Annotated in this window: 84 protein-coding genes, 1 riboswitch and 1 other annotated feature; of the genes, 13 read left to right on the top strand and 71 right to left on the bottom strand. The window is 44.7% G+C overall.

Annotation, left to right across the window (positions count from 1 at the left end; genetic code table 11):
* The 7 genes from Q0G26_RS07490 to Q0G26_RS07460 all read right to left on the bottom strand — a co-directional run.
* The coding region (locus Q0G26_RS07490) for an S-layer homology domain-containing protein (RefSeq protein ID WP_293829524.1) at positions 1-290 on the bottom strand (290 nt) is incomplete at its 3' end.
* 396 nt (positions 291-686) lie between these two features.
* Positions 687-827: a CGGC domain-containing protein gene (locus Q0G26_RS07485; RefSeq protein ID WP_293829520.1), complete on the bottom strand. Its 141-nt coding sequence runs from the start codon at positions 825-827 to the stop codon at positions 687-689.
* A gap of 167 nt (positions 828-994) precedes the next feature.
* Positions 995-1,546, bottom strand: coding sequence for a hypothetical protein (locus Q0G26_RS07480; RefSeq protein ID WP_293829517.1), 552 nt, complete (start codon positions 1,544-1,546; stop codon positions 995-997).
* A gap of 223 nt (positions 1,547-1,769) precedes the next feature.
* Positions 1,770-2,267 carry a hypothetical protein gene (locus Q0G26_RS07475; RefSeq protein ID WP_293829515.1) on the bottom strand — a complete coding sequence of 166 codons (498 nt, stop codon included), beginning with the start codon at positions 2,265-2,267 and terminating at the stop codon, positions 1,770-1,772.
* Positions 2,260-2,454, bottom strand: coding sequence for a hypothetical protein (locus Q0G26_RS07470; protein WP_293829513.1), 195 nt, complete (start codon positions 2,452-2,454; stop codon positions 2,260-2,262). Before Q0G26_RS07470 ends, Q0G26_RS07475 begins: the two co-directional genes overlap by 8 nt.
* Positions 2,451-3,269: a 4Fe-4S binding protein gene (locus Q0G26_RS07465; RefSeq protein ID WP_293829511.1), complete on the bottom strand. Its 819-nt coding sequence runs from the start codon at positions 3,267-3,269 to the stop codon at positions 2,451-2,453. Before Q0G26_RS07465 ends, Q0G26_RS07470 begins: the two co-directional genes overlap by 4 nt.
* A gap of 88 nt (positions 3,270-3,357) precedes the next feature.
* Entirely contained in the window at positions 3,358-5,520 is a 2,163-nt protein-coding gene (locus tag Q0G26_RS07460) for a TonB-dependent receptor (RefSeq protein WP_293829509.1), read from the bottom strand.
* Positions 5,521-5,669: 149 nt separating this feature from the next.
* Between Q0G26_RS07460 and Q0G26_RS07455 the strand changes: the two genes are divergently transcribed.
* Positions 5,670-6,497, top strand: a complete 828-nt coding sequence (locus tag Q0G26_RS07455; RefSeq protein ID WP_293829506.1) for a MerR family transcriptional regulator — start codon at positions 5,670-5,672, stop codon at positions 6,495-6,497.
* A gap of 108 nt (positions 6,498-6,605) precedes the next feature.
* Here Q0G26_RS07455 and Q0G26_RS07450 read toward each other — a convergent pair whose 3' ends face one another.
* The 17 genes from Q0G26_RS07450 to gltB all read right to left on the bottom strand — a co-directional run bounded on the left by Q0G26_RS07450 (position 6,606) and on the right by gltB (position 28,008).
* Positions 6,606-7,313 carry a TIGR03936 family radical SAM-associated protein gene (locus Q0G26_RS07450; protein ID WP_276765095.1) on the bottom strand — a complete coding sequence of 236 codons (708 nt, stop codon included), beginning with the start codon at positions 7,311-7,313 and terminating at the stop codon, positions 6,606-6,608.
* Positions 7,313-9,202, bottom strand: coding sequence for a TIGR03960 family B12-binding radical SAM protein (locus Q0G26_RS07445; protein ID WP_293829504.1), 1,890 nt, complete (start codon positions 9,200-9,202; stop codon positions 7,313-7,315). The genes Q0G26_RS07450 and Q0G26_RS07445 overlap by 1 nt, the downstream gene beginning before the upstream one ends.
* Before the next feature lie 333 nt (positions 9,203-9,535).
* Positions 9,536-10,642, bottom strand: coding sequence for a rod shape-determining protein RodA (rodA, locus tag Q0G26_RS07440; protein WP_293829502.1), 1,107 nt, complete (start codon positions 10,640-10,642; stop codon positions 9,536-9,538).
* Positions 10,643-10,660: 18 nt separating this feature from the next.
* Entirely contained in the window at positions 10,661-12,493 is a 1,833-nt protein-coding gene (gene mrdA / locus Q0G26_RS07435; RefSeq protein ID WP_293829499.1) for a penicillin-binding protein 2, read from the bottom strand.
* Between the two features lie 32 nt (positions 12,494-12,525).
* Positions 12,526-13,026, bottom strand: a complete 501-nt coding sequence (gene mreD, locus Q0G26_RS07430) for a rod shape-determining protein MreD (RefSeq protein WP_293829497.1) — start codon at positions 13,024-13,026, stop codon at positions 12,526-12,528.
* Entirely contained in the window at positions 13,023-13,871 is an 849-nt protein-coding gene (mreC, locus tag Q0G26_RS07425; protein ID WP_293829495.1) for a rod shape-determining protein MreC, read from the bottom strand. Before mreC ends, mreD begins: the two co-directional genes overlap by 4 nt.
* 13 nt (positions 13,872-13,884) lie before the next feature.
* Entirely contained in the window at positions 13,885-14,928 is a 1,044-nt protein-coding gene (locus Q0G26_RS07420) for a rod shape-determining protein (protein WP_293829493.1), read from the bottom strand.
* Between the two features lie 13 nt (positions 14,929-14,941).
* The gene (gene radC, locus Q0G26_RS07415; protein ID WP_293829490.1) at positions 14,942-15,700 is read right to left on the bottom strand and encodes a DNA repair protein RadC; all 759 of its coding nucleotides are present in this window, start codon (positions 15,698-15,700) and stop codon (positions 14,942-14,944) included.
* Between the two features lie 13 nt (positions 15,701-15,713).
* The gene (locus tag Q0G26_RS07410) at positions 15,714-16,274 is read right to left on the bottom strand and encodes a Maf family protein (protein ID WP_293829487.1); all 561 of its coding nucleotides are present in this window, start codon (positions 16,272-16,274) and stop codon (positions 15,714-15,716) included.
* An 8-nt stretch (positions 16,275-16,282) separates the two neighbouring features.
* On the bottom strand, positions 16,283-16,708 hold the full coding sequence (locus Q0G26_RS07405) for a SoxR reducing system RseC family protein (RefSeq protein ID WP_293391276.1): 426 nt from the start codon (positions 16,706-16,708) through the stop codon (positions 16,283-16,285).
* A gap of 33 nt (positions 16,709-16,741) precedes the next feature.
* A complete protein-coding gene (locus tag Q0G26_RS07400) occupies positions 16,742-17,032 on the bottom strand; it encodes a hypothetical protein (RefSeq protein ID WP_293829485.1) in 291 nt (96 codons plus the stop codon).
* A gap of 35 nt (positions 17,033-17,067) precedes the next feature.
* Positions 17,068-17,574, bottom strand: coding sequence for a hypothetical protein (locus Q0G26_RS07395; RefSeq protein WP_293829483.1), 507 nt, complete (start codon positions 17,572-17,574; stop codon positions 17,068-17,070).
* 316 nt (positions 17,575-17,890) lie between these two features.
* Positions 17,891-19,147 (bottom strand): glutamate-5-semialdehyde dehydrogenase, encoded by a 1,257-nt coding sequence (locus Q0G26_RS07390; protein ID WP_293829480.1) that lies wholly within the window; start codon positions 19,145-19,147, stop codon positions 17,891-17,893.
* A 15-nt stretch (positions 19,148-19,162) separates the two neighbouring features.
* A complete protein-coding gene (proB, locus tag Q0G26_RS07385) occupies positions 19,163-20,302 on the bottom strand; it encodes a glutamate 5-kinase (protein WP_293829478.1) in 1,140 nt (379 codons plus the stop codon).
* Between the two features lie 165 nt (positions 20,303-20,467).
* Positions 20,468-21,736 carry a GTPase ObgE gene (obgE, locus tag Q0G26_RS07380; RefSeq protein ID WP_293690882.1) on the bottom strand — a complete coding sequence of 423 codons (1,269 nt, stop codon included), beginning with the start codon at positions 21,734-21,736 and terminating at the stop codon, positions 20,468-20,470.
* Between the two features lie 222 nt (positions 21,737-21,958).
* Positions 21,959-23,428: a glutamate synthase subunit beta gene (locus tag Q0G26_RS07375; RefSeq protein WP_293829475.1), complete on the bottom strand. Its 1,470-nt coding sequence runs from the start codon at positions 23,426-23,428 to the stop codon at positions 21,959-21,961.
* Positions 23,428-28,008: a glutamate synthase large subunit gene (gene gltB, locus Q0G26_RS07370; RefSeq protein ID WP_293829473.1), complete on the bottom strand. Its 4,581-nt coding sequence runs from the start codon at positions 28,006-28,008 to the stop codon at positions 23,428-23,430. The genes Q0G26_RS07375 and gltB overlap by 1 nt, the downstream gene beginning before the upstream one ends.
* Positions 28,009-28,364: 356 nt before the next feature.
* Positions 28,365-28,579, top strand: a binding site (T-box leader).
* A gap of 50 nt (positions 28,580-28,629) precedes the next feature.
* On the opposite strand from gltB, the gene leuC reads away from it, so the two are divergent.
* The 5 genes from leuC to Q0G26_RS07345 all read left to right on the top strand — a co-directional run bounded on the left by leuC (position 28,630) and on the right by Q0G26_RS07345 (position 32,697).
* On the top strand, positions 28,630-29,895 hold the full coding sequence (gene leuC / locus Q0G26_RS07365) for a 3-isopropylmalate dehydratase large subunit (RefSeq protein ID WP_021720499.1): 1,266 nt from the start codon (positions 28,630-28,632) through the stop codon (positions 29,893-29,895).
* Positions 29,892-30,386 (top strand): 3-isopropylmalate dehydratase small subunit, encoded by a 495-nt coding sequence (locus tag Q0G26_RS07360; RefSeq protein WP_210683941.1) that lies wholly within the window; start codon positions 29,892-29,894, stop codon positions 30,384-30,386. Before leuC ends, Q0G26_RS07360 begins: the two co-directional genes overlap by 4 nt.
* Entirely contained in the window at positions 30,386-31,459 is a 1,074-nt protein-coding gene (gene leuB, locus Q0G26_RS07355; RefSeq protein WP_293829472.1) for a 3-isopropylmalate dehydrogenase, read from the top strand. Before Q0G26_RS07360 ends, leuB begins: the two co-directional genes overlap by 1 nt.
* 158 nt (positions 31,460-31,617) lie before the next feature.
* Positions 31,618-32,382 (top strand): AzlC family ABC transporter permease, encoded by a 765-nt coding sequence (locus Q0G26_RS07350; protein WP_293829469.1) that lies wholly within the window; start codon positions 31,618-31,620, stop codon positions 32,380-32,382.
* A 3-nt stretch (positions 32,383-32,385) separates the two neighbouring features.
* Positions 32,386-32,697 carry an AzlD domain-containing protein gene (locus tag Q0G26_RS07345; protein ID WP_293829467.1) on the top strand — a complete coding sequence of 104 codons (312 nt, stop codon included), beginning with the start codon at positions 32,386-32,388 and terminating at the stop codon, positions 32,695-32,697.
* A gap of 67 nt (positions 32,698-32,764) precedes the next feature.
* Here the strand turns inward: Q0G26_RS07345 and Q0G26_RS07340 are convergent, their stop codons facing one another.
* The 3 genes from Q0G26_RS07340 to Q0G26_RS07330 form a co-directional block, all read right to left on the bottom strand.
* Positions 32,765-33,163, bottom strand: coding sequence for a type II toxin-antitoxin system HicB family antitoxin (locus Q0G26_RS07340; protein WP_293829466.1), 399 nt, complete (start codon positions 33,161-33,163; stop codon positions 32,765-32,767).
* Between the two features lie 20 nt (positions 33,164-33,183).
* On the bottom strand, positions 33,184-33,378 hold the full coding sequence (locus tag Q0G26_RS07335) for a type II toxin-antitoxin system HicA family toxin (RefSeq protein ID WP_293829463.1): 195 nt from the start codon (positions 33,376-33,378) through the stop codon (positions 33,184-33,186).
* A gap of 131 nt (positions 33,379-33,509) precedes the next feature.
* Positions 33,510-34,757 (bottom strand): SLC13 family permease, encoded by a 1,248-nt coding sequence (locus tag Q0G26_RS07330; protein ID WP_293829461.1) that lies wholly within the window; start codon positions 34,755-34,757, stop codon positions 33,510-33,512.
* Positions 34,758-35,088: 331 nt separating this feature from the next.
* Here Q0G26_RS07330 and Q0G26_RS07325 point away from each other — a divergent pair, with 331 nt between their 5' ends.
* From Q0G26_RS07325 to Q0G26_RS07315, 3 genes are read left to right on the top strand one after another with little or no spacing between them, the layout of a single operon-like run.
* A complete protein-coding gene (locus Q0G26_RS07325) occupies positions 35,089-35,934 on the top strand; it encodes an arylamine N-acetyltransferase (RefSeq protein WP_293829522.1) in 846 nt (281 codons plus the stop codon).
* Between the two features lie 20 nt (positions 35,935-35,954).
* Positions 35,955-37,475, top strand: a complete 1,521-nt coding sequence (locus Q0G26_RS07320; protein ID WP_293829458.1) for an HD domain-containing protein — start codon at positions 35,955-35,957, stop codon at positions 37,473-37,475.
* Positions 37,472-38,218, top strand: a complete 747-nt coding sequence (locus Q0G26_RS07315; RefSeq protein ID WP_293829457.1) for a papain-like cysteine protease family protein — start codon at positions 37,472-37,474, stop codon at positions 38,216-38,218. Before Q0G26_RS07320 ends, Q0G26_RS07315 begins: the two co-directional genes overlap by 4 nt.
* Positions 38,219-38,348: 130 nt before the next feature.
* Here Q0G26_RS07315 and Q0G26_RS07310 read toward each other — a convergent pair whose 3' ends face one another.
* Positions 38,349-39,587, bottom strand: coding sequence for an MFS transporter (locus tag Q0G26_RS07310; protein ID WP_293829455.1), 1,239 nt, complete (start codon positions 39,585-39,587; stop codon positions 38,349-38,351).
* Positions 39,588-39,812: 225 nt separating this feature from the next.
* On the opposite strand from Q0G26_RS07310, the gene Q0G26_RS07305 reads away from it, so the two are divergent.
* On the top strand, positions 39,813-40,898 hold the full coding sequence (locus Q0G26_RS07305) for a hypothetical protein (RefSeq protein WP_293829452.1): 1,086 nt from the start codon (positions 39,813-39,815) through the stop codon (positions 40,896-40,898).
* A gap of 98 nt (positions 40,899-40,996) precedes the next feature.
* Here Q0G26_RS07305 and Q0G26_RS07300 read toward each other — a convergent pair whose 3' ends face one another.
* The 32 genes from Q0G26_RS07300 to Q0G26_RS07145 all read right to left on the bottom strand — a co-directional run bounded on the left by Q0G26_RS07300 (position 40,997) and on the right by Q0G26_RS07145 (position 79,423).
* A complete protein-coding gene (locus Q0G26_RS07300) occupies positions 40,997-42,175 on the bottom strand; it encodes a PLP-dependent aminotransferase family protein (RefSeq protein WP_249747784.1) in 1,179 nt (392 codons plus the stop codon).
* A 165-nt stretch (positions 42,176-42,340) separates the two neighbouring features.
* The gene (locus Q0G26_RS07295; RefSeq protein WP_293829450.1) at positions 42,341-42,796 is read right to left on the bottom strand and encodes a low molecular weight protein-tyrosine-phosphatase; all 456 of its coding nucleotides are present in this window, start codon (positions 42,794-42,796) and stop codon (positions 42,341-42,343) included.
* 647 nt (positions 42,797-43,443) lie between these two features.
* Positions 43,444-44,853 (bottom strand): N-6 DNA methylase, encoded by a 1,410-nt coding sequence (locus tag Q0G26_RS07290; protein WP_293829448.1) that lies wholly within the window; start codon positions 44,851-44,853, stop codon positions 43,444-43,446.
* Complete coding sequence (locus Q0G26_RS07285; protein ID WP_293829446.1) at positions 44,810-45,517, bottom strand: MAE_28990/MAE_18760 family HEPN-like nuclease; 708 nt, start codon at positions 45,515-45,517, stop codon at positions 44,810-44,812. Before Q0G26_RS07285 ends, Q0G26_RS07290 begins: the two co-directional genes overlap by 44 nt.
* A complete protein-coding gene (locus Q0G26_RS07280; protein WP_293829444.1) occupies positions 45,507-46,631 on the bottom strand; it encodes a DUF262 domain-containing protein in 1,125 nt (374 codons plus the stop codon). Before Q0G26_RS07280 ends, Q0G26_RS07285 begins: the two co-directional genes overlap by 11 nt.
* Before the next feature lie 49 nt (positions 46,632-46,680).
* Complete coding sequence (locus Q0G26_RS07275; RefSeq protein WP_293829442.1) at positions 46,681-49,821, bottom strand: type I restriction endonuclease subunit R; 3,141 nt, start codon at positions 49,819-49,821, stop codon at positions 46,681-46,683.
* 64 nt (positions 49,822-49,885) lie between these two features.
* Complete coding sequence (locus tag Q0G26_RS07270; RefSeq protein ID WP_293829440.1) at positions 49,886-51,019, bottom strand: restriction endonuclease subunit S; 1,134 nt, start codon at positions 51,017-51,019, stop codon at positions 49,886-49,888.
* On the bottom strand, positions 51,016-52,833 hold the full coding sequence (locus Q0G26_RS07265) for a class I SAM-dependent DNA methyltransferase (protein ID WP_293829438.1): 1,818 nt from the start codon (positions 52,831-52,833) through the stop codon (positions 51,016-51,018). Before Q0G26_RS07265 ends, Q0G26_RS07270 begins: the two co-directional genes overlap by 4 nt.
* 175 nt (positions 52,834-53,008) lie before the next feature.
* Complete coding sequence (locus tag Q0G26_RS07260) at positions 53,009-53,998, bottom strand: virulence RhuM family protein (protein ID WP_293689564.1); 990 nt, start codon at positions 53,996-53,998, stop codon at positions 53,009-53,011.
* A 132-nt stretch (positions 53,999-54,130) separates the two neighbouring features.
* Positions 54,131-55,024, bottom strand: a complete 894-nt coding sequence (locus tag Q0G26_RS07255; RefSeq protein WP_293829435.1) for a Fic family protein — start codon at positions 55,022-55,024, stop codon at positions 54,131-54,133.
* A 231-nt stretch (positions 55,025-55,255) separates the two neighbouring features.
* Positions 55,256-55,696, bottom strand: a complete 441-nt coding sequence (locus Q0G26_RS07250; RefSeq protein ID WP_276632730.1) for a C-GCAxxG-C-C family protein — start codon at positions 55,694-55,696, stop codon at positions 55,256-55,258.
* A 35-nt stretch (positions 55,697-55,731) separates the two neighbouring features.
* Positions 55,732-57,429, bottom strand: a complete 1,698-nt coding sequence (locus Q0G26_RS07245; RefSeq protein WP_293829433.1) for an FAD-dependent oxidoreductase — start codon at positions 57,427-57,429, stop codon at positions 55,732-55,734.
* A gap of 156 nt (positions 57,430-57,585) precedes the next feature.
* Positions 57,586-58,023 (bottom strand): type II 3-dehydroquinate dehydratase, encoded by a 438-nt coding sequence (aroQ, locus tag Q0G26_RS07240; RefSeq protein ID WP_009144674.1) that lies wholly within the window; start codon positions 58,021-58,023, stop codon positions 57,586-57,588.
* A gap of 2 nt (positions 58,024-58,025) precedes the next feature.
* Positions 58,026-58,526: a shikimate kinase gene (locus tag Q0G26_RS07235; protein ID WP_293829430.1), complete on the bottom strand. Its 501-nt coding sequence runs from the start codon at positions 58,524-58,526 to the stop codon at positions 58,026-58,028.
* Positions 58,523-59,338: a shikimate dehydrogenase gene (aroE, locus tag Q0G26_RS07230; RefSeq protein WP_293829428.1), complete on the bottom strand. Its 816-nt coding sequence runs from the start codon at positions 59,336-59,338 to the stop codon at positions 58,523-58,525. The genes Q0G26_RS07235 and aroE overlap by 4 nt, the downstream gene beginning before the upstream one ends.
* A 4-nt stretch (positions 59,339-59,342) precedes the next feature.
* Positions 59,343-60,461, bottom strand: a complete 1,119-nt coding sequence (gene pheA / locus Q0G26_RS07225; protein WP_293829427.1) for a prephenate dehydratase — start codon at positions 60,459-60,461, stop codon at positions 59,343-59,345.
* 1 nt (position 60,462) lies between these two features.
* Complete coding sequence (aroC, locus tag Q0G26_RS07220) at positions 60,463-61,557, bottom strand: chorismate synthase (protein ID WP_293829425.1); 1,095 nt, start codon at positions 61,555-61,557, stop codon at positions 60,463-60,465.
* Positions 61,554-62,855 carry a 3-phosphoshikimate 1-carboxyvinyltransferase gene (gene aroA, locus Q0G26_RS07215; protein WP_293829424.1) on the bottom strand — a complete coding sequence of 434 codons (1,302 nt, stop codon included), beginning with the start codon at positions 62,853-62,855 and terminating at the stop codon, positions 61,554-61,556. The genes aroC and aroA overlap by 4 nt, the downstream gene beginning before the upstream one ends.
* A 6-nt stretch (positions 62,856-62,861) precedes the next feature.
* Positions 62,862-63,926 (bottom strand): 3-dehydroquinate synthase, encoded by a 1,065-nt coding sequence (aroB, locus tag Q0G26_RS07210; RefSeq protein ID WP_293829423.1) that lies wholly within the window; start codon positions 63,924-63,926, stop codon positions 62,862-62,864.
* Positions 63,926-64,810, bottom strand: coding sequence for a prephenate dehydrogenase (locus Q0G26_RS07205; RefSeq protein ID WP_293829421.1), 885 nt, complete (start codon positions 64,808-64,810; stop codon positions 63,926-63,928). The genes aroB and Q0G26_RS07205 overlap by 1 nt, the downstream gene beginning before the upstream one ends.
* A gap of 30 nt (positions 64,811-64,840) precedes the next feature.
* On the bottom strand, positions 64,841-65,854 hold the full coding sequence (gene aroF, locus Q0G26_RS07200) for a 3-deoxy-7-phosphoheptulonate synthase (RefSeq protein WP_293829419.1): 1,014 nt from the start codon (positions 65,852-65,854) through the stop codon (positions 64,841-64,843).
* A gap of 110 nt (positions 65,855-65,964) precedes the next feature.
* A complete protein-coding gene (gene aroF / locus Q0G26_RS07195) occupies positions 65,965-66,978 on the bottom strand; it encodes a 3-deoxy-7-phosphoheptulonate synthase (protein ID WP_210683909.1) in 1,014 nt (337 codons plus the stop codon).
* Positions 66,979-67,499: 521 nt separating this feature from the next.
* The gene (locus tag Q0G26_RS07190) at positions 67,500-68,240 is read right to left on the bottom strand and encodes a sulfite exporter TauE/SafE family protein (protein ID WP_293829417.1); all 741 of its coding nucleotides are present in this window, start codon (positions 68,238-68,240) and stop codon (positions 67,500-67,502) included.
* A gap of 136 nt (positions 68,241-68,376) precedes the next feature.
* Complete coding sequence (locus Q0G26_RS07185) at positions 68,377-69,204, bottom strand: radical SAM protein (protein WP_293829416.1); 828 nt, start codon at positions 69,202-69,204, stop codon at positions 68,377-68,379.
* Positions 69,197-70,414, bottom strand: coding sequence for a nitrogenase component 1 (locus Q0G26_RS07180; protein WP_293829414.1), 1,218 nt, complete (start codon positions 70,412-70,414; stop codon positions 69,197-69,199). Before Q0G26_RS07180 ends, Q0G26_RS07185 begins: the two co-directional genes overlap by 8 nt.
* A complete protein-coding gene (locus tag Q0G26_RS07175; protein ID WP_293829413.1) occupies positions 70,414-71,913 on the bottom strand; it encodes a nitrogenase component 1 in 1,500 nt (499 codons plus the stop codon). The genes Q0G26_RS07180 and Q0G26_RS07175 overlap by 1 nt, the downstream gene beginning before the upstream one ends.
* Positions 71,914-71,934: 21 nt before the next feature.
* Positions 71,935-72,699 (bottom strand): ABC transporter ATP-binding protein, encoded by a 765-nt coding sequence (locus Q0G26_RS07170; RefSeq protein WP_293829410.1) that lies wholly within the window; start codon positions 72,697-72,699, stop codon positions 71,935-71,937.
* Positions 72,699-73,751 (bottom strand): iron ABC transporter permease, encoded by a 1,053-nt coding sequence (locus Q0G26_RS07165; RefSeq protein ID WP_293829409.1) that lies wholly within the window; start codon positions 73,749-73,751, stop codon positions 72,699-72,701. The genes Q0G26_RS07170 and Q0G26_RS07165 overlap by 1 nt, the downstream gene beginning before the upstream one ends.
* Positions 73,752-73,888: 137 nt before the next feature.
* Positions 73,889-74,893 carry an ABC transporter substrate-binding protein gene (locus Q0G26_RS07160; RefSeq protein WP_293829408.1) on the bottom strand — a complete coding sequence of 335 codons (1,005 nt, stop codon included), beginning with the start codon at positions 74,891-74,893 and terminating at the stop codon, positions 73,889-73,891.
* A gap of 17 nt (positions 74,894-74,910) precedes the next feature.
* The gene (locus tag Q0G26_RS07155) at positions 74,911-76,857 is read right to left on the bottom strand and encodes a TonB-dependent receptor (RefSeq protein WP_293829407.1); all 1,947 of its coding nucleotides are present in this window, start codon (positions 76,855-76,857) and stop codon (positions 74,911-74,913) included.
* A 148-nt stretch (positions 76,858-77,005) separates the two neighbouring features.
* Positions 77,006-77,178: riboswitch (cobalamin riboswitch) on the bottom strand.
* Positions 77,179-77,191: 13 nt separating this feature from the next.
* Positions 77,192-77,851: a TetR family transcriptional regulator gene (locus Q0G26_RS07150; protein WP_293829406.1), complete on the bottom strand. Its 660-nt coding sequence runs from the start codon at positions 77,849-77,851 to the stop codon at positions 77,192-77,194.
* Positions 77,852-78,037: 186 nt separating this feature from the next.
* Positions 78,038-79,423: an ATP-binding protein gene (locus Q0G26_RS07145; protein ID WP_293829404.1), complete on the bottom strand. Its 1,386-nt coding sequence runs from the start codon at positions 79,421-79,423 to the stop codon at positions 78,038-78,040.
* A gap of 391 nt (positions 79,424-79,814) precedes the next feature.
* On the opposite strand from Q0G26_RS07145, the gene Q0G26_RS07140 reads away from it, so the two are divergent.
* From Q0G26_RS07140 to Q0G26_RS07130, 3 genes are read left to right on the top strand one after another with little or no spacing between them, the layout of a single operon-like run.
* On the top strand, positions 79,815-80,432 hold the full coding sequence (locus Q0G26_RS07140) for a MotA/TolQ/ExbB proton channel family protein (RefSeq protein ID WP_249747766.1): 618 nt from the start codon (positions 79,815-79,817) through the stop codon (positions 80,430-80,432).
* Entirely contained in the window at positions 80,432-80,842 is a 411-nt protein-coding gene (locus Q0G26_RS07135; RefSeq protein WP_293829398.1) for a biopolymer transporter ExbD, read from the top strand. Before Q0G26_RS07140 ends, Q0G26_RS07135 begins: the two co-directional genes overlap by 1 nt.
* Complete coding sequence (locus Q0G26_RS07130; RefSeq protein WP_293829396.1) at positions 80,842-81,582, top strand: energy transducer TonB; 741 nt, start codon at positions 80,842-80,844, stop codon at positions 81,580-81,582. Before Q0G26_RS07135 ends, Q0G26_RS07130 begins: the two co-directional genes overlap by 1 nt.
* Positions 81,583-81,640: 58 nt before the next feature.
* On the opposite strand, the gene Q0G26_RS07125 is transcribed toward Q0G26_RS07130, so the two are convergent.
* The 11 genes from Q0G26_RS07125 to Q0G26_RS07075 form a co-directional block, all read right to left on the bottom strand.
* Positions 81,641-82,519: a S1-like domain-containing RNA-binding protein gene (locus Q0G26_RS07125; protein ID WP_366517756.1), complete on the bottom strand. Its 879-nt coding sequence runs from the start codon at positions 82,517-82,519 to the stop codon at positions 81,641-81,643.
* 40 nt (positions 82,520-82,559) lie between these two features.
* On the bottom strand, positions 82,560-82,916 hold the full coding sequence (gene rsfS, locus Q0G26_RS07120; RefSeq protein ID WP_293829392.1) for a ribosome silencing factor: 357 nt from the start codon (positions 82,914-82,916) through the stop codon (positions 82,560-82,562).
* 12 nt (positions 82,917-82,928) lie between these two features.
* On the bottom strand, positions 82,929-84,017 hold the full coding sequence (locus tag Q0G26_RS07115) for an LCP family protein (RefSeq protein ID WP_293829390.1): 1,089 nt from the start codon (positions 84,015-84,017) through the stop codon (positions 82,929-82,931).
* 11 nt (positions 84,018-84,028) lie between these two features.
* Complete coding sequence (gene yqeK, locus Q0G26_RS07110; protein ID WP_293829388.1) at positions 84,029-84,610, bottom strand: bis(5'-nucleosyl)-tetraphosphatase (symmetrical) YqeK; 582 nt, start codon at positions 84,608-84,610, stop codon at positions 84,029-84,031.
* A gap of 6 nt (positions 84,611-84,616) precedes the next feature.
* Positions 84,617-85,237, bottom strand: a complete 621-nt coding sequence (gene nadD, locus Q0G26_RS07105; protein WP_366517755.1) for a nicotinate-nucleotide adenylyltransferase — start codon at positions 85,235-85,237, stop codon at positions 84,617-84,619.
* Positions 85,238-85,273: 36 nt separating this feature from the next.
* A complete protein-coding gene (locus Q0G26_RS07100; RefSeq protein WP_293829384.1) occupies positions 85,274-85,447 on the bottom strand; it encodes a hypothetical protein in 174 nt (57 codons plus the stop codon).
* Positions 85,448-85,506: 59 nt separating this feature from the next.
* The gene (locus tag Q0G26_RS07095) at positions 85,507-86,721 is read right to left on the bottom strand and encodes an ABC transporter permease (protein ID WP_293829382.1); all 1,215 of its coding nucleotides are present in this window, start codon (positions 86,719-86,721) and stop codon (positions 85,507-85,509) included.
* Between the two features lie 19 nt (positions 86,722-86,740).
* Positions 86,741-87,481, bottom strand: a complete 741-nt coding sequence (locus Q0G26_RS07090) for an ABC transporter ATP-binding protein (protein ID WP_293690903.1) — start codon at positions 87,479-87,481, stop codon at positions 86,741-86,743.
* A 15-nt stretch (positions 87,482-87,496) separates the two neighbouring features.
* Positions 87,497-88,570 carry an efflux RND transporter periplasmic adaptor subunit gene (locus Q0G26_RS07085; protein ID WP_293829380.1) on the bottom strand — a complete coding sequence of 358 codons (1,074 nt, stop codon included), beginning with the start codon at positions 88,568-88,570 and terminating at the stop codon, positions 87,497-87,499.
* A 208-nt stretch (positions 88,571-88,778) separates the two neighbouring features.
* Positions 88,779-90,053: an SLC13 family permease gene (locus tag Q0G26_RS07080; protein ID WP_293829378.1), complete on the bottom strand. Its 1,275-nt coding sequence runs from the start codon at positions 90,051-90,053 to the stop codon at positions 88,779-88,781.
* A gap of 508 nt (positions 90,054-90,561) precedes the next feature.
* Positions 90,562-91,515 (bottom strand): SLC13 family permease (locus tag Q0G26_RS07075; RefSeq protein ID WP_293829377.1); only part of this gene is annotated, 954 nt, incomplete at its 5' end.

Below are 91,515 nucleotides of genomic sequence, written 5' to 3'. Positions count from 1 at the left end.
AATTCAGCAGCCAGTTTGTCAACGTTAGCGCCTTTTGCCATTGCTTTAGCAACGATTTGAGCCATTTCATAACGGGTCATCAGTTTGTCGCCACCGAAGGTGGAGTCGCCGTAGCCTTCGATTACGCCAGCAGCAGCCAGTTTGTTGATGCTGTCATAAGCCCAGTGGCCAGCAGGAACGTCAGAGAAGGGGTTAGCAGCGTAAGCGGAAGCGGTTACGCCAAGAGCCATTGCCATTGCGAGAACTAAAGATTTTTTCATTTTCTTTTCCTCCCTTAGGAAATCCGGCAGTATAGTCGACTGCCAATTTTTATTTTTACAAATCACCCTAAGGGAAACTTCAGTAAAGTCTGTGCAAGAGTTGCCTTGTTTCCTCTGTACTTCTTTGCCGGTATCCACCGCGGGCAATTTATAAACGTATTCAACACAGCAAGAGGAGGAAATGCAGATTGCAAAATCCTTAGTACTGTCATAAAGCAATCTGCAAACTCTTGCTGCTGAGTCCATTATAATACAGACGCCCCCCCGTCAAGACTTATTGTCTGAAAAATTTTCAATTTTATTGTACTTGATGGGCGTAGTGAAGAGAAGAATAATGAATCATTTTGTTACTCAAAAACTCACAGATATTTCTATAAAAAACTGCAGGCAGAAATTCTACCCACAGCTAAAAAAAACATATTAATCTCACTTCACCCGCGAATTGATTACGTCAACAACAACAGACTGCGCAAAGGCTTTATCCTTTTCATAAAAAGCACGCAGACAGCCTGCTCCCGCACAGGAAGCGGAGGTTATTAGGCAGCGCAGAATTGCTATTTTCTTCATAATATATTCCTCCAAAAAATAACTTGCAGGCATTTATAGCCTTGCTGTTAATTTGATTTGATTTTATCATTATCGAGGAGGGTTGGCAAGAAACAGCTTGTACAATGTCAACAGATGAAAATACAATTTATCTGCTTTTGAAAAATCTGTTAACTGTTACGTCTTTCCTATTTTTTCTGCAGCTTAGCAACACTTTCCTCAGGCATCTGCATAGCCTCAGCAACATCAGCCACGCTCATGCCTTTAGCCAGCAGGCGTTTGGCAATAGCTTCATTCAGGCTTCCCTGCTCCTGCAACTCATGCAGATAGCTTGCACGAATTGCCATAGCATCCTTTTCGACAGCAACCTTGTCACCGACAACCTGTTGAGCAATTTCATGGCAGATTTCATCCTTCAGCTTTTGGTAATGACCATCGAGAATACGGGTATCTGCAGGTGTGTGATTAACATAGCTTGCTCTGATAGGCATTTCATCATTCTCATTAGTGCTTTTATTGTGTAAAAGATACGCTCCCAGCTCATGTAAAACTTCTTCTTTTAAGGCTTGATAATGTGCATCAATAATACCGTAATCATCCAGGTTATGATTCACGAAGCTTGACCTTATCGGCATTTCTGCATTTTCTGTATGCAGCTTGCTGCCGAGCAGACGCTCAACTATTCCTTTACGAATCTCATTTTTCACTTCTTGTTGATTTTTCTTAAACTCTTCAGCCATAATATAAGCCTCCTTTTGACATCAGCAGCTATCATAACTGCTTTTGCGCACCAAAACAACAGTCTTCAAAGCAATTAATTATATATATCATTTAACTACTTTTTTCATCTGCTATTCTAGCACCATTCTTAATTGATTGCAAGAAAATTTAAGAATACATCTTTATTGTATTTAAAACAAAAAAACTGCAGGCAGAACTTCTGCCCACAGCTTAAAAAACATATTAATCTCTTTTCACCCGTGAATTGATTACATCAATAACAACAGTTCCGTACAAGCCCTTTGCGTCATAGAACTTTATTTTCCCCTGCTGCACATTTCGCTGCTTCAGCTGCTCCGGTGAAAAATACATCTCCGCACTCACTGACATCTGTCCCTTGTACTGCTTTATCATCTCATCAGGCGCCAGCTTGCGCCACAAGCCTTTCTTGCTGCTGCGCGACAGCAGCAGCTGCAGGCCTTCGCCCTCGCAGCGCAGCTGCGCTTGCTTATCCTCCGGTAGCAGGCGTAAATATAATGTATAGATATTGGGCTGAAGAAGATATTTCAGCTCACCCTCCTTGCCCAGGTCTATTTGGCAATGTACCTCTTGCCCCCGCGCCAGCTTGGCACGGAAATAGTGCTTGTCGTAATCATTTTCACTGCGGAAAAATACCAATCCTACCATTACAGCCGCCATCAGCACAAAGGCCAGCACCCGCTTCAACACATTCTTATTCATGCTGCACCACCCCGCTATGATAACGTTTGTAAACAGCCTTGCCTGCCAAAAGCAGTAAAGCAACCATTCCCGGAACGCAATTCAAGCTGCAACTGCCGCAAATCCCTGTGCAGCCTGCTCCCTGCGTAGTAATACCGCTTATGGGAATTCCCATTGCCGTAATAAAATTTATCAGCTTATTTTTCATACGCGTTTCCTCCCGTAGCTGATAGCCTGCACCGGGCAAGTATGCTGACACACGCCGCAACAGATACAGTTATGCTGGTTAATCTGCGCTTTGCCATCCACCAGCTCCGCTGATTCCATCGGACATTTCTTTGCGCACAAGCCACAGCCTATGCATTTGTTTTCCTCTACACGCATGCGCAGCACAAACGGCAGCCTGCAGCCCAAGGTATGCATCAATCCCTGCGCCGCACCTACCGGGCACAAAAAATTACAGAAGCCGCGTCCGCCTTTAGTGAAGATACCAAAGACAAGCACCCACATAATTGCTGTCAGCAAAAGGCTTGAAGTTAACGAAATAAAATAACCTCGTGTATAATAGTTGGCAAGTAAATCAAACAAAAAGAAATTGCAGTAAGAGCAGGCCAGAATACCGCCGAAAAAAGGCACCAGGCAAAAGCCTGCCAGCATACCGTAACGAATAGGCGCAATTTCTGTATAACGATGCCAGCTTATTTGAAATTTAGACGGCATCAGCTTCGACAGATATTCGGTGAACGCCCCTGCCGGGCACAGCCTGCCGCAAAAAACTGGTCCCAGGAAGAAGGCTGCTGCCAATAGCAGTAATGTGCTCAGCATGCTTAGCGGCGTCAGCCGCCAGATGATTCCGTCAAGAATATGCTCTATCGGTATACGAAAACAAAGTCCGTGAATACTTTGCGGCTGCCAGCTGCCGTAAAGCAAATAGAACAGGCAGCGTTGGAAGAGCGCCACCGGCGCATAAAACAATATAAAGCCAAGAGCGTAACCGGTTAAACGTTTAAGGTTATATAACATAGGCAATCACCTCGATAACAAATAGGGATAGGGTGTATTCTAACACCCTATCCCTATTTTAAGCTATTGAAAAACGTTAAGCAAGTAATTAGAAGTCAAAGTCGACGCCTAAGATCCAGCTTCTGCCACCTGCTTTGTACCATTGCCAGTAATCGCGATCGAAAATATTATTAACAGCAAAGCTAAGTGTAGCATTTTTCATAAATTTGTAATTTATGCCAGCATCAGCAGTGAAGAATGCATCATCTGAATATAACTTACCAGAAAGCTGACCATCATAAGTTCTACTACTTACATACTGACCATCAATGTATGCACTAACATCACCATAGTTGTACTTTAAGCCAGCTTTTAAAATTTGTTTAGGAATCGAATATAACTTTGCTCCGGTAGTATCATCCGTTGCATTTTGCAATGTCAAATTTGCAAACGTACTAAATTTATCATCCATTTTATAGTCAAGCATTAATTCAATACCTTGACGTTTTACACTGCTAAGATTCATATACTGCTTCTTGCCACTATCAAGATAATCATAATCAATTAAGTCTTTGGATTTTGCTTGATAAATACTTAAGCTGCTATAAAGCTTCGGGCTAAACTGTTTCTTTAAGCCTACTTCTACAGTATCTGTAGTTTCTGGTTTCAAATCAGGATTAGCTTCAAAGGAGCTATTGCTTCTGTATAATTGATAAAGCGTTGGTGGATTAAAAGAGTGTCCGTAAGAAGCGTAATAAGTTGTGTCATCATCAGGCATATATCTAAAAGCAACTTTAGGACTCAATTCTGTATATTTCTCTGTTGGTCTTTCGATATTGTCTTTACCATGTTCATTATAATATCCATCTTTCTTTTGATAATAGTCAACACGCAATCCCAAATCCAAAGAATAAACATCGCTCAACTTGATTGCATCTTGAACAAATACTGCTCCAACTAAATTAGTTCCGCCCATTGTATAGTACAAATAGTTGGCGCTATCTTTGTCTCCCCAATGTTCCAAATAACTCTGTGAATAATCCATAGAGCCCTTTTCAATGTCAAAACCAACTACAATATTATTTTTGCTTCCTTCCCACACTTTTTGGAAATCTGCCTTATAGGTTTTGTTAGGATAATTTGTATCATACCCTCCACCTTGACCAGCAAGGTCATCACCTGTAGCATAGCCAAAATCTTTAACATTTGTAACACCAAGTTTGAAATCAATCTTATTAGCGGTATCTTTATACGCCAAAGCATGTCTGTCTGTAGTACGACGTCCATCATAATCGGTAAAATCATACTCATTGAAATCTAAATATTTGCCATTAGGTAAAAGTACACTGCCTTCAAACATTTTATTACCTTGAGAATCCTTAATAAATGTCTCAGGATCTGTAGCAAAATACTTGTACTTGTCATGCGTATATCTATAAGTCAAAGATTGTGCATCATTAAATTTGTATTGTAACTTAAAATTATATGTATCATCTTCACTTCTGCCACCACCAGGGTTACCCAAAATATACATATCTCTGCCATTGCTGTGTTGATTTAATATAGCGCCAGTACCAATTTTATCAGGATTACCTGGTTTGTCTTTCGCCTTATAAGCATATTTATAAATCAGTTTCTTATAATGTCCATCGGTCTCTTTATTCTCATACCCAAGTCCCATAGACCACTTATCTGAAAACTTTTTACTTAAGTTAATTCCCTGCTTTTTAGTCTTATCAGAACCATATTTAGCATAAGCATGTACGTGATCTTTATCCGGGCTCTTACCAATGATATTAATTACGCCACCAACAGCATGACCACCATAAAGAGATGAAGCAGCTCCTTGCAATACTTCAATCTTTTTTACATCATCAATAGCAATTACGCTCCAATCGGCTTTGCCATTAAAACCATCATTAAGCGGCATGCCATCATATAATACCAAAATATCAGCTTCGCCAAAGCCACGCATTTGAATACCATTTGCTGTATCGGACATGCCTCCGGGCCTGCCGTCATAAATACCAGCTACCTCTTTTAATGCGTCGGTGATGGTCAAAATATTCTTCTTTTTTATATCATCCGCAGTAATAACACTGACAACAGAAGCAACCTTAATATTGCTTTCTTCTGTTCTAGTAGCAGTAACAACCATTTCATCTAATTGATAATCACCAATTTCTTCTGCAAGAACCGTTGTCCCCCCCCAGAGTACATTACCACAAATCAATGCGCTCATCAATAAACCTTTACTAGCCAGTTTTTTCACAGATATACCTCCATTCACTCATCAAAAAAACAACGAGTTGCGTATTAAGCACTTGAAATTATTTGAACGAAGTATTAATATGCAATCTCTCTTTTCTATGTTATAATACTATGTATAGTAGCTAGACAGTCAAGGGGGAAATGCTAAAAATGTCAAAAAATCTACAAAATTACTTTACGACCGGTGAATTATCACAGCTTTGCAAAATTCCCCGCAAGACACTGCTTTACTATGACAAGCTGGGATTGATTACCCCAGAACTTGTCGATGAAAACGGTTACCGCTATTACAAGCGCAGTCAGCTGTTTTTGCTGCAGCTGATTCTTACGCTGCGCCAGCTTGATGTGCCCATTGCACGCATCAAAGATTATCTTGCCAACCGCTCGCCGCAAAACTATCGTGATTTATTTAATGAGCGCATAGATTTCTTCACGCAGGAAATCGCTCGTCTGCAAGCCATGAAAACAGAGCTGCAGAGCGAATTAGGCAAGCTCGACCATATTGCGGACATTACTCTGGATAAAATTATGCTTGTCCATGATCAGGCACATTATCTTTATCTGAGCAATGCTACCGAAGAAAATGAATGCTTTAAAAAGCGTTCTTCGCATATCGCCAGAATGTTCACCCATCTGCAAAATGATACTGCCTTAACAACCAACGGCTTTGGTTATATTTACGATACGGAAATTTTGCAGGATTTCGCAAGCAAGCATCTCAAGCATTATTTTTACACACTTAACGATAAGCTCCCTACACCGCATTGTTATCAAAAGCCAGCAGGCGATTATCTGACGCTTTATTTTCAAGGCGTCTACATGTTCAACAACAAAAAATATCTGCAAATGTTGGCAGATTATTGCAAGGAGCATCAGCTTACGCCGATTTCACCACTCTATGTAACATCGTTGTGTGACTACTGGCTGACGGGAGATACCGATAAATATATTTACAAGCTGGAGCTGCAGATAAAATAGCATATCCAAGGCACACAAAAACCCCGTGGCAGTCGCCACGGGGTTTTCTAATCAGCAAAGCACTGAGCAGACTTTGCTCTTTTTTATTTTTACAGCCTTAAGCTAAAATCAGCCTAAGGTTACGGCATCGCTGTTCAGCATCGGAATAGGCTTGCCGTTTTTATTATTGCGATACAGTCTTAGACGCTCGATATCAGCCATTTCTACCGGCAGCGCCAGTCCATACTGCTCGTTCAGCGCATTCAGCAAATCTACAGCCTTCATGCTGCCTGTCGGCGTAATTTTGCAGTCAAAGCTGAAGATTGTTTCCGTTTCGGTCTGCTCTGCAGTAAGCTGAGGAATATAGAACTTGACATCAATCTCTTTAAACTTAGCCTTCGTCTTAGGTGCAGCTTTTTTGAACAACAGCTCCGGCGCAGCATTGAACTCCGCAACAGCAGCGCTCACGTCTTTGCTATAAGGCAGCGTTACGCGATAGCTTGCACCTGCCGCCTGACTCATCAGGGCAGCGTGATGCGTATCAACAGCATCGGCAGCCAGTACGCGGATACCGCGCGGCAAAGCAGCATCAAGAGCCAACGCAGCCTTTTCTACCTCCATAGGCTCGGCAAGCTCGATTTCCACGAACTCCGTATAGCTTACTACGCCTACGCCCAGCGCAGATGCCAGACTGAATTTCAAATGCGGATTAAAGCCTTCGGAATAGGCAGCAGGCAGCTTGGCACGGCGGATTGCGCGACCAATAGTGCGCACATATTCCAGATGGGAGATAAAGCGGATGTCCTTATCCTTGGTAATTTGCATACGCAGTTTCATTATGCCTGTACCTCCCCATTGTTTTGATACTCTTCTTTATAGTCAACGATTTTTACGCCCAATGCCTGGCAAACACCACAGCCGGTGCAGCTTGTGCGACGGCAGTCGTGCGTAAGCTGCTGAGCATAAGCCTTACGCCATTCGTTCCACAGGAAGCGGCGGCTGACACCCGGAGAAATATGCTCCCACGGGAAAGCCTCCTGCTCACCGCGCTCACGGGCAGCGTAAAAGTCTTTATCCAGACCTGCGTCGCTGATAGCCTCCAGCCAACGCTCGTAGGAGAAGCAATCGCTCCAGCCGTCAAAACGCGCGCCCTTTTGCCATGCCAGCAGCAGCGCCTTGCCTACGCGACGGTCGCCACGGGCAAAAACAGCTTCAATAGTACCGGTTTTTGCATCATGATAGTTTAAGGTGATATTCTTATATTTTTTGATTTCATCCTTCAGCAGGAACTGCTTACGGCGGATTTCTTCCAAGTCATTCTGCGCGAACCATTGGAAAGCAGTGTACGGCTTAGGTACGAAGGAAGAAGCACTTACAGTAACCTTACAGCCACGCTTGCCGGTGATCTGGAAATATTTATACTGTACCTTGCGCGCCAAATCGGCAATCGCCAGTACATCCTCGTCTGTTTCATAGGGCAGACCGATCATAAAGTACAGCTTAACACTGTTCCAGCCGGATTCAAACGCTGCACCGACAGCATTCATCAAATCCTCTTCGGTAACGCCCTTGTTGATAACATCACGCATCTTCTGGCTGCCTGCTTCCGGAGCAAAGGTCAAGCCGCTTTTGCGCACTGCCTGTACCTCCTTGGCAATAGCAACACAGAAGCTGTCGATACGCAGGGAAGGCAGAGAAACACTGACGCGTTCATCTTTAAATTCGCCAATCATCTTATGTACGAGCGGTGCCAGGCAGGAATAATCGGCACTGGAAAGGGATACCAGGCTTATTTCGTTATAACCGGTATTATCTACCAGCTTACGCGACAGGTCCATCAGCACCTCCGGCTTGCGCTCACGCACCGGACGATAAACCATACCGGCATGGCAGAAACGGCAACCACGGCTGCAACCACGGAAAACCTCCAGCATGATGCGGTCATGGACAATCTCGCCAAACGGCACAATCGGAGAGGTCGGGAAATCTACGCTGTTCATATCCTCTATAACACGCTTTTGGATAACAGCAGGAATATCCTCGCGCAGCGGCTTAATTGCCTTAAAGGTGCCATCCTCATTATATTCTGCTTCATAGAAGGAAGGCACATAAATGCCCTTAATTTTTACCACACGCTGCAGAAATTCTTGTCTGCCGCCAGGTTTGCCTTCACGTTTCCACTCCTTGTAGCAACGCATTACCTCAATCAAAACCTCTTCGCCTTCACCAATAATAGCAAAATCGAAGAAATCAGCCAAAGGCTCCGGGTTGTACACGCAGGGACCGCCTACAATAACAAAAGGATCTGCATCAGTACGGTCCTTAGCCAGCAGCGGTACGCCACCCAAATCAAGCATATTTAAGATATTGGTATAGGAAAGCTCGTATTGCAGAGTAAAGCCTACAATATCACATTCGCTCAAAGCCTTTTTAGTTTCCAGAGTACAAAGCGCAATTTCACGCTCACGCATCTTCGCCTCCAGGTCAATCCAAGGCGCATAAACGCGTTCTGCAGCAATACCATTTTCCTTGTTCAGCAGATGGTATAAAATTTTGAAGCCAAGGTAACTCATACCTACTTCGTATACATCCGGGAAGGCCAGAGCAATAGTTGCCTCTACTTCGTTAGCAGGCTTAACAATGCTGGCGAACTCACCGCCGGTGTAGCGCGCAGGCTTTTGCACGCTGCTTAAAATATCAATAGTTAAATCCTTTTTCAAATTCATATTCTCCTCTATATTTAATGATGGAAGGGTTTGTCAAAAACAGTTTTCGTCAATATTTCTCTTATATGGCGCTTTACCGTCGACCGATTCCTATAGTTTTTATAAAAAGGTTGACGAGAAAGTGTCAGAGGCGAAGCGACGGCGACGACGGTGTACTAAACGTATTCCTAGGATGCATTACTAAGCATATGGCATTTTAGCGTCGACCGCTCCCTATAGTTTTTTATAAAAAGGTTGACGAGAAAGTGTCAGAGGCGAAGCGACGACGGCGTACAAAGCGTACTCCTAGGAGTCGTTGCTAAGCATATGGCGCTTTATCGTCGACCGCTCCCTCTAAAATTGAAGGTTCTGCTTCTTAACCTTAATATTCAACAAAATCGCCACCAGCATCAGGTTTGTCGTCAGCGAGCTGACGCCATAGCTCAAGAATGGCAGCGGTACGCCTGTTACAGGCATAATACCGGCAGTCATACCAATGTTGACCATAACATGGAACATAAACATCGACGTTACACCAGTTGCCAAAAGCATGCCGAAGGTATCATCGGCATCAAGCGCAATCGCAATACCGCGCCAGATGATAATCATATACATAGAAATGATAAACACCGTTCCGATAAAGCCAAACTCTTCACCGGCAACAGCAAAAATAAAGTCCGTATGGTTTTCCGGCAAAAAGTTCAGCTGGCTCTGCGTACCGGCCAACCAGCCTTTGCCTAAAAAGCCGCCACTGCCAATAGCAATCTTAGACTGAATAACATGATAACCGCTGCCGAAAGGATCAAGCTCCGGATTCAGAAAAACGCGGATACGATTCTTCTGATAATCCTTCAATATCATCCAAAACGCCGGCAGCAAGGCCATAAAAGCCAGCCCCATGCGAAAGAACCATTTATACTTAAAGCCGCTGACAAAAATCATACCTATCAAAATAGCTATAAAAGTCAGCGATGTTCCTAAGTCCGGCTGACGCATAACAAGTATAAAAGGCACCAGAATGTAGGCAAAAACAGGCAGGTAATCCTTAAATTCCTCCAGCCATTCAATACGCTTATCCATAAAGGTGGCTAAGCAGATAATGAGAAATACCTTAGCAAATTCACTGGGCTGAAAGGACATCGAGCCTATTTGAATCCAACGCTGTGCACCCAATTGACTTTGTCCTACAAACATTACTGCCAAAAGCAGTATGATATTAAATATATACAGCTTGGTAGCATAATTTTTGAGTACACGATAATCAAAAGCCAACGATGCAGTAACAATAGCCAGACCAAAGAGCATAAACATGCTTTGGCGCTGCACATGCCAGGCCTTGCCGGTGCTCACTGCAAAGGAATGGGTAGCACTGTCGATAAGTCCCAAGCCACAACCCATAAGGATTAATACAGCAGTAATCAGCCACCAGTCAAGATTTTTCAGGATACGTTTAAAATCCACAATGTACTCCTTCCTGCATTATTGCTCGGCGTCCTTCTTTGGGGCAGCCTTATCAGGGCGGGGCATATAACCCTTTTCCTGGAAAAATTCTTCAAATGCTTTATAAACGATCGGACCTGCAGCGATAGAACCGAAGCCACCCTGCTCTACAATGCAGACTACGACAAGCTCGGGGTCATCTACCGGTCCATAGGCTACAAACAAACCATGGTCACGTCCATGAGAGTTTTCGGCAGTACCGGTTTTACCGGCTATAGGCTTAGGCAAACCGGCAAAGTACGATGCTGTACCACCCTCCTGCGTAGTAGCACTCATGCCCATGCGGATATAATCAATCGTCTGCTGTGACACATCAATATGCTTGCCTTCAGCACGCTTAGGCTTTTCAAAAAGACTGCCGTCACTGTTTATAATACTGTCAACCAGATATGGCTGATACTTGGTGCCGCCATTAGCAACAATACTCAGCATAACAGAAAGCTGAATCGGTGTTGTCAGGTTGAAGCCCTGACCGATGGCAGCATTGAAGGTATCACCCAAGCGCCAGTCCTCGTTCCAAATTTCACGCTTAACCTTTTTAGAGGCAACAAGTCCCTTGCTTTCGCCCTCCAGGTCAATACCGGTACGTTCGCCAAAGCCAAAGATATGCGCATATTTCTCAATGTTATCAATACCTACGCGATAACCAAGCTCATAAAAATATACGTTATCACTCATTGCCAGCGCTTTGATAAAGGTCAGCCAGCCTAAAACCTCGCCGCCGGCATTACCCATAGTCGGAACCATCGGATGGAAGCCGCCGTCAAAAATCGGCTCGTTCAGACCAACCTTTTTCAGCTCGAAGGCCGCGCTGCCAGTAACAATTTTAAAGGTAGAACCAGGCGGATATTCACCGGTGATAACCTTATTATTCATCGGGTAATTGGGGTCATTATTAATGGAATTCCAATTTTTAGAGGAAATGCCATGTACAAACCAGTTAGGATCATAGCCAGGACGGCTGACCATCGCCCTCACCGCGCCATTGCGCGGGTCGATGGCTATTACTGCCGCCGCTCTCGCTCCGGGAGCAATACCGCTGTTGCGCAGGTAAGCAAGATGCTTATCGGTAAACTCCTCCAGCTCCTTTTGCAGCTGATAATCAAGCGTAAGCTTCAGATTTTTGCCAGGAACAGGCTGTACAGAATCGTAATGCTTGACAACATTACCGGCAACGTCAACCTCCTCCATAAAAGCGCCATCCTCACCGCGCAGATATTTATCATAAGTTTTTTCCAATCCGGCCTTACCAACAAGACTGCCCTGAGTAATATTCTTGAACAAGCCCTGCTCAATTTCATAGGCACTAACCTCGCCAACATAACCTAAGGCATGCACGCCCAGCTCATGATAGGGATAGTTGCGGATAGGCTGCACGGAAAGCATAACCTCCGGCATATATCGGCGCTGCTCTTCAATTTTCGTTACCATCTGCTGATCAAGATTATTTTTCAGCATAATAGGTTCATAAAAATTTTCGCTCGCCTTAATTTTGGCATTAATTTCTTCTACCGGCATTTGCAGCAGATTGCTGAGACGCTGCAGCGTTTCCGGCTTGTAACTGGATTGCTTTTGCAATACTACCGCATATCCTGGCAGATTGTTGACCAGCTCTTTGCCCTCACTGTCATAAATAATTCCACGGGGAGCAAGAATGCGCGACTGGCGCAGCCTGTTGCCATCAGATTGCTTGGCGTAGTAATCACCGCGCCACAGCTGCAGATAAACCATTCGTCCCAGCAGCACAGTAAATAATACCAGACACACAACCAGCAGTGTGTGTAATCTGGTTGTCTTGTCTCTATCTTCCATAGGCTACGTCCGTCTCCTTCCCTGCTCGCTCATTAATAGGATATATCTTCTTTTCTAATCCACTCATAAATCTTCTTCATTACAATCAAAACAGGCCATACAAGCAATGCATTGCCTGCAATATAGCCTAAAGAATCCCATGCGTATGCAAAAAAGATGCTCCAGCGTCCGCCACTGCGCAATAACTCCAGCCACCAATAGGCAAAACGCAGGATGAAGCTAATCGTAGCAATAGCGCTCATATGATAAAGGTAATTATCCTTAAATACTTTCTCCTTGGTCAGGCCCACTGCATAACCAACGCAGATGCGGCTGAGGATGTGGAAGCCAAAAACCCCCACCGTCATTGCATCCTGCAGCAGACCGGTAATGCCACCGACAATTGCGCCTGCAAATTCACCTCGCAACATCGCATAAGCATATACCGCCAAAAGCAGCAGATCACAGGAAAGCCAGCCTGTATAATACACAGACAGCGAACCCTGCAGCAGCATTAAGAACAGAAACAGGACGGGCCAAATCAGTCTCCTCATTTTGCCTGTCCTCCCTGTAATACGATTTTCGCTTCCGGCGTAAAGCCAACAATAACCAATACCTGTTCCACATCTGCAATATCAGCAGTAGGCGCGATATCCGCTTCCTGCAGCAGACCTACACTATCCATACGCGTTGCAGTTATCTTGCCGATAAGAATATCTGCAGGATGAGTGCCGCTATAACCGCTTGTTACGATGATATCGCCTTCGCGCAGACTTGCTTCACGGTAAATGTGCTCCAACAGCAGCTTATCCTTGCCACTGACACCGCCGGCAACACCGACTGCGCGTGAATCAGCACGCAACACTCTTGCCCCTACGCGGCAACGCGGCGATGTGAGCAGCAGTACGCGGGCATAATCATCATACACCTCATCAACCACGCCTACAAGGCCACCGTTAACAACTGCCATATCCGGTGCCAGACCTCTGTCCTTACCGGCAGCAATATAGATGCAATCACGCAAATCGCCAAAGCTGCGGGCAATTACCTTCGCCGCCACAACCTTCTGCGATTTATGCTGCTCCTTGTATTCCAATAAGGCTCGCAGCTGCTGGTTTTCAGCATACATTGATCCCATCTGGATATTAGCATTACGCAGCTCTATATTTTCTTGTTTCAGCTTAGCATTTTCGCTCTGCAGTACTGTCATAGCCTTCCAATAGCCACGCACGCCATCCCCGGCATTGCCTATACCGGTCAGCACGCTTTCCACCGGCAGCACTACTGCTGCCACCGCTCTGTTAACCAGGGGGAAGCGGCTTCTGCCTGCTACAGCCATTGCCAGCATAGACAAGAGGACCATGACGAACAGAGCAGCCAACATTACTTTCTTATTCATGTTGCATTCCTACTTATTTGGAGGTCATAAAACCTTTGCGATAAATATCAATATTTTCTACAGCAATACCGGTGCCTAAAGCAACACAGTTCAAAGCTTCATCAGAAACGAATACCGGCATACCGGTTTCCTGAGAAATCAGTCTGTCCAGATTGCGCAGCATGGAGCTGCCGCCAGTCATAACAATACCACGATCCATAATATCAGCAGACAGCTCAGGCGGTGTACGCTCCAAGGTGTTGCGAACAGCGTCTACAATCATGCTTATAGGCTCGTTTACTGCCTCGCAGACATGGTTAGCATTAACCTCAATGCTTTTAGGCAGACCGCTGAGCAGGTCACGGCCACGAACCTCCATAACAGCAGGCTCATCAACCTTCATAGCAGTACCGATTTCAATTTTAATATTTTCTGCAGTACGTTCACCGATAAACATATTAAATGTTTTACGGATATAACGTACAATAGCGCTGTCAATAGCGTCACCGCCACAGCGCACACTCTTGCTGACAACAATGCCACCCAAAGAAATTACGGCAACCTCACAGGTACCACCGCCAATATCAACAACCATGCTACCAGTTGCCTCCTGCACAGGCAGGCCTGCACCGATTGCAGCAGCCATCGGCTCCTCAATCAGATAAGCCTCACGCGCACCTGCTTCAATGGTAGCATCAACAACAGCACGCTTTTCTACTTCTGTAACGCCGGAAGGCACACCAACCAGAATTCGCGGGCGTACAAAGGTGCGATTGCCCATAGCCTGCTTAATAAAATATTTCAGCATGGACTGGGTAATTTCATAGTCGGCAATAACGCCATCCTTCATCGGACGGATAGCAACAATGTTACCGGGAGTACGGCCAATCATTCTCTTAGCTTCCGCACCGATTGCCAGCACCTCGTTAGTATCCTTTTCTACAGCTACTACAGACGGCTCGCGAATGATAATGCCCTTGTCCTTGCAATGCACCAGCGTATTTGCAGTGCCCAAATCTATACCCATGTCATCCGACATATTGTTAAAAATACTGATATTAGGGAAAGTAAACTTCATTTCCGCTATCCTCCTAAACTTCTAATGCTTCATCTTCCTGAAAACTGTAATAAGCACCGTCCCCGATAATCAGATGGTCTAAAAGAGGAATCCCCAGCGTTCTGCCGGCCGCCAGCAAAACAGCTGTCAGTTGCTTGTCCTCAATGCTTGGCGTCGGGTCACCCGAAGGGTGATTGTGAGCCACGCAGATAGAGGCTGCATGCTGCAGAATCGCCGGCAGGAATACCTCACGCGGATGCACCACTGAATTAGTCAGTGAACCCTCTGATACCAGCTCCGTACCTATTACTTTATTCTTACTGTTTAACAAAATTACCAAAAATTGTTCCTTCGTGGCATAACGCAGACGCGGCATCAAAAATGCTGCACCGTCCTGCGGACAGCCAAAATGGATTTTATCTAAAGGGCGGGCTGACGCTATCCGCCTGCCTATTTCCAGAGCTGCTAAAACAGTTGCTGCCTTAGCCTGCCCCATACCCTTGATTTGCATAAGCTCATTCAAGTCTCTCACTCCTGCCAGTCGCCTGTACAGGCCACCGTCAGCGGTAAGCTCCTTAGCAATTTCCAACGCTGATTTTTGCGCAGTACCTGTGCGCAGCAATATTGCCAGCAGCTCGGCATCCGTCAGCGCGTTCACTCCACGCAGAAAAAGCTTTTCCCGTGGTCTGTCCTCTAAGGGAAGGTTTTTAATTTTTTCTGTGTTTGTTGTCTGGTCGATACTACTAAAATCACTGCGAAAATCGCAGGTCCTGCTTTCTGCAGGATTAGTCACTCTTCATAGCTCCTCATACTCCTAGTCTTTGCATCATTAAGTACAACAACGACAACGGCAAGCCTACAACATTATTGTAGCAACCATTGATTTTTTCCACCAGGACAGCACCTCTGCCCTGAATGCCATAGGCACCGGCCTTATCCATCGGCTCGCCTGTAGCAATATAAGCATCTATTTCGTCAGCAGTCAGCTGACGAAAGCTTACATCAGTAACGCACACCTCGGACATCTTTTGTCCCTTATAACATACAGCAACGCCTGTCATTACCTGGTGTGTACGTCCGGACAAACGCTGCAGCATAGCCTTGGCAGCTGCTGCATCCTGCGGCTTGCCCAAAATAACATTATCAATTACTACGATTGTGTCTGCAGCAATAACAGGAAACTCATCTCCCATTTTTGCTGCTACAGCAGCGCATTTTCCGGCTGCATTATGCAAAGCAACCTCCTGCGCCTGGCTGGCAGTGCCGCTGCCTTCGGCAAAATCTGCAGGACACACCAGCGGTGTAATACCTATTTGCTGCAGCAGCGCCTGTCTGCGCGGAGAGGCTGATGCCAAAATAACCTTCATGCTTCAGCCTATTCCTTTTTACCCATATCAATAACAATCTTCGGCTGTTGGATTTCAAAAATAACAGCCTGCTTGCCTTCACGTACTGCATCACGTTTAAAAATACGTGCATAGTTTACAGTCACCAGAAGCCATAAAACAATGCAACCGGCGATAAACGGCAATTCATCCATATGAAAGAATGTAGCCATGCTGTGTCCGCAGGCAACACCTGCAAGAATGCCTGCTACCGGCAAGCCATAAATAACAAGCTTAGCCTTGCGTTGGTCAAAATCGCGGTATTCCGCGCCAACCACGTCGCCGGCCTTAGCACCTACTGGGTTCCAGCAATCTATATATTTAGGCAGACCGGTCAGTTCGCTTTCAGCTTTATCAACCTTCACTTCAGCGCGCTCGCCCTGCTTTTTAACAATAATACCTCTAATTTCTGCCATTGAAGCAAATCCTTCCTCTACCAAATATTTAGCTTAATAAGCATGTACGAAAATATACCAATAGCCGAAGCCGAAAACTACGCCGTAAATTGCCAGGAAAACAAGGATGCCTTGCCAGCATACAGGATAACCGAAGTTGATATCCTCACCGAAAATACCACGGCGATTGAAGAAGGTATATTTTTTACGTTTTCTGAACCAAGCCAATTTATTATCGGGGCCAACCAGTTTGGCAATCAGATAAATGTAAATAAAAGAACCAAAAAATATTTGCATAACGCGGGCGCATACTGCCACCGGTTCTACGTTAGCTATTGTTTCCATCTTGTCGATGCCTCCTATTCCAAAACAATCATCAATTAAAGCTGAATAAATTTATCTGGCATTTCCTTACGTAATACACGGACAAACTCATCACTGGATTTAAACAGCAAACCCGCCAGCTTATTTTTCTTGCCTTCGGTAAATACCAGCAAGCGCTGCGGATTCTCATCAAGTGAATTATAGCGATGGATATAATGTTTAATCGCTGTTTTGCGGAAAAAGCTCTTTACATATTTATCGGTAAAGCTTTCTGTACGAGTCAGGTCAACAACATAACTGCGTTTAATAAAGCCTAAGCCGTGGCTGATTACCTCAAGCTTCATATCCTTATAGAGTATCAGAGTATAACCAAAGGCTACGCGCCAAATCCACAAAGCCAAAAGCACGGTATCCATACCCCAACCTAACATATCAAAGCGTCTATGTTCCTGCAGCCAGGTCCATTCATGCCAATAAAAGCTCGCTATCATAAGCAAGGCAATCACTGCAAAGATTTTTCTTTGCGTACTTGTTCCAGATTCTTCACGATACAATTCTTCCAAAAGAGTTCCCTCCAGCTTCCTAAATTGTGCAATAGCAACAAAGCAATCTTATCCAATTAATTATATCAAATTTTACACTTAAAGCATATACCTCAGGCAATAAAAATCAGTGCAAAAATGTGAATTTTACCTGCATCAGACAGCTTTCCTGCAAAAGCAAAACACCGCTTCGCCGGCTTACGCCATTGAAGCGGGTTTCAGTAAGTATTATGCTTTATTAAAATATAGCATCTGATATTACGTCAGCCTTAAGTAACATCTGTCATCCCTGAGGTTTTTCATTGCTAACCATTCATCAACACCGTTACATATGAGCTTATTTGCGCACCTGACCGTTACCGTTAATCAGATACTTTGTACTCGTAAGCTCCGGCAGCGCCATAGGTCCGCGGGCATGCAGCTTTTGTGTGCTGATGCCGATTTCCGCACCGAAGCCGAATTCGTTGCCGTCGGTAAAACGGGTAGAAGCATTGACGTAAACAGCAGCAGCATCCACGGTATATTGGAAAAGCTGTGCCGCCTGATAATTATTCGTAACAATACATTCGCTGTGGCCGGTGCCGTATTTGGCAATATGTGCCATAGCTTCCTCAATGCTGTCCACAATCTTTACAGAAAGACGCAAATCGCCGTATTCCGTAGACCAGTCTTCTTCCGTTGCCGGATGCACCTGACCACTGTACTCCTGCACAGCCTCATCACCGCGTATTTCTACAGCAGAGGAATTATACATCATCAGCATCATCGGCAAGAATTTATCCGCGATATCCTTATGCACCAGCAGTGTTTCCATCGCATTGCATACGGAAGGACGCTGTACCTTGGCGTTGAAGGCAATTTTCATCGCCATCTCCACATCAGCATCCTTATCCACATATGTATGGCATACGCCCGCACCTGTTTCGATAACCGGCACGCTGGCATTACGCACTACCGCCTGAATCAGGCCAGCACCGCCGCGCGGAATGACCACGTCCACAAGGCCGTTCATATGGATTAAATCCTGCACAGCCTGTCTGTCACTGGTATCAATAAATTGAATAGAGCCAGCGGGAATACCTGCACCCTCCGCAGCCTGCGCCAAAATTTCAGCCACAGTTTTGTTTGACTCCATTGCCTCGCTACCGCCCTTGAGGATAACAGCGTTACCTGATTTCAGGCACAGACCTGCGGCATCTGCCGTAACATTGGGACGTGCTTCGTAGATAATACCGATAACACCCAGGGGAACGCGAATTTTGGTAATATGCAGACCGTTAGGCAGAGTTTTGCCGTCAATTACATTCCCCACAGGATCAGCCAGACCTGCTACCTGACGCAGGCCGTCAGCCATACCACTGATGCGCGCGGCAGTCAGCTTCAGACGGTCCAGCATCGAGCTTTTCATGCCCTTGGCTGCAGCAGCAGTCATATCACGCTCATTTGCAGCCAAAATTTCAGCCTGCTGCGCCTCCAGCGCAGCAGCCATCGCCAAAAGCGCCGCATTCTTAACTGCTGTAGAAGTAACAGCAAGCTTGGCTGTAGCCTGCTTTGCAGCCTGCGCCTTAGCCTGAACCAATTCATACGTTGCCATAATCCTCACCCTGCCTTATAAAATAACCAGGTCATCGCGATGGATAACCTCATCAAAATTTTTATGTCCCAGAATATTTGCAATCTCGCCAGAATTGCAGCCCTTAATCTGCTCCAGCTCGGCAGAAGAATAATGAACTAAGCCACGAGCCAGCTCGTGCGCATCCTTGTCGATAACGCTCACCGTACTGCCCGGCAAAAATTCACCCTGCACGGCAAACACGCCTGCCGGCAGAATACTGCAACCACCAGCCTTGCGAATAGCCTTGGCGCAGCCGTCATCCACAACAATGCTGCCGGCAATCTTGGCACCAAAGGCCAGCCAGCGCTTGCGGAACTGCAGACGGTTTTCACGGCTCACGAACAAGGTTCCCAGCTCTTCGCCCTGCAACACACGGGCAATGGCATTCTTTTCGGTACCGCTGGCAATCACCAGATGAATACCGCTGCTCGTCGCAGCCTTGGCAGCCTGAATCTTGGTAGCCATACCGCCAGTACCACGGGCAGAGCCGACACCGCCGGCACTTGCCTCAATCTCCGGAGTAAATTCCACAACCTCAGACACAATCACAGCGTCCGGATGCGTTTGCGGATTAGCTGTATACAGGCCATCAACATCAGAAAGAATGATAACAAGGTCAGCATCCACAATGCCTGCAACAAGAGCAGACATATTATCGTTATCGCCGATTTTCAGCTCGTCAAGCGCCACAACGTCATTTTCATTGACGATAGGGATAACACGCTGACGCATCAGTTCCATAAAGGTATTACGCGTATTGGTGTAACGATGGCGGTCAATGGCCTCTGTTTTGGTAATCAGCACCTGCGCCACAATCTGACCATAATCGGCAAAGAATTTTTCATAAGTATGCATCAGAACGCCCTGACCTACGGCAGCAGCAGCCTGCTTGCCGGGAATAGTTTTGGGCTTGCCCGGCAAGCCCATGCGGTCCACGCCAACAGCCACAGCACCGCTGGTTACCAGAATCATCTCCTTACCCTGATTCTGCAAATCGCTGATTTCGCGTGCCAGACGATCAATCTGACTAAAATTGCGCTTGCCGTTGGCATAGGTAATTGTACTAGTACCAACCTTAATGACAATACGCTTAGCCTTTTTTAAAGCCTCACGGCTTGCTTCATTGTTTAACATTTCCCCTCACCTGCAGTTCTAGTTTTTTATTTTGTGCGTTATCTGCAATATATCTCTTTCGCAAAGGGCGCAGAGAATGTGTCGGATGCTAAATGAAATTTACGATGGCGTACTCCTCGTACGTCGAGGAAATTTCATGACGCAAACGATACGTTATATGCGTCCTTAATCTTTATAATCAAACACCATATCCCTAATACGCACACTCTGTCCTTCCTGTACGCCTTTCTCCTTTAGCGCCTCGTCAATACCAAGACGTTTCCAGATCAGCTGGAAGCGGTAAAGTGCCTCGTCATTATCAAAGTTGGTCATAGCAACAAGACGCTCAATGTTCTTGCCGCGAACCTCCCAGTCAGTATCATTGCCGACAACAATTTCATAGCTGTCCGGATCAATCTCGTCAAAGCGTGCCAGGTCTTCCTCATCCTCTTCCGGAACATACTGCAGCAGCAGGTCGTAAGCCTTAAACATCAACTCACGCAGACCTTCACCGGTAGCGGCACTTGCCTTGCAGATTTCGTAACCCTTAGCTTCAACGTATTCCTTCAAGCGCTCAAAGTTTTCCTGCGCTTCCGGCAGGTCCATTTTATTGGCAACAACGAGTTGCTTACGGCGTGCCAGACGCTCGCTGTATTCTGCCAATTCTGTATTGATTTTGTCAAAATCCTCAATCGGATCACGGCCGTCAACGCCTGCTACGTCAACAATATGCAGCAGCACCTTAGTACGCTCTACATGACGCAGGAAGTCATGGCCAAGGCCAACACCCTCATGCGCACCTTCAATCAGGCCGGGGATATCCGCCAGTACAAAGCTGCGCTCCTCGTCCAGACGTACTACGCCCAAAACCGGGGACAGCGTTGTAAAATGGTAGGCAGCAATTTCAGGGCGGGCAGCGCTCACCTGTGCGATAATGCTGGATTTGCCTACGCTGGGGTAGCCTACCAAGCCAACGTCAGCTAACAGCTTCAGCTCCAGCTTCAGCCAACGGTTTTCGCCGGGCTCACCCTTTTCGGCAAAGGTCGGTGCACGGTTAGTGCTGGTAACATAGCAGGCATTGCCCTTGCCGCCACGGCCGCCCTTAGCAGCCACATAGGTCTGTCCGTCCTCAACCAGGTCAGCCATCACAGCGCCGGTAGCATCGTCGCGTACCAAGGTGCCCATCGGCACCTTCACGAAAACGGTATCAGCGCGCACACCGGTGCAGTTTTTAGTACCGCCCTGACCGCCGCGCTTAGCAACATATTTCCTCTTGTAACGGAAATCAATCAGTGTATTGAGATTTTTGTCCGCAATCAGGACAACATCACCGCCGCGACCGCCGTTACCGCCGTTCGGGCCACCCTTTTCTACAAATTTTTCTCTGCGGAAGCTGCTCATGCCGTCGCCGCCATCGCCTGCTTCTACATAAATTCTCGCTCTGTCAATAAACATTTTGTTTTCTCCTATATCGTAAATTTAGCTATTGCTAGGTATATTTATCTATATTATAGCTTATCTTGCAGGGAAAGTGCAACGTGGTAACAATCAAATCCGCAGAAAAGCTTTGAGTTTGCGAAGATTTCACGGAATAGCTATAGCCGCTGCTAAAAAAAACGTGCCTGCAGCCTATAAAGCCACAAGCACGTCTATAAAAGGAAAGGAGAATCTTATCGCTTACTCACGCAAAAATTTATCAACCGCATGTGCGGCGCCACGCCCTTCAGCAATTGCCCATACTACCAGGCTCTGCCCGCGACGTGCGTCACCGGCAGCGAAAACACCGGGTACGCTGGTAGCATAGCTGCTGTCATCAGCCGCTATGCTGCCGTTGGGAGCCTTATCCAGCTTGAATTCATCAAACAAGCGCTCCTCACTGCCCACAAAGCCCATAGCCAGCAGCACCAGCTGTGCAGGCACAACATGTTCTGTACCAGGAACATCCACCGGCACACTGCGCCCATTCACCTGCTTCCATTCATTCTGGCACAAGCGCAGACCGATTACCTTACCATCCTCACCCAGGAACTCCTTGGTGGTAATGCAGAATTCACGCGGGTCCTGCTTAAATTTATGGATAGCCTCTTCCTGACCGTAATCCGTTTTAAAGATACGCGGGAACTGCGGCCAGGGATTATCTGCTGTGCGACTGTGCGGCAGACAGGGATTGATTTCCAGCTGACGCACGCTGCGGCAGCCCTGACGGATAACGGTTGCCATGCAATCGTTGCCTGTATCACCGCCGCCGATGATAACAACATCCTTATCCTTGGCATCAATAGCAAGTCCGTCCTCCAGATTGCTGTTCAGCAGGCTCTTGGTTACGCTTTCCAGATAATCCTTAGCGAAGTAAATACCTTCCAGCTCACGTCCGGCAACAGGCAAATCACGCGGCACTGTCGCACCAGTACACAGCACTACGGCATCATATTCCTCCAGCAATGTGCTGGAAGCCAGCTTTACACCGATCTCGCTGTTTAAGACAAAGCTTACGCCGGCATCCTCCAGCAGCTTGACGCGCCGCTCTACCAGCTTTTTATCCAGCTTCATATTGGGAACACCATACATCAAAAGGCCGCCGGCACGGTCGGCACGCTCGTAAACAGTAACGCTGTGACCGGCCTTGTTCAGCTCATCAGCACAGGCAAGGCCTGCAGGTCCGCTGCCGATAACAGCAACCTTTTTGCCGCTGCGTTTAGCAGGCTTATTGGGTTTTACCAATCCATGCTCAAAGGCGTTTTCAATGACATATTGCTCAATGTTGCGAATAGTAACAGGATTATTCACCAATCCTGCATTGCAGGCACCCTCGCAGGGAGCAGGGCAGACGTGAGATGTAAATTCCGGGAAATTATTGGTTTTATTCAGACGGGCATAGGCATAATCATCCATCCCGTGATAAACAAGATCATGAAATTCCGGCATCAGATTGTGCAGCGGACAGCCTGAAACCATGCGGTTAATCATCACACCGCTATGGCAAAAGGGAACGCCGCAATCCATACAGCGCGCTGCCTGGCAGCGCAGTGCTTCCTTATGCGGCAGGCTGCTCGTCTTAATTTCCTGCCAATCCTTAATTCTTTCTCCGGAGGCACGCAAAGCAAGCTCCGCACGCTTGTAATCCATAAATCCGGTCGGCTTACCCATTATGCCTTCACCTCCTCAAATACTTTCAGGGTGGCAGCGTCTGCGCTCATTCCCTGCTGCAGATACTCATTAAGCTTCTGCGTAACAAGCTTATATTCTTTAGGAATAACCTTGACAAATTTATCCTGATATTCATCCCAGTTATCCAAAATCTCTAAAGCCAGCTTACTGCCGGTATACTCTGCATGCTGCAGTAGCATCTTCTTTACCGTCAGGCTGTCGCCGATTTCTTCCAGCTTTTCCAACAGCACGATTTCTTTATTGCAGTAGGTAGCAAAATCTCCCTGCATATCCAGAACATAGGCCGTACCACCGCTCATACCGGCAGCAAAATTGCGTCCTGTACGTCCCAAAATAACTACCGTACCACCGGTCATATATTCACAGCCATGGTCACCAACACCCTCAACAACAGCGTTCACGCCGCTGTTACGGATGCAGAAGCGTTCACCGGCAGTACCGCTGATATACGCTTCACCGCTCGTTGCACCATAAAAGGCAACGTTGCCGATAATAACATTTTCGTGCGGATTAAAGCGTGCATCGCTATCCGGATAGATAATCAGCTTGCCGCCGGAAAGTCCCTTGCCAACATGGTCATTGGCATCGCCCTCCAGCTCCAGCGTAACGCCCTTAGGCAGAAAGGCGCCAAAGCTTTGGCCGGCACTGCCCTTGAAGTGCAGGTTGATGGTGTCGGCAGGCAGTCCCTCGGCGCCGTAGCGGCGGGTAATTTCACTACCCAAAATCGTGCCGACAACGCGGTCCGTATTCTTAATCGGCAGCGTAATCGAAACAGGCTTTTTAGTTTCCAGATTACTGCGGCAGATATCCAACAGCTCACGCATATCGAGCGATTTTTCCAACTGGTGGTTTTGCTTTTTGGTGCAAACCTGGCTGGCACCGGGCTCAACCTCCGGTTTATAGAGCAGCGGTGCCAAATCCAGATTCTTATTCTTCCAGTTGCGCTCCTCTGCCGGCTTGGGCAGCAATACCTCGGTACGGCCGACCATCTCGTCGATAGTGCGGAAGCCGAGCATCGCCATATATTCACGAACCTCCTGCGCAATGAAGTGCATGAAGTTGACAACATATTCCGGCTTGCCGTGGAAATTTTTGCGCAGCTCCGGATCCTGCGTTGCTACGCCCATCGGGCAGGTATTAAGATTGCATACACGCATCATGATGCAGCCGATAGCTACCAACGGTGCTGTTGCAAAGCCAAATTCTTCCGCACCCAGCAGAGCGGCGATAATAACATCGCGTCCTGTCATCAGCTTGCCGTCTGTTTCCAGTGTTACACGGTCACGCAGATTATTCAGCAGCAGCGTCTGATGCGTTTCCATAAGTCCCAGCTCCCACGGCAATCCGGCATGGTTGATGGAAGTACGCGGAGAAGCACCGGTACCGCCGTCATAACCGCTGATAAGCACAACATCGGCACAGGCCTTAACTACGCCGGCAGCAATCGTACCGACACCCACCTCGCTTACCAGCTTGACGCTGATGCGGGCACGAGGATTAGCATTCTTCAGGTCGTGAATCAGCTCAGCCAAATCTTCAATGGAATAGATATCATGATGAGGCGGAGGTGAAATCAGGCCAATGCCTGCCGTTGTACCGCGGCATTCGGCAATCCAGGGATAAACCTTGCCGCCCGGAAGCTGACCGCCTTCACCCGGCTTAGCACCCTGAGCAATTTTAATCTGGATTTCATCCGCATTGACAAGATAATTGCTGGTCACGCCAAAACGGCCGCTGGCAACCTGCTTAATTGCACTGCGCTTGCTGTCACCATTAGGCAGCAGTGCAAAACGGTTAGGATTCTCGCCGCCTTCGCCGGTATTGCTCTTGCCGCCGATACAGTTCATGGCAATCGCCAGGCATTCATGTGCCTCCTGGCTCAAAGAGCCGTAGCTCATTGCACCAGTCTTAAAACGATGGCAGATGCTTTCTACAGATTCTACCTCATCGATATTCACCGGCAGACGCTGCGGTGTAAAGGTCAGCATACTGCGCAGATTCTGATTGGCAAAGGCACTGCCGCGCAGCTGCTTGCTGAACTCCTTGAAGAGCTTGTAGTCACCAGTCTTGCAGGCCTGCTGCAGCTTGACAATCGTTTCCGGATTAAGCATATGCTGCTCACCGCCGTTACGCCATTGATAATGCGAGCCTGATTCATAGCTGAAAAGATCAATGTTTTGCTCAGCAAACGCAGGCTCATGACGCATAGCAACCTCTCTGGCAATCTCGTCCAGTCCGATGCCTTCAAGACGCGACGGAGTTCCTGTGAAATATTCTTCGATAACTGCGCTGCTGATACCGATAGCTTCAAAAATCTGTGCACCACGATAGGACTGTACAGTAGAAATACCCATCTTCGACAGGATTTTGGCAATACCATGGGTGCAGGCGCTGATATAATTTTCAGCAGCCTTTTCAAAGCTGATATCCAGCATTCCGTCAGCACACATATGCTCCAGGCTTTCAAAAGCAAGATACGGATTGATACCGCTGACGCCATAGCCTAAAAGCAACGCCATATGATGTACCTCACGCGGCTCAGCAGATTCTATGATAATAGAAGCGCGCAAACGCGTACCGTTTTTAATCAGATGATGATGCAGACCTGCACCTGCCAGCAAGGCAGGAACCGCTGCCATTTCTTTAGTAATGCCGCGGTCAGATAATATCAAAATGCACTTGCCTTCCGCAATATATTTATCAGCAGCGGCAAAGATTGCATCCAACGCCTTCTTTAAGCCGGCGCCGCCATCCGCAACCTTATAAAGCATAGGAATTGTTGCTGCCTCGAAATTAGGAATATTCTTCAGCTTAGCAAGCTCAATGTTGCTTAATACCGGAGATTCGGCAGAAATCTGGTGGCAGCTTTCCGGCTGCGGATCAATCAGATTCAGTTCTGGACCGATTCCGCTGGTTGTATCCGTGAAAACCTCCTCACGAATAGCATCAATCGGCGGATTTGTTACCTGCGCAAAAAGCTGTTTAAAGTAATTATATAAAAGCTGCGGCTTTTCGCTGAGCACAGCCAACGGCGCATCATTGCCCATTGCTCCCAACGGGTCAATCCCCTTCTGCGCCATCGGACGCAGAAACTTGGTCAAATCCTCCAGCGTATAGCCAAACGCACGTTGGCGCTGCATCAGCGTCTGCGAATCCGTCACCGGCAGTTCACTCTTAAGCGGAATATTTTTCAGTTTGATGGAATTTTCTTCCAACCATTTACGATACGGATGCTCGCAGGCAATTTGGTGCTTAATCTCATCATTGCCGATAATGCGGCCCTGCTCCGTATCAATCACCAGCATACGTCCGGGACGCAGGCGATCTTTTTTGACAACAGTTGCCGGATCAATATCTACGACACCAACCTCAGATGCGAGAACGATAGTATCGTCATTTGTAATATAATAACGTGACGGTCTGAGGCCATTGCGGTCCAATGCAGCACAAATAGTACGACCATCAGTAAAGGCCATAGCAGCAGGTCCATCCCACGCCTCAATCAGCGAATTATGATATTCGAAGAATGCCTTCAAATCATCATCCAAATGCGGATTTTTTCCCCACGGCTCAGGAATCATCATCATGACAGCGTGCGGCAGACTGCGTCCGCTCATCAGCAAAAATTCCAACACATTGTCGAACATGCCGGAATCGGAACCGGTTTCGTCAACAATCGGCATAACCTTATGAATGTCATTACCCCAAAGACTGTTGCCGCACATTGTCTGACGTGCACGCATCCAGTTGATGTTGCCACGCAAGGTATTAATTTCACCGTTATGCATCAGGTAACGATAGGGATGAGCACGCTCCCAGCTGGGGAAGGTATTCGTGCTGAAACGCGAATGGACCAGAGCCATTGCTGTCTCGATAGAGCTGTCCTCCATATCCGCATAAAAGGTTTGCAGCTGCTGTGTTGTCAGCATGCCTTTATAGACAATAGTACGCGAGGACAAACTTGAAACATAAAAGTACTTGCCGCCGCGCAGCTTGCCGTAACGGATATAATTCTCGGCCTCACGGCGGATGCAGTACAGCTTGCGCTCAAACGCATTATCATCTATATCAAGGCGGTCAAGCACGTCAGCCGACGGACGGATAAAAACCTGTGCCATAAAAGGCATGCTTTGGCGTGATTTTTCACCCAAAACCTCCGGATGTACTGGCACAGTACGCCAGGCAATAATGCTCTGACCGTTCGCTTCAACGATACGTTCAAAGTGGCGCTGAACATTTTCTCTTTCTACAACATCCGGCGGCAGGAAAATAAAACCAACGGCATATTTCCCTGCTTCCGGCAACTCCACATCCTGCTTGGCGCATTCCTTGACAAAAAAGTTGTGCGGAATCTGCAGCAGCACACCGGCACCGTCACCGGAGTTCATATCTGCTCCCTGACCGCCGCGATGGTCCATGTTATGCAGAACCACCAAAGCCTGTCGTAAAATTTTATTAGACTTCTTGCCCTTAATATTGGCAACTACACCAACACCGCAGGCATCGTGTTCAAACCAAGGATCATATAATCCCTGTTTCTTGGGCAGCGAAGTATTCATAATAAATTCCCCTCTCAAAGCATTTCATTAGTAAAATATATTAGCAGTTCTATTAGTGTTTCTATTGAAGACCACTACAACGACTGTAATTTTAATTATAATACTACGTTATTACGATTGCAAATTGTATACATGTATATTTGCTTACATAACAAAAGTTCTGCAAAAGGCAATTTTCTGAAAGAAGGATTTTTTATACTCCTACACTCCTTTGCACTTCAGTAATACTTTTTTCCTTCTGTATTGTACACTCAATGTTTTTCTAGGCATTTTTTTATTTTCACACTTGACAAACCGTGAAATTGTTGCGATAATGTGAAGAACACAGCGATGTGTATATTTTTAATTTCAAAAACAAAAATGCAATGAACGGGAAAATTTACCTGCCTCAGCATCCAGAGAGACGGCGTATGGTGCAAGCCGCCAGCAAGCAGGCAAAGAAGCTCACCCGCGAGCAGCTTCTCTGAACCAAGTAGGAGCAGACGTTTCCAGCATGTTACGCTGCCGATTCGCTAATCGGGAAAATTAAGTACAACTTAGGGTGGTACCGCGAAAAAACTTCGCCCCTATCTGCAAGCGCAGATAGGGGTTATTTTTATTATAAGGAAGAAGGTTAATTTTATGGGAATGACAATGACGCAAAAAATCTTAGCCAAGCACGCTCACCGCGACAGCGTAAGCGCCGGCGACCTGCTTGTTTCTCAGGTAGATTTAGTATTAGCTAATGATATCACCGGACCTCCGGCTATCAACGAATTTGAAAAAATCGGTAAACCGGTATTTGATAAAAACAAAATTGCTCTGGTCCCGGATCATTTCTCTCCCTGCAAGGATATCAAATCCGCAACCATGTGCAAGCGTATGCGTGACTTCGCCCGCAAGCACGAAATCAAAAACTACTTTGAAGTAGGCCAGATGGGTATCGAGCATGCACTGCTGCCGGATAAAGGCCTTGTTGCTCCCGGCGAAATCATCATCGGTGCCGATTCCCACACTTGTACCTACGGCGCACTCAATGCGCTGAGCACCGGCATGGGCCAGACCGATATCGGCTGCGCTATGGCCAGCGGTACTTCCTGGTTCAAGGTTCCGCAGGCTATCAAGGTTAACCTTACCGGCAAGCTGCCGAAATACGTTAAAGGCAAGGACATCATCCTGACCATCATCGGTATGATCGGCGTTGACGGTGCCCGTTACCAATCTTTGGAATTCACCGGTGAAGGCGTCAGCGAGCTTTCTATGGCCGACCGTCTGACTATCTGCAACATGGCTATTGAGGCCGGCGGCAAAAATGGCATTTTCCCCGTTGATGAAAAAACCATCGAATTCTTAAAAGAACGCGGCGTAACCCGTGAATGGGAAGCAGTTACTGCCGACGAAGACGCTGAATATGCCCGCGTACTCGATATTAAGCTCGACGAGCTTGTCCCTGTAGTTGCTTATCCGCATCTGCCGGAAAACACCCATCCTGCTAAGGAAGGTCATGCAATCAAAATCGACCAGGTTGTCATCGGTTCCTGCACCAACGGCCGTCTGGAGGATCTTGAGCAGGCTGCCGAAATTCTCAAAGGCCACAAGGTTTGCGACCATGTGCGTATGATTATCATCCCGGCAACCCAACAGATTTATCAGGAGGCTATGCACCGCGGCTACATCGATACCTTTATTGATGCCGGCGCTGCCGTTTCCACTCCGACCTGCGGCCCCTGCCTGGGCGGTTACATGGGCATCCTCGCTGCAGGCGAGCGCGCTGTTTCCACCACCAACCGTAACTTCCGCGGCCGCATGGGCCATGTCGACAGCGAAGTTTATCTGGCAAGCCCCTATACCGCTGCAGCCAGTGCGATCACCGGTTATATCACCAGCCCTGAGGAGGTAGTAAAATGAGCAAAGTTTGGCGTTACGGCGACCACATCGATACAGACGTTATTATCCCGGCAAGATATCTGAACATTGCCGATTTCAAAGAATTAGCAGAGCACGCTATGGAGGATGCGAAGGAAAACCTGGAAATTAACTTCGCCGCCAACGTACAGCCCGGAGATTACATCGTTGCCGGCAAAAACTTCGGCTGCGGCTCCTCTCGTGAGCATGCCCCTGTAGTATTAAAGGTTAAGGGCATCAAATGCATCGTAGCAGACAGCTTTGCCCGTATCTTCTACCGCAATGCGATTAACATCGGCCTGCCGGTGCTGGAAATCGGCGCCGACGTAGAAAAGATTGAACCCGGTGACGAAATTGACGTTGATGTCAACAAGGGTGAAATCAAAATCCTCAATAAAAATATTACGATCAAAACAAAACCGCTGCCGGAATTTATCCAGCACATTGCAGACTGCGGCGGCCTGATTAATTATATTAAAGGAGAAAACAAATAATGAAGATTTGCTTACTGCCAGGTGACGGCATTGGTGTAGAAATAGTTGATGCAGCTGTAGAGGTTCTCGACGCTGCTGCCAAGAAATTCGGCTTTGAAATTGAATATGACAAGCAGCTCATCGGCGGCTGCGCAATCGATGCAACCGGCGTTCCCCTGCCGGAAGCAACCATCGCCAGCGCTAAGGCTGCTGACGCTGTACTGCTCGGTGCTGTCGGCGGACCGAAATGGGATAATGTTGCCCCGGACATCCGCCCGGAGAAAGGCCTGCTTGGTATCCGCAAGGCTTTGAGCCTGTACTGCAACCTGCGCCCGATGACCGTTTCCAAATTCACTGCGCATCTTTCTCCGCTGAAAACGGAACGTGCCGAAGGCGCTGACCTTTTAATCGTGCGCGAGCTTACCGGCGGCATCTACTTCGGTGAGCACAACGAAGCGCACCTCAACGCTGACGGCGTTGAGGAAGCAAGCGACGTTGAGCTTTATACCCGTCCGGAGGTAGAACGCATTGCCCGTTTTGCTTTTGAAGCTGCCAAAAAACGCCGCGGTAAAGTAACCAGCGTAGATAAAGCCAACGTATTGGGCTCCAGCCGTATGTGGCGTAAAATCGTTGCCGAAATGCAGGCTAAGGATTATCCGGAAATCGAGCTGAACAATTTCTATGTTGATAACTGCGCAATGCAGTTAGTGCTGAATCCTAAGCAGTTCGACGTTATCTTGACCAACAATATCTTTGGTGATATTCTCAGTGATGAAGCAAGCACTATTGCAGGCAGCATCGGCCTGCTTCCGAGCGCCAGCCTCGGCGACGGCACCGGCATGTACGAGCCTATCCATGGTAGCGCACCGGACATTGCCGGTCAGGGTATTGCTAACCCGTTGGCAACCATCCTCAGCGTTGCTATGATGCTGCGCTACTCTCTGAACCAAAACGAAGCAGCAGACGCTATGGAAGCAGCTGTTGACGCAGTTATGGAGCAGGGCTACCGTACTCCGGACCTTTATGCAGAAGGTCTGAAGAAGGTTTCCACCTCTGAAATGGGCCACCTGGTTGCTCAGGAGCTGCTCAAATAGACATTCCCGGTATAACGCCATCCCCTCAGCGTTTACCAAAGCATTTCTACCCGTAAGCCTTCCGTTTGGGACTTACGGGTAAATTTTCCAACATTTAGGCATTATTATATTTTGATTTTTTTGTTTTTTGGATTTTCTTACGATTGTTGTGGTGTATTATGATGCAAACTTCAACTGAAAATATCAATTCCGTATACACTAATAGTGTTTCAAGCAATGTTGCAGCCTTCCGCCAAGGCTTGCACGATGGTATCCCCATAGGATTGGGGTATTTTGCTGTAGCCTTTTCCCTGGGAATTATTTGCCGCACATCCGGTCTTTCTGTATTGCAAGGCTTCCTGACAAGCCTGCTCAATAACACTTCAGCCGGTGAATTTGCTGCCATTACCCTCATAGGGCAAAACGCCAGCTATACTGAAATAGCACTTGTCACGCTCATTGCCAATGCACGCTACATGCTGATGAGCTGCGCTCTTAGTCAAAGACTCAGTGCCGCGCAAAGCTTTATCCATCGTCTGGTCATCGCCTTCGCTGTAACGGATGAGCTTTTCGGTATCGCTATCTCCCGTCCGGGGGTTTTGAATCCATACTATTACTATGGCGGTATGGCAGTAGCAATTCCAGGCTGGTCGATTGGCACAGCCTGCGGCATTATTGCCGGTGCAGCGCTGCCCGAGCGCATTGTCAGCGCACTGAGTGTAGCACTGTTTGGCATGTTTCTCGCTATCATCATGCCCCCTGCACGCGAAAGCCGTATCATTCTCACTGTTGTAATCACAAGCTTCATTGCCAGCTTCGCAGCAACATACATGGAGCCGTTGGCGCAGCTTACCGGCGGTACGCGTACTATTATCCTCACTGTAGTCATCGCAGCGGCTGCAGCTTATCTCAGGCCAGTGCAGTCCCAGCAAAAGGAGGATTAGCAGATGGAACACAATATTTATATTTATATTGCCGTAATGGCACTTGTTACCTACGCTATCCGCGTGCTTCCGCTCACACTCATCCGTAAAGAAATCAAAAATCCCTTCATCCGTTCCTTTTTATATTATGTCCCCTACACGACGCTCGCAGTAATGACCTTTCCTGCTATCCTGCAGGAAACACAAACACCTGCTGCAGGTGCTCTTGCCCTCGGCGTCGGCGTTGCCACCGCCTGGCGCGGCATGAGCCTTTTTCATGTGGCTTGCTGCTGCTGCACAGTAGTGTTTATCGTAGAATTTATCATGGTGCCGTAAGGCACACAAAAAGCCGTCGGCTTAGAAGATTTTTCTCCGGGCCGGCGGCTTTTTGGTATTACTGTAATTAACGTGCGTTTAATCCCAATTCGTTAATCAAGGCACGCTGCAAAAGATTAGAAAAATTGATATCGTTATCTATTGCCATATTATTAAGCCATGCAGGAATCGAAAGCGTCTTTTTTACAGCCTTCGCATTATATTTTTTGTCATACGCCAGCTTATCAAAAGCAACCATCATCACAAACTGACTGCCATCCAGTTTAATTTCATTTGGTTTTGATGCCTGAGGATATTCTTTCGGTTTTTTACCTTCCAGCATCAAGCCAATCACTTCCTGCACCATCTCCAAAGCTTCTTCCAAAGAATCTCCTTGGGTATTGCAGCCGGGAATATCCGGAACATAAACAGATACGCCTACTTCCTCAGGTTCAAAAATTACCGGATAAAAATATTTTTTAGACATAATGCGCTCCTTTCTTCTCCTTATCGTTTTAATTCAGCCTGCTTTAAAATAGCCTGTTCTAAGCCTTTCTTTAATTCTTTAGTATGCAAAGGTACAGCAACGGTTATATTCCGTTGTGGATTAAAATATTTTTGGTGAGAACCATTATTGCTCTTCAGATAAACAAAACCATTTTGTAAAAGCAATCTGATCATTTCTTTAGGGGTTAGTGGCATAAACGCAACCTCCTTTAATTAATTATACTACGTAATATTACGTATGTAAAGAAATGCTTGCTGCAACAAAAAAAGTCTTCGCGCACATACGCATATGCACGAAGACCGAAATAATTTATTAAGCTTCTATCTCACAGCAGCCAGTGGAACATACCGAAATAAGAGAAAACACACAAAACAGAAACACCCAGCGCCGACACACCGAACATTTTCATAAACAGGCTCTGCTGCTGCTTCTGGTTGGCATTTGCCGCCGAAGCATAAGCTGCTAGCGCCAACGCACCACCTGTAGAAAGCGGGCTGATGGCAGCGACATGCGAAATTGTTGTAATAGAAGACGCCAGCTCCAACTCATTCACGCCGCCAAGTTGCTGGGCAACATGCGGCACAGTCGGCAGCAGCGTAGGCATAACAACACCGCTGCTTGAGCTGAACCAGCTCATTACGCCAGAGGTTAACCCCATAACAGCGGCAGCACTTTTAGCACTCATCAGCGAAACAAGTACATTGGAAAGCACCTCAATACCGCCTAAATCAATAATCAGCTGCATCAAAACACCAACACCGGTAATCAGCAGCAGCGTATTCCAAGGAATATGCCTGATTGCTTTTGTCTCATCAGAGACACGCAAAAAGGACAATACCGCAGCAACAGCAAAGCTTACCAGACCAACGTTAATACGCAGAAGCATAACCATTAGTACCATCACGATAATACCGGCAATAGTCGTCAATTGCTTTTTATTAAAGGCAGGAACATCCTTTTTCTGCTCTGCCGCAACAGAACGCAACTTATATCCGCCCAATAAAATATATACAATGACGGCATAAATAGTAAAGGAAAGAATCCCATTCATAAGAAAATCATTTTCAATACCGGTCAAGCCGAATTCTGCGCACAGATTCGCACCGATAATACCGGTAGCAGCAAGCGGTGACAAACCGCCGGCACAAGAACCCAAAACAGTTAAGGTGGAAAGCAGCACGGGACTGATTTTCATTTCCGCTGCCAAAGACATGGAGAAAACCATCATTATCGCCATAGTCGGCACAGAGCCGGGGCCAAGCGCGGCAAGAATAATCGAGAACACATAGATAATAACAGGTATAAGATAAACACGCTTGCCTGCCAAGGAAATTACCTTCTGCGCCAGCAAATCAAGACTGCCGTTAATCTGTGCCAGACTGAACAAATAGGTTACGCCAAGCAGCATCAAGAACAAGGAAGCATTAAAGCCCTTGATAATTTCTGCATCACTAATGCCCGCCATACGTCCCAACAGCAAGGCAAAGGCTATGCACAATAACCCCGTATTCATCTTACGGATAAAACCAAGCATAATCGCCAGCAGTAAAAAACCTAAGGATAACAGAGCCATCGAAAACCTCCAAAAATTTTTTATTTGAGAGTGTATTTGAGAGTGTAACAACGGGAATATTAAATATAACAGAATCGCCATTTATATAATAACACTTAGGAATTACTTTGTAAAACAGTAGTTTCATTTAATTTATTCTTGTTTGGCATTAAAATTATTCCGCATAGGAATAGTCTTTTTATTATCACCGCAGTGCAGATATATGCTACACTACTCCTACTCTTTAAAGTAAAGTAGTTTATTTCCTGCAAAATAAATGTTACAATAAATAGTTGAGAGAAGATTTAACAGATTTCATGGCTAAGCTTACGCCGTGAACCTGATGATGGAGATGATTGCTTTGCCAAATTACGCAGATATCAACGGACGACCGATGAAGAAGCTGCAAATACAACAATACCTGCGCAAGCTGCAGCTCAACGACTTCGAGCCAGCTGTTAATTTAGCAACCCTGACTAAATTACAGGACGCGCACCTCAAATATATCCCCTACGAAAATTTTGACTGTCTTAACGGCAAAATCACCTCGCTTAAACGCCAGGATATGTTCAACAAGGTTATTATGCACAACCGCGGTGGCATCTGCTTTGAGCTGAATGGTTTGTACAACTGGCTTTTGGAATCCCTGGGTTTTGAGGTGACCAGCTACGCTGCCCGCTTTATTGACAAAATGGAAACCTACCAGCTGCGCCGTCACCGCGTAATGTGTGTAACGCTGGGCGATAAGCGTTATCTGACTGACGTCGGTATGAACAGCGAAAGTCCGCGTGTACCGTTGGAAATTTTAGAAGGTCTGATTCAAAGTGATGGCATCAGCCAATACAAATTCACCCGCAGTGAATTTTGGGGTTGGCTGCTTTGGCAGAAGGAACGCGGCAAAATCTGGAAGCGCCTCTTTGGCTTCACTGAAGAGCCTCAGATAGACAAGGATTTTATTACCGCCAGCTTCTGGTGTGATGCTCATCCAGATTCACCGTTTATCAAAAGTAAAAAGCTGTCTATTTTCCGCGAGGACTGCAATATTACCATTCGCGGTAACTATTTAAAATTTTATTTGGGCGGTCGCGTAAAGTACCGCTATAAAATCAACACCGGTGCCGAGCTCAAGGAAATTCTTTGGGAGTATTTCGGTATTAATGTAGACTACCGCCTCAAGGATGACGGTATAGAATACTAAGCCGACAGGAGATTTGTAAAATGCCTGATTTATTTTTTCCCAGTTATACCAAAAAAATACTGTCTGCCTTGAACACTGCCGGCTATGAAGCCTATCTTGTCGGCGGTGCCGTGCGTGATCTGCTTTTGGGTAAATCACCGGATGATTACGATATCACCACCAATGCTCTGCCTGAGCAGGTTTTGGCAGTTTGCAAGCAACATGATTGGAAAACTGTTGACCAATTAGGTCACAATTTCGGCTGCGTAGTCATCGTTATCAACGGCGTTGCTACCGAAGTAACAACCTTTCGCGGCGAACGCTATAATGATGACGATATGCATCGCCCTGCCGCAACCTGGTTTTGCAGCAGTCTGCGCGAGGATTTGAGCCGCCGCGATTTCACAGTCAACGCTATGGCGCTGTCCCTAGACGGCACATTATATGACTACTTTGGCGGTCAGCAGGATTTGCAGCAGAAAATTTTACGTACTGTAGGTAACGCTACGCAACGCTTCCATGAGGACGCGCTGCGTATGCTGCGTGCCTGCCGCTTTGTGGCACAGCTCGGCTTTACGTACGAGCAGGCAGGCTGCGAAGCACTGCCTGCCTGCGGTGCGCCGAATACACCCTACTATCTGCCGCATGGCTACAGCTTTCCGGTTGAACGCTGCGCCGGCCTTTCATTGGAGCGTGTGCGCAAGGAACTGGAAAAGCTCATTACCGCTAAGCATGCAGGCAAGGGCCTGATGCTGATGATGGCAACAGGCCTTTTATGTGCAAGCTGTCATGCCCGTGAAAACGGCAACGATACTGTTATTCCCATTCTGCCGGAAGCGCTGCACCTTTTAGGTCTGCACCAAAATCCGCGCTTTCATTTATATGACACCTGGGAGCACACACTGCTGGCTATTGACAACAGTCCGCGCGATTTAGCCATCCGCTGGGCGTTGGTGCTGCACGATTTAGGCAAAGGCTTGCCTGAAATCCGCAAGCTGAACAAAGAAGGTCAGCCTTCTGACCCTGGGCACGAAGCTAAAAGTGCCATCATGGCTCAAGCAATTTTAACGCGCCTTGGCTACAACAACAGCTTCGTACATCTGGTGACCTGGCTGGTAGCGCAGCATATGCGCTTCGCGCCTATGCTGCTCACTGGCGAGCGCACCCTGCTGCGCTGGGTGCGCAGCGAAGCTGCCAACTCCGGCTTCCGCACGCAGGCAGAACTGGCGCAGGCCTACAGCCTGTTGGTCGAGGTTTTTCTTGCAGACATGGGCGCAACCCACGCCCGCGAAAACGAACAGCTGATGGCCGAAGGACGCCTTTTAGGCCGTCAGGTTGTGGAGCTGGTACGCACACGCATGCCTGTATGCAGCAAGGACCTTGCCATCGGCGGACGCGAGCTCTTGGAGCTTGTCCCCCAGGCAGAAATCAAAAATATTCTTACCTACCTGCTGGAACGCGTACAATCCGGTAATCTTCCCAACGAAAAAGAAGCTTTGCTCACAGCAGTTCATAAGCATCTTAAGCGCAAAACTACAATCAGTTCAGGAGACAACATATGAAAACAAAACGCATTTTATTGGCCGTTGTTTGTCTGCTAGTCATTTTAGGCGGTCTTAATTATCTTTTGCAGCAATCCCCTATGCCTATCGGCGCACCCGGCAGCACACCGGTAGCCGGTGCCGCACAATTCGCAGGCAAGCATGATATCAAGGATTCGCCCTACTTTAAGCACCCAGATTTTTACAATATGCAATCTGATGAGCATCTTACCCTTCTGCCCAAGTTTGCCACTACACAGCAAATCACTCATTATACCTGTGGTCCGGCAGCAGCGAATATGGTTGTAAAATATTACAAGGGCAAGACTCTTGACGAAGAGCTGGCCGTTGCCAAAATCATGGGCAGCAGCAAAACAGTCGGCACTAATCCCAAAGGCATGGTGCATTATTTTGAGAAAATAGGTTGGGATGTTCATTCCTCTATCAAAGATAAAACTCCCGACAGCTATAAGAATTTCCTTAAATTTGTCGAGAGCAATCTGAAAAACAACACACCTATTATTGTAGAAAACGTTGATTGGGGCGGACACTGGCGCGTAATCATCGGTTATGACAGCATGGGTACCGCATATCAAAGTGATGACGTACTGATTATGGCCGATCCCTATGATACTACCGACCATCTGCAGGACGGCTACAGCATTGTACCGGCAGAACGCTTCTTCTATATGTGGTTTGACCACCAGCTTTTCCCGCAAAGTGAGCAAAAACGCCAATGGCTGACCGCTAAACCGAAGGCCTGAAAATATTTAAGCATCTTTCCGTAACGTTTTTCCCACTTTTCAGCATCACTTTTGTCACGTTTTCCCTAAAATAAAACCGTTGCCGCAAATTCCCTGCAGCAACGGTCTTTTATTTTACATGGATAAACTTTTAGCTTGCAGCTTCCTGCTCCGCTCCGCGCACATGCGTGAAATAGGAGTACACTGCTACGCTCATAAGCACGCAGCCGGCAAATACAAGCACATAACGCGAGCTCATAAAGCTGCCCAAGGCACCGCCAACAAGCGGTCCTACAACACCGCCAAACTGCTGCGCGCTCGTAACCAGGCCAAAGGCCTTACCGCGCATATTAGCAGCAGTAACACGCGTCAGGTTAGCATTGATATTAGGCACAGCACCTGCCAGGAACAGGCCGTAAACAAACTGAATAGCAGCAAACTGCCACACAGTATTGATGAACACCTGGAAAAGATTAATAAAACCGGCAATAAAGGTTACAATGCAGAAAACGCGCACATAACCGAAGCGTTGGCCGCGTTTTCCCCAAAACGGCGCAGCCAAAATGCCGGTAATGCCGGACAGCGAGAAAACTACACCGGACATCTTGATAGCAGCATCACCCATATCATGCATCAGCTCGCCTACGTACAAGGTAATCAGCGGCTGAATCAGCATCACGCAGGTCTGTACTACAAAAAACATAGCCATAATATACAGCAGGCCCTTGTTATGCAAAGCGTTCTTTAAATCTGCCAGCAGATTGCTTGCTTCGCGCGCGCCCTTATTCAGTACGGACATATCCTTCACGATAAATACTACGGCACTAGTTGCAATAAATAAGGCAAAACTGCCTACATAAAACGAAGCACGCATGCCAAACCAGCTGCTCAGATAACCGCCCATCAACGGTCCCATGATGGTACCGCTTGCTACCGCAGTCTGCATCAGTCCCATACCCCAGCCCATGCGCTCCTCCGGCAAGGATGAAGACGCCATCGACATACAGGCAGGCACAAAGCCGGCGACAACACCGCACACAATGCGCACCAAAAGAAGCTGATAGACATCCTGGCAGACACCGGTAAGAAAATAGGTCAGCGCCAGGCCATAGCCGGCGCGAATCGCCATCTTCCTCTGCCCGACATGGTCAGCCAAAGCTCCCCAATACGGTGCCATCACAGCCGAACCCATAAAGGTGACAGCAAAGGTAATACCTGCCCAGAAGTTAACGTCAGGCTGAGCAACATACAACTCACGCAAAAGATAAACAGGCAAAAACGGTATGCACATCGTATAGCTGGCACAGCATAAAAATACACCCAGCCACAATACCGGCAAATTTGCCTTCCAATTGCCTTTGTTGTTAGAAGTAAAAGCTTGTCTTGACATTTTATCTCCCTCTCATCTCTCTAATTGCTATTATAACACATTGCAGGCAGATAGTCACAGTAGATAAATGCCGAAGCTTTTTCTTTCTAGACAATAGATACACTTTTAGCGTATAATATTCTTTAGATTAAATTCGTATTGTTAGCGATAAAATAAACCGCTGGCAACTTTATCAGCGTAAAAATCAAAATGCAGACTTTAAGCCTGTAAAGGAGAGTGCAGAATTTGAAACCTTATAGCATGCAAGAATTAGAAGAATGCGGCTTTTTATCAAAAATATTCGGCAGCAAGCCTACCGAAAACGGCTGGAAGGAGCTCAACAATCTGTTGGCAGAAGCACCCGATGCTTTAGCTGTCAGTGCCGATGATGTGCATCACGCTCTGAAAAAATGGGGCGTAAAATTCAATGATGATAATTTCAACCAACGCAGTGGTATTTACCGTAAGTTGGCAGATGTTATCTTCACTGAAGTACAAACTAAAGAAGACAGCCTTTGGGCGCAGCTTGCACACTTAGCTGAAATTTTGGAGCTGCCGCCGCATCTGGCAAAGCAGGCTGATAAGGCAGCCAAAACAGCTGCTTATTTTGTCCGTTGCCGTGATTTGCTTGCAGGCACCGAAAAGCTGGATATCAAACAATTGAATGAGTTATTCGGCTATGACTACGAAGACAGTCTTTCCATGCGTAAGCAGGTTTTTCAGGCTCACTTCAATCAGAAGTTTGACGAAATCAGCAGCGCACAGCGTTATACTCTGGAAGAAGAAGCTGCCCTGCGTGCCGATTGCGCAACATTGGATATCCCTTACGAATTAAAGAATAATATTGTCAGCGCTCTGGAAAAATACCGCAGCCTGTGGAATGCAGAGCATATGCCTTTAGGTGATATCAAGCAGGATGCCTTCCCGCTCAACCCTGGCGAAATCTGCCACGCCTATACCAACTGCGGTCTATGCCAAAACAAAATGATAGAACGCGAGGACAATTACTATGAGCTGACACGCAAATTCCGCATTGATGAAACCGTTGCCTTCAAGGGCGAAAAAATCGAGCATCCCAAATTCACCGAGGAAATGACTATTATTGAAGAGCTTGGCATGTTCTTCCTTACTAACCAACGTTTAGTTTACATTGGTAAGAAAAACGCCTTCCACATCCCGCTCAACGTTCTCAGCGGTGCTGATTTTGACGGCATCAACCTTGTAACCTTCCATCACACCGATGGTACCGACAGTATCTTTAAATTTAGTGATGAGGCTGCCGGAGTTTTATACATTCTGTTCGAAAGAACTTTAAAAGCTGCTAAAGCTTAAAACAGCATATATACAAAATACCCCTGCAGAAATTTTTCTGCAGGGGTTAAATTTTTATCAGCTATAAAATTTACAAGACAGCTTAAGCCGTCAAAGAATTACATGCACTCTTTGATTGCTTTAGCCATGCGTTGAATACCTTCAACAATGCGGTCATCCGGCATGTTGGAGTAGTTGATACGCATGCTGCGGTCAGTCTTTTGGTTCGGATAGAAGGCATCACCGATAACGCCGGCAACCTTCATCTCGATGCATTTGTTGAATACTTTGCGTGCGCTTACGCCTTCAGGGAAGGTCAGCCACAGGAACAGACCACCTTCCGGATGAGTCCATTCGGTGCCTGCCGGGAAGTATTTCTCCATGGATTCGAGAATCAGATCGCGACGATGTTTGTACAGAGCAACGATTTCTTTAACGTGTTCGTCCAGATCATATTGTTCCATGTAAGCATCTGCAACGCCTTGGTCAAAGTTAGAGGTATGCAGGTCAGCGCTTTGTTTAATTTTAACAAACTCGCTCAGCAGGCTGTGCTCAGCAGCAATCCAACCAAGACGCAGGCCCGGGCAGAAGATTTTGGAGAAGGTGCCCAGGAACATAACCAAGCCTTTGGTATCCATAGATTTCAGGGACGGCAGGATAGTGCCTTCATAGCGCAGTTCGCCGTACGGATTATCTTCGAGTACCGGCAGGTTGTGTTTATTAACAACTTCCATGAATTTTTGACGGCGTTCCATGGACCAGGTACGACCGGTCGGGTTTTGGAAGTCAGGAATTACATAGATAAATTTGCAGTTCGGAGTGGTTTCCAGAATTTTATCCAATTCTTCCGGAATCAGGCCACCGTTATCGGTCGGAACCTCAACAAATTTCGGTTGGTAAGCATTGAATGCGTTCAAAGCGCCGAGGTAGGACGGGCTTTCGCACAGAACAACGTCGCCGGGATCCAGGAACAGCTTGCCTGCAAAGTCCAGGCATTGTTGAGAACCGGTGGTAATCAGAATGTCATCGGGATCAACGTTGGTGTGGTATTTATCAGCCATGCGTTTAGCAATTTTGGCACGCAGGGACGGACGGCCTTCGGTAGTTGCATATTGCAGCAGTTGACGACCTTCCTTCAGTACCAGGTCATGAGAAACCTTGGCAATTTCTTCTACAGGGAACAGTTCCGGTGCCGGCAGACCACCAGCAAAGGAAATAATATCAGGCTGAGCAGTTAATTTTAACAGCTCGCGGATTTCAGAAGCTTGCATACGCTCCATACGTGTTGCGAATTTCATGATTAAAAACCTCTCTTCATTGGAAACTATATTATTTTACCGTAACATTTATTGTAGCACTACAGTCTAAAACAAACAAGCAAAATATAGCTTTCGCTTAATTCCGCCTGCTTTTACAATAAATTGTGTTAACTTATTAACGGTTTGCACGGAATTTTGTTTGTTTTAATATTTCAGATACTTCAGCAAACCATCCAGGCCTTCCATGATATCATCATAGGTTACATCAAAATCACCGGTATACCATGGATCGGCAATGCTTGCGGCCTTGCGATTGGTATAATCCAAAAGCAGGTGTACCTTATCCTGCGTATCTTCACCAATTACTCTTCGCAAATTACGAATATTATTGCTGTCCATCACCAGAAGTAAATCATAATATTCGTAGTCACGCTTTGTTACCTGTACTGCATGCTTGCCTGCGACGCTGATGCCAAGCTGCGCCAGCTTATTGCGCGTGCCGTAATGTACAGGATTACCGATTTCTTCTCTGCTTGTCGCTGCCGAAGCAATTTCAAAATCAGCGGCAATACCGCGCTTTTTTACAATGTCCTTCAATAAAAACTCTGCCATCGGCGAACGGCAGATGTTGCCATGGCAGATAAAGAGAATTTTTATCATAATCTCTATATTCCTCCATAAATCTCGAAAATGTTAATATTACAGGGTTTTTCGGCTTATAGGTTTTTCATAAGTCCCTATAAATCGCTGTGACTATACCACTAAGTAGTGTAGTAAACTTAAGCTAATACCCCCATACTTGCTGTTTTCCAAACACCCTGTCTTTTTTCACTTCAGGAAAATAGCTGAACTGTGATAATTTCAACATCGCAGCGTGTGCGTAGCTTGTTTTGGTGTAAATATTAAGTGTAACACCCGCATCCTAGTTACCCATCAGATACTGAAGGTTTTTAATGTCCATGCCGTCGTTTGCATAGTCAATGCAGAAGGTGTATCGGAACACACGGGGAGTAATGTGAAGCAGAGGGCTATCTGGAAGAAGTTTCTTGTACTTCTCCATCGCCCAACACATCTCATTTTCGATGTGTAATGCTACTTTCAGATTACCGTTCTTGTCTAGCATGATTAAGCCGCTGTAACCGTCTACCATACCTTGACCTTAGGACGGCGCTCCAGCTTTTTTCAAAGAGCCATAAACCGTTTCGTTCATTGACAGGATGCGGCGGACGTTGCGTGGCATCTTTATGCCCCACTCATAGATTTCTATTGTATGATTGGCGCTCATATCTTGGACTATTCTAATAAAATCAAAAACAATAATTTTCTACATCCTTTACAGATATTCTATATGAGGATGTTGTCGTCGGTGTTCCACACCTCTTTATATATTCATAAAAATTTTTACTTTGAAGTATTCTTTTCGCTTCATCTAATTCCAGCTCATCATTTTTCAAAGCCCTTATATACATCCCTGCATATGGAACAGATTTACAACCTACAGTATAAACTTGTACGTTATTTGTAATAACCACTGAAATAATCAACTTGTCCACAAATACATTACTTATAGCTTGAATCCTGCCATACTCAAACCATTGTACACCTTCACTGGATTTACGTTTTAAAAGACCTTCTTTATGGCTTTTTAAATATGAATAACATTCCGGAAATTGGCTTTGAAACTCACTTTCTTCATAGGAAGAAACTTTTTTATCCCTAAATTTATAAGGAAAAATTATCTTATCACGCTTCTGGGTATTTTGAAATTTTTTCTCACTTTTTATACTTACTGCATCAAATACTATTTCCTTTTCAACCATTCCACCATCAAGATAATAAAATGAGTCATCCTCCTCTTTAGCTTCGAAAACAAATGCCTTATTATACAAAGTTGCAATACTATTCGACACTTTAAAGTAATCACCAAAACGTCTTAGTCCTTTATGATTTTCTTCAAAAATCCATTTTCCCGTCAAGGAAGTTTTAGACACCCTTTTCTGTACATTATCTTTTCTGACATGGTAATACACATCTTCTCTATTTATCGTATCACACAGGATAATAATCGAAGACGTAACTGTATTAGGAAAAAGTTGTATTCCTTTATAATCAATAATTCCTTTCAGTTTTTTCTTGATTAAATCTCTTACTTTCTCAGCGTATTTATTCCTAATAACTCCATAAGGAATCAAATATGCTAATTTACCATTCTTAGCTAAATCTCTTATTCCAGCTTCTATAAAGGCATAACAGTAGTCGAAACGTCCCTCTTTGCATGTATCATATTTTTCTTTTACAAAAGTTCTCTGTTTTTCAGACAGATCATGATATGTTATATACGGAGGATTTCCAATAATATAATCATAAGAACTAGAATTACATTTCAAATAGTCTTGCTTGTGTATATTCCAACGAATACCTAATAAACCATATTCTTGTGCGAGGCTATTCAATGTTTCAGTACATTTTTTTATACATATTGAATCCACATCATAACCAGTGATATATCGTTCTAATCCACAGATTATTTGTTCGTTATTATATCCATCTTTCAAAGAGGTTATAATATATCTTCTTACGATTTCCTTTAAAATATTTCCTTCACCACAAGAATTTTCTAATACTGATTTGTTGTACAGATTATCTGAATAACCAATACAATCCAACAATTCATTAACATATTGGGGCGGAGTCGGTACTTGACAATTGTTCGCCATTTTCTTCCCCTTTCAAGTATTCTTTCTTATCAGCGGCATCTACTATCAAATCCTTATATGCTTCGATTAATTCAATAATAATTTTAAAAGTTGTAAAAAAATCCGATTTATCTAACTCAGAACGATCACCATGAACAACATGATGGCGTTTTTCTAACAATGAACTATCGATATATGTAGCTTTTGTTTCAAATATATCGGAATCAACCCCTATTGTTTCCAATATTTCTTTTAGTTCTTTAGAACTTGGGTTTGAATGTGTTGAAATAAATGGATTGTTTTCATCATATTTTTCTTTAAATGTCCTTGTCGCAAGGGCATCATATGTCATAAGTAATCTTTTATGAACACTGTGTTTTTCTGACAACGAACAAGATTTAAATTCTTTTTTCATTTTTAAAGCTGCAAAATTTTTTTTCAACTCACTATATGGTTTCTTTTGTTCAGCAACATATCCTATATAGCAATTCGATGCTCTCTTTATAAAACCTTCAAAATGAGCACATAATAAAGCAATTCCTGCTCTGAGCAAAATAGGTTTATTTACTTCATCTTTCTCTACTAGAATTTTAAGAGAAAACATTTCTTTTTTTCTCCAAGCAAGGTCTTGCATTAAAAGTTCTTCTAATGTTTCTACCGTTTTTATCTTTGTGTTACCTGCCACTTAGAAAATTCTCCTTACTAAATTCTACCATTTTTTTGATTCTTGCAACCGGCCTAATTCCTCTTTTTGTTGCCGCAAGGTACTGTTCAGTGTCATATAATTCTTTTATTGCTTGTTCAAGTTTCTTTTTATTTTTTAGATAATACTCAATATTATTGGTCAACCCCGGAATAACCGCTTCATATGCACCAACCAAAACAGCACCACAACTTTTACCCTTTTCTTTATCATATTTTTTGAATGTGTTTTCACCCATCACTTCATATAGTAAATCAAAGGTCTTTTTAAACAGTTCTTCTTCTTTTTCGAAATCAATGTTATCGTCATTTATTAATTCCAGAATTTCATCTGTCAAAAAGTTATTATAGTTTTCAGAATCACTTATTTTAAATTTAGAATATCTAAGTACAAAATATTTTACTACAAGTTCTAAATACCCCTGTTCTTCTGAATCTTTCTCGGAAATAGGAACTGAGTTCTTAAAGTTCTCGTATTTACTCATATCTAGTAGTTTTTTATAAATTTCTTCGTTCTTCATCACTAAAATACAATTGCGAATTTCCTGTGGGCTTAAATGACTTCCACCTGTATTTAAGCGCTGAAACATTTCATATTGCGCAAATTCATCACTACTTTTATCGATGATTATTATGAGAATTTTTGATCTTTTTATATATCTACGCTGGGCATCTGTTAAAGAAATACTTTCGTTCTCATTATCCCAATATTTTCCTTCCAAAGCTGGTAAAAACTTTGTTCGAGTCAAAGGTTCACTTTCAACAAATTCTTCTCCATCCTCATCTTTAGAGTCTTTTTTCAAAATACCCATAAATTTAAAAATAGTTGATAATCGCTGTTGCCCATCTATCAAATTCCACTTACCATTTTCATTTTGATATACATAAATAGGTGGAATAGGAATATTCAACAGTATAGATTCAATCAATGCAGACTGTTGCGCTATATCCCAACGAAACATTCTTTGATATATAGGATTGATTTTCAAATCACCGTCTTGATAAAGATTGGATAATTCTCCTATTGACATCGGATAATTATCAGTTTTAATTGCTTTAGCCATCAAATCTATCTCTTTCTGCAAAGTATTTTCCATTTAGTTTATACCTCCTAATTTCATCTTATTAACATATAGCAGTCTCTATTTACGCAACCTCTTTATATCGTGTATAAACATATTCATAAATATGCTGGCGGTACACAGAAATACTTACTTCATCGTAACATTCCGGCAGCTCTGCCCACAGCGTATCACGAATCAGATTATCCACTGCAGCTTTTGTTTCCTGCTTGTCTGTCCAGTGATCCAGCTCAGAAATCTTTATCTTTATTTTCTGAAGCAGAGTAGCAGCAACCTCTTTCAATTTCTTGATATCGTTCTTGCTTAAATCTTCACGGAACAACATATCATAAAGTGAAAGTTCCTCATCACTGTTGAATCCTTCACGAGCATAACGTTGTTTTTCCTGATTCATGCTGTTTGCCAAATCCATCAAATCCATAAAGGTCTTTTCAATGGTTGCTCTGTCCTGTTCACTGTTATAATCATCAATAATCTGCTGATATCGTTCGTAATAATTGATACGCTCCGGATTAGTAAATAACATCCGATCTAATTTCATCTGGATAAGTTCTTCCAAATCTTTCATTACCAAATTCTTTTTCTTCACTTTGGCAAACTCTCTGCGGAGCAAGTCAAAGTCAATCGCACTAATGTCAAAGCGGCGTTGTTCTTCATGTACCATTGAAGGCATGTGCTTAATTTCTACATAGGAACCGATAATAGCATTGATCTGCACCATCAAATCAGTTGTATTGACGTGCTTACGCTTTTTCTGCAGTTCAGCATAAATTGCTGCAATTGCTTCGTATTCCTTACGAGTATGGCCGGTAACATCATCACGGTCAGTATATTTCATAAGGCGCTTCAGTTCTGATGCATAGGTAGTAAATGTCTTCTTATCTTCAATCGTTCCACAGACTGCATTAGCAGCTTCCTGCAGATATGATAATTTCATAAAATCATAAGCATCTATCAGCATCTTCAAATCAAAATCGTTTTCCAGTAAAAATGCTTTTGCTTTGGAGATAGTTTCAATAATACGAGCAATCAGCTCATCTTTATCTACAGTCGGATCTGTTCCACCTTTACCGCCAACATTGGCTGTATAGTCTGCCAAAGCCTTTCTGAGCGCCTTTACAATGCCAATATAGTCAACAATCAAACCATTGCTCTTACCTTCGCTGACACGGTTTGCACGAGCAATCGTCTGCATTAAAGTATGTGCTTTCAACGGCTTGTCCAAATACAGACAGGACAAACACTTCACATCAAAACCGGTAAGCCACATCGCACAGACGAAAACTACACGAAGCGGATTCTTGGTATCTTTAAATTCTTTATCCAATTCACGCTTTTCCATCTTTGCACGATGATATTTAATATCCAAATCCCACTTCTTGAAAGTCTGAATTTCGTTCTGTTCCTGACTGATAACAACAGCCATTTCTGTTTCCTGCATCCATTTCAGCTTGCGTTCCAATTCCTGTGCTTCCTGCTGAGTGGCTGTTTTTATTCTAGCTTTCAGCTTTTTGATTTCTTCTTTCCAGTATTCCTTCACATAATTGTACATACGGACACAGGTAACCTTATTCAGACAAACAAACATGGCTTTACCGCTTGTCCATAAATCTGAATAATGATTCACGAAATCACGAGCGATTGATTTTAATCTCGGTTCTGCTGTCAGCAAATGTATTTCTTTTGCAAATTCTGCTTCCAATTTGTCCTGCTGATCCACATCAAGGTCAGCATTTTCGATTGCATCCAGAATCTGCTCTGTAATTTCAGGGTTATGTAAGTCCACAATCTTTTCGCCACGATTTTCATAATAAAGTGGAACTGTCGCACCGTCCTCTACTGCTCTCTTAAAATCGTAAACAGAAACGTAACCACCAAAGGTACGGACAGTAATGTTGTCATTGGACAACAATGGAGTTCCGGTAAATCCGATACGTGCTGCTGTAGGCAGTAATTTCATCATATTATCTGCAAAAATACCATATTGGCTGCGGTGAGCCTCATCAGACATAATAATAATATCGTGGTCCGGATAAATCGCTTCCGCATTTGGTTTATTAAACTTCTGAATCAGCGTAAAGATAAAGCTTGGATTACCTTTCAGCTTCTGCACAAGGTCATCGCCACTTGTCGCAATAAACTGCGATGCTTTTGATTTACCAAGCAATCCACAGTTTTCAAAAGTATCACTAATCTGAGAGTTCAGTTCTTCACGGTCGGTCAGAATAACAAAAGTCGGTGAACCTTCAAATTTTCTACGCACTTTCTGTGCAAAAAATACCATAGAATAGCTCTTACCTGAACCCTGGGTATGCCAGAAAACACCCAATTTACCATCATTCAATTTTCTTGCTGCATAGGCTTTCATTGCCTCATTTACTCCAAGATATTGATGATTTCTGGCAAGGATTTTAGCTGTATGTCCACCGGAGTGGTCATACAGAATAAAGTTTTCAAACAAATCAAGGAAGTTTTCTTTCTTGCAAATACCACGAAGCATTGTTTCAAGGGCAACGCTACCTTGATCTTCTTCTGCAAGTCGCTTCCACTCATGGAAAAACTCATACTTACTGCCAAGAGTACCTACCTTCGCCTCTGTACCATTAGACAGCATAAGAAACGCATTGTAATAAAACAAATGCGGAATTGTATCCTGATAATCTGTATAATTATCATCGTATGCGTTCTGCACATCGACTGTATTCTTTTTCAGTTCTACAAACAACAATGGAATACCATTAACAAAACCTACAATGTCTGTTCTGCGGCGATATAAATCACCATAGATTTTCAATTCTTTGATTGCAAGAAAATAGTTATTTTCTGGATTTTGAAAATCAATCACAGAAGCCTTCTTGGTTTCAGTTTGTCCATTCGGTTTCTTCATTGTTACAGGAATACCGTCACGAATCAAAAAATATTTCTCCTCATTCACCTGCAGCAAGGAAGAAGTGGACAATCTCTGTTCCAATATCTTCTGTGCTTCAGAAATCTGACTGTCATTAATCCATGGGTTCAGTTTTTTCAATGCTTCACGAAAGTATCGAGTAAGCAGTATTTCTTTGTAGCTTTCTCTACCGAAAGTGCCGTTTTTTCCTAAGATTTCTGTATTGTAAGCAAACCGAACATCCCAGCCCAGTTCATCACGGAGCAGATTACCGGCACTTTCTTGAACAAGTATATTTTCGGAATAATCGTAGCTCATAACTTGACACCTCCTAACACCATACCAAGATAAATTACATAACCTATCATTTCATACAATCAGACTATTGTTGCACCTCAATTTCTCCACTCATAAGTTTAGGAAGGAGTCTGTCTCTAGCCTGTTCAGCCTCTTTAATCTGCCTTTCTAATATAGTTTTCATTTCAAATATTGGTGATGTTATTCTTTCAAATTGTTCCAACACTGTATCGGTAGGATGAAGTATATCTATCCCCTCAAGGATTTTCACTGTCATGCTAGGAACAGCCGCTCCAATGTTAAACGAATACATATCGAGTCCTTTTAGAAATAGATATGTATATTTTGCTACATTTTCCAGCTTGGGTATTGAGAAAAACATAGTATCTATCGTCCAAAAATCGCCGGAAACCAACAGAATATTATTTAGCGAACCCTTTCTTGGAATAAGCACTGACTCTCCAGAATATAGAATAGGCTTAACATATCGCATAACTCCACCGGAACCATATACCGGAATATTGCCATCAGCCAATGCCTTATGATCTTTTCCATACTTTACTTCCAGAAAATCTGTAACCTTAGTTTTCTTCCACCCCTCCGGCACACCATCGATAACAGCCACATCCTCATATCCCGGAAAACGTAAATCCACAAACCATTCCTTATATAGACGTTGTGCTGCTTCTTCAAGAAGTTTGATTTGTTTTTGGTTGTTCTCGATTAAATCATCATACACAGATAATATGGAAACTATCTTATCTTGTATTTCAATATCTGGTGCAGGAAATTTAATGGTGGATAATTTTTTCCATGAAAGGTTATCTTGAGCAGTTCCCTGTGATATTTTTTTACAGTCTCTTTGAAGAATATCGAATGCGTATTTTACAAATTTTACGTTTGATACACCTTCATAAGGAATGAACCCCATTACACTATCAGGAAAACAAGCATCTATTCCTAAAATAGTCGTATCAGCAATGTTTGCGGCGATAGTAATACACAAAGTCCCAGCAGGCCACAGTTTACTCTGAGCCAACCCTTTGTCACTGTATGTTTCAGTATACTCATTCAGATATAATCCTGCAGCTTTAACATCCGCAGTTTGTATGAATGGATATTTACCACCAAATAATGTTTTATCGTTTCTAGGCCTATGTTTCGATTTGCCTCTTGAAATAGACCCAAGTTTATCTAAAGTTACATAATCCCAACTCATAGTCCCATTTCCTTCATATTTTGCGAGATGATATCCATAAGATTGTTTGATTCGACTTGTAATAACAATAATTCACGATGAATTTCTGCCATGCGTTCTTCAAAATCCACGCCGTCATCTTCTACCGGTGCTACACCTACATAAGCTCCCGGTGTCAAAGACCATCCTTTTGCTTCAATTTCAGAAATATCGGCAACTTTACACAGGCCAAGAACATCACTATATACACCATCACCGAATTTTTCATACAGCCAGCATGCTTCTTTTGCAATGGTGATTTCTTCATTCTTTTCTGCAATCATATTGTCATATTCAGCCTGAATACGCTTTTTATCATTACGGCCTGCATTTTCTATTTCAATTTTAGCACGTTTCTGCAGGTCTTTCAGCTCGTCCATCAACTGATGCAGGATATCTTCAAAGGAATCATCGCCCAATACAGCTCTATATTCTTCCAATAACGCTGTGTACTTCGCAGTCTCTCCACGATAGAGCCATACAATCGCATTCATATTCTTCAGTTGCCACTCGGACCATTCATTCAGTGTACGGTCAACCACAGTGTAGTAGTTGCGTGCATCAATAAACAGAACTTTATCTTTAATAGCTTCACTTTTCCCCTTATCAAAGAACCACAGAGAACATGGCAGAGATTTTGTATAGAAGAAGTTGTTACCTACGCTGATCATAGCATCTACATGACCTGTTTTTACTAATTTCTGACGAATATCTTTGTCTTTTCCCTGGCTATCTGTTGCAGAAGATGCCATGACAAAACCGGCACGACCATGCTCGTTTAGATAACTGTAAAAATAGGAAATCCACAAATAATTTGCATTTCCAACCTCTTTGTTCTTGTTAATTCCGGGCATACCAAATGGCAGACGTTTTGCATTTTCGCAAGACTCTGCTTTTACTTTATCAACATTGAATGGTGGATTTGCCATAACATAATCGCAGCAACCATCCAGATTATGAGCATCGTGATAGAAGCTGTTTGCTTCATCACCGGATTTAATAACGCCAGTCAATCCATGAACTGCCATATTCATCAGACACAGCTGTGCATTATATTCCACTTTTTCCTGTCCATAGAAAGTCATGGCGCTGTTCGCATTCATGCCAGATTGATTTACAAAATCGCCGGACTGAATGAACATGCCACCAGAACCGCAAGCAGGGTCAAGCAAGATACCGCTCTTTGGTTCAATAATATTTACAATCATTTTTACCAGTGATTTCGGTGTGAAGAATACACCATCATCAGATGCGATGTTTTTTGCAAACTTGTTGAGAAAGTATTCGTAGATACGACCAATAATATCGCCGCCTACCTCATCCAATGCACTGTTATTAAAGATACGAAGAAGTTCAGACAGCAGTTCATCGGAGAAATCTGTATAACTCTTTGGCAATACACCTGTAAGTTGTTCACTCTGATCTTCAATCAGCTGCATCGCATTATTTACAACCTCACCCAGACTGGTCATAGGCTGTCCATCTTTATTAAATAATCCTGCAGCTGAAATATCATCAGGGAGATTCAGTAAGTAGTCGTACTGTGCCTCTTTCAGTAAAAAGAGCGCACTTTTAGCAGCAAAGTCACTTGCTTCTACCGGCATAACTCTGCCACCACGAGACGGACGATTATTCAAAATCTCCGCTTCTACCATTTTAAATCTGCTGTATGCATAACGCAGAAAAATCAATCCCAATACCGGCATACAGTACAGATTGGATGTCAGTTTTGAGCCTGCACGTAGCAAGTCCGCTGATTCCCATAATTCTGCTTCTAATTTACGAATGTTTATCATCTTATTATTCTCCCAAATTATTTTCTATGATACTCTCTAAGATTGCCTACTTTTCTGTAAGCAAATACCTTCTAACCAGTTCTGACAGCATTCTGCTTCTTAGAGTGTCCAATTTTTCATTATATACTCAACTTCTTCTCTCCAAATTCTGCAATCTATGTTGTTATACTTTATATCATTTTTTCTTCTTCAGTTCCTTCGCAACTTCTTTAACACTTTCCAAATAAGCCTGTTCCACCGGAGATAATGTAATCTCTTGATATTTTCGATATTCAGCCTTTGCTTTTTCCAAAGCCTGTTTATGGCTTACAGTACCGGCACCTTCAAGCAATTTGCGATTTCCCGAAGACAGCACCATATCAAGCTGTTTTACATAATCATGCATATACATCGGCTTATGTTCAATAGCATTGATTTCTGCCAAATCAAAATAACCGGATACAAGATTGTTTAAGATTTTCAGTTCATTTTCTTGCAAATAGTTTTTCGCAATACCAATATCTTTTAATGCCGGCAATTCCCCGGAAAATGAAGTAAGCCCCATAAATGGTTTCTCTGCATCTGCTCTTTCATAAATCACTTCAGCGGCAGTATGTCCATGTGCTGCATAATGCAATTTATTTTGCACAATTTTAAAGAATTTTACAGATTCATCACTGCGTGGATCATAGTCAACACTTGTTGCGTACAAATCAAGTACCTGACGATACAACACCTTTTCAGAAGAACGAATGTCTCTGATGCGATCAAGTAATTCTTTCCAATAATTCCCGCCAGCATTTCCTTTCAGTCGTTCGTCATCCATAGCAAAACCTTTAATCATGTACTCTTTCAGCACATTTGTTGCCCAAATTCTGAACTGAACGCCTCGCTGAGATTTCACACGATAGCCAACAGAGATGATAACATCAAGGTTATAATAATCTACGTTATATACTTTCCCGTCTGCGGCAGTTGTTGCGAAATTTGCAACAACTGAATTTCGCTGCAACTCGCCTTCTTCAAAAATCTTCTTGATATGTCTAGATATTGTAGATTTATCTCTCTGAAACAGTTCAGCCATCTGATCAAGAGATAACCAAACTGTTTCCTCCTGCATATTTACATTTATTTTTGTCAAACCATCATCTGTCTGATAGATAATGATTTCTCCATAATTATTCACAGCACTTCTCCTATCTTTTAGACCTTATCTCTATTATAAAACAATTTATCTATCTTTGACAAATCACACTAAATGGTGTGGGACTCCAGAAGCAGACCTTCTTATTTTTTCAGTATCACGAATACAATCTTCTCAATCGTACTCAATCCTAAAATAATCAAGATATGTTTTATATCTATCTTGCGCAGCAAGGCAGGTATCCGTAAGATAACCATTTTCCTTATCCCATTCTTTTAAGCCGCGATAGTAAAACATTTTCAGATTATCCTCTATAATAAACGGAACGATATGATACTTTAGGCACTCTTTAAACATAATCAGCCTGCCAACGCGACCATTACCATCCTGAAACGGATGAATCCTTTCAAAACGCACATGAAAATCTAGAATATCTTTCAACGTCTTACTCTTTTTCGCATTATATTTTGCCAAAAGCGCTCGCATCTGCTCGCTAACCTCTTCCGGTAAAGCGGTATCTCTGCCGCCAACCTCGTTCGGAAGCTTTTTATAATCACCGACAGCAAACCAATCCTTGCGCGCATCACTCGTACCGGTTTTCAAAATAAAGTGTAATTTCTTAATCAGCTTTTCTGATAAAGCAGCCTTTGCCTTATCTATAAGCAAATCAATACAGCGAAAGTGATTAGCAGTTTCAATAACATCGTCTACATTCAGTACTTCATTTTCTACACCAATCGTATTGGTTTCAAAAATATAACGTGTCTGCTCGTGTGTCAGTCTGCTGCCTTCCATATGATTAGAGTTATAGGTCAACTCAATTTGCGTTTTATGATAGATACCGCCTGCATATCTGCTTGCTTTTTCTTCCTGCAGAACCTTTAACAAGCTACGCTCGCTCTGCTTAATTTTATTAACCCGCTCCGGTTTTACTGCCATTTCCGGAATACTCCATACTCGGCCATTCAGTTCTGCTCCCTGCACGCGTCCCTGCGCACAATAATTACGCACGCTGCGCTCGGATATCTGCCACTTTTTCGCTGTTTCCGCTACAGAAAGATACTTCATCTGCTCACCTCCGTTACGTTATATCTAAGAATAGTATAGCATGTTGACGGCAAAAACTTCAATTAATTTGTTTTGACAGCCAATTTTTTTGCCGTCAAAAAGCACTCCGCAATTTTTTTATCATTGCTTTTGGCTTATTTACGTATTCTCACACATAGAAAGAAAATAATCAAGGGACTGTCACCGCAAGTAAGTTTTACTTACGCGACAGTCCCTTTTTGCTTATCAATATTACTTCAGCAGTTCCTTTTCTTCCAGATAGACAGCCAACAGCTGCGCTACCTTATTCACCAGCTTCAGGCAGTTTTTCAAATGCTCACGTGTATTAAACTCGTAAGGCATCAAATCACCGCAGGCGCAGGAGCCGAATTCCTTAGCAAAGCGCTCATGGAATTCCAATGTCAGCGGATAAATTTCTGCCAACGGCTTGTCGCTCGGCTGATTGCGACCGGCCAACGTACTGATGACCATTACGCAGCCTGCCATCGCTCCGCACAAATCGCGCGCATGGCCAATACCGCCGCCAAAGCCGGAGCACAGACGGAAAGCGTTATCATCAATATTCACGCCCGCCTCCTTACGGAAGGTTTCCACAATCGCTTCGCAGCAGTTATAGCCGCTCTTAAAATTGTTGCCTGCTGCCATACCCATTTTTTCGCTAAATTCACTCATGCTTTTCTCCTCCTTGCATAACAATATTAAAATGCTTACTTTTTGTCGTTATCACTTTCCGTCGCATACGGCCAACCGCTCATACCTCCCTCCAGGCTGTAAACATCACGGAAGCCGCGGGCGCGCAGGATAACCTCCGCTTCGTAGCCACGCAAATCAATCTGGCAGGCTGTAACTATTTTCTGTTCTTTATCCATCTTGCTGATATCCGCTGTCCGCAAGGTATCAAGCGGCAGATTTACTCTCGACGGAATATCGGCAATACGCTTAGCTGCTACCTCTGCCGGCGTGCGTACATCAACGAATAAATAATCCTCCTGCGTGCGGTTCTTTTCAAAGTCTACAGGATTAATGCTGCGCAGCTGTCCGTCAAGTTTATTTTGCAGGACATTGGCTGCCGTTGCGATATTCTCAATCGGCGTATTAAACGGCGGAGCATAAGCCAGATCAAGTCCGGACAAATCCTCCAGCGTTGCACCTAAAGAAATTGCCGCCGCCAATGTATCAATGCGCTTCGCTACGCTCGCTCCGACAGCCTGCGCCCCTAATACGCGTCCGCTGCTCTTTTCCGCCAACAGCTTCAGCACAATACGTCCTACTCCCGGCATATAACCCAAACGATCGAAGCCTGGTACAACTACGCTTGCAAAATCAATACCGGCCTGCCGCGCAGTCCGCTCGTTCAAGCCGGTTGCCCCAGCTTCCTGAGCAAAGAAGCGACAAGCGGCAGTTCCCAGGACACCGGGATATTGCTTCCGCGCTCCGCAGATATTATCCGCAATCACGCGGCCATGCTTGTTGGCGGTAGAACCCATAGGCACAAACACCTTGGCTCCGCTGACACGATGAGTATTTTCCGCACAGTCACCTCCGGCATAAATTGCATCATCGCTTGTCTGCAGGTATTCGTTAACCGCAATACAGCCGCTCGGACCTATAACAAGACCGGCCTCGCGCGCCAGCTCCACGTTCGGACGCACGCCGACGGCAACGATAACCAACTGTGCCGGTATTACGCGTTTATCTGTCTGCACTCCGCTAACTTTACCGTTTTCTACGGTAAAGGCACCTGCTCTTTCCTCCAGATAAATATCGAGCAGAGGATTTTTCGTATCACGCAGCAACAGTGCTGCCATATCCTCATCAAGCAACTGTGGCAGCAGTCTGTCCTGCTGTTCCAGAACGCTGGTATGCAAACCGCGGCGCACAAAAGCTTCTGCCAGCTCCAGACCGATAAAGCCTGCGCCGATGATAACTACATCCTTAACGCCGCCTTCGGTAATTTCCTTATCTACTGCTTCAACATCCCACGGGAACCAGAAGCTGTGAATGCCTGCGGCATCAGCATTAGGCAAGGGAAGCTTCACCGGCGTACTGCCGGTTGCCAATACCAGCACGTCATAATGTAGCTGTTTCGGCTCTCCCTTTTCCACATAATGCACGCATTTTTGCACTCTGTCTATTTTTTGCACATTACAGCCACAGCGAGCATCCACGCCCTTCACGGCCGCAAAATAATTACTGTCGCGTAAGGCTCCCTGCGGTGTATGGTCAAAGCTGTCCATGCTCTTAACCTCACCGCTGATAAAATACGGGAAGCCGCATGCGCCATAGCTCAGTTGCGGTCCGCATTCCAGCACGATAATCTCTGCTTCGGCATCCAGCCTGCGCAAGCGCGCCGCCGTTTTCATACCGGCGGCCACCCCGCCGACGATTACTACACGTTTACCCATAATGTCACCTCCAAGAACGAATTTAGCATTGTCTTACTATTATGAAAATTTAACAGTCAAAACAGCTTCTGTCAGCAAATATTACTCTATAATCATTATAACAAAACAGCCTCCGAAAGCAAAGCTACGAAGACTGTTTACCAAAATTATTATATACTATTTTGCTTCATACACACTCAGCGCTTCCATTGCCAAGGCATAGCCCGCAAATCCCAGGCCGCAGATTTGTCCGACGCAACCTGCCACCGTTACAGAATGATGGCGGAACTCCTCGCGCTGATGGATGTTGCTGATATGCACCTCAATCGCAGGAATATTTACTGCCTTCAATGCGTCCAGAATTGCTACGCTGTAATGCGTAAATGCCGCCGGATTGATAACAATGCCGTCAAAGTGGCCGTAAGCATTCTGAATAGCGGTAACAATATCGCCCTCATAATTGCTCTGCAGCAGCTCCACCTCTACGCCAAGGCGGTCAGCCGCTGAACGGATGTAAGCACACAGGCTGTCATAATCATCACGGCCATAGATATTTTTTTCGCGGATGCCCAGCATATTAATGTTAGGACCATTCAAAACTAAAATTTTACGCATCTTTATCCCTCCAGCTTAGCGGCTACATTCAGCAGCTCATGCAGAACTCTGCCGAACTCACCGTTATTATCAATCGTATAATCCGCATATTGGCGGTACAGCGCAATACGCTCGTTATATAAAGTATAAAGCTTCTGCTTATCGGCAGCAAGCAACGGACGCGCATCACCGGCAATACAGCCGATGATGTTTTCCGGCTTGCGGTCGATAAAAACTACAACACCGCTCTGCTTCATCAGCTCCATGTTTTCGGCACGCTTTACGGCACCTCCGCCTGTTGCGATAACAGCTCCGTCACATTCTGCCAGATACGCCAGCGTACGCGTTTCCGCTGCGCGGAACGCATCTTCGCTTTCCGCGAAGAAAGCCTTTATCGTACGCTGCTCACGCTCTTCGAGGACAGAATCGGCATCATAAAACGGCAGCTGCAAGCGCTTCGCCATGCGCTTGCCAAAGGTGCTTTTACCACAGCCCGGCATACCAATCAGCACAATATTTTTCATATCTTCTGCTCCAAATCCTGCATGATTTTGACGATAAGCTCGCTGTCATATTTTTCGCCCTGCCAGATTTCCTGCGCAGCCACAGCCTGTGCTACAAGCATGAACAGACCATTGACAGTCTGCATCTTCGCCTCGGCAGCCTGCTTCAAGAACAAAGTCTGCTTGGGGTTATAAATTAAATCAACGGCAGCATAAAAATTGCTGATTTCCTCAAGCGTAACAGGTGCAGCGTTAACCTTGGGATACATACCTACAGGCGTACAGTTGACAATCACATCGCCAGTCAGCGCTGCCAGACCGTCATAATCAATAAACTTGCACTTAGGCGCAATCTTGAGGAAATCCTTATCAACATGCGCAACGTCACGCGTAACAAGATACAGCTTGCCGACACGCTTATCAACCATATATTTGACAACCGCACGCGCAGCGCCGCCGGTGCCCAGCACCGCAACACGCTTAGCGCGCACATCAATATTGTTGTATTCCAGCATTCTGCCGAAGCCGAAGTAATCGGTATTGTAGCCTTCAGCACCGTTTTCATCGAACTTAATCGTATTTACAGCGCCGATAGCCTTGGCCTCACGCGTAATGCTGTCCAACAGCGGCATAACGTGCAATTTATGCGGAATGGTAACATTACTGCCCGCATAGTTGGCACGCAGCTCTTCCATGCGCTTGGGCAAGTCCTCCTGCGTTGTTTCCAGCAGCGTATAATCGCCCTCGATACCGGTATATTTAAAAAACAGCTCGTGAATCTGCGGTGAAAGGCTGTGTCCCAGCTTACCGCCCAAAAGTCCGTAATGCTTCATCTGTTTATTCCTTTCGCTCGTAAGCACGATAATTGCCAAGAACCTTGCAATAGGTGCTCTTAGATTTTATTTCTTCCATTACATCGATAACCAGCGGATCTGCCAGATTACCGGTGACATCGATGTAGAAAAAGTATTCCCACGTTTTGCCGACAATCGGACGCGATTCCAGATTCAGCATATTCAGGCCCATATGGTAGAAGCTGGCCAGCATTTTATACAACGAGCCTGTTTCGTGCTTCACGGCAACAATCAAGGTAATCTTATTCGCGTTCGCTACGATTTCCGGTTTTTTGGCAATAATAACAAAACGGGTATAATTATTGCTGTTGCTGTTGATGGCCGGAGCAATAATCTTCAGGTTGTAAAGCTCCGCTGCCTGCTTGCCGGCAATAGCGCCTAAGGTTACATCCTGCTTTTCGGCAACCTCCTCCGCACTCTTAGAGGTACTGAAATAAGGAACCTGCTCTATATCCGGATAATCATGGAAGAAATCAGCGCACTGCTTCAAGCCCTGCGGATGAGAATACACTGTTTTAATCGTGCCAAGCGACGCACCCTCACAGCCTAAAAGATTTTGTTCAATCTTTACGCACTGCTCGCCTACAATGCTGTAGTCATACTGACGCAGCAAATCATATACCTCGGTAATACCGCCTGTCGAAGAATTTTCTATCGGCAGCACGGCGTAATCCATAGTGCCATCGCTGATACTGGAAATTACTTCTTCGAAGGTCTGGAAATGATGACGGTTGTATTGACGTCCGTGAAAATATTCCTCCAACGCTTGATGTGTAAAGGAACCTGCCGGACCGAAGCAGGCTACTTCAAATGTTTTGTCATTTACTTCAGCCAGAGCAGTTTCTTCCAACAGACAGGCCTGGTCAATAATACCGCGCATAATATTTTTCACAGCAACGGAATAATCCTTATTTTCCAAAAAACCTGCTACCTTTTCGATAACCTTGGCTTCACGATTCTTGTCCTTAACAGGCAGTCCCTTGGATTTTTTATAGGCAGCTACCTGCATAACTAACTGCAGACGGCTTTCCAGTACGTCTGCCAGCTGCTGGTCAACCTTGTCTATTTCTTTGCGGATTTTTTCTAAATCAAGCTCCTGCATCTTATTTCTCCCATTTCTTCGCTTCTAAAAGTAAATCCCACAGCGTCCACGCTACCACTGCTTCGATAACAGGCACAGCACGCTGCACAATGCAAGGATCATGCCTGCCGACGATAGCAAGTGTTGTATCAGCCTGCTCCTTAAGGCTCACTGTCTGCTGCTCGCGTGCAATCGACGGTGTCGGCTTAATGGCTACGCGCACTACCAAAGGCATGCCGTTGGTAATGCCGCCGGTAACGCCGCCGTTGTGGTTTGTCAATGCCAGCACTTTGCCGTCAACGTAATGCAAAGCGTCATTCGCTTCAGCACCGGTTAGCCCGGCAAAGCCAAAGCCGTCGCCAAACTCCACGCCCTTAACAGCAGGCACGGAAAACAGCGCATGGCTCAGCATGCTTTCCACGGAATCAAAATACGGTGCGCCGATACCTGGAGGCAAATGCAGTGCAATGGCTTCAATTACACCGCCTACGCTGTTAAGCTCGCTCTTGGCCTGCAAAATGCGCTCCTGCATTTTTTCGCCGACAGCATCATCCATAACCGCAAACTTTTTCGCATGCAGCTCTGCCAATTCTGCATCACTTACGCCCATTGGATTGAAGCGCTCTTCTTGGATATCGTTAATCTGCAGAATATGCGAACCGACAATAATACCATATTGCGCCAAAGCCTGCTTGGCCACAGCACCGGCAAAAACGAGCGGTGCTGTCAGGCGACCGGAAAAATGGCCGCCGCCACGATAATCATTAAAGCCCTGATAACGTACATGGCCTGCGTAATCCGCATGACCGGGGCGCATCTTATCGGCAAGAATGCTGTAATCCTTGGAATGCTGGTCGCTGTTGACAATACGCGCGCACAGCGGCGTACCTGTCGTAAAGCCATTGAAGAAGCCGCTTTGGATTTCTACCGTATCGCTTTCCTTGCGTGCCGTGCTCAGCGCATTCTGTCCGGGAGCACGACGCGCCATTTCAGCAGCAATCGCTGCTTCATCAAGCGCCAGTCCCGGCGGCAGTCCATCCAGCACTACGCCGATGGATTTGCCGTGCGATTCGCCGTATATCGCCATTTTTATATTCATGCCAAAAATTCCGCTCATGCCAGCACCTCAATTTTTCCGCCTACGCTTTGGTAATCCTGCCAGAAGTCAGGATAAGACTTGCTTACGCTGCCCGCACCGGTTAATGTAATCGGTTCTGCGCAGCATTGTGCAGCAATTGCCAGGCTCATGGCAATACGGTGGTCGTTCCAGGCATCTGCCTCTACGCCTCCGCGCAAGCCTTCCGGCTTGCCGCTAATTGTCAGTCCCTCAGGCTCTTCCGTAATCGCCGCACCCATTTTATTTAATTCACTCGTCATAGCCGCCAGCCGGTCGCATTCCTTGATACGCAAGCGTCCTGCGTTGATAATCTTCGTTGTTCCCTCGCTGACTGCCGCCAGCACGGTAAGCACAGGAATAATATCTGGACAGTCAGAAGCATCTATTACCGTTGCCTGCGTTGCGCCGCTGTTTACAGTTACGCTGTCATCTGTTTTGGCAATATCAGCACCCATGCGCTGCATAATTTCTACCACAGCCTTATCACCCTGCAGCGAAGCAAAGTCTACACCGCTTGCGGTAATGCCTGCGCCCAAAGCACCGCCAACAGTCCAGAATGCTGCCTGCGACCAGTCGCCCTCAACCTTGCTGTCCTGCGCTTTGAAACGCTGCTTGCCAGGCACAAGATAATGACGGTGTGCGCCATCTACATTTTCCACTTTAACACCGTACTTCGCAAGGCAATTCAATGTCATATCTACATAAGAAGCAGATTCCAACGGCGATGTGATGATAATTTCGGAATCACCCTTTAATAACGGCAAAGCAAAAAGCAGACCACTGACAAACTGACTGCTGACATCTCCCGGCAGCTCAAATTTACCCGGCATCAGGTGACCGTTGACCGTCAAGGGCAGATTGCCATTATCATTAAAATATTGCACAAACTGCTTATCCAGAATATCGTAATACGCCTGCAAAGGACGCGATACCAGCTTTCCGTGACCGATAAAGGTCAGCGGACAGCCAAGATTTGCTCCCAAAGGAATGAAAAAACGCAAGGTCGAACCGGATTCACCACAGTCAACATTATCTGCCGCCGCAATCGGATGACCTGTGCCCGTAATCTGCAAAGCCTTACGTCCCTCTAGCATGCTGGGGATTTCGTCCACGCTCACGTTCATAGCACGCAAAACGCGCATCGTTGCTTCAATATCCTTGGACATGCTTATATTATCAACAATACTGGTGCCACCTGCCAGACCTGCACAGATAATTTCTCTGTGTCCCATGCTTTTAGATGACGGAACCTGCACCGTTCCTGCCAATTTTGCAGGATAAATTTTTACCTTTTCCATTTAGCCTCACCCCAAATACTTTGGCACTTCCTGCCAATCTACTTTCTGCAGTACGCCCTCGCCTATCTGCTGCAAAATAATGAGGGTAATGCTGTTGCCGTTCTTTTTCTTATCTCTTGCCATTGTATCAAGCAGCTGCGCTTTTTCTACGCCCGCAGTCAACGGCAAATTGTACTTTTCAAGTACGCTCTTAATACGCTCGGCGCTGCCTTTGGCTGTCATTCCCAGCTCTTCGGTGCGCTTAGTCAGCTGATACATGCCAATCGCTACGCCCTCACCGTGCGTAAAGCAGCTGTAGCCGAAATGCTGCTCTACCGCATGTCCCAAGGTATGACCGAAATTCAGCAGCATCCGCAGGCCCGTATCAAATTCATCCTGCTCTACAATGCGCGCTTTGATAGCACAGCAGGTAGCAACAACGCTGTCAATATCTGTCAAAAGCTCCGCATCATCAGCATAGCCGGCAATTTTTTCAAAAAGCGCTGCATCCTTAATACAGCCGTATTTAATCGCTTCTGCCAGACCATCGTGCAGAAAACGTGTAGAAAGCGTTGCCAGTAAATCTGTGTCGATAAACACAGCCTTTGGCTGATAAAAAGCACCGGCAAGGTTTTTGCCTGCCTTTAAATCTACCGCTACCTTACCGCCAACGCTGCTGTCAATCTGCGCCAAAAGCGAAGTCGGTATCTGCACAAAGGCAATGCCACGCATAAAGCTGGCAGCGGCAAAACCACCCAAATCACCGACAACACCACCGCCAAGCGTCAGCACAACGTCGGTGCGCGTGAGTCCTGCTGCAGCAAGCTGCTCCAATACATCGCTGAGCACCTGCATGTTCTTGCTCTGCTCACCGGCTTCAATTACCACCTTATGCACAACAAGGCCAGCCTCTTCGAGGCTAGCCTGTAATTTTGCTGCATATAACGGTGCAACATTTGTATCGCTGATAATGGCCGCCTTGCGCGCCTTCGGCAGCAAAGCTGCAACCTTAGAGCCGACCTGCGGCAGCAGGCCGGCGGCTATTTCAATATCATAGGCATGAACGCCTAATGCAACATGAATTTTCTTCATTAAAAAAGCTCCCTTCTCCGTGCTCCCGCCTTGCGCATCAGCTCCTTCAGCTTTTCGCCGTCATCACTGCGCAGAGCGTCGCGCCACAGCACCAGCTGCTCCATATATCTGTCTATTTCATCCGCAACCTTTTCCCTATTGGCCAGGAACAGATTGCACCACAATTCAGGATTGATATCTGCTACACGAGTGCCATCTCGGAAGCTGCCGGCAACGAAGTACTTTGTCTTATCATCAAAGGAAGCGCTGTCCATGAGCGCTACCGCAGTAACATGCGGCAAATTGCTGGTATAGGCAATCGTGGCATCATGCTGCGCCGGTGTCACCTGCACAGTATGCTTGCAGCCAAGAGCCAAAGCAAATTGCTCCAGCCAGCTGATAGCAGCCTGTGTGTTATGCTTTTCCGGCACGATGATGTAATTCGCATTCTGAAAAATATGCGCATCACTCATGCCCAAGCCGCTGCCCTGGCGTCCGGCCATCGGATGGCCGGAAATAAATTCCATGCCACCCTTTAAAAGTGCCTGGCCTCTGCTGATCATATCGTTTTTAATGCCTGCAACATCAGTCAGCAAAACGCTTTCATTAAAGAAATCAACGTTTGCAGCTATAAAGCCCACGATTGCTTCAGGATAAATAGCGCAGATAATTACGTTGGCCTCTTTAAGTCGGTTATCAGGCTCAGTCATGCCAATATCAAGCAAGCCCTGCTGCTTCGCTTCCTGCAATGTTGCTGCATCACGCTCTATACCGATAATCTGCTTAACGCCCAGCTTGCGCAATGCTTTGGCATAAGAGCCGCCAATCAGCCCCATGCCAACGATAGCAAAGCTGAGCTCCTGCCACCTTGTACTTCTATTTTCGCCACCAAAATCAGCTTCCAAAAAAATCACTCCTAATCTGCCATACTACTATTATAACTCTCTGCCGACAATGTTCGCAATGCCTCTGAGGTCGCCCATCAGCTTAGCAAAGCGGTCCGGCTTCAAGGATTGGGCACCATCGCACCATGCTGCTTCCGGATCGTTATGTACTTCAATCAACAAACCGTCTGCACCGACTGCAACTGCTGCCTTAGCCAAAGGTTCTACCATCCACCACATGCCTGCTGCATGGCTCGGGTCAACTACTACCGGCAGATGGCTGAGTCTTTTTACTGCAGGAATAGCACTTACATCAAGCGTATTGCGGGTGTAGGTTTCAAAGGTACGGATACCGCGTTCGCAAAGGATAACGTTTTCGTTGCCTTCGCTCATAATGTATTCCGCTGCCATCAGCCATTCCTCAATCGTTGCCGCCAAGCCGCGCTTCAACAGAATAGGCTTATTGGTTTTGCCCAATTCCTTCAGCAGATCAAAGTTCTGCATATTGCGGGCACCGACCTGAATCAGGTCAACATCTTCAACAAAGCGTTCCACCATGTAAGGTGACATGATTTCCGTAACAATCGGCAGACCGGTTGCTGCTCTGGCATTTTTCAGGAAATCCAAACCTTGTTCCTTTAAACCTTGGAAAGAGTACGGAGAGGTGCGGGGTTTAAAAGCACCGCCACGCATCAGCGTAGCGCCTGCAGCCTTAACATCCTTGGCAATTTCCGTAACCTGCTCCTGGGTTTCTACGGAACAGGGGCCTGCGATAACCTGCAGCTTTTTGCCGCCGAACTTTCTGCCTGCAACATCGATAATGCTGTCTTCGGGGTGGAACATGCGGTTCGCACGTTTGAAGGGCTCCTGCACACGCATTACCTTTTCTACACCCTCAACAACACGTAAAAGGTTAATATCCAAAGCGCTGGTATCACCAACAACACCAAACAGAGAAGCATTTACGCCATCACTGGCATGAATCTGAAAGCCCTTGCTTTCTAATTGGTTTTTCAGCTTAGTTTTTTCCTCAACAGTTGCATTTTGTTTGAATACGATAATCATGATAAAATCTCTCCTTTAATCTAATCTACAATGCTACAATACTACTCCCAGATCAGGAGTTATTACAAACCCTTACGCTTTTTTATATTGCTAAGGGATAATGCCTTGACTTACATATCTCTGCCGACAATTCTGGCAATGCCCTTCAGCTCGCCCATCAGTCTGGCGAAGCGTTCAGGTCTTAAGGACTGAGCGCCGTCACAAAGCGCTGCTTCCGGATTGTTGTGGACTTCTATCAAAAGTCCGTCGGCACCGACTGCAACTGCAGCCTTCGCCAAAGGCTCTACCATCCACCACAAGCCTGCCGCATGGCTCGGATCAACTACTACCGGCAGATGGCTGAGCTTTTTCACAGCGGGAATTGCGCTTACATCCAGTGTGTTGCGCGTATATGTTTCGAAGGTGCGGATACCGCGTTCGCAAAGGATAACGTTTTCGTTGCCCTCGCTCATGATATATTCCGCCGCCATCAGCCATTCCTCAATCGTTGCTGCCAGACCACGCTTCAACAAAATCGGCTTATTGGTTTTGCCTAATTCCTTCAGCAGTTCAAAATTCTGCATGTTGCGAGCGCCGACCTGAATCAAATCTACATCCTCTACAAAGCGCTCAATCATATACGGTGACATAATTTCTGTTACAATAGGCAGGCCTGTTTCCTTTTTGGCACCTTTTAAATATTCCAGGCCAACCTCCTTCAAGCCTTGGAAGGAATAAGGCGATGTGCGGGGCTTGAAGGCGCCGCCGCGAAGCATTGAGGCTCCGCCAAGCTTGATGGACTTGGCAATATCTGTAACCTGCTCCTGCGTTTCTACGGAGCACGGACCTGCGATAACCTGAATCTTACGTCCGCCGATTTCAACACCGCCGACATTAATCACGGAATCCTGCGGATGGAACATGCGGTTGGCCCGTTTGAACGGTTCCTGCACACGCATTACCTTGTCTACCGCATCATCAATACGCAGCATATTGATATCAAGTGTGCTCGTGTCACCGATGATACCGAAGATTGTCATGTTGACACCGTTGATTTCGTTAATTTGGAAGCCCTTGCTTTCCAAATTGCTGCGCATCTTCGCTTTATTTTCCTCCGGTGCTCCCGGCTTGAATACTATTACCATAAATTGTCTCCCCTTCGTTCTGACACCCTTGTCATTTAATTTACCATACTGCTATAAGCTACCATGCTACAAAAAAAGCAGGCTCCCGTAAAAGAGCCTGCTGTAAAAGCTAAATCTTAATTGCAAGCACTGCGCTCGCAAATACTATTTATAGTCTCCAATACGATGATTACTGCTATATGATTTTTCCCATGCAAAATAACCGGTGCTAAAATAATAGTTAAATACCGGTGCGTAATAAAAACCATATTCAATTGCAGTGTTCATCATTTTAGATTCCATCATTTTCACCTGCAACAACTTCAGCATTTCCTTATGCTTCAAAATTTATCGCCGCAATCAGCGATTGAGGTTATTTTACTCCTATCAGTCTGCAAACGTCAAGGAAAAAGCCAAATTTTATTTATTTTTTATCTTATCGCACTATTATTGTAAACTAGGTTACAGTAATAACGCTATCTGAAAAGCAGTAACACAAAATATTACTGCTGGTTTATAAGACAGCATTATTTTAAACCTACTTATAAATTTTGCCACCCGCTCCACAGCAGCATCAGCGCTCCTATAAGCACCACCGCCAACGCCAGCTTACGGAACAGATGCTGATTCAGGCGATAGAAAAATTTTTCTCCCAAACAGATAGCCAAAAGCATCACCGGTATAGTGTACAGCAGCAAACTCCAATCAACGGTGCCACTGACATTGCCGTAAAAATAATTTATCAGCACCGTCAAAAAGCCGCTTAAGCCAAAGAACCAGATCATGTTAGCCCGCATAACATCCTTAGGCAGTTTTTCGTTAAGAAAATATAAAACCAGCGGCGGTCCGCTGACGCTTGTAGATGCGCCGAAAAAACCGCTCAAAATACCTGCACCCAAACGTCCGCAGGTTTTATTTTTTATCGGCAGCGTACATTGCAGGCTCAACAAAATCGTGGCAGCCACAAGCACCGCTCCCAAAAACACCTCCAGCTGTGCCGCAGGCAGCACCTTCAACACCCAGCTTCCCGGTACCATGCCAATGATACTTCCCAATGTCGTCAAAATAACTGTTTCTTTATCAAAGCCGTCGCGCACCCTGTACATAGTAATCGCCCGCAGAACCAAATTCAACAGCAGTACAAAAATAACCGCCGCTTTTACCGACATCACCAGTGTAAGTACAGGCATGGCCACCAATGCAAAGCCAAAGCCGGAAACCGTAGAAAAAAATGACGCAGCAAAAATAATCCCGATTGTCAAAATAATCGCAGTACAATCCATTAGCTTCTCCCTTAACAATTAATTTTGTTATTTTAATTGTAGCAAGAGCAGTAATTGCCGTCAAATTAAATGCCATATTAAAGCAAAAAATCCGTGTAAAGCAAAGTCAGCCTTCTGTTTACACGGATTTTCAATTTCAGCTTTCTTCTAAAACGCAGGGATTAACCAAAGCGCCCACGGCATCTGCACGACAGCGGTTGCAATGCTGCATCTGCGGCATCCACTGTTTGCAAACCTGACGCAGCTGAGAAATTTCTTCAGCCGCAGGCTCCGCAAAATGCGCAAAGCCAGTACCCTCCACCGGCAGCATCGGTAAAATATTCTGCAGCTTCGCTCCCAGCAAGGCCATACGTCTGGCAATCGCCGGGATTTCCTGGATATTAACGCCGGGTATCGCCACCGTATTGATCTTCACCTTTACGCCATATTCACCAAGCAGCCGCAATCCTTCTATCTGTCTTTCTAGCAGCAGCGCCGCGGCCTCTTCACCGACATATTTTTTGCCTTCATCATTAATAAAGCTGTAAATATGCGCGCCTGTATTGCTGGTAATTGCATTAACCGTCACCGTAACATAATCAACGCCTAAGGCTGCAATTTCCTTGGCATACTTCGGCAGATAAAGACCATTAGTCGAAAGGCAGAAGAAAACATTCTTATCAATCTCACGAATCATCCTCAGCGTTCTGCTGACCGCCGGCCAGTTGGCCAGCGCATCGCCGGGGCCGGCAATACCTGCTACCGTAAGCTTCGGCACCTTGGCCTTCATCTGCAGATACCAGTCGACTGCATCCTCCGGTACCATGACTCGAGCCACAACACCGGGACGACTTTCATTTACACAGCTATATTTGCGCAGGCAATAGTTGCACTGCATGTTGCATATTGGTGCGACTGGTAAATGAATGCGGGCATAATCGCTGCATTTAGCTGTAAAACAGGGATGTGTTTCAAGCTCACTCATGATTTACCTCACAAATACTTTCACGCAAGCCGGCATATCGGCCATCTGTTTTATATTGCTGCTGCAAGGCACCGTTAACAATCTGCTCGATAAATAAAGCAGCGCCACGCGCTCCGACTAGCGTATTATCGGTAAAGCACAGCCGGTCAAAGGCAGGATAAGCGCAGCGCACTAACGGCACCTGATATGTATCAGCCAAATTCTTTAAGAACGAAGAACCGCACAGCAATACAGGTTTATATTGCTTAGCAGCCTCCGCCATTTTATCCAAGCTAAATTCCGCTGTATCCTCTGCGATTACAACGCGCATGCCAAGTTCTTCGGCAAAAAAGCTCTGTAAACCCTCTAAATGTGCTTTGTCCGTAGCCAAAGCCACCGGCAGCTGATACAGATTCACCAGATAATCAGCACTGCGATAAACAAGCTTTTTCGCAGCAGCTTCCAGTTCGGCAAGCTCATCGGAAAAATCAATGTTCAACGCTTCGCCCATCTGACGCAAAAACTTCTGCATGCCTGCCACACCATAAGGATAAGCACATTTGATATACGGCACGCCAAATTTTTCCTGCATCTTTTGTGCCAACAGCTCACCATAGCCAAAGCAGATATTCAGTTCTGCCTGCGGCATTGCTGCAATATCCCGCAAGCTGCAATCCTGCAGCGCGCAGTTAATTTTAACCTTAGAACCTAAAAATTTCTTTAGCTCGGCCAAATCATTATCCGCATAGGGATCATCATTCATTATGCCAAGAATATTTATCGTGGCAGCTTCTTTTTTCTCCGCAGGTTGGAGCAATGGCAACAACGCCAGATAAGCTGCTTCTGCACCGCTGTCGATATTACCTGCGTATCCGGGCGCTTTTACATGCAACAATTTTTGCGAACCTTCGGTAGTAGCCAAAATACCGTCCACATCATCGCCGATCATATTCGGCACGCAGCCACTGACTACAAATACCGCACCGCAATGCGTAAAAATACGCTCCGCTTCCTGCAAAGCCTTACGCAAGACCTTCTCGCCACCATTAACAACATCTTCATCATAGATAACATCGGAGGCCTGACGTACATCATAAGGCTTGCCAGCATATCTGAATGCCAAGCTTCCCCACTGACAACCGACAACGGAATGTTGCAGAATTAAGGTATCCTTAATACCTCCAAGAGCACGCACAGCACCAAACAACGCACAGCTACTTAATGGTTTCATTATTTTCTCTGCCTCCATACTCTGCTATACAGTTCGCGTGATGCTTTACTGTCTTTATCAGCCTCGCGCATCGGATAAAATACCGGGTCATAGGCCAGCTTGCTCAGCAAAAGACTGCTGCCTGTTCGCTGCGGTCGCTGCAGCATCTGCCAAACCTCTTCCATAATATCCACAAAACCCTGATAATTCCACACCGAGCGTTCAAACAAATTATAGAGCACCGGCACATCCAAAGAAGCATATCGCGGATGACCGTTGCAGATAACAAAATCACAGCTCTGTGCCGCCTCACGCAAAGTCTCCTCCGCAGGCTCCAGCAAAACTTCTGCCTCGCAACCGTATTCCGCTTTGGCAAGCTCTATCCTATCCTTAAACCTCTGCATCATTGCATCATCCAAGCCTGTTTCCGCCTGGTAGGAAGGATTCATGATAATGCAGATTTTTTTAATCGGCAAACCATAATCCTGCTGATAAACACGCAGAGCATCCGGCAAATACGCAATACCATGCGCAATCAGGCAAAATTTGTGCTTAGCAAATTCTGCACGCAGCTCATAATAACGGGCGGCAACCCGTTCATATTCTGCCTGCAGCACGCGTTCAACAGCATCCTCGCAGCCAAGCATTTTTCCTATTTGCCTGTACAAATCACTGATTCCTTCGATGCCATGCCATTCCTGCATATCGGCAACATGCAGAAACGGCGTGCCAAAGCGCTGCTCCATCGCCAATGCCCATTTTTTGCGACGTACAATATTCAGCGCTGCCCGCGGAGCCTTTTTGATTGTCTGCAAATCAGCGGCAGGCAGATAGGCATTGACGGTAATCCCCATTTTCTGCAGCATCTCGCTCATGCCCTGCAGCTTATCCTCACCGTTATACCCCCAGACAAAAGCTTCAATATTTACGCTCTGCGGCTGTACTCTTTGAGGCTCCATCACCTGCTCTACCAGTGCGTCCATCACCTCTACATAACCGCAACCGGGATATACAGCACTGGAAGAAAACTTTTGCTTCTGCTTTTGGCAAGCCTTTTCACGCAAAACCTTGCGGCCGTTGCTCTTGTCCATATGCGAAAAAACCTGCGACGTAATCGGAACGAGCTTTGCTTTGAACTGCGGCTGCAGGCTGCAGGCCAGGCCTGGCAAATCATCATTGATAATATCCGACACCACGGATGGCAAGAGAAAAATAATCTCCGGCTTTTGCTCACGCTCCACCTTTTGCAGTAATGCCATCAGCTTTTTTTCACCGCCGAAAATTACATCTTTGTTGCGCAAATCCGCACATTCCAGCTCATAAACCGGACTTTGTCCGCTGCGCACATGACAACGATAATGAAAGCCGCAGCCACGCGGACTGTATAAAACCACGGCGGCATTTTTGATTTCGCTGATGCAGGCAAGGTTTCCCGACACCTTGCCGTTGACGGCATAGCGATGCAGATAGCTGGAAGGGTTCATGCCCAAGAGCATGTTATCCTGATAATATTGGTTCAATGGCGTTCAGCTCCTTTTGTACTATTTTGCATCCTTATATAGCAAATGCAACTGACCATCTTCATCATTATAAGGTTTTATTTTAATTTTAAAGGTTTCTTCTATAACAGGAGAACAAAGCACATCTTTTGTCTTACCATAAGCAATAATCTTGCCCGCTTTTAACAAATAAAGCTTTTGGCAAAATTTAGCGGCAAGGTTCAAGTCGTGCATCACTGCTAAAACCTCAACCTGCATATTTTTAATCAATTCTAATAAATGGAATTGATAATACAAATCCAGGTGATTAGTCATTTCATCTAAAAGCAAAGTTTGTGGCTGACCAGTAAGAACTCTTGCAATCATAACTCTTTGCTGTTCACCACCGGAAAGCTTGTTATAAAGGCGTTCTTCATAACCATTAAGTCCTACAGCAGCAAGAGCACTCTGTGCCAGCTTATAATCGGCCTGCGTATCAAGCTCAAAAGGCTTTTTATAAGGAGTGCGTCCCATAAGGACTAAATCAAGCACCTTAAAATCAAAGTTCAGAGTACTATTCTGCTTCATTACTCCCAGCCTTTGAGCTGTTTGCTGTAAAGATATCGTCTCTAAATCCTCCCCATCGAAAAAAATCCTACCACTTTGAGGCTTTAGAGAACGATATAACGCGCGTAAAATAGTCGATTTTCCACTACCATTAGGACCTATAAGACCAACGAACTCTTTATTTTTTACTTGCAAAGTTATTTTTTCTACTATTTTTTTATCATCAATAGCAAGATCCATCGCTTCTGTCTGTATTTCCATTACTTATCACCAAATCCATATTTTTTACTGCACATTAAATATAAGAAAAACGGTCCGCCAATGAAAGCTGTCAATATACCTATCGGTAATTCTGTTTTTATCAACAGACTACGTGCCAATACATCACACCACAGCATATAAATCGCCCCGCCAAGCATAGAATATGGTAATAATTTCAAATGATTATTTCCGCAGATAATACGCACTATATGCGGTATAACAAGACCAACAAAACCAATTATTCCCGTTGCAGCTACCACCATGCTAACTAATATAGCAACGGCTGTCAAAAAAATCATTCTGCTTTTTTCTAAAGATACACCTAGTATCAATGCCATATCTTCACCTAAAAGAGAAGCATTGAGAATGCGGAAATTATAGATAAAGAAAAATGCTAAAACAATAAAGGCTACAGCCACAAACGGTAAATAGTCCCAGGTAACCTTCCCCATACTACCCATAATCCAAAATGTCGCATCACGAATACCATCTATATCCTTGGCCAGGTAAACCAAAAGGCTTGTACTTGCACTGCAAATAGCATTTAATGCAGTACCAGCCAAGATAAGCTTTGTGTTATTTTGCGCTGCACCTGTTGTATAAGTAATAGCAAAAACAGTGAAGGTAACTAAAAGAGCGCCACAAAAAGCACCTATCGACACACCATAGAGACCGAAGCTGCTAAACATGCCTAAAATTATACTTGCCGTTGCTCCCATTGCTGCGCCGGACGATACTCCAAGAATATAAGGATCTGCTAAAGGATTGCGGATTAAGGCCTGCATAACTACGCCGCCAAGCGCCAAAGCGCTACCTGATAAAACTGCCATTATTATTCTTGGCAAACGTAAATCAAAAATAACGGAAGCATTTACAGACTGCAAAAGATTTTGCCCAGCCTGCGATTGTATATCAATCATATTATAATAAAGTATATTGATAATATCAATATAACTAATATTCACTACACCAATACTCAAAGAGTAGATAAACGAACAACACAATACTAGTGTTAAAACAAATAATGTTAGAAAAAATTGCATTTTTTTCATAAAAGTTCCCTTTAATTAGCACGTTAATAGGATAGTTTTAATTATGGAGATAGCTGCCGCACAGAATGTGCGACAGCTAAAAAGATATATATGAGAAATGTTGAGAGATGCGTAGATAATGTTATCTATTAGCCAGTTTAAAAGTTATCTTCAATATATTTATGCATGTTTTCTACAGCTTCTACCGTACGCTCACTGCCACAATAAAAAGCACGATGCTGCACAACAAAGATTTTATTATTACGTACTGCTTTAATTTTCTTTAAAACCTTATGCTCATGCAAAGCCTTAATTTTACCTGCAACAGGAGTTGTTGCCGTATCTATGATGACAATCATGTCAGGATCAAGCTCTACCAAATATTCTACGCTTTTACGCCCGCCCAACTTATCATCAAGAGAAATACCACCCGCAAGCTCTATCATATCAGCTGTAAGATCGTTAGCTGTCCTGCCAAAATATTCATTGCCATAAAGATATTGCAAGGTAATTACTTTCGGTTTTTTAGCTTCAGCTATACTTTCACTATGCATCCGTAGCTTTGCTATTCTACTCTGTAGATAAGCAATTTTTTTCTGAGCTTTCTCCTCTACTCGGAAAATTTTCGCAAGCTGCTGCAAATCATTCACAATGTATTCAACCTTGCGTCTGCCGGTTGCACGAGTAGGTACAGTATTTGTCATAACGTAAGTGTGAATACCTTTATTATGCCAATACTCAACACTGCCCAACGCACTTTCACCAAAAAGCGAACCCCAGCTGACAATTAAATCCGGCTGCAGACCAAGCACTGCTTCCTTAGCTGGATAACCACTTCCATACGTAAGTCTTGCAAATTTTGCATACTCAGTTTCATAAGGTGCAAAATTTTTACTGTAGCAAGCACTAATGCCAACAATTTTATCTTGTACACCTAAAAATATCAAATCATCGACAACAGGCTCAGATACAGCCAAAACTCTTTGAGGCACATCAGTAAATACCTGCTTTAAAGTACGTCCATCACCAGCATAACCATCAAAATTCTCAACAGTAATAGGAGCAACCTTGCCTGCCTTCGCACGATGTTTTTCTTGATATGCACAGCCTACGCTTAATATACTTAAAATAAAAATGAAGATAACTAAAAACTGCTTAATCATTATTCCTCAAATAAATATTAGAAAGAGTATTCAACGCCAACGACAAAGTTGCGTCCTTCATCGCTATAATTGATAGCATCAATACTACCATCTTTTAAGTCAAACCAATTGCCAACATTAGAATAATCTTTATCAAACAAATTATTTATTCTAGCGAATATTTTTATGTCTTTTGTCGGTTTATAATTAGCATATGCATTTACCACCCAGAAAGAATCTGTAGGCAAGCTATCATAATACAACTGAGATTTACCATATAAGTTATATTTACCTAATCCAAATAAGCCTACATCAGTTTTACCTTTCGAATAATCAATGTTAATACTTACTATATCTTTTGGCAGAAAACTTTGCTTACCAGATTTATTAGACCACGTGCGGAAATAACTAAGCTTTGTTTTCCAATTTTCATCAAATTGTTTTTCATACGCTAATTCTAAGCCATTATTTTGGGCTGTACCATCTACATTAACATATTTACGTTTTGTACCTTCTTTTACCCAAGAAATGCTATTATCTTCCTCACGTCTATAAATATTAGCATTTAAGAATGACGTATCATCTATTTGATAGTTAACGCCCAATTCAATGGTGTTGCCAGATGTCGGTTTAATATCAGGATTAGGATTATATAAGTAAGTACCAAATACTTGTCCCATAGATGGTTGTACATAATATTCATTACGTGCAATATATAAGCCTAAGTTATCAGCAGGATTATATCCTAAATTAAAGCTTGTAATATATTTTCCTGCAAAATCACCCGGAACAACATATCTTACACCTGAAGTTAATTTGAAATTTTTAGCGAAATTCCACTCGTCTTGGATAAATACAGAATTTTCTTTGATTTTATTTTTTCCTTCAAGATATACATCTTTATAATCATAATGTTCAGCGCCAATTAAAATACGATGTTCATCGTTAATTTGCTTATAATATCTGTCAGCGATTCTAAAAGCCTTTACTTTATATGTCTCACCTGAATCCTTAAAAGTATAGCTACCATCATCTAATTCCTTATCAGGATTATGATGATAATTGCGTACTGCTTTCATGTTACCTTTGAACACATAGAAATTATTACCTTCACCATTCTTTTTATCAATAAAATCAGAAATCAAGGTAATATTATCTATATTAAATTCACCATCATGATTAGCTACTACTCCGCTTTTTTTATAAAGCTCGCTCCATTTCATATCTTGATGAGAAGAATCATATTTTACAATAAAATCCATCTTATCATTTGCTTTATAACCAAATTTTACATTAGCAATGTTATTTTTCTTATCTGTAGGATGATTTACACCACTACCATCTTCATAATCTCCGGCATTTCTACGTTCTAAATTAACTGACCAATAAACATTTTCTTCGCTGCCTCTATTGTTGATGTTATAAGACTGGTATCCAAAGTTACCAACACTATATTTAATAGCAGATTGAACTCCAGAATCTGCTCTCTTAGTAATTACATTAATAACGCCGCCAATTGCATTAGAACCATATAGTACAGATGCAGAACCTTTCAATACCTCTATTCTATCAATATCTCTAGGATTGATATCGATTAAGGAGTTTCTTGCCTTACTATCCATAGCCTGATTTACACCGTCAATAAGTACAACGGCATATTTATCTCTCAAAGAAGGTACACTGTAACCGGATAATTCATAGCCAACACCATTTCCATATAAGCGAGAATTCATGCCCGGAACGCTTTGTAAAGCTTCATACAAATTTTGATACTGTTTATCTTCTATTTCTTTAGATGTAATAACATATACAGAAGCCGCAGTTTTAACCTTATCTACCGGCGTAGCTGTCGCCGTAACAATCATCTCATCAAGGTTAAAAGTTTTCATCTCTTCGGCAAAAGCAGTCGTGCCACCGGAAATTACATAAGATCCAACAAGAACAGACATCAGCACTGCATTCCGCAGCTCAAACAATTTTTTCAATTTTAAACACCTCATCATACTTTTACTCATGAATGCAGGAAATTTTACCTCTGGCCAGAAAAATAAAACAGCCTGCTTGTTATCTGAATACAAACAGGCTGCACTACTAGCAACGCTAATAATCACATTACCTATCTGTCTATCGCAGATAACGGTAATATGCCTAGGAAGCTCTCTGGCTTAACTACGCTGACATACCAGCCTGAAAAATCAGTGGTTACAAAGTCTGCATCGTTTTACAGTGGCGGGACCGCATCGGATTTTCACCGAATCGCTTATCTAAGCATAACAATATTTTGACCCTAGGTCTAAAATTATGATAATCTACCTAGCATCATTTGTCAAGAGTATTTTTATCTTTTTCGTATATCATCCCATCTAAAAAAAATCTTAGCATTCTCGTTACCCTAAACTCATAAAGACTCAGTCTTTCCCAAGCTATATCGCCATCATCGGCTATTGCATATTCGGCATTCTGAATCATATCCTGATAATAACCACGTAAAAAATGTTCCTGTACTTCAAAAATATAAAAAACTTCATTACGTGTAAAGCCGTTAAATTTATCTAAAATAATAGATTGTAACCTGTCATCTAGACTATTTACTGCTTTATTATATTGCAAAATATGCTCTCGTTTGCATTCACTAAAAATCCGCGTACTTTCGATAGAAAGCTTAATCAAAGTAATATAGTCTCTGATGTATATATCAGTCAATTTCATAATAAGTTTTTTGAAGTCAACAATATTTTTTATAGAAGTTTGGTTAACCTCTAAAATAAAGCGTTCTATAATATCACTATGCAATTTTTCCAATACATTTAAATACAGAATTCCTTTTGACGGAAAATAATAGAAAATATTTGATTTTACTACTTCAAGTTTCTGTGCAATATCCTCTATACGTACATCGTTATATGAGCTTTGCTCCAGCATTTTAATTGCCGTATAGATAATCTGCTCTTTTTTTTGTGCTCGTTTTTCACTTGCCATTTTTACTTCTCCATTTTTTCTGGTGATACATTTCCTTAAATAGTATTATAGAAGTTTGTAATAAAAATAGCAAGTATTTTGACCTTCGGTCAAATTTGGATATATTGCAACTTATTATACAAAATCAAAGCACCGGAAAGTTCAAAGTAAAACCTTGAAGCCTCCGGTGTTATGTGTTTCATGAGTCTATACCAAATCATCCAAACAAACTGTCTTTATCCCATGTTCTGCCGCATAAGCAACCGCCTGCTCTGTATAACCGGCTTTGGAAAAGAAATAATAATATAAACTCTTATCCTGCGCTACTTTTTTGGCTAAAAAGTGCTTCAAGTCTTTTACGTCTACCGGCCTATGCTTATATTTACACTCACCCAAAAGTATTTGTGTTTGCCTGTAATCAACTGCCATAATATCTATCTCATCAGTCTTATTCCACCAACGACCAATCTTGGTAAAATAAAACGGCAAGTCATGTTTTCTGTTCTGCTTACGCAAATATTGCTGGCAAACATCTTCAAATACATACGATGTAAAACGCTCCAGCTCAGGCTTGACAACATATTGATAAATTCCTTCTGCATCGCCTGATTCCAATTCAGATAAATTAGGAAAAACAAAGGCATACCAAAAGCCAAAGAAATTATCGGTAACCTTGTATAAGCCTCTCTGTGTATTGGCCTGCTCCTTAATATTGGCATCCACAGAAAACTCCCTGCACAAAATTCCCAATTCCAAAAGATTTTTCAAATATACGCTCAGCTTGCTTTTATCAATCTGCGTTTTTTGATAAATATCATTTAATTGGGTATTGCCTAACGCAACTGCTTCAATTACTGCATTATAAACGCTCGTCTCGCGCAGCTCCTGACGCATAAGAAACTCCACTTCACTGTAAAGCACACTGCCTCTGCTTAAAATACTGCGCACAATATTTTCATCGAGAGAGTATTTATCGGAAAACTGCTTTAAATAATGCGGAATACCACCCAAAATTGCATAGGCAGTAATTTTGTCCTCTATGCTGTAATTAGGAAAAAACTGTTGGGCAGAATAAAAATCCATCGCCTGCATTTTTAAGATTCCTGTAGCACGTCCATAAAGCGGATTTTTCTCTGCTAAAACTTCTTTTTCTATAAATGACATTGCGCTGCCACACAAAATCAGCATTACATTAGACTGCTTTAAAACCTCATCCCACAGCTTTTGCAGAATAGAGGGAATGGCGTTATTCCCTTTAACCATATAGGTGAATTCATCGATAACTACAACTATTTTTTTATCTTTTGCTAGCTCTGTTATACTGAGCAAGGCCTGCTCCCAATCACTGAAGCGTGTAATATATTTTGCCGCCTGTTTATTTTTTTCCAATAATCTCTGGCTAAACGCTTCCAACTGTTTTTCATCTATTATTTCTGTGCAAGTATAAAAAACGTGCTCTTTATCTTGACAAAATTGACGCAACAGCTCTGTTTTGCCTACACGTCTTCTGCCATAAAGCACTACAAGCTGACCATCTGCACTATTATATCGATCCTCTAAAAATTTCAGCTCTTCCCCGCGACCGATGAACATCTTACTCACCCCATTTATCTAATCGTGATTTGTATAATCTAGATTAGATAAATTATATACCATTATAAGGAAGTCTGCAAGAGATGGGCAGATGAATGAGAAATACTCTGGAAAACTAAAGGTATGCTTTGAATTCCCAAATTATTTTATGTCTTTTCCATTAATTTCTACATAAAGAAATTCCTTACTTTTATTTCTCCACTACTTTAAGTCACTCACTGTTACATTTAAAACACTTTTAGCTAATTATGTTTCTCAGCCTCTTGCTTTTTGCATATTGATAATATATACTATAAATTAACACTATTCAGCTTATAACATTTTTCAAAACAAGCTGAGGCAGTTGCCGCTGCCAAAAAAATTTTTGATGAGTATTTTTAGGAGGCAATTCATGGAAGCAATTCAACAAACAATTATGTATTTTCACAAAGGCGGTCTCGTTATGTGGCCGCTGCTTTTCTGTTCAATAGCAGTAATCGCTATTGCTATTGAGCGTTTTCTGTTCTACAAAGCAGAAGACAGCGGTCAGCCCTTTGCCGCTAAGTATTGCGAACTTTTACGAGCTGACGAAAGAGAAGAAGCTTTTCAATTAGCTGAAGCAACCAACGGCGAATGCGCTAAAATCGTTGCTGATGCAGCTAAAATCACCGATGGCAGAGAACAACAAAAAGCATTTTTGGAAAGCCAGGCAGGTATTTTCATTGCTAAACTGAAAAATAAACTGGACTACCTTGCTATTATCGTTACTATGTCCCCGCTGCTGGGCCTGCTCGGTACCATCGTTGGTATGATCGGCGCCTTCAGTATCTTCAATCTGGAATCCGGCGCTCCTATCGCTATTACCGGCGGTATCGGCGAAGCACTTATCGCTACTGCTACCGGTCTTTGCGTAGCTATTCTTTCCTTGTGTGCACACTCCTATTTTGCCCATCGTATGGATAATATGATTACCGACATGGAGCAATGCTTCAGTGCTCTTCTCGAAGCAGAAACAAGGAGTGGTAAATAATGCAGCTGCGCAATGTACGTGATAGAAAAACACCGGAGCTTATTATTATCCCTATGATCGATATCATGTTCTTCCTGCTGGTATTCTTTATGCTCAGCACAATGTACATGATCGACCTGAAAACCATTCCCGTTAAGCTGCCGCAGGCAGCACATGCTGCTACTGATACAACGACAACCTTCGCTGTAACTCTGAAAAATGATGGCAATCTTTATCTTGGCGATGCGCCGACAGATATCCAATCTTTAATAACCCAATCCTCAATCGAGCAAAAAAATAATCCTCGTTTTGCTATTGTTATCAGAGCAGACAAGGATGTAGATTACGGTCGTGTTATTGAACTTATTGATAAACTTAAAGGCGCAGGTATTACCCGCTTTGGTTTGGCAACGGATGGAGCTGGTAAATAATGAATTCTGGTCAACGCAGTAGAATCGGTTTTATCGGTTCTATCGTAACACATATTTTTATCTTACTTTTCGTAAGCTTCGTCGGACTGTTTAATTTATCGCATCCGCCTGCTAACGATATCGTAGAGGTATCACTGTTTGGCGGTGGCGGCGGTGGCGGCAATGATGCCGACATCGAAGACAGTAATGCAAACGACGAAGAAAATTCTACTGAAGAAGATGTGCAGGAAGAGCCTACACCTGATCCGGACACCATCTGGAAAAACGATGACAATAAGCCTCAACCTGTACATAAAAAATCTGCTGTGAAAAAAGTTGCCCGTAAGGGCAGCGGCACCGGTCAGGGAAGCGGCCACGGCAGCGGTGTCGGCCCCGGCACAGGCTCCGGCAGTGGCGGCGGTAACGGCAGCGGCCACGGCACAGGCAATGGCAGCGGTTACGGTTCCGGCAACGGTAACGGCGCTGTAGCTGTTATGCCGCGTATTATCCGCAAGATTGACCCTGTATATCCTGCTGCAGAACGCAATGCAGGCATCACCGGTTCAGGCGTTGTACGCCTTCTGGTCAACACCAACGGTACTGTTGATGAGGTTACCCTCGTAAGCTCTAGCGGTAACGCTAACCTCGACCAGGCAGGTATCAATGCCGCTTATAAATGGCGCTTCACCAGCGCTGTCGGTACTAACGGTCAAAAGGTTCGTTGCTATTTACGCTTACCTTTCACCTTCAGACTGAGATAATTAAAACCTGTTAGCTGAAACTCAGCTAACAGGTTTTTTTGTGCTTCAAATATTAAATTTACTTTTCTTGCTGAGCTTCTGTCAGATATGTCCAGCCGTTCTCCTGACGTACCTTGCCCTCTTTCATCAGATGGCCAAGTGCACGCTTGAAGGCAGCCTTGCTGATGCCAAACTTCTGCTTAATAATCTCCAACGGCGTAGAATCGCAGTAAGGCATGCTGCCGTTACGCTTCACCAGGAAATCATAGATGTCCTGAGCATCCGCAACAAGGGCATTTTCCTTTTGCAGGCGCATAGAAACGTTAATGCGTCCATCCTCGCGCAGATATGTTACACGGCAGGTAATCTCCTGACCGAAGTCCAGTCTGCCACCGGGCACTTCACTGCGATGCAGGAAGGCAATGAAGCGTTGGTTAGTGAAAAGGAAGAAGCCTTCCGGCAGAATATTGTAAATCGTACCGGTAACCTTATCGCCGATTTTCAAGCCCTCTGCAGGCTTGGAAGCCTTCACCATATCCTCTTCTACACGCATCGTCACAGCCTGACGGCCGCTCTTATCGCGATACAGTCTTACCCACACAAGCTGGCCGGGGTTTACATGGCCGCGCATCTGGCTATAGGGCAGGAAAACGCCACGCTCGGCGCCGATATCAACGAAGCCGCCGTCACGTGTAACGCTAAGCACACGTACATAGCCTAACTGGCCTTCACGCATCTTCGGCAGCTTCATGCTGGCCGTAAGACGCTTGCTGGGATCAAGGTAAAGATATACCTTTACCTCATCGCCAATATTAACATCAGAGGTCTGCTGCAGCTTATGCAGCATGATATCGTCAGAGGTATTACCGGTGCCTGCATCAAGGAAGGCGGCATTTTCATTCATACGCACTACCTTCAGACTGACTACATCACCGGGACGGTATTTGGTATTATTCATAGCAACAGGAGCCTTCCTAGGTCTGCTGAATTTTTTATTATCAATCATCCGTATTCTCCACAAAGCTTTCCGACGGAGCATCTGCCCAAAGCTGCTCTAAGTTATAAAAATCGCGTTCTTCCTCCAGGAAGATGTGAGCTACAACATCACCGTAATCCAACAGAATCCAACGTGCATCAGCATAGCCTTCCTTGTGAGTAGGATGTACGCCTGCTTCTGCCAGCTTATCTTCAATATTGTCAGCAATTGCCTTAACCAAAGTGCTGTTACCGGCACTGCATACAACATAAAAATCTGTAACCGGGGACAAGCCCTCCATATTTAATAAAAGTATATCCTTTGCTTTTTTGTCATTGGCCGCAGCCGCAATTTTTTGTGCAATTTCTTTAGTTTCCATTAAGCATCCTCCTTAATTATTACCTACTTTTCCAGCAAGCGTTGATTCTTGTTCTAATTCATCTCTGTCCTTAGGCTGCAGGTGCTCCTTCGGCTCTTCTTCAACCTCCGGCTTTTCCTCTTCCTTCTCTTTCAGATAAGGAATCCCCAGCTCGTCCAAGGATTTGTTTACATCAGCCTGATCAGCACGCCAATAGCTCACACCGGTGCTATCGTCAAATTTGCCATAAAGCATACAACTGCGCAGCTTATCATCACCAAACAGCTTAAAGCTGTTGGCTGCCTTAAGCATTGTCAAAGTATTAAGATCTGTTTCCACATATTTGTCCAGCGTTGCCAGCAGACTGCTTACCTTAGTTACATTCTGCACAGAAAACATCTGCTCAGCTGCAGCCTTCAGGAATTTTTGCTGTCTTTGCACGCGTCCGATATCCCCAAGCTCATCCTTGCGGAAGCGCACATATTTACCGGCAGTTTCGCCATCCATATGCTGATAGCCGTGCTTGATATCAATAACCAGATTAGCATATGGATCCTCGTAATACATATCCTTTTCTACGTAGATATCTACGCCGCCAATTAAATTTACCACATCAATAAAGCCACGCCAGTTTGCCAGCGCATAATAATGGATAGGCACACGCAACAGATTAGCTACAGTCTGCTTTGCCATAACAACGCCACCATAAGCAAAGGCAGCATTTATTTTTTCCGGATCCTTATGACCGGGAAGCACTACCATCGTATCACGCGGAATAGATAAAACAGCTACCTTATTATTCTGCGGATCAAAGCTCAGCAGGATAATCGCATCTGTGCGTTTAGGCTCACTTTCTGCAGCCTCACTGTCGCCATCATCAATACCCAATAGTAATACGTTAATGCGTTCATTGAGCTTCTGGTCATCGCGTATTTTATTGTCTGCTGCAGTCACGCCAACATGCGGCGGATTGATAAATTTATTATATATCCAGAAAGTTCCATGGTAAAGTGCTGTTCCCAGAAGTCCCACAAAAATAAGCAGGAAAAGCAATCTTCCCCAACGAATCTTGCGCCTTCTGCGGCGTCTTAACGGCGGTTGTTGATTATTATTTTCTTCCATACTCGCCCCGCCTATTTATTATCTGCTTTCTGCGCCAGCATCAGCTCATTGTAGCCATCAATACAATGCGGATGAATTAATTGGCCACCGGTAAGCAAATATTCTATAGTATTGCTGTAGGCCTTAAGCATTGCTTTATCAAGGCTTTTACGTGCCAGCTTGCGCAAATCATCAACGCCCGGAAAATCTCTGCCCGGCTCAATCATATCGGCTAAAAATACAACCTTCGCCAAATCCGTCATGTGGGCGGCACCAGTCGTATGCTGCGCAATACCTGCCAAAATTTCCTTATCATTTACGCCATACTTAGTCTGTGCATAGTACACGCCTAATTTGGCATGCAGCAAAATCGGCTGATTGCGTTCTACATCATCAATAGCAATTCCCAGTGCATCTGCCTTCGCCGCACTTTCCTTGCTGGCAACCTCACGGCCGCAATCATGCAGCAATGCGCAGACAGCAATTTTTTCTTTCGGCAGCTTATGTGCCTCAGCCAGCTCCAAAGCTGTTTCGTAAACATGTACTGAATGTTTAAAACGCTTCGGCAGCAAGGAAGCCTGCAAAAGCTGCTTCATTTCATCTATTGTCATCATTCTGCTTTATCCCTGCCTTTGATATAATTGATGAGCATTAATATACTGCTCCACGGCCCGCGGCACTAAGCCTGCCAGGCTTGCTCCTTCGTGCAGTCTTGTCCTTATTTCTGTAGATGAAATATCGTATTCAGGTGTATGCAGCAGCATAATTCTTTCTGCAGCAGCAGCGCCCAGATGCTGCACTACCTCTTCCATCACACCATCATAGCCCGGTCGGCCGGCAGCTACAAAGGTTGCCAGCTGCAGCATTTCCTCAATAGAATTCCAGGTATGCAGCTGAGCTACCGAATCGGCACCAATAATAAAATAAAGCTCCTTATCCGGATACATCTGTCGCAACTCACGCAGGGTATCTACCGTATAGGATACGCCGCTACGTTGAAGCTCCATATCTGACACAGTAAAATGCGGATATGGCTTTACTGCCAGCTCAGTCATCGCATAGCGATGCTCCGCCGGCGCATAATCCTGTCCTACCTTATGCGGTGGTACAAAAGCTGGGATAAAAATAATTTGTTCCAGTGCAATACGTTCGTAAACAGCTTCAGCAATACGCAGATGCCCTATATGAATAGGATCAAAGGTCCCGCCTAAAATACCAAGTCCCTTTCCCGTCACAGTCATCCTCCTTGCTCAACACTTTTCTATTATTTTATTATATCAATCACTCAGCATTTGCACAACCTTCTGCAGCAGAATTATTATCGCAATAAGCAATAAAATTCCCTTTGTACGGTCTTTGAAATCAAAAACAGTTTTAGGCCTTCTCAGATAATCTGAAAAGGCCTGCAAATAATCTTTAAATGTAGGGGGATTAGGTTCTCTTTTTTTCATTTCTTCTCCAAGTTTAAAGATAAAGTGAAGAGAGACTCCCTTCACTTTATCATATTATTTTACTCGTATCTCAAAGCATCAATCGGGTCAAGCAGCGCTGCCTTGCGTGCCGGATAAATGCCAAAGAACAACCCGATGCCGACCGAAAAGATTACCGCGATAACAATCGCCCAAACGGAAATAACTGTATTCCAGCCTGCCATACTGCTGATGATGCAGGAAGCACCGATACCAAGCATTACGCCCAGAGTGCCGCCGATAATACCGATGACCATAGATTCAACAAGAAATTGCAGCAGGATATTATTATAGGTAGCGCCTAACGCCTTACGGATACCAATCTCACGCGTACGCTCTGTTACCGATACCAGCATAATGTTCATAATACCGATACCGCCGACCAAAAGGCTGATAGCAGCAATGCAGCCGAGAAGTATCGTAATATTATTAGCCGTCGACAGCATAGTTTCCATAATCTGCGCCATATTGCCTACGGTAAAATCATCATTATCGCCCTCTTTAATCTTGTGGCGGGTACGCAGCACCTGTTCCACATCAGCCTGTACATCATTGATAATATTTTCATTTTCAGCCTGTACCGTGATGCGCTGTACATTCGTAATACCCATCATGCGGTTCTGTGCCGTAGTAAGAGGAACATAAACCACATCATCCTGGTCCATGCCCATGCTGCCCTGACCCTTGCTTTTCAAAACACCGACAACCTGAAACGGTGCCTTGTTAATACGCATAATCTTGCCAACAGGATTGCCCTCGGGGAACAGGCTGTCAGCAACGGTCTTACCGATAACTGCCACCCTGCCGCGGCTTATGAGATCACGGTCGTTCAAAATACGTCCGTCATCAACCTCCAGGCTGGAAATAGTAAAGTTACTGGGCGTTGTACCCTCAACACGGCTGGTCCAGTTCTGATTGCCTGCAACCATCTGATAGCTTCTGTTGACACTGGCCGTAATGTTGGCAATGCCGTCAACCTGCTTCCCGATAGCCTGCATATCATCATACGTCAGCTTAACGCCTTCACCTGCTGCCAGACGTGCACCGGTAGATGTACGGCCGCCGGAGGTAATAATCAGCAGATTACTGCCCAGCTTGGAGATATTGCTCTTAACATTCTCCTTCAGGCCAAAGCCCAGGCTGACCATTGCAATAACAGCACCAACACCGATGATAATACCAAGAAGCGTCAGGAAGGTGCGCAGCTTATTGGAGACCATGCCCTGCAAAGCCATTTTAATGCTTTCATTCAACATAAATATCTACCTTCCTTTATCAGCTCTGCGTACCGTCGCGCATCTGCTGCAGCTCGATAGCAGCATAATCAGTCTTGCCACCGCTGCGTTCATCACTTACCAGCTGTCCGTCACGCATTACCAGAATGCGCTTTGTCTGCTCGGCAATGTCCGGCTCATGAGTAACCATAACCACCGTCTTGCCGCTTTCATTCATTTTCTTGAAAATATCCATAATCTCGTAACTGGATTTGGTATCAAGATTACCTGTAGGCTCATCGGCCATAATAATCGCCGGGTTATTGATTAAGGCTCTGGCAATGGCTACACGCTGACGCTGGCCGCCGCTCATCTCCATAGGCTTATGCTCCAGCCTTTCGCCCAGGCCAACAGCCTCCAGCGCCTTCTTAGCGCGCTCCATGCGCTCTTCTTCATCCACACCGGCATATACCAACGGCAAAGCTACATTCTCCTGCGCTGTCAGCTTAGCCAGCAGATTAAAGTTCTGGAAGACAAAGCCTATCTTTGCATTACGTGTATGCGCCAGCTCATCGTCATCATAGCCGGCAATCTCCTTGCCATCAAGAAAATATTCGCCGGAGGTCGGTCTGTCCAGACAGCCGAGAATATTCATCATCGTAGATTTACCGCTGCCGGAAGGACCCATGATAGAAGTAAATTCACCTGGTTCTATCTTCAGATTGACGTGATAAAGCGCGTGTACCACGCTGTCACCCATCTGATATGTTTTCATTATATCTTTTAATTCGATAACAGACATAAAGCTAACGCCTCCTTAGTGCATCGGCGGGGGGCCCATTCTGTTACTGGTCTGCTTGCTGACAGCCTTCTTCACCAGCAGCTTGTCACCAACGCTGAGGCCAGTTGCCGTAACTGCTACCTCACTGTCGCTTGTCAGGCCGAGTTTTACGTCTACATCACGTGTTTCCTTAGTATTTTCGTTATATACCTTTACGTAGTGACGGCTGCCCTCACTGTAGATGCAGTTTAAAGGCACAATGGTTACATCGTTTGCTTCATCGATAATAATCTCAGTTCTTGCTGTCATAGTCGGCAGCAGTTTGCCCTTAGCATCATCAACGGTAACATAAACCTTATAATAAATAACGTTGTTTTCCGTAGTTGCACTGCGGGAAATCAAACGCACCTTACCGGTAAAGGTTTCGTTGGGATAAGCATCAACAGTAAACTTAACCTTCTGCCCATCCTTAACCTGACCGATATCGGATTCGTCAACCATTGCTTCAATCTCCATATTATCAAGCGTTGCCACAGACATAATAACCTGCGGTGTGCTGATACCGGAGCTGATAGTCTGGCCAACAGGCGTCGGCTTACCGATAATATAACCGGAAATCGGTGTGGTAATAACAGTATCATTAACATCAGAAGCAGCCTTCTCATAGTTGCTCTTGGCTACAAGATAATCGGCCTCCACGCCGTCAAAGGTTGATTGGCTGATAGCACCACGGTTCAGCAGGTTCAGATTACGCTCATAGTTCGCCTGAGCGTTATGCAGCTTGGCCTGCATCTGTGCCAACGTTGCGTTCAAGGATGTTGCATCAAGGCGCACTAGTACGTCACCAGCGTTGACATGCTGGTTTTCCTTAACCAGTACCTCAACAATGCGTCCGGTAATTTTGGAGCTGATATCAACATTATCCTGTGCGCTCAATGCACCGGTTGCCGAAACAGTTTCCGTAATGTTGCCTTTTTTTACTTCGCCCATCTTAACAGCAGCAGTTGTAACCTGCGTGCTTTGATAATATTTATAGCCACCATAGCTGCCTGCCAGCAAAATCGCAGCTGCTACGAGGATATATTTATTCTTTTTAACGAAATTCATCATTTTGCATCCCTCATTCTTAAATATATTCCTTTACTATTATAACCTCTACTCTTTTTGAGGTCAAAGCAAGTATAGCAAAAAGATGTGTTTTTTTTATGGCACCATTAACAAAATTCAACACATATAACAAAAACCCCCGTCACTTTCGTGACAGGGGTTAATTTGCATTTACGATAAAGCATATGGTGCTTTATTCGTCAGACTGGCATTATTTGCCGGGGAAGAACGGCCATACCATCGGAATAACGATCAGGGATACGATGAAGCATACGATTACGAGACCGCAACCAGCTTTCAGGTAGTCCATGAATCTGTATCCACCAGGGCCAAGTACCAGAGTGTTCGGAGGAGTACCTACCGGAGTTGCGAATGCGCAGGATGCTGCAACAGCGATAGCCATCAGAACTGCTTTCGGGTCAGCGCCCAGGTTTTGAGAAATTGCAATACCGATCGGGCACAGCAGAGCTGCGGATGCGGTGTTGGACATGAACTGAGTCAGACCGCAGGACAGGATGAACAGTACACCAGTTACAACCAGCGGAGAAGGAGCGCCGCCCATCAGGCCAACAGTCCATTCAGCGATGAGTTTACCAGCGCCGGTTTTATCCATAGCGGAGGATACAGGCATCATGCCAGCGAACAGGAAAATGGTTACCCAGTCGATAGAAGCATAAGCTTGTTTTTCAGTCAGGCAGCCGGTCAGTACGCACAGCAGAGCGCCGATGATAGCAGCCATTTCCAGGGATACGCCCGGGATACCAACAGCCATTACCAGGATAACGCCCAGCAGGATAACGCCGGAAACCATTTGTTTAGATCTGGAAATTTCGTTAGCCTCTACCTCTTGCTCGATTTCTTGGTCAGCATCGAGTTGTTTGTTCGGGAGCAGATATTTGCCCAGGAACATCATGTAGAGCATACCAGCTACGGAGATAGGAACACCGATCCAAGCGAATTCGAAGAAACCGAACGGCTCGATACCAGCAGCATTCATTGCACCTACTGCAATGATGTTCGGCGGAGTACCTACCATGGTGATGATACCGCCCCAACCGCAAGCGAATGCCAACGGCATTAACTGACGGGAAGCAGGAATTTTAGCTGCAGAGCAGATGCCCAGTGCAACCGGCAGCATGCAAGCTGCGGTACCGGTGTTGGACAGAACTGCGGACATTACAGTACCAACGATCATCAGACCGAACATCAGGCTGTTTTCGCTGGTGCCGCACATTTTAACTACGGTGTTACCAATTTCTTGAGCCAGGCCGGTGTAGAACATGGAAGCGCCTACAACGAACATACCTGCAAAAAGTACTACAGTAGAGTTGGACAGACCGCTGAATACTTGCTTAGCAGGGATCAGGCCTAACAGGCCGCATGCCACAGAGGCACCAATAGCAGTAACTGCGAGAGGAATAAGTTCAGTTACGAAGAATAATGCAACTACTGCCAACAGAATAAGACATTTGATAGCTGGGGACATTGTTTTCCTCCTTAAAAATAAAAATGTTTTGTTGTCTGTGTGTCACTATACACACTGAAGGTCATCAATAAAATAATTCTACAAGTTATCAGTAAGTTCTATCATTAACAAATTATAGAGCTTACATTTCAGCCAATTTCTCAGCAGTTGAAGGCTTTGATTTTTCCTCACTTACATAACTTACTTAATTGGCTTTTTCACTTACTTTAATTACTTAATTGTCAACAGTGTTAAGTTTAACACACTTCTGACAAATTTGCAAGCCTTTTTCATTTATTTTATTCCTGTACTTTACATGTTTTTTCACTCAGCTTATTGTATATTTATGCATAACATTGCTTGTTTATAATTATATTGTCTGATTCCCCTTTTTTATTAAAAATATGTCTGTATGCTCACTCTTGAAATCACGTATCTCCGGTGCTCTCAGCCATATTTTGAAAAACAAAAATCCCCGTCACTTTCGTGACGGGGATTGATTTGCATTTTAGCTTACTCGCCTAACAAATTATTTGCCAGGGAAGAACGGCCATACCATCGGGATAACAACCAGGGATACTACGAAAGCTACCAGAACCAGGCCGGTACCAGCTTTTACATAGTCCATGAATTTGTATCCGCCAGGGCCAAGTACCAGAGTGTTCGGAGGAGTACCTACCGGAGTTGCGAATGCGCAAGATGCTGCAACAGCGATAGCCATCAGAACTGCTTTCGGGTCAGCGCCCAGGTTTTTGGAGATTGCAATACCGATCGGGCACAACAGAGCTGCGGATGCGGTGTTGGACATGAACTGAGTCAGGCCGCAGGACAGGATGAACAGAACTGCGGTTACAACCAACGGAGAAGGAGAGCCGCCCATCAGGCCAACAGTCCATTGAGCGATAAGTTTGCCAGCGCCGGTTTTATCCATAGCAGAGGATACAGGCATCATGCCAGCGAACAGGAAGATGGTTACCCAGTCGATAGAAGCATAAGCTTGTTTTTCAGTTAAGCAACCGGTCAGTACGCAAACCAGAGCACCGATGATTGCTGCCATTTCCAGGGTTACGCCTTTAATGCCGAGAGCCATTACCAGAACAACTGCCAACAGGATAACGCCGGAAACGATTTGTTTGGATTTAGAGGTTTCATTTGCTTCGATTTCTTGCTCGATTTCTTGGTCAGCATCGAGTTGTTTGTTCGGGAGCAAATATTTGCCTACAAACATCATGTACAGCATACCAGCTACGGAAACCGGAACACCGATCCAAGCGAATTCGAAGAAACCGAAAGGCTCAAGACCAGCAGCGGTCATAGCACCGGTAGCAATGATGTTAGGAGGAGTACCTACCATGGTGATGATACCGCCCCAACCGCAAGCGAATGCCAACGGCATTAACTGACGAGAAGCAGGAATCTTAGCTGCGGAGCAGATACCGAGTGCTACAGGAAGTAAGCAAGCTGCGGTACCGGTGTTGGACAA

Origin of the sequence: uncultured Phascolarctobacterium sp., from assembly GCF_934190775.1 — a bacterium.
Classification (GTDB): domain Bacteria; phylum Bacillota; class Negativicutes; order Acidaminococcales; family Acidaminococcaceae; genus Phascolarctobacterium_A.
The sequence above is the reverse complement of the archived record's forward strand: the minus strand, read 5'-3'. Positions and strand labels throughout refer to the sequence as shown.

What these genes read in the sequence shown, in the direction of transcription:
- Q0G26_RS07140 (WP_249747766.1), top strand. Translation starts at nt 79,815, where the DNA reads ATGGAAGCAATTCAACAAACAATTATGTATTTTCACAAAGGCGGTCTC.
- gltB (WP_293829473.1), bottom strand. Translation starts at nt 28,008, where the DNA reads ATGAATACTTCGCTGCCCAAGAAACAGGGATTATATGATCCTTGGTTT.
- Q0G26_RS07290 (WP_293829448.1), bottom strand. Translation starts at nt 44,853, where the DNA reads ATGGCGAACAATTGTCAAGTACCGACTCCGCCCCAATATGTTAATGAA.
- Q0G26_RS07245 (WP_293829433.1), bottom strand. Translation starts at nt 57,429, where the DNA reads ATGGGTAAACGTGTAGTAATCGTCGGCGGGGTGGCCGCCGGTATGAAA.
- Q0G26_RS07320 (WP_293829458.1), top strand. Translation starts at nt 35,955, where the DNA reads ATGCCTGATTTATTTTTTCCCAGTTATACCAAAAAAATACTGTCTGCC.
- Q0G26_RS07250 (WP_276632730.1), bottom strand. Translation starts at nt 55,696, where the DNA reads ATGAGTGAATTTAGCGAAAAAATGGGTATGGCAGCAGGCAACAATTTT.
- Q0G26_RS07410 (WP_293829487.1), bottom strand. Translation starts at nt 16,274, where the DNA reads ATGAAGGTTATTTTGGCATCAGCCTCTCCGCGCAGACAGGCGCTGCTG.
- Q0G26_RS07125 (WP_366517756.1), bottom strand. Translation starts at nt 82,519, where the DNA reads ATGAATAATACCAAATACCGTCCCGGTGATGTAGTCAGTCTGAAGGTA.
- Q0G26_RS07325 (WP_293829522.1), top strand. Translation starts at nt 35,089, where the DNA reads ATGATTGCTTTGCCAAATTACGCAGATATCAACGGACGACCGATGAAG.
- Q0G26_RS07450 (WP_276765095.1), bottom strand. Translation starts at nt 7,313, where the DNA reads ATGAAACTGCGTATGCAAATTACCAAGGATAAGGACATCCGCTTTATC.
- yqeK (WP_293829388.1), bottom strand. Translation starts at nt 84,610, where the DNA reads ATGATGACAATAGATGAAATGAAGCAGCTTTTGCAGGCTTCCTTGCTG.
- aroF (WP_293829419.1), bottom strand. Translation starts at nt 65,854, where the DNA reads ATGATTATCGTATTCAAACAAAATGCAACTGTTGAGGAAAAAACTAAG.
- Q0G26_RS07335 (WP_293829463.1), bottom strand. Translation starts at nt 33,378, where the DNA reads ATGCCACTAACCCCTAAAGAAATGATCAGATTGCTTTTACAAAATGGT.
- aroE (WP_293829428.1), bottom strand. Translation starts at nt 59,338, where the DNA reads ATGAAGCATTACGGACTTTTGGGCGGTAAGCTGGGACACAGCCTTTCA.
- Q0G26_RS07145 (WP_293829404.1), bottom strand. Translation starts at nt 79,423, where the DNA reads ATGTTCATCGGTCGCGGGGAAGAGCTGAAATTTTTAGAGGATCGATAT.
- Q0G26_RS07170 (WP_293829410.1), bottom strand. Translation starts at nt 72,699, where the DNA reads ATGGAAATACAGACAGAAGCGATGGATCTTGCTATTGATGATAAAAAA.
- Q0G26_RS07095 (WP_293829382.1), bottom strand. Translation starts at nt 86,721, where the DNA reads ATGTTGAATGAAAGCATTAAAATGGCTTTGCAGGGCATGGTCTCCAAT.
- Q0G26_RS07130 (WP_293829396.1), top strand. Translation starts at nt 80,842, where the DNA reads ATGAATTCTGGTCAACGCAGTAGAATCGGTTTTATCGGTTCTATCGTA.
- mreC (WP_293829495.1), bottom strand. Translation starts at nt 13,871, where the DNA reads ATGAATAAGAAAGTAATGTTGGCTGCTCTGTTCGTCATGGTCCTCTTG.
- Q0G26_RS07300 (WP_249747784.1), bottom strand. Translation starts at nt 42,175, where the DNA reads ATGAAATTCGCAACACGTATGGAGCGTATGCAAGCTTCTGAAATCCGC.
- Q0G26_RS07455 (WP_293829506.1), top strand. Translation starts at nt 5,670, where the DNA reads ATGTCAAAAAATCTACAAAATTACTTTACGACCGGTGAATTATCACAG.
- Q0G26_RS07470 (WP_293829513.1), bottom strand. Translation starts at nt 2,454, where the DNA reads ATGAAAAATAAGCTGATAAATTTTATTACGGCAATGGGAATTCCCATA.
- Q0G26_RS07275 (WP_293829442.1), bottom strand. Translation starts at nt 49,821, where the DNA reads ATGAGCTACGATTATTCCGAAAATATACTTGTTCAAGAAAGTGCCGGT.
- Q0G26_RS07330 (WP_293829461.1), bottom strand. Translation starts at nt 34,757, where the DNA reads ATGGCTCTGTTATCCTTAGGTTTTTTACTGCTGGCGATTATGCTTGGT.
- Q0G26_RS07485 (WP_293829520.1), bottom strand. Translation starts at nt 827, where the DNA reads ATGAAGAAAATAGCAATTCTGCGCTGCCTAATAACCTCCGCTTCCTGT.
- Q0G26_RS07390 (WP_293829480.1), bottom strand. Translation starts at nt 19,147, where the DNA reads ATGGCAACGTATGAATTGGTTCAGGCTAAGGCGCAGGCTGCAAAGCAG.
- Q0G26_RS07345 (WP_293829467.1), top strand. Translation starts at nt 32,386, where the DNA reads ATGGAACACAATATTTATATTTATATTGCCGTAATGGCACTTGTTACC.
- aroF (WP_210683909.1), bottom strand. Translation starts at nt 66,978, where the DNA reads ATGGTAATAGTATTCAAGCCGGGAGCACCGGAGGAAAATAAAGCGAAG.
- Q0G26_RS07400 (WP_293829485.1), bottom strand. Translation starts at nt 17,032, where the DNA reads ATGGAAACAATAGCTAACGTAGAACCGGTGGCAGTATGCGCCCGCGTT.
- Q0G26_RS07445 (WP_293829504.1), bottom strand. Translation starts at nt 9,202, where the DNA reads ATGAATTTGAAAAAGGATTTAACTATTGATATTTTAAGCAGCGTGCAA.
- pheA (WP_293829427.1), bottom strand. Translation starts at nt 60,461, where the DNA reads ATGCAGGAGCTTGATTTAGAAAAAATCCGCAAAGAAATAGACAAGGTT.
- Q0G26_RS07100 (WP_293829384.1), bottom strand. Translation starts at nt 85,447, where the DNA reads ATGAAAAAAAGAGAACCTAATCCCCCTACATTTAAAGATTATTTGCAG.
- Q0G26_RS07295 (WP_293829450.1), bottom strand. Translation starts at nt 42,796, where the DNA reads ATGATAAAAATTCTCTTTATCTGCCATGGCAACATCTGCCGTTCGCCG.
- leuB (WP_293829472.1), top strand. Translation starts at nt 30,386, where the DNA reads ATGAAGATTTGCTTACTGCCAGGTGACGGCATTGGTGTAGAAATAGTT.
- Q0G26_RS07340 (WP_293829466.1), bottom strand. Translation starts at nt 33,163, where the DNA reads ATGTCTAAAAAATATTTTTATCCGGTAATTTTTGAACCTGAGGAAGTA.
- obgE (WP_293690882.1), bottom strand. Translation starts at nt 21,736, where the DNA reads ATGTTTATTGACAGAGCGAGAATTTATGTAGAAGCAGGCGATGGCGGC.
- Q0G26_RS07150 (WP_293829406.1), bottom strand. Translation starts at nt 77,851, where the DNA reads ATGGCAAGTGAAAAACGAGCACAAAAAAAAGAGCAGATTATCTATACG.
- rsfS (WP_293829392.1), bottom strand. Translation starts at nt 82,916, where the DNA reads ATGGAAACTAAAGAAATTGCACAAAAAATTGCGGCTGCGGCCAATGAC.
- Q0G26_RS07405 (WP_293391276.1), bottom strand. Translation starts at nt 16,708, where the DNA reads ATGGCAGAAATTAGAGGTATTATTGTTAAAAAGCAGGGCGAGCGCGCT.
- Q0G26_RS07090 (WP_293690903.1), bottom strand. Translation starts at nt 87,481, where the DNA reads ATGTCTGTTATCGAATTAAAAGATATAATGAAAACATATCAGATGGGT.
- aroQ (WP_009144674.1), bottom strand. Translation starts at nt 58,023, where the DNA reads ATGCGTAAAATTTTAGTTTTGAATGGTCCTAACATTAATATGCTGGGC.
- Q0G26_RS07475 (WP_293829515.1), bottom strand. Translation starts at nt 2,267, where the DNA reads ATGAATAAGAATGTGTTGAAGCGGGTGCTGGCCTTTGTGCTGATGGCG.
- Q0G26_RS07080 (WP_293829378.1), bottom strand. Translation starts at nt 90,053, where the DNA reads ATGTCCCCAGCTATCAAATGTCTTATTCTGTTGGCAGTAGTTGCATTA.
- nadD (WP_366517755.1), bottom strand. Translation starts at nt 85,237, where the DNA reads ATGACTGTGACGGGAAAGGGACTTGGTATTTTAGGCGGGACCTTTGAT.
- Q0G26_RS07165 (WP_293829409.1), bottom strand. Translation starts at nt 73,751, where the DNA reads ATGAAAAAAATGCAATTTTTTCTAACATTATTTGTTTTAACACTAGTA.
- Q0G26_RS07310 (WP_293829455.1), bottom strand. Translation starts at nt 39,587, where the DNA reads ATGTCAAGACAAGCTTTTACTTCTAACAACAAAGGCAATTGGAAGGCA.
- Q0G26_RS07350 (WP_293829469.1), top strand. Translation starts at nt 31,618, where the DNA reads ATGATGCAAACTTCAACTGAAAATATCAATTCCGTATACACTAATAGT.
- Q0G26_RS07265 (WP_293829438.1), bottom strand. Translation starts at nt 52,833, where the DNA reads ATGATAAACATTCGTAAATTAGAAGCAGAATTATGGGAATCAGCGGAC.
- leuC (WP_021720499.1), top strand. Translation starts at nt 28,630, where the DNA reads ATGGGAATGACAATGACGCAAAAAATCTTAGCCAAGCACGCTCACCGC.
- Q0G26_RS07235 (WP_293829430.1), bottom strand. Translation starts at nt 58,526, where the DNA reads ATGAAAAATATTGTGCTGATTGGTATGCCGGGCTGTGGTAAAAGCACC.
- Q0G26_RS07315 (WP_293829457.1), top strand. Translation starts at nt 37,472, where the DNA reads ATGAAAACAAAACGCATTTTATTGGCCGTTGTTTGTCTGCTAGTCATT.
- Q0G26_RS07190 (WP_293829417.1), bottom strand. Translation starts at nt 68,240, where the DNA reads ATGGATTGTACTGCGATTATTTTGACAATCGGGATTATTTTTGCTGCG.
- Q0G26_RS07465 (WP_293829511.1), bottom strand. Translation starts at nt 3,269, where the DNA reads ATGTTATATAACCTTAAACGTTTAACCGGTTACGCTCTTGGCTTTATA.
- Q0G26_RS07180 (WP_293829414.1), bottom strand. Translation starts at nt 70,414, where the DNA reads ATGAAACCATTAAGTAGCTGTGCGTTGTTTGGTGCTGTGCGTGCTCTT.
- Q0G26_RS07115 (WP_293829390.1), bottom strand. Translation starts at nt 84,017, where the DNA reads ATGGAAGAAAATAATAATCAACAACCGCCGTTAAGACGCCGCAGAAGG.
- Q0G26_RS07280 (WP_293829444.1), bottom strand. Translation starts at nt 46,631, where the DNA reads ATGGAAAATACTTTGCAGAAAGAGATAGATTTGATGGCTAAAGCAATT.
- Q0G26_RS07255 (WP_293829435.1), bottom strand. Translation starts at nt 55,024, where the DNA reads ATGAAGTATCTTTCTGTAGCGGAAACAGCGAAAAAGTGGCAGATATCC.
- Q0G26_RS07270 (WP_293829440.1), bottom strand. Translation starts at nt 51,019, where the DNA reads ATGAGTTGGGATTATGTAACTTTAGATAAACTTGGGTCTATTTCAAGA.
- Q0G26_RS07185 (WP_293829416.1), bottom strand. Translation starts at nt 69,204, where the DNA reads ATGAGTGAGCTTGAAACACATCCCTGTTTTACAGCTAAATGCAGCGAT.
- Q0G26_RS07085 (WP_293829380.1), bottom strand. Translation starts at nt 88,570, where the DNA reads ATGATGAATTTCGTTAAAAAGAATAAATATATCCTCGTAGCAGCTGCG.
- Q0G26_RS07420 (WP_293829493.1), bottom strand. Translation starts at nt 14,928, where the DNA reads ATGAAGTTTACTTTCCCTAATATCAGTATTTTTAACAATATGTCGGAT.
- aroA (WP_293829424.1), bottom strand. Translation starts at nt 62,855, where the DNA reads ATGGAAAAGGTAAAAATTTATCCTGCAAAATTGGCAGGAACGGTGCAG.
- mrdA (WP_293829499.1), bottom strand. Translation starts at nt 12,493, where the DNA reads ATGGAAGATAGAGACAAGACAACCAGATTACACACACTGCTGGTTGTG.
- Q0G26_RS07160 (WP_293829408.1), bottom strand. Translation starts at nt 74,893, where the DNA reads ATGATTAAGCAGTTTTTAGTTATCTTCATTTTTATTTTAAGTATATTA.
- aroC (WP_293829425.1), bottom strand. Translation starts at nt 61,557, where the DNA reads ATGAGCGGAATTTTTGGCATGAATATAAAAATGGCGATATACGGCGAA.
- Q0G26_RS07480 (WP_293829517.1), bottom strand. Translation starts at nt 1,546, where the DNA reads ATGGCTGAAGAGTTTAAGAAAAATCAACAAGAAGTGAAAAATGAGATT.
- proB (WP_293829478.1), bottom strand. Translation starts at nt 20,302, where the DNA reads ATGTTAAACAATGAAGCAAGCCGTGAGGCTTTAAAAAAGGCTAAGCGT.
- Q0G26_RS07375 (WP_293829475.1), bottom strand. Translation starts at nt 23,428, where the DNA reads ATGGGTAAGCCGACCGGATTTATGGATTACAAGCGTGCGGAGCTTGCT.
- Q0G26_RS07135 (WP_293829398.1), top strand. Translation starts at nt 80,432, where the DNA reads ATGCAGCTGCGCAATGTACGTGATAGAAAAACACCGGAGCTTATTATT.
- Q0G26_RS07360 (WP_210683941.1), top strand. Translation starts at nt 29,892, where the DNA reads ATGAGCAAAGTTTGGCGTTACGGCGACCACATCGATACAGACGTTATT.
- aroB (WP_293829423.1), bottom strand. Translation starts at nt 63,926, where the DNA reads ATGAAGAAAATTCATGTTGCATTAGGCGTTCATGCCTATGATATTGAA.
- mreD (WP_293829497.1), bottom strand. Translation starts at nt 13,026, where the DNA reads ATGAGGAGACTGATTTGGCCCGTCCTGTTTCTGTTCTTAATGCTGCTG.